Annotated in this window: 86 protein-coding genes and 1 riboswitch; of the genes, 50 read left to right on the top strand and 36 right to left on the bottom strand. The window is 38.8% G+C overall.

What is annotated here, in order from left to right; all coding sequences use genetic code 11:
* Positions 1 to 153 precede the first annotated feature (153 nt).
* Positions 154 to 906 carry a hypothetical protein gene (locus tag D9O48_RS13510; protein ID WP_126973515.1) on the top strand — a complete coding sequence of 251 codons (753 nt, stop codon included), beginning with the start codon at positions 154 to 156 and terminating at the stop codon, positions 904 to 906.
* Here the strand turns inward: D9O48_RS13510 and D9O48_RS13505 are convergent.
* The 3 genes from D9O48_RS13505 to D9O48_RS13495 all read right to left on the bottom strand — a co-directional run bounded on the left by D9O48_RS13505 (position 903) and on the right by D9O48_RS13495 (position 6,178).
* Positions 903 to 2,054 (bottom strand): RsmB/NOP family class I SAM-dependent RNA methyltransferase, encoded by a 1,152-nt coding sequence (locus tag D9O48_RS13505; protein ID WP_126973514.1) that lies wholly within the window; start codon positions 2,052 to 2,054, stop codon positions 903 to 905. The genes D9O48_RS13510 and D9O48_RS13505 overlap by 4 nt on opposite strands.
* Positions 2,055 to 2,118: 64 nt before the next feature.
* Positions 2,119 to 3,348, bottom strand: a complete 1,230-nt coding sequence (odhB, locus tag D9O48_RS13500; protein WP_126973513.1) for a 2-oxoglutarate dehydrogenase complex dihydrolipoyllysine-residue succinyltransferase — start codon at positions 3,346 to 3,348, stop codon at positions 2,119 to 2,121.
* Between the two features lie 88 nt (positions 3,349 to 3,436).
* Positions 3,437 to 6,178, bottom strand: coding sequence for a 2-oxoglutarate dehydrogenase E1 component (locus D9O48_RS13495; RefSeq protein WP_126973512.1), 2,742 nt, complete (start codon positions 6,176 to 6,178; stop codon positions 3,437 to 3,439).
* A gap of 238 nt (positions 6,179 to 6,416) precedes the next feature.
* On the opposite strand from D9O48_RS13495, the gene rpsT reads away from it, so the two are divergent.
* The gene (gene rpsT, locus D9O48_RS13490) at positions 6,417 to 6,677 is read left to right on the top strand and encodes a 30S ribosomal protein S20 (protein WP_126973511.1); all 261 of its coding nucleotides are present in this window, start codon (positions 6,417 to 6,419) and stop codon (positions 6,675 to 6,677) included.
* 113 nt (positions 6,678 to 6,790) lie between these two features.
* Here the strand turns inward: rpsT and D9O48_RS13485 are convergent, their stop codons facing one another.
* Both D9O48_RS13485 and D9O48_RS13480 read right to left on the bottom strand, forming a co-directional pair.
* Entirely contained in the window at positions 6,791 to 7,396 is a 606-nt protein-coding gene (locus D9O48_RS13485; protein WP_158624896.1) for an MFS transporter, read from the bottom strand.
* Positions 7,396 to 7,995, bottom strand: a complete 600-nt coding sequence (locus tag D9O48_RS13480) for an MFS transporter (RefSeq protein ID WP_126973509.1) — start codon at positions 7,993 to 7,995, stop codon at positions 7,396 to 7,398. Before D9O48_RS13480 ends, D9O48_RS13485 begins: the two co-directional genes overlap by 1 nt.
* A gap of 195 nt (positions 7,996 to 8,190) precedes the next feature.
* Here D9O48_RS13480 and D9O48_RS13475 point away from each other — a divergent pair, with 195 nt between their 5' ends.
* Complete coding sequence (locus tag D9O48_RS13475) at positions 8,191 to 8,409, top strand: hypothetical protein (protein ID WP_126973508.1); 219 nt, start codon at positions 8,191 to 8,193, stop codon at positions 8,407 to 8,409.
* 139 nt (positions 8,410 to 8,548) lie between these two features.
* Here the strand turns inward: D9O48_RS13475 and D9O48_RS13470 are convergent, their stop codons facing one another.
* On the bottom strand, positions 8,549 to 13,909 hold the full coding sequence (locus tag D9O48_RS13470) for an alpha-2-macroglobulin family protein (RefSeq protein WP_158624895.1): 5,361 nt from the start codon (positions 13,907 to 13,909) through the stop codon (positions 8,549 to 8,551).
* 58 nt (positions 13,910 to 13,967) lie between these two features.
* On the opposite strand from D9O48_RS13470, the gene pbpC reads away from it, so the two are divergent.
* On the top strand, positions 13,968 to 16,298 hold the full coding sequence (gene pbpC / locus D9O48_RS13465) for a penicillin-binding protein 1C (protein WP_126973506.1): 2,331 nt from the start codon (positions 13,968 to 13,970) through the stop codon (positions 16,296 to 16,298).
* Between the two features lie 43 nt (positions 16,299 to 16,341).
* Here pbpC and D9O48_RS13460 read toward each other — a convergent pair whose 3' ends face one another.
* Complete coding sequence (locus D9O48_RS13460; protein WP_126973505.1) at positions 16,342 to 17,073, bottom strand: head GIN domain-containing protein; 732 nt, start codon at positions 17,071 to 17,073, stop codon at positions 16,342 to 16,344.
* A gap of 156 nt (positions 17,074 to 17,229) precedes the next feature.
* On the opposite strand from D9O48_RS13460, the gene guaA reads away from it, so the two are divergent.
* The 7 genes from guaA to D9O48_RS13425 all read left to right on the top strand — a co-directional run bounded on the left by guaA (position 17,230) and on the right by D9O48_RS13425 (position 26,956).
* On the top strand, positions 17,230 to 18,759 hold the full coding sequence (gene guaA / locus D9O48_RS13455; protein ID WP_199750577.1) for a glutamine-hydrolyzing GMP synthase: 1,530 nt from the start codon (positions 17,230 to 17,232) through the stop codon (positions 18,757 to 18,759).
* Positions 18,760 to 18,847: 88 nt separating this feature from the next.
* Positions 18,848 to 20,014 carry a type 1 periplasmic-binding domain-containing protein gene (locus D9O48_RS13450; protein WP_126973503.1) on the top strand — a complete coding sequence of 389 codons (1,167 nt, stop codon included), beginning with the start codon at positions 18,848 to 18,850 and terminating at the stop codon, positions 20,012 to 20,014.
* 229 nt (positions 20,015 to 20,243) lie between these two features.
* Positions 20,244 to 21,248 carry a ligase-associated DNA damage response exonuclease gene (locus D9O48_RS13445; protein ID WP_126973502.1) on the top strand — a complete coding sequence of 335 codons (1,005 nt, stop codon included), beginning with the start codon at positions 20,244 to 20,246 and terminating at the stop codon, positions 21,246 to 21,248.
* Positions 21,217 to 22,833 carry an ATP-dependent DNA ligase gene (locus D9O48_RS13440; protein ID WP_233589245.1) on the top strand — a complete coding sequence of 539 codons (1,617 nt, stop codon included), beginning with the start codon at positions 21,217 to 21,219 and terminating at the stop codon, positions 22,831 to 22,833. The genes D9O48_RS13445 and D9O48_RS13440 overlap by 32 nt, the downstream gene beginning before the upstream one ends.
* A 1-nt stretch (position 22,834) precedes the next feature.
* Positions 22,835 to 25,354, top strand: coding sequence for a ligase-associated DNA damage response DEXH box helicase (locus D9O48_RS13435; RefSeq protein ID WP_126973500.1), 2,520 nt, complete (start codon positions 22,835 to 22,837; stop codon positions 25,352 to 25,354).
* Between the two features lie 37 nt (positions 25,355 to 25,391).
* Positions 25,392 to 26,060, top strand: coding sequence for a ligase-associated DNA damage response endonuclease PdeM (gene pdeM, locus D9O48_RS13430; protein ID WP_126973499.1), 669 nt, complete (start codon positions 25,392 to 25,394; stop codon positions 26,058 to 26,060).
* Positions 26,054 to 26,956 (top strand): histone deacetylase family protein, encoded by a 903-nt coding sequence (locus D9O48_RS13425; RefSeq protein WP_126973498.1) that lies wholly within the window; start codon positions 26,054 to 26,056, stop codon positions 26,954 to 26,956. Before pdeM ends, D9O48_RS13425 begins: the two co-directional genes overlap by 7 nt.
* Positions 26,957 to 27,169: 213 nt before the next feature.
* On the opposite strand, the gene D9O48_RS13420 is transcribed toward D9O48_RS13425, so the two are convergent.
* Positions 27,170 to 27,922, bottom strand: a complete 753-nt coding sequence (locus D9O48_RS13420; protein WP_126973497.1) for an XRE family transcriptional regulator — start codon at positions 27,920 to 27,922, stop codon at positions 27,170 to 27,172.
* Positions 27,923 to 28,228: 306 nt separating this feature from the next.
* Here D9O48_RS13420 and secA point away from each other — a divergent pair, with 306 nt between their 5' ends.
* Complete coding sequence (secA, locus tag D9O48_RS13415) at positions 28,229 to 31,558, top strand: preprotein translocase subunit SecA (protein ID WP_126973496.1); 3,330 nt, start codon at positions 28,229 to 28,231, stop codon at positions 31,556 to 31,558.
* A 73-nt stretch (positions 31,559 to 31,631) separates the two neighbouring features.
* Here secA and D9O48_RS13410 read toward each other — a convergent pair whose 3' ends face one another.
* The 5 genes from D9O48_RS13410 to D9O48_RS13390 all read right to left on the bottom strand — a co-directional run bounded on the left by D9O48_RS13410 (position 31,632) and on the right by D9O48_RS13390 (position 39,698).
* Complete coding sequence (locus D9O48_RS13410; RefSeq protein ID WP_126973495.1) at positions 31,632 to 32,210, bottom strand: hypothetical protein; 579 nt, start codon at positions 32,208 to 32,210, stop codon at positions 31,632 to 31,634.
* 228 nt (positions 32,211 to 32,438) lie between these two features.
* A complete protein-coding gene (locus tag D9O48_RS13405) occupies positions 32,439 to 33,095 on the bottom strand; it encodes a hypothetical protein (protein ID WP_126973494.1) in 657 nt (218 codons plus the stop codon).
* A gap of 350 nt (positions 33,096 to 33,445) precedes the next feature.
* Complete coding sequence (locus D9O48_RS13400; protein WP_126973493.1) at positions 33,446 to 34,738, bottom strand: cryptochrome/photolyase family protein; 1,293 nt, start codon at positions 34,736 to 34,738, stop codon at positions 33,446 to 33,448.
* Positions 34,739 to 35,278: 540 nt separating this feature from the next.
* Positions 35,279 to 36,589 carry an amidohydrolase family protein gene (locus tag D9O48_RS13395; RefSeq protein WP_126973492.1) on the bottom strand — a complete coding sequence of 437 codons (1,311 nt, stop codon included), beginning with the start codon at positions 36,587 to 36,589 and terminating at the stop codon, positions 35,279 to 35,281.
* A 28-nt stretch (positions 36,590 to 36,617) separates the two neighbouring features.
* Positions 36,618 to 39,698 (bottom strand): amidohydrolase family protein, encoded by a 3,081-nt coding sequence (locus tag D9O48_RS13390; protein ID WP_126973491.1) that lies wholly within the window; start codon positions 39,696 to 39,698, stop codon positions 36,618 to 36,620.
* Between the two features lie 103 nt (positions 39,699 to 39,801).
* On the opposite strand from D9O48_RS13390, the gene deoC reads away from it, so the two are divergent.
* The 10 genes from deoC (at position 39,802) to D9O48_RS13340 (ending at position 55,858) form a co-directional block, all read left to right on the top strand.
* Positions 39,802 to 40,479 carry a deoxyribose-phosphate aldolase gene (deoC, locus tag D9O48_RS13385; protein WP_126973490.1) on the top strand — a complete coding sequence of 226 codons (678 nt, stop codon included), beginning with the start codon at positions 39,802 to 39,804 and terminating at the stop codon, positions 40,477 to 40,479.
* A gap of 50 nt (positions 40,480 to 40,529) precedes the next feature.
* Entirely contained in the window at positions 40,530 to 40,964 is a 435-nt protein-coding gene (locus D9O48_RS13380; RefSeq protein WP_126973489.1) for an SPOR domain-containing protein, read from the top strand.
* Positions 40,965 to 41,072: 108 nt separating this feature from the next.
* Positions 41,073 to 42,260 (top strand): M20 metallopeptidase family protein, encoded by a 1,188-nt coding sequence (locus D9O48_RS13375; protein ID WP_126973488.1) that lies wholly within the window; start codon positions 41,073 to 41,075, stop codon positions 42,258 to 42,260.
* Between the two features lie 170 nt (positions 42,261 to 42,430).
* A complete protein-coding gene (locus tag D9O48_RS13370; RefSeq protein ID WP_126973487.1) occupies positions 42,431 to 44,755 on the top strand; it encodes an NADP-dependent malic enzyme in 2,325 nt (774 codons plus the stop codon).
* A gap of 127 nt (positions 44,756 to 44,882) precedes the next feature.
* Positions 44,883 to 45,626 (top strand): MlaE family ABC transporter permease, encoded by a 744-nt coding sequence (locus tag D9O48_RS13365; protein WP_126973486.1) that lies wholly within the window; start codon positions 44,883 to 44,885, stop codon positions 45,624 to 45,626.
* 11 nt (positions 45,627 to 45,637) lie between these two features.
* Complete coding sequence (locus tag D9O48_RS13360; protein WP_126973485.1) at positions 45,638 to 46,447, top strand: ABC transporter ATP-binding protein; 810 nt, start codon at positions 45,638 to 45,640, stop codon at positions 46,445 to 46,447.
* A 319-nt stretch (positions 46,448 to 46,766) separates the two neighbouring features.
* The gene (gene sucD, locus D9O48_RS13355; RefSeq protein ID WP_126973484.1) at positions 46,767 to 47,639 is read left to right on the top strand and encodes a succinate--CoA ligase subunit alpha; all 873 of its coding nucleotides are present in this window, start codon (positions 46,767 to 46,769) and stop codon (positions 47,637 to 47,639) included.
* A gap of 351 nt (positions 47,640 to 47,990) precedes the next feature.
* Positions 47,991 to 53,897 (top strand): alpha-2-macroglobulin family protein, encoded by a 5,907-nt coding sequence (locus D9O48_RS13350; protein WP_126973483.1) that lies wholly within the window; start codon positions 47,991 to 47,993, stop codon positions 53,895 to 53,897.
* Positions 53,898 to 54,426: 529 nt separating this feature from the next.
* A complete protein-coding gene (locus tag D9O48_RS13345; protein ID WP_126973482.1) occupies positions 54,427 to 55,515 on the top strand; it encodes an NAD(P)/FAD-dependent oxidoreductase in 1,089 nt (362 codons plus the stop codon).
* On the top strand, positions 55,484 to 55,858 hold the full coding sequence (locus D9O48_RS13340; protein ID WP_126973481.1) for a hypothetical protein: 375 nt from the start codon (positions 55,484 to 55,486) through the stop codon (positions 55,856 to 55,858). The genes D9O48_RS13345 and D9O48_RS13340 overlap by 32 nt, the downstream gene beginning before the upstream one ends.
* Here D9O48_RS13340 and D9O48_RS13335 read toward each other — a convergent pair.
* Positions 55,839 to 56,651, bottom strand: a complete 813-nt coding sequence (locus D9O48_RS13335; RefSeq protein ID WP_126973480.1) for a zinc-dependent peptidase — start codon at positions 56,649 to 56,651, stop codon at positions 55,839 to 55,841. The genes D9O48_RS13340 and D9O48_RS13335 overlap by 20 nt on opposite strands.
* Positions 56,652 to 57,007: 356 nt before the next feature.
* On the opposite strand from D9O48_RS13335, the gene D9O48_RS13330 reads away from it, so the two are divergent.
* From D9O48_RS13330 to D9O48_RS13280, 11 genes are all read left to right on the top strand, one after another.
* The gene (locus tag D9O48_RS13330; RefSeq protein ID WP_394343559.1) at positions 57,008 to 57,292 is read left to right on the top strand and encodes a co-chaperone GroES; all 285 of its coding nucleotides are present in this window, start codon (positions 57,008 to 57,010) and stop codon (positions 57,290 to 57,292) included.
* Positions 57,293 to 57,367: 75 nt separating this feature from the next.
* Positions 57,368 to 58,999 carry a chaperonin GroEL gene (gene groL / locus D9O48_RS13325; protein WP_126973479.1) on the top strand — a complete coding sequence of 544 codons (1,632 nt, stop codon included), beginning with the start codon at positions 57,368 to 57,370 and terminating at the stop codon, positions 58,997 to 58,999.
* 151 nt (positions 59,000 to 59,150) lie between these two features.
* Complete coding sequence (locus tag D9O48_RS13320; protein WP_126973478.1) at positions 59,151 to 59,597, top strand: Hsp20/alpha crystallin family protein; 447 nt, start codon at positions 59,151 to 59,153, stop codon at positions 59,595 to 59,597.
* Positions 59,598 to 59,701: 104 nt separating this feature from the next.
* Positions 59,702 to 60,220 (top strand): hypothetical protein, encoded by a 519-nt coding sequence (locus tag D9O48_RS13315; RefSeq protein WP_126973477.1) that lies wholly within the window; start codon positions 59,702 to 59,704, stop codon positions 60,218 to 60,220.
* Positions 60,221 to 60,995: 775 nt separating this feature from the next.
* Positions 60,996 to 62,822 carry an aspartate--tRNA ligase gene (aspS, locus tag D9O48_RS13310; RefSeq protein WP_126973476.1) on the top strand — a complete coding sequence of 609 codons (1,827 nt, stop codon included), beginning with the start codon at positions 60,996 to 60,998 and terminating at the stop codon, positions 62,820 to 62,822.
* Positions 62,823 to 62,914: 92 nt separating this feature from the next.
* On the top strand, positions 62,915 to 63,412 hold the full coding sequence (locus D9O48_RS13305) for a hypothetical protein (protein WP_126973475.1): 498 nt from the start codon (positions 62,915 to 62,917) through the stop codon (positions 63,410 to 63,412).
* 7 nt (positions 63,413 to 63,419) lie between these two features.
* Positions 63,420 to 64,697: a replication-associated recombination protein A gene (locus tag D9O48_RS13300; RefSeq protein WP_126973474.1), complete on the top strand. Its 1,278-nt coding sequence runs from the start codon at positions 63,420 to 63,422 to the stop codon at positions 64,695 to 64,697.
* Between the two features lie 80 nt (positions 64,698 to 64,777).
* The gene (locus D9O48_RS13295; protein ID WP_126973473.1) at positions 64,778 to 65,230 is read left to right on the top strand and encodes a GNAT family N-acetyltransferase; all 453 of its coding nucleotides are present in this window, start codon (positions 64,778 to 64,780) and stop codon (positions 65,228 to 65,230) included.
* A 117-nt stretch (positions 65,231 to 65,347) separates the two neighbouring features.
* On the top strand, positions 65,348 to 66,316 hold the full coding sequence (locus tag D9O48_RS13290; RefSeq protein ID WP_126973472.1) for a hypothetical protein: 969 nt from the start codon (positions 65,348 to 65,350) through the stop codon (positions 66,314 to 66,316).
* 63 nt (positions 66,317 to 66,379) lie between these two features.
* A complete protein-coding gene (locus tag D9O48_RS13285) occupies positions 66,380 to 66,781 on the top strand; it encodes a T9SS type A sorting domain-containing protein (RefSeq protein ID WP_126973471.1) in 402 nt (133 codons plus the stop codon).
* A gap of 375 nt (positions 66,782 to 67,156) precedes the next feature.
* Positions 67,157 to 67,555, top strand: a complete 399-nt coding sequence (locus D9O48_RS13280; protein ID WP_126973470.1) for a hypothetical protein — start codon at positions 67,157 to 67,159, stop codon at positions 67,553 to 67,555.
* Positions 67,556 to 67,619: 64 nt separating this feature from the next.
* Here D9O48_RS13280 and uvrA read toward each other — a convergent pair whose 3' ends face one another.
* A complete protein-coding gene (uvrA, locus tag D9O48_RS13275; protein ID WP_233589244.1) occupies positions 67,620 to 70,508 on the bottom strand; it encodes an excinuclease ABC subunit UvrA in 2,889 nt (962 codons plus the stop codon).
* Between the two features lie 166 nt (positions 70,509 to 70,674).
* On the opposite strand from uvrA, the gene D9O48_RS13270 reads away from it, so the two are divergent.
* From D9O48_RS13270 to D9O48_RS13240, 7 genes are all read left to right on the top strand, one after another.
* Positions 70,675 to 71,349, top strand: coding sequence for an OmpA family protein (locus D9O48_RS13270; RefSeq protein WP_126973469.1), 675 nt, complete (start codon positions 70,675 to 70,677; stop codon positions 71,347 to 71,349).
* 84 nt (positions 71,350 to 71,433) lie between these two features.
* The gene (locus D9O48_RS13265) at positions 71,434 to 72,039 is read left to right on the top strand and encodes a porin family protein (protein WP_126973468.1); all 606 of its coding nucleotides are present in this window, start codon (positions 71,434 to 71,436) and stop codon (positions 72,037 to 72,039) included.
* 372 nt (positions 72,040 to 72,411) lie between these two features.
* A riboswitch (SAM riboswitch) is annotated at positions 72,412 to 72,527 on the top strand.
* A gap of 156 nt (positions 72,528 to 72,683) precedes the next feature.
* Positions 72,684 to 73,109, top strand: coding sequence for a preQ(1) synthase (gene queF / locus D9O48_RS13260; protein WP_126973467.1), 426 nt, complete (start codon positions 72,684 to 72,686; stop codon positions 73,107 to 73,109).
* Positions 73,110 to 73,127: 18 nt separating this feature from the next.
* Positions 73,128 to 74,387, top strand: coding sequence for a homoserine dehydrogenase (locus D9O48_RS13255; protein WP_126973466.1), 1,260 nt, complete (start codon positions 73,128 to 73,130; stop codon positions 74,385 to 74,387).
* Between the two features lie 138 nt (positions 74,388 to 74,525).
* Positions 74,526 to 74,855, top strand: coding sequence for an ArsR/SmtB family transcription factor (locus D9O48_RS13250; RefSeq protein ID WP_126973465.1), 330 nt, complete (start codon positions 74,526 to 74,528; stop codon positions 74,853 to 74,855).
* A 57-nt stretch (positions 74,856 to 74,912) separates the two neighbouring features.
* The gene (locus tag D9O48_RS13245; protein ID WP_233589243.1) at positions 74,913 to 75,377 is read left to right on the top strand and encodes a DUF6428 family protein; all 465 of its coding nucleotides are present in this window, start codon (positions 74,913 to 74,915) and stop codon (positions 75,375 to 75,377) included.
* Positions 75,378 to 75,399: 22 nt separating this feature from the next.
* Positions 75,400 to 76,173 (top strand): metallophosphoesterase family protein, encoded by a 774-nt coding sequence (locus D9O48_RS13240; RefSeq protein WP_126973464.1) that lies wholly within the window; start codon positions 75,400 to 75,402, stop codon positions 76,171 to 76,173.
* A gap of 63 nt (positions 76,174 to 76,236) precedes the next feature.
* Here the strand turns inward: D9O48_RS13240 and D9O48_RS13235 are convergent, their stop codons facing one another.
* The 4 genes from D9O48_RS13235 to thrA form a co-directional block, all read right to left on the bottom strand.
* Positions 76,237 to 77,121 carry a DUF2167 domain-containing protein gene (locus D9O48_RS13235; protein ID WP_126973463.1) on the bottom strand — a complete coding sequence of 295 codons (885 nt, stop codon included), beginning with the start codon at positions 77,119 to 77,121 and terminating at the stop codon, positions 76,237 to 76,239.
* Between the two features lie 135 nt (positions 77,122 to 77,256).
* A complete protein-coding gene (gene thrC / locus D9O48_RS13230; RefSeq protein ID WP_126973462.1) occupies positions 77,257 to 78,552 on the bottom strand; it encodes a threonine synthase in 1,296 nt (431 codons plus the stop codon).
* Entirely contained in the window at positions 78,552 to 79,514 is a 963-nt protein-coding gene (locus tag D9O48_RS13225) for a homoserine kinase (RefSeq protein ID WP_126973461.1), read from the bottom strand. The genes thrC and D9O48_RS13225 overlap by 1 nt, the downstream gene beginning before the upstream one ends.
* A 24-nt stretch (positions 79,515 to 79,538) precedes the next feature.
* The gene (thrA, locus tag D9O48_RS13220; RefSeq protein WP_126973460.1) at positions 79,539 to 81,980 is read right to left on the bottom strand and encodes a bifunctional aspartate kinase/homoserine dehydrogenase I; all 2,442 of its coding nucleotides are present in this window, start codon (positions 81,978 to 81,980) and stop codon (positions 79,539 to 79,541) included.
* A 432-nt stretch (positions 81,981 to 82,412) separates the two neighbouring features.
* Here thrA and D9O48_RS13215 point away from each other — a divergent pair, with 432 nt between their 5' ends.
* The gene (locus tag D9O48_RS13215) at positions 82,413 to 84,992 is read left to right on the top strand and encodes a phosphoenolpyruvate carboxylase (RefSeq protein WP_126973459.1); all 2,580 of its coding nucleotides are present in this window, start codon (positions 82,413 to 82,415) and stop codon (positions 84,990 to 84,992) included.
* Positions 84,993 to 85,077: 85 nt separating this feature from the next.
* Here the strand turns inward: D9O48_RS13215 and D9O48_RS13210 are convergent, their stop codons facing one another.
* From D9O48_RS13210 to D9O48_RS13195, 4 genes are all read right to left on the bottom strand, one after another.
* Positions 85,078 to 86,469, bottom strand: a complete 1,392-nt coding sequence (locus D9O48_RS13210; RefSeq protein ID WP_126973458.1) for an ammonium transporter — start codon at positions 86,467 to 86,469, stop codon at positions 85,078 to 85,080.
* Positions 86,470 to 86,720: 251 nt separating this feature from the next.
* Positions 86,721 to 88,229 carry a glutamate synthase subunit beta gene (locus D9O48_RS13205; RefSeq protein ID WP_126973457.1) on the bottom strand — a complete coding sequence of 503 codons (1,509 nt, stop codon included), beginning with the start codon at positions 88,227 to 88,229 and terminating at the stop codon, positions 86,721 to 86,723.
* A gap of 23 nt (positions 88,230 to 88,252) precedes the next feature.
* Complete coding sequence (gene gltB, locus D9O48_RS13200) at positions 88,253 to 92,770, bottom strand: glutamate synthase large subunit (RefSeq protein WP_126973456.1); 4,518 nt, start codon at positions 92,768 to 92,770, stop codon at positions 88,253 to 88,255.
* Positions 92,771 to 93,088: 318 nt separating this feature from the next.
* Entirely contained in the window at positions 93,089 to 93,748 is a 660-nt protein-coding gene (locus tag D9O48_RS13195; protein WP_126973455.1) for a response regulator transcription factor, read from the bottom strand.
* 659 nt (positions 93,749 to 94,407) lie between these two features.
* Between D9O48_RS13195 and D9O48_RS13190 the strand changes: the two genes are divergently transcribed.
* From D9O48_RS13190 to D9O48_RS13175, 4 genes are all read left to right on the top strand, one after another.
* Positions 94,408 to 94,782, top strand: a complete 375-nt coding sequence (locus D9O48_RS13190) for a hypothetical protein (protein ID WP_126973454.1) — start codon at positions 94,408 to 94,410, stop codon at positions 94,780 to 94,782.
* A gap of 68 nt (positions 94,783 to 94,850) precedes the next feature.
* A complete protein-coding gene (locus D9O48_RS13185) occupies positions 94,851 to 95,531 on the top strand; it encodes a hypothetical protein (protein WP_126973453.1) in 681 nt (226 codons plus the stop codon).
* Positions 95,532 to 95,538: 7 nt separating this feature from the next.
* Complete coding sequence (locus tag D9O48_RS13180; protein WP_126973452.1) at positions 95,539 to 96,372, top strand: sensor histidine kinase; 834 nt, start codon at positions 95,539 to 95,541, stop codon at positions 96,370 to 96,372.
* A 32-nt stretch (positions 96,373 to 96,404) separates the two neighbouring features.
* Positions 96,405 to 97,061: a response regulator transcription factor gene (locus D9O48_RS13175; RefSeq protein ID WP_126973451.1), complete on the top strand. Its 657-nt coding sequence runs from the start codon at positions 96,405 to 96,407 to the stop codon at positions 97,059 to 97,061.
* Here the strand turns inward: D9O48_RS13175 and D9O48_RS13170 are convergent.
* The 9 genes from D9O48_RS13170 to D9O48_RS13130 all read right to left on the bottom strand — a co-directional run bounded on the left by D9O48_RS13170 (position 97,058) and on the right by D9O48_RS13130 (position 106,035).
* The gene (locus D9O48_RS13170) at positions 97,058 to 97,717 is read right to left on the bottom strand and encodes a 3-oxoacid CoA-transferase subunit B (protein ID WP_126973450.1); all 660 of its coding nucleotides are present in this window, start codon (positions 97,715 to 97,717) and stop codon (positions 97,058 to 97,060) included. The genes D9O48_RS13175 and D9O48_RS13170 overlap by 4 nt on opposite strands.
* 6 nt (positions 97,718 to 97,723) lie before the next feature.
* Positions 97,724 to 98,419: a CoA transferase subunit A gene (locus tag D9O48_RS13165; RefSeq protein WP_126973449.1), complete on the bottom strand. Its 696-nt coding sequence runs from the start codon at positions 98,417 to 98,419 to the stop codon at positions 97,724 to 97,726.
* A gap of 90 nt (positions 98,420 to 98,509) precedes the next feature.
* On the bottom strand, positions 98,510 to 99,091 hold the full coding sequence (locus D9O48_RS13160) for a DUF4296 domain-containing protein (RefSeq protein ID WP_126973448.1): 582 nt from the start codon (positions 99,089 to 99,091) through the stop codon (positions 98,510 to 98,512).
* A gap of 8 nt (positions 99,092 to 99,099) precedes the next feature.
* Complete coding sequence (gene porD / locus D9O48_RS13155) at positions 99,100 to 100,020, bottom strand: type IX secretion system protein PorD (RefSeq protein WP_126973447.1); 921 nt, start codon at positions 100,018 to 100,020, stop codon at positions 99,100 to 99,102.
* Positions 100,017 to 101,207 (bottom strand): bifunctional phosphopantothenoylcysteine decarboxylase/phosphopantothenate--cysteine ligase CoaBC, encoded by a 1,191-nt coding sequence (gene coaBC, locus D9O48_RS13150; RefSeq protein ID WP_126973446.1) that lies wholly within the window; start codon positions 101,205 to 101,207, stop codon positions 100,017 to 100,019. The genes porD and coaBC overlap by 4 nt, the downstream gene beginning before the upstream one ends.
* A 106-nt stretch (positions 101,208 to 101,313) precedes the next feature.
* On the bottom strand, positions 101,314 to 103,008 hold the full coding sequence (locus D9O48_RS13145; protein ID WP_126973445.1) for a CocE/NonD family hydrolase: 1,695 nt from the start codon (positions 103,006 to 103,008) through the stop codon (positions 101,314 to 101,316).
* A 97-nt stretch (positions 103,009 to 103,105) separates the two neighbouring features.
* The gene (locus D9O48_RS13140; RefSeq protein ID WP_126973444.1) at positions 103,106 to 103,447 is read right to left on the bottom strand and encodes a DNA-directed RNA polymerase subunit omega; all 342 of its coding nucleotides are present in this window, start codon (positions 103,445 to 103,447) and stop codon (positions 103,106 to 103,108) included.
* Positions 103,422 to 104,237, bottom strand: coding sequence for an outer membrane protein assembly factor BamD (locus D9O48_RS13135; protein ID WP_126973443.1), 816 nt, complete (start codon positions 104,235 to 104,237; stop codon positions 103,422 to 103,424). Before D9O48_RS13135 ends, D9O48_RS13140 begins: the two co-directional genes overlap by 26 nt.
* Before the next feature lie 136 nt (positions 104,238 to 104,373).
* Positions 104,374 to 106,035: an OmpA family protein gene (locus D9O48_RS13130; RefSeq protein WP_126973442.1), complete on the bottom strand. Its 1,662-nt coding sequence runs from the start codon at positions 106,033 to 106,035 to the stop codon at positions 104,374 to 104,376.
* A gap of 193 nt (positions 106,036 to 106,228) precedes the next feature.
* Between D9O48_RS13130 and D9O48_RS13125 the strand changes: the two genes are divergently transcribed.
* Together D9O48_RS13125 and recJ are read left to right on the top strand one after the other, a co-directional pair.
* On the top strand, positions 106,229 to 107,191 hold the full coding sequence (locus tag D9O48_RS13125) for a polyprenyl synthetase family protein (protein ID WP_126973441.1): 963 nt from the start codon (positions 106,229 to 106,231) through the stop codon (positions 107,189 to 107,191).
* 12 nt (positions 107,192 to 107,203) lie between these two features.
* Positions 107,204 to 108,913, top strand: a complete 1,710-nt coding sequence (recJ, locus tag D9O48_RS13120) for a single-stranded-DNA-specific exonuclease RecJ (RefSeq protein WP_126973440.1) — start codon at positions 107,204 to 107,206, stop codon at positions 108,911 to 108,913.
* 18 nt (positions 108,914 to 108,931) lie between these two features.
* Here the strand turns inward: recJ and D9O48_RS13115 are convergent, their stop codons facing one another.
* From D9O48_RS13115 to rpsF, 4 genes are all read right to left on the bottom strand, one after another.
* Positions 108,932 to 110,530: a L,D-transpeptidase family protein gene (locus D9O48_RS13115; protein WP_126973439.1), complete on the bottom strand. Its 1,599-nt coding sequence runs from the start codon at positions 110,528 to 110,530 to the stop codon at positions 108,932 to 108,934.
* 141 nt (positions 110,531 to 110,671) lie between these two features.
* Positions 110,672 to 111,118: a 50S ribosomal protein L9 gene (gene rplI / locus D9O48_RS13110; RefSeq protein WP_126973438.1), complete on the bottom strand. Its 447-nt coding sequence runs from the start codon at positions 111,116 to 111,118 to the stop codon at positions 110,672 to 110,674.
* A 99-nt stretch (positions 111,119 to 111,217) separates the two neighbouring features.
* Complete coding sequence (gene rpsR, locus D9O48_RS13105) at positions 111,218 to 111,484, bottom strand: 30S ribosomal protein S18 (RefSeq protein WP_126973437.1); 267 nt, start codon at positions 111,482 to 111,484, stop codon at positions 111,218 to 111,220.
* 2 nt (positions 111,485 to 111,486) lie between these two features.
* Positions 111,487 to 111,843, bottom strand: coding sequence for a 30S ribosomal protein S6 (gene rpsF / locus D9O48_RS13100; RefSeq protein ID WP_126973436.1), 357 nt, complete (start codon positions 111,841 to 111,843; stop codon positions 111,487 to 111,489).
* Between the two features lie 268 nt (positions 111,844 to 112,111).
* On the opposite strand from rpsF, the gene htpG reads away from it, so the two are divergent.
* The 3 genes from htpG (at position 112,112) to D9O48_RS13085 (ending at position 115,197) form a co-directional block, all read left to right on the top strand.
* On the top strand, positions 112,112 to 113,968 hold the full coding sequence (gene htpG / locus D9O48_RS13095) for a molecular chaperone HtpG (RefSeq protein ID WP_126973435.1): 1,857 nt from the start codon (positions 112,112 to 112,114) through the stop codon (positions 113,966 to 113,968).
* A gap of 360 nt (positions 113,969 to 114,328) precedes the next feature.
* Entirely contained in the window at positions 114,329 to 114,709 is a 381-nt protein-coding gene (locus tag D9O48_RS13090; RefSeq protein WP_126973434.1) for an RNA recognition motif domain-containing protein, read from the top strand.
* Positions 114,710 to 114,864: 155 nt separating this feature from the next.
* Positions 114,865 to 115,197, top strand: coding sequence for a YegP family protein (locus D9O48_RS13085; protein ID WP_126973433.1), 333 nt, complete (start codon positions 114,865 to 114,867; stop codon positions 115,195 to 115,197).
* Positions 115,198 to 115,343: the final 146 nt, after the last annotated feature.

Raw genomic sequence — 115,343 nt, 5'->3', positions numbered from 1 at the left:
CATTTTATCTTGTCTGACATCATCCGGTGCAAACACATCCCTTCTTTTTATCATTAACAATATCCACTCTGCCCCAGCGTTAACATCTCAGAGAAAGTAGATTTTTACTTTTAAAAACAAGATCCCTTACATTTGTGGGGATAAGCCATCTTTATGCTAAGATTCAGATACCTGATAATATTGATTGCCTGCGGTTTCGCGGCCTGTGAAAAAACCACCAATGACCTGGAAATTAATTCCGTTCACGTCTACTATCCCCTTGAAGTAGGTCAGGTTTTTTATTACAATCTTGATTCTCTGGTATTTGTAAATTTTGGACAACAAAAAGTCATTCGCTCCTATGACGCTAAAGATGAAGTATTACAGCGTTCTATTTCAAATAACGACACCACTTATTATATCAACCGGCAGATAAAGCCGCGCGGTACCGGAACATGGGCGAATAACATTTCCTATACTGTTTTAAAAACACCACAACAGGTACAGGTAACAGAAGAAAATCTGAGATTTATTAAACTAACCAACCCGGTAAGAGACTTTTTTCAATGGACCGGCAACAGTTATCTACCTTACCGTCCGTTACGTTCACTTTTCGAATTCAGTAATGATGAAGACATTCAATACTGGAATTATGAGTATTCAAGCGTGAACGAAAGCGCTGTTGTTGCAGGAACCAATTATGCCACCACAATTACTGTCATGCAGGCAGGAGATTCAGTGAATGTTCCGATTCTGGTTCCCAATGGAATTGCTTATAAAAACCACTGGGAAGAAAAATTTGCACTTGGAATTGGCTTAATTGAGCGTAAGATAGAAATATGGGAATATCAACCGCAGATCGGCGGGCAACACAGCTATAGCTCCGGCTTTGGCATTCACTTACAATTAGTGAGTGTTGAACGCTAAACCTTTTGTAGTAATGCAATAAAGAGGCTATCAGCTTTATTTTCGTAACCGGTGATCAGTTGCTGGTGAATTAATTTCAACCCGAATTTATCCTGCATTCTTTGTAACTGGCGTTCATTTTCAGGCAGAAAAACAGAGCAGGTACAATAAGCCAGGCATCCTCCTTTTTTTAATGCGGGCAATATATTTTTTACAATCTGTGCCTGTAATTGTGCATATTGATGAATTTCTTCTTCTTTGAAAAAAACCAGTTGTTCGGGTGTACGTCCCCAGGTACCGGAACCGGAACAGGGAACATCCGCTATAATAAAATCATACTCCTGGTAAGCAGCTACAGGTTGCGTTAAGTCTGCCACAAAAGAAGCATATTGTTTGATCTTTGCCTGATGAAATCGTTTCTGCAGGTTAAACATAATTGAAGATCGTATATCCGACACCGTCAGTTTAAATGAAGGATAGAGGTCATACAACATAATTGATTTTCCTCCGCTTGCAGCGCAACAATCCCACACATTTTTCGGAGTAAATGGCAGATGAGTTTTAATAACATCTCCCACTTCCTGCGAACTGGCATCCTGAATTACCACCTTTTCATTCAAAGGTAATAGCTCATCCACCTTCACATTATTAGGAATCGCAATACTGCTTTCTCGGATAAACTGATAAGGAATCTGTTGTGATTCAAGTAAAGAGGTAATCGTATTCCGGTCACTTCTTATACGTAAGAACACATCCGGCTGAACGAAATAGCTAGCCACTAAACGATCAGTATTTATACCGTTGCTGAAGTGTTGCTGAAACGGAAACAATTGTTCTTTTACACCGGCAGCAACAGGTTGTTTCAGTTTTTCTTCGATGCTCAATGTTGCCGTATCATTCAAAGCGGCATTCAATTGTTGTAGTACCGGGTTAGGTGCCGGCGAACATAACCATAATCCGAGCACAACCATTTCTTCTGTTGGGCCGGATTGAACGTAATGGCCTAACCTGAAATAACAATAGCATAAATGTGCAATTGATTTTCGGTCTTTAGAACCATATTTTTTATGCCGGGCAAAAAACTGTTTGGCAAATGCAGCAAAGGGCATTGCTCCGTTATAAGAACGCAGTAACTGAAGTGCTGTTTGAAGGTGTGCGAAGTATCTCATCAATAAATTAAACAACCCAACTACATTCAGCAGTTGGGTTGTTTGAAGATTATGTATTGAAAAATTATAGTTCTAATAAAGTCTGTACAGGATCTTTACCGAATAATAATAATTCAGGATTTTCAAGTAATTCTTTAACACGTACCAGGAAGCTAACTGACTCACGGCCATCGATGATTCTGTGGTCGTAGCTTAGTGCTATATACATCATCTGACGGATTTCAACTTTACCGTTGATTGCCATCGGACGTTCCTGAATTTTATGCATACCCAGGATAGCACTTTGCGGTTGGTTGATGATCGGTGTACTCATCAGAGAACCGAACACACCACCGTTGGTGATAGTGAAGGTACCGCCTTGCAGTTCTTCCATTGTTAATTTGTTATCGCGTGCTTTACCGGCTAACTCTACTACTTTTCTTTCTACATCAGCCATGCTTAAACTTTCAACGTTTCTGATAACAGGTACTGTTAAGCCGCGTGGAGTAGATACAGCAATAGAAATATCGCAATAATCGTGATAAACGATATGGTCACCGTCCATGTAAGCATTCACCGCTTTCCACTCGTTTAAAGAAATAGCACAAGCTTTAGCGAAGAAGCTCATAAATCCAAGGTTTACACCATGTGTTTCTTTGAATTTATCTTTATATTTTTTACGGATGTCCATAATCGGCCCCATATCCACTTCGTTGAAAGTGGTTAACATCGCTGCTGTATTTTTAGAATCTACGAGGCGGCGGGCGATTGTTTTACGAAGGGCTGATAATTTTTCGCGTTTTTCTTCACGTGAGAAAAGAGGAGCACCGTTGGTAATTTTACCAGGGTTTGCCAATGCAGCCAATACATCATCTTTTAAGATTTTGCCATTAGCGCCTGACGGTGAAATCTGTTTAGGATCTACCTTTTTATCTGCAATGATAGCAGCTGCTACCGGAGTCGTTTTTACATCATTCGGAGTTCCGGTTACGGGCGCCTGGGAAGGAGCCGTTTTAGGAGCATCTGCTTTAGCTTCAGCTTTCGGCGCTGCAGCGGGAGCAGGCTTACCTTCCGGTTTTGGAGCAGTTTCATCGATCTGCGCTAAAACATCTCCAATATTTAATGTATCACCTTCCTGAGCAGCAGTTTTCAAAACGCCGGCTTGTTCTGCATTTACTTCGAAAGTAGCTTTTTCACTTTCTAATTCTGCAATTACTTCGTCGCGTTCAACATACTCGCCGTCTTGTTTAGTCCATTTCAATAGAGTTACTTCACTGATGGATTCACCTACTGTAGGAACTTTAATCTCTATCATAAAATTTTTTTTCAGATTTCGATGGAGCCTATGGCTCAAAAAATGATCAGCAACAACAAAATTATTTCATTCTGTTATTGCTATCAAATTAAATACTAAATGCTGTATTAATAATTTCTGTCTGTTCCTGTGCATGAACTTTAGCATATCCGGTAGCGGTGGCGGCACTTGGCTGGCGGCTGATAATACCGAAACTGATGCTCGTTAAGTTCATACGTAAGAAAGAAGCGGCTCCCATGTTTAAAGGTTCTTCCTGAACCCAGAACCATGCAGCTCCTGCATATTTTTGTTGAATAGCTTCCAGTTGTTTTACCGGTAACGGATAGATCTGCTCCAAACGAACAACCGCAACATCCTGGCGATTTTCTTTTTGTTGGCGCTCTGCTAAATCAAAATACACTTTTCCGCTACAGAACAATACTTTCTTCACTTTTTTAGGATCGCTGATAAACTGATCGTCAATCACTTCCTGGAATTTACCTTCTGTAAATGCCTTTTCCGGAGAATATGTACCCGGGTGGCGTAAAGGTGCTTTCGGAGCAAAATTAATCAATGGTTTTCTGAAAGGCCAGGTAATCTGACGACGTAAAGCATGAAAGTAGTTGGCCGAACTGGTAATATTGGTAATCACCATATTTTCTTCAGCACACATCTGTAAGAAACGCTCTAATCGTGCTGAACTATGCTCAGGACCTTGTCCTTCATAACCATGCGGTAACAACATTACCACCCCGTTCATACGGTTCCATTTCTGCTCACTGGCAGCAATGAACTGGTCAATCATAATCTGTGCAGCGTTAGCGAAGTCTCCAAACTGAGCTTCCCAAACTACGAGGCTATCAGGGCTGGCTAAGGCATAACCGTATTCAAATCCTAATACCCCATATTCACTCAATAGTGAGTTGAAAATACGCATCTGCCCTTTCGCATCAGGAATTGAGTTGAGGCGATTGTAAGGCTCGTTTGTTTTTTCATCTCTCAGAACAGCATGCCGGTGCGAGAAGGTACCACGACGAACATCCTGGCCACTCATTCTCACATCTTTACCGTTTAACAGAATTGAGCCGAAAGCTAATAACTCGGCTGTAGCCCAATCTACCTGTTGAGATTCATTATAAAGTTTAATTTTATCCTGTAAAATTTTCTCTACTTTCTTCAAAGGCTTGAAAGTATCAGGCCATTTCATAATTGCATCGAAAACAGCTTTAAACTGATCTGCTGTAATAGCCGTATCTGGACTTGCATCGAAGTCTTCCGCACTGGCTCTTCTCAGAGAACTCCAGGCGATATCAGGTTGTTGTGCTTTGTAAGGAAGAGGTTTCTGCTTCACTTCGTCTAAGCGTTCCTGTAAGTCGCTCCAGAATTTCTTTTCTAATTCTTTCACCATTTCCTTTGCATCCGGGTCACCGTTTTCTAAAAGGAAGCTGGCGTATACTTCTCTTGGATTGGCGTGTTTATCGATCAAAGCATACAACTGAGGCTGAGTGAATTTAGGATCATCGCCTTCGTTGTGGCCATGACGGCGGTAACATACCAGGTCAATAAACACATCAGTGTTGAATTCCTGACGGTATAAAGTAGCTAGTTCAACACATTTTACGACCGCTTCAGCATCATCACCGTTTACGTGTAATACGGGAGCCTGGATCATTGCAGCCAGTGAGGTACAATAATCGGCAGAACGTGCATCATCATAATCGGTTGTAAACCCGATCTGGTTATTGATCACGAGGTGAATAGTACCACCGGTGTAATACCCCGGAAGGTTACTCATTTGTACAACTTCGTAAACGATACCCTGACCAGCTACAGAAGCGTCACCGTGTATTAAGATTGGTAAAATTTTATCGTAGTCGCTGTTGTATAACACATCAGCTTTCGCTCTTGCAAAACCCACCACCACCGGATCAACGGCTTCTAAGTGCGAAGGGTTCGGCATCAGTTTCAGGTAAACATTTTTTCCGCCGGGAGTAGTTACTTCAGAACCAAAACCCATGTGGTATTTCACGTCACCGGATCCCATTGTCTGATCTAATTGCGCAGTACCTTCAAACTCACTGAACACCTGCTCATAAGTTTTGCCCATTACATTGGTCAGTACATTTAATCTTCCTCTGTGCGCCATACCGATTACCACTTCTTTCACTTCGTGATCAGCAGCAGTATTGATGATAGCGTCTAATGCAGGAATAGTAGCTTCACCTCCTTCGAGAGAGAAGCGTTTCTGACCGATATATTTTGTGTGAAGGAATTTCTCGAATAATACACCCTGATTTAATTTGTCAAGGATGCGACGTTTCTTTTCAAGAGAAAACGGTTGCTGGAAATTTTTCTCCATCTGGTTTACCAACCAGTCAACTTTCTTTTGATTAGAAATATACTTGAACTCAATACCCACATTACCTGCATAGCATTTTTTCAAGTAGTTGAGGATATTTTTCAGCGTGGTAGTTCCTAATCCAATCAGGTTACCTGCGTAAAACTGCTTGTCTAAGTCTGCCTCTGATAATCCAAAAAATGCTAAATCTAAGTTTGCTCCGCGATCTTTTCTTGTTCTGATCGGGTTGGTGGTAGCAATCAAGTGACCTTTATTTCGGTATCCCAAAATAAGTCGGTATGCACCCACTTCTCTTTTCCAGTCTATCTGATCTCCTGTTGGCGCTTCTGCTGTAGAACCGTTAGAAGGTTTGCCTGCAGTAATTGCAAAGTCAAATCCTTCAAAAAACTTCTTCAACTCAGGGTCAACTGATTGTGGATCCTTTTGGAAATCTTGGTATAGACTCTCAATAAAAGCCGGATGCGAATTGGTAATGTACGAAAAGTCCTTCATGAAGAGCGATTATTGCCTACAAATATGAGTTTATGATTCGGGTTACAAATATAGAAAGGATTTCCACACGAAATGCTTTAAAACAATCTTAATTTCTATTTAATTCCTTGAAAATTATTGATTGATATTGAAATCCAACTACACACATCAAAAGACGTTAAATTTAAAAAAAAATTGTTTTTTTTTGGAAAAACCAGAATACCTGATTACTTTTGCTGTCCAAAATTTTTAGATAGAAATGGCAAATCACAAGGCTACCAAAAAAGATGTTCGCCAATCAGCAAAGCGTCGTGAAAGAAATAGATATCATGGTAAAACTACCAGAAATGCTATTCGTGACTTAAAAGCAATCAAAGAAGGTAAATCAGCTTCTGAAGAAATGCAGAATGTAGCTTCAATGATCGATAAATTGGCGAAAAGAGGTGTAATTCACAGAAATAAAGCAGCGAACTTAAAAAGCAAGCTGGCTAAACAAGTGAATGCATTAAACGCAGCTTAGGTCAGTATTCAAATCAAAGATACATGATTGATCCCGATTATTATCGGGATTTTTGCGTTGTACCTACCTCTATATCAATAAACTATAGAAAAACAAAAAAAGTGTAGCCTGCGCTACACCAGTTCCTGCCCCTTCGCCAACTGCCGTGCCACGAAGAACGATAATATCAAAATTGTTATACTCAGATAGCCTACCCATTCGTAATGATCAATCGCTCCGCTAGCCGATTGAGTAACAATCATTCCCGAAATAATAGCGGCTGAACCTGTGCTTAATTGCTGAATAGAAGAGTTAACTGACATAAATTGTCCCCGCCGGGCCGGCTCCACAACAGTAGAGATCATTGCCTGAGAAGGAATATTTCTACCGGTACTGAACATGAACCAGAACCCGAAAATACCCAGCACTACATATAATGGTAAAACCGGCATATTCGTGATAATCAGGATCGGTATGATTGATAAGAATAAACAGATGCGATAAATCCTGAATTTTCCATATTTATCTGCTAAACGACCGATAAAACTGGATGAAATCAATGTAAATGCACCTCCTACCATATAAATTAAGGGCGTTTCCTGCTTCGAGAACCCTACATTAAACTCCATATAAGGATTAATAAACGGAATCACCATAAAGTGGCCCAACATTGAAATAGAAGTCAGTGCCAAAGCCAGCAATTGGTTTTTCTGAGAAAAAATGCTCTTAAACACATCCATCAGGTTTTCTTTTTCACCGTTTCTGGTAGATAAATGCGCGCACTCACACTCGGAATGAACCTGATCAGTAAAGGCACTACGACGATACCCACTACTCCGATAAAAATAAAAGGAGCATGCCATGAAATGAGGTTTGCCAGGTATAAACTGAACGGAACCCCGAAAATAGAAGAAACAGAAAATGCCAGAAAAATAGAGCTCATCGCCCTACCCCTCTTTTCGTAAGGGAATACATCGGCAATGATCGATAAAACCTGGGCGCCGATTAATCCACCGAATAAACCGGTAGCAATGCGGGCGGCCATCAGCAAACCTGCCGTAGGTGCTAATCCACATAAAATAGTGCCCACTAAAAAACCAATATAAGCCGATACGAGAATCTTTTTGCGGTCATAACGGTCAACAAAAGATGCCGCCATCAATCCTGAAAAAAATGCTGTTACGGGGTACGCTGCTACTATCAAACTGAAAAACTGTGCACTGATATTAAAATGAGGCATCAGGTAGTTTCCTAATGGCATCATGATCATGAAATCTAATATATGTGTAAAGTTCAAACACGCTAACAATATCAAAATCATCCGCTCTTTCCTGTCCATAAAACGTCTTTCTTTTAATCAAATTTTAATAAAAACATTCAATCCGCCAAAATGTTTGGTTGAATCATTAAAAGGTGGTGTATTCACCATCGCCTTAATCATCCGGCATACATTACCTATCTTGCAAAACCATCACAATCACCTCATTTTCAACTCAAAAAATTGCTTAATTTTATTTATATTAATTTAGCAACTATGTTGTTTGAGAAAAATACACTCCTGACCATCTTAGTTATTTTACTTTGTCTGCATATCATTGCCGCTATTCTTTTTTCCAGCATTATACAGCGTGCGAAAAAGATAACGATTGAGCAAAGAAGAACTTTGAGAATGATGAATTTCGTATCTCCGATTATGGCGTTTTTCCTTTTGAGAATTTACCAACGGCAGGGCAAAGATGAGCAGGAATTATAAAATTCATTTATAGAATACGAAGAATGTTTTATGAAATTATTATGGCAAGAGAAACACCCATCATAATAAAATTTTAAAACCCACCATATAAAATAAAAGCCCCCATAATTTTTTGGGGGCTTTCTATTATTTGAACATTCTATGGTTGAATTGTAATCGTACCTCCACCATTATAAGAATGCATTTCTCCGTTATACATTGCATCGGCAGCTACAGGGCCTAACTGGAATACTCCCGGCGATACTGCGCGTACCAGGTAATAATAAACCTGTTTTTGCTTATACAAATCTACGAACAGGTTAATACGATCGTCTCTGAAATCTTCACTTAACGGGTAATCAGTTGCTTTCACCCAGGTCATATTCGGAAGATTCTGGAGACGTGTATTTTCAATTTCAAAACCAGCTGGTAATAAGTCAGTAATTACTACATTCTCGATACGGTCGCTGTATGATTTTTCGATCGAAAGCTCTACGACTATCAGGTCGTTCTGCTGGAATACGCCATTGGTATTTACGTTTCCATTTCTGTTATAGAACTTTCTGCGCACTTTGATATAATTATCCACTTCTTCAAATTTACCGGTGGCATCGATTCCTTCACTCACCCAGCTGTAATACAATTTACCGGTACCGGTACTTTTAACTTCTACATTACTTCCTTTTAGCTGGGCTGTTTTCAGTTTAACAGTTTCGCCTTTTGTAGAGGTTACGGTTTTACCATCTACTACTACTTCACCGGCGACGGTTTGAGTATTGGCCTGTTTAGCCATTTTACCGATGGCTAATACACTGAACACAGCTTCCTGTGTGGTAAACCATCTGCTGTTTGCAATCGCTTGTGTTACGTGTTGCGCCATTACCGGAATCTGGCTATTCGCAGGGTCCACATCCAGTAAAGCATTTAATGCGATTGCTTCGTCACGGATCGGTGAATAGAAGCTTCCGCCAGTTGCTTTTTCAGATACCTCACCAGAGAAGCTCTTCGGTAATATCTGCTGGAATCCTTTTTTATCTCCTACTAATGCATAAGCAGCACTTAACAGGTATTTTCCATCCAGGCTCAACAAGTCACTATTCTCAGAATAGAAGTTCATGATAGAACGGTTAGCCTGTTTCGCCAATGCCAATACATACAGGCTATAAGCAATTTCTTTCGGTGCTATTTTCTTAAGCTGACCATTATTATAACGATAGTCAATCCGTTTTTTAGAACGCAACTGGCCATCGAGGTAGTTTAACAGTCCTGCCAATGTCTTTTTATTAATTTCATATCCTGCGCGTTGTGCTTCAATCATAAAATGAGCGGCATACACGCTGGAAAACCAATGAGCTTCTACAGAATAGTTGCCTTCCCATAATGTAACACCTCCGTTGTAAATCTGGCGTTTCTGAATAGTTGACAATGCTCCCATTACATTCATTCCTGCAGCTTGTGTATTACCCGGTTTCTGATAATAAACCACGAGATCTTTATAATACAATTGCGGGAAAGCGGCTGACACTGTTTGTTCCGTACAACCGTAAGGATAGTTTAACAGGTAATTTAATTGCTTACCTAAGCTTACTCCCGGCAGCGCACTCACCACCAGTTCAACATCTACTGAACTTTGGATAAATGAAGCTGTTTCGAAATTCACTTTCTTAACCTGCGCCCCTTCCACTGAACCACTGCCACTACGTTTTTGTAGTGGTGCGGTCGGACGAACACTCCACTCAATTTTCTGTTCAAAAGTTTCACCTGCACCTTTCACTTTCACTGTACTGTTAACCACTCCGATCGTTGAAGGAGCAATTAATCTATATTGTACCACGGCTTCTCTACCTGCCTCTATATTTACTTTTTCGGCAGATACGGCAATTGCTTTTACCTCTTTATGTGTTTCTACTTCTACAGTGGCGCTAATCGCTTTTTGAGTAGTATTGGTAATAGAAACCGGCATAGTTACGGTATCATTCGGAGACATAAATCTCGGTAATGCCGTACTTACCACCAATGGATCTACTACTTTCATATCCTGCTGAGCGGCACCAAACTGATCACCTTTTACGGCAACCGCCATAATCTGCAGGTTACCGGAGAAGGTAGGAATATCGATATCAAAATCTACCTCACCACCGCTGCCGGCAACTTTTACACCACTCCAGTAGCTCATAATTTCTACACGTTTGGCAGGCATTGTATTGGCACGTTTAGCCATCATATCATCGCCGGCACCGGTAGAACTTAATATGTTATACTTTTCCGGGAACAGGAAAGGATATAAGTTATAAGCGGCTACTCCTAAAGCACGTTTACCATAAAAATATTTATAAGGGTTCGGCGCTTTAAAGTCTGTTATCTGATTAACTCCTTCATCTACAACGGCAATCGTTACCACAGCATTTGGAGCTGCTTTTACAGTAATGCGTTGTTTTTTCTTAGAACGTGATTCTTCTACGGCTTTAATCGCTACATCAATTTTTTTCTTGTCATCTTCTACCGTTACATTTTTGTAACCTACAGCTGTCGTTAACGGCAGATCTGACCGGGTATGTGCTTTAATTAAAGTAGCAGAGATATAAACGTTTGGCAGGAAGCTGCCACCGGTCGGAATATCTAATGAAGCTGATTGATTGGTTACATCAATTAACTTCTGATACACTAGCTGATTATTTTCAACCGTTACCAGCAATTTACCGTCAAAAGGAGTTTTGAAAAGGGCTCTAATAGACTCTCCGACTTTGTAATTACTTTTATCCAGTTCTATATCAACGGTACCTTCTTTACTCACAGAGAAGCTGTTTCTATCCGCCCCCCAACTTCCGTAACTATAGAAAACCTGTTCTACGAAAGCATTCGACCCTTCGGCGTATACTCTTAAAGCATATCTTCCGGCGATGGTCGGTTTATAAGTATATTTTGTTTGTTCTCCCTGAACAGTGATATTTTTAGTTTCAACGATATTCTGTACTTCCTGTGACTCATAACGATAATACTCACCGGATCTTCTCAGAATATTTCTGTACTCATATTTTACCACTTCTACTTTCACTTTTCCGCTTACCGCATCACCTTTATAACTGGTAGCAATCAATGGAAATTCAACCGTACGATTCAATGGATAATAATTATAATTATATCCTCCCACACCTACAAAGTAGTTTTGTGAAACCACATCAAACTTTACCGCTCTGCTTAAAGGCCTGCCGGTTTCATCAAACACAGTTACAAAATGATTTACTTCCAACACACCATTATTCGCATAAACATTTCCTGCGGTGAATGATTCAGTGAACTTACCATTCTCATCAGTTTTACCCTGATTAAAAGTTTCACTCACTTTCACAGCCAGATTTCTCAAACTAAAATTATAGTTCGGATATTTCTCTGCCCGGAATGATTTAAAACGAACCTGTGTACTGGCTTCATAATTTCTGTTTGCAGCAGGGGTGCCGAACAAATTCTGTGCAGTTACCGGCAAATCAACTTTATTACCGATATTAATGGTTGCAGGAACGGTCGGCATGATCAGTTTAATACGATCAGGCATGAACTCTTCTACATAATATTGTTTAGAAGCCAGCAATACTTCTGTAGGGGAATATACTTCCAATGAATAAGTACCGGTGATAGAGCTTTGCGGTATCTGATAAGTACCATCAAACATTCCTTCCTGCTGGCTGTTTTTTCTGAAAGTCAGAATTTCTTTTCCGTTCGGATATCTCCATTTAAGAATATAGGTATTATTTTCCGGTACTTTCCATTCAGGTGTACGAACAATTGCTGCATATTGAATGCTTTCACCCGGACGGTAAATATCTCTCGGACCATATACGAATACATCCAGTCCGGTAGTATTCATTATTTTACCACCCACTTCAAAACGGTCTGTATTTACTCTGGTTTGATTAAACAGTAAGTAGTTAAAATCATCTTCTGTTTTAGCAATTACCATTGCCGGTTCAAAACCTGAAGCATTTTTTTCTTCAATATCAATCACAGCCACCCCGTCGTTATTAGTAACACCTCTACCTACAATCTGATTATTTCTGCTGTATACCAGAACGTTTACCTGATTGTAAGGCAATGCACTCGTAATACTATTTGCAAAAACGTGTACTTGTTTTTTATTACTTTTGGCGATTAAACCGATATCCGAAAAAGAAATCAGCTTACTTACGCTATTCCAGTATTCTTTTGTATCACGGATAGTGATGTAATATAATCCTTGCTCGTTTGGCAACTTTTCTTTGAAGTTAAAGTTCAATAAGCGAACACCACTTTGAGCGGGTATTTTACTGGTAGCTATTTTTTCTTTATATACAACATCTCCATATTCTAAAGATTCTTCTCCATCCCAGTAATCATATTCAGGATTGTAGTAAGATTTTCTTACAGGGATAATATTGTTTTCATATACTTTGTACAAAGTAATTTCTACTTCTTCGATGCTATTGATTTCAACTTCGATATTTTTACTACCATTCTTAGCAAGATATACCGCTGAGTTATCAACAAAACTTAGCGACGGCTCCAGTTCACCGAACTCTACTAATTCAGAAACACTATTTTTCATTGTACCGCCAACTGTTCCTTTCATTCCTTGTTCAATGGTAACCGTATAAGAAAGATCAGCACTAAATCCGCTGCTTACAATTTCAAATCCGTTATCCAAAGCCTGCAGGTGAAATTCAACGGCAGGTTTTACTTTCACAAATGATTTAATGGTGTTTACATCTACGGGTTGTGACAACAGCACTTTTACTCTTCCTTCAGTACCAATCATTTCACCCTGAACGTCTACAACATAAAGGTTTAATGGAGACACTAAATACCCATTTTCCCTGAATGCTTTTTCAGAACCTAACTCTCCACCTACCGGTTTTAAATTAGCTGCCAGTTCAATATTCAGCTCCACATCATCTTCGGTTACGTTTACATCTTTTAACCAAAAAACAATTTCATTTGACTCAGAAGCGGTTGCTGCTTCTGTGGTAATTTTTTGACCTTTTGAGGAAACATTCAGTACCGACTGTACATCTTTCGGCTGAACAGCGTAATTAAATCGTAAATATAATTTGGGTTGAATTTTTGCAGAACTTTCTCCTACCTGATGCCACATTACCTGTGTACTCAACAATTTTACCGTAGGAGTTTTGAAAGTAAATGCTGCCTTACTAAAAGATTTATCTTCTGTAAACTGAGCTACGGCTTTATTCACCGAAGCCTGGTATTGAGTAGCCGGTTTAAAGCCCTGTTCGGGTGAAAAGACAAGTTGAGAAGGAGTTTCCCATCTGAACTTCCCACGCACTTTCGGGCTAAAGTCAACATAAGCTGTAGAATCCCATTGATTCAACAATGAATCAGGAACCATTGCTTCATTAAAACTAAATATCAGATTTTCGCGCAGCTCAACGTTTTCAGGATCATTATACATCTCGACCATTTTCTCAGATGATTTACATCCTGAATACACTGAAGCTATCAGAATTACAAGAGCTAAAAAGATCTTTTTCATAAGTAAAAACAGATAAATTTGCATAAAAGTAATTCTAAATTTGTTAGAATTTGAACCCATGACTATTTTTTACAAAAAACTGTTACAACGAGTGAGCACTTCCTGGTGGAAAGCATTGGCACTCTTGATAAGTACCAGCATACTGATAGCAGTTTGCGTACAGCTATTCTTTCCTTTTAAGATTCCGAATAACTATTCAACGGTTATTTATGACCGGAATGGGGAATTTCTGCATGCGTTCTTAACAAACGATGATAAGTGGAGGATGAAAACCGAGTTAGATGAAATTTCTCCATTACTAAAAGAAACAATTATATACAAAGAAGATAAAAGTTTTTACTATCACCCGGGCATTGATCTGTTTTCTTTAGCAAGGGCATTTTCTAAAAATATCATTCGTGGCAAACGCACATCAGGCGCTTCTACCATTTCAATGCAACTGGCACGTTTGATTGATCCTCAACCGAGAACCTATTGGAATAAGTTCAAAGAAATGATCCGCGCTGTACAATTAGAATGGAACTACTCAAAAGATGAATTATTACAGGCTTATATAAACCGTTTACCTTATAGCGGAAATATAGAAGGCATCAAATCGGCCTCCTGGATGTATTTCAAGAAAAATCCCAATCATTTATCGCTTGCAGAAATTGTAACCTTAACAATTATACCTAATCGCCCCAGTTCACTGGTATTAGGACAATCAAACGATTATATCACTGTTGAACGAAACCGCTGGTTAAAAAAATTTGCGGCTGATAAGTTGTTTGATGCAACCACCATAGACCTTGCCTATAATGAACCTTTAACAGTGAAAAGAGAGTCCTTGCCAAGGCTGGCTCCTCATTATGCGCGGTTGTTAAAACGCCGTCCGGATTACAATATTAATTCTACCATTCATTTAGGAATGCAATATAACCTCGAGCAGATGGTAAGCGACTATGTAAATCAAATGCGTTTGCAGGGAATTTCCCAGGCTGCCGTTGTAGTAATAGACAATGAAACACATGAAATTCTTAGTTATATTGGCTCTGCTGATTTTTTTGATGATCCGGCTCAAGGCCAGGTCGATGGCGCCAAAGCTATCCGCCAACCCGGCAGCACTTTAAAACCTTTTATTTATGCGATGGCAATTGATCAGGGCATTGCCACTCCTAAATCTATTATCACCGACGTTGCTGTTAATTTTAAAGGATACACTCCTGAAAACTTTGACCGCAAATTCAATGGATGGGTAACACTCGAATATGCGTTAGGTAATTCATTAAATATTCCTGCTGTAAAAACTTTAAACAATGTAGGTGTCGGTAATTTCATTCAACTATTGAAAGACGCTGGCTTTAAGCAGGTAGCCAGAGATGAAAAAAAACTCGGGTTATCTGTTATTTTAGGGGGATGTGGCAGTAACCTGGTTGAACTGACAACTCTTTACAGCACATTGGCAAACGGTGGCTATTATCAGCCAACCAGATATACGCAGGAAGACTCTACTCATACAGGATACTCTTTATGGAGCGATGAAGCCAGTTATATGATTCATCAGACGCTAACACAGATACAACGGCCAGACTTTCCGCTTCACTGGCAACAAACAGAAAAATTGCCACAAATTGCATGGAAAACCGGCACATCCTACGGAAGAAGGGATGCCTGGAGCATTGGATACAATCAAAAATATACCGTAGGCGTCTGGCTGGGTAATTTTAACGGAACTCCTTCACACCTTTTACAGGGTGCAACAATCGCTACGCCATTATTATTCAGAATTTTTAACAATATCGACTATAATAGTAAAAACGGGTGGTTTGAAATGCCTGACGGTTGTGATACCCGTCTGGTATGTGCCGAATCCGGAAAGATTCCTACGGATGAATGTACACAGATTGTGAATGATTATTTCATACGGTACAGGTCTTCAAATGCATATTGCGATGCTTATGAAACAGTATACCTGAACCCTTCGGAAACGGTCAGTTATTGTCAATATTGTTTACCGGCAACGGGATACAAGCGAAAGCATATCCGTAAGATTACTCCTGAAATGCAGCATTATTTCAGCACGCATGGCATCATGTATGAAAAAATAGCGCCGCACAATGCCGACTGCGAAATTATTTTACAAACCGGGGCACCGGTCATTAACAGTCTGGTACGTGGTGAAGAATATCTGTTAGACGAGGCTAATCCCGAACCATTATTATTAAGTGCTCAGGTCAGCAATGATGTATTAGAAGTACAATGGTACGTGAACGATCAATTTTACAGAAAAGTACTGGCGAAAGAGAAAATCTATTTTCAACCGGTAGAAGGATTGAATAAGATTACCTGTGCAGACGATCGGGGGAGAACCCAAACCATAAACATAAGGGTTAAAAAAGTTAAACTATAACTTTCTCAACCCTTATTATAAAAACAAACAATCATAGCAAAATTTAATCTTTCTTCGTCACCGATCCTACACCCGATGTTTTTACACGAACAACGGGATCTCCCTTATAACTAATATTGCCGGCTCCTGTAGCTTTGGCATTCAATGATTTACTGGCATAAACCTGTGCATTACCGGCACCGGAGATATTCACTTCTGTATTTTCAGACATCAGATCGTAAGCTTTAATATCAGCAGCACCTGAAATGGTAGCAGTAAAGTCACGCGTTAACCCACTGATTTTAACAGAACCCGCCCCAGAAAGTTTCACTTTTACAGAAGGGCATTTTACATCAATTTTCATTTCACTGGCACCTGATGAGTAAATATCAAGCTGGTTATTATTTTCTATATGCTCAGCATAAAAATTAGTAGCACCCGACAAATTTACTTTACTCAGATCTTTTCCATAAATGGTTAACCTGGGAGTGTTCGATACCATCCGCAAAAATCTTTTCTTATTCTCAATAATCAATTCGCCGTTTCTGTTGCGGATTTCAAGATTGTCGTACAGGTTTTGGTAGCCCTCATAAACCAGTTCAAAACGGTCACTTTGAATAAAAGTAACCCGGTCGTAAGCACCACTTACTTTAATAGCTTCAAACCTATCCAAAGGTATGGTTCTCGTAATTTGTGCGCCACTGCCTACAATAGTACCTCTGAACCATTTTTTTGAGACAATAAAGAAGGTCAGAAACAACACTGCGATAATTGCAAGTATAGAGCCTATTTTCATATTCAGTAAATTCTATTTATATATAGGTCGATGAATTTATCAAATTATTACATCTTTTTCTCTTTTTTTAGATAAAATTTAGGAATAAATAAGCCTATTTTTTTAAAATAGTTTGTTTTTTGGCTGCAACTGTTTTCTTACCTTCGCACGACCATGATGGAAAAGATATTAATCCTCGATTTTGGCAGTCAATATACTCAATTAATTGCCCGTGCTGTTCGCGAAGCAAACGTTTATTGCGAAATTATTCCGTATCATAAAGAAGTAACCATAGACCCTTCTTTAAAAGGTATAATCCTTTCAGGCTCACCTTTTTCGGTAAATGATGAAAAAGCTCCCAACGTTGCTGTGGAGGCGTTCCATCAACAACTTCCTGTATTAGGAGTTTGTTATGGTGCTCAATTAACCGCCAAACTATTCGGTGGTTTGGTAGCTAAATCAAACAAAAGAGAATATGGCCGTGCTATTATGCACAAAGAAAAAGATGATGCCTTCTTTAAGAACGTCAATACCGATTCCCAGGTGTGGATGAGCCACTCCGACAGTGTTTTAGAGCTTCCGCAAGGGTTTGAAGTACTGGCGAGTACAGACAGCATTCCATACGCTGCCTTCAAAAAAACAACAGGTACCCATCCTTTATATTGTGTTCAGTTTCACCCGGAAGTGTATCACTCTACTGAGGGAAAGAAAATGATCACAAACTTTCTGGTAGATATCTGCGGTTGTACTCAAAGCTGGACCCCCGCCCACTTTATTACAGATACAGTTAACCAATTGAAAGAACAAATCGGTAACCGTAAGGTAATCATGGCTTTAAGCGGCGGTGTTGACTCAACAGTAGCAGCAACCCTTATTCACAGAGCAATCGGTGATAACTTATATGGTATCTTCGTTGACAACGGAGTTCTTAGAAAAAATGAATTCGAAGAAGTTTTAGCAACTTATAATACAATCGGTTTAAATGTAAAAGGGATAGACGCGAAAGAGCGTTTTTATACCGATTTACAGGGAAAAACTGATCCTGAAGCAAAACGCAAAGTCATCGGAAAACTATTTATTGATGTATTTCAGGATGAAGCGAAAGAAGTAGAAGGGGTAGAAATGCTCGGACAGGGAACGATTTATCCGGATGTAATTGAAAGTATTTCCGTTCATGGTCCGTCAGTAACTATCAAGTCACACCATAATGTGGGTGGCTTGCCTGAATTAATGAAACTGGAACTGGTAGAACCGCTTCGTTTCTTATTTAAAGATGAAGTTCGCAGAGTAGGTGCTGAATTAGGTATTCCTGCTGATTTGTTAAACCGACACCCTTTTCCAGGACCAGGTTTAGCCATCAGAATTCTGGGAGAAATTACGCCTGAAAGAGTAGCACTCTTACAAGAAGCTGATTACCGGTACGTTAAAGGCTTGAAAGAATTTAATCTTTATAATGAAGTTTGGCAGGCAGGAACAATTTTGTTACCGGTAAAATCAGTGGGTGTAATGGGCGACGAACGCACTTATGAATTCACCGTAGCGTTAAGAGCCGTAACTTCAGTAGACGGTATGACCGCCGATTGGGCACATTTACCTTACGAATTTCTGGCACATATTTCGAACGATATCATTAACAATGTAAAAGGTATTAACCGCGTTGTATATGATATCAGCAGTAAGCCTCCGGCTACCATTGAATGGGAATAATTCAAACAACTATATTTAAGGGTTGCATATATGGTTTACCTAAATCTGTATGCAACCATTTTTTTCCCTAACCGAAAATGTTTTGATTATGAAAAGATGGTCTCTTGTTATCGTTGTTTCGCTGGTTTGTTTTGTACAACAAAGTTTTGCACAAAATGAAACCAAACAAATTGCCATCTTTACGCCGTTCTATCTGGATAGTGCTTATCAGCAGCAACAATACGTTTTCGGCAAACAGTTTCCGAAGTTCCTCAATCCGGGGCTCGAATTCTGGCAGGGTGCTCAGATCGCCATCGATTCACTGCAGGCAAAAGGATTCAATGTAGCCTTTCACGTGTTTGATATAAAGTCAAAAGAGCAAAAACTATTAGATGTTTTACTCGACTCAAATATGGCGAAAATGGATCTGCTGATCGGACAGGTTAACGTAAATGAAGCAGCCCTGTTGGCTCAATTTGCCAAATTAAGAGAAGTACCGTTTATCAATATCAACCTGCCCAACAGCGTCAATCAAACTGAAAATCCCTACTATTTTATTTTAAATGCCACGCTGCCAACACACTTTAAAGCAATATACAGACATATCCAATCAAAATATCCGGTAGATAATATTGTATTGTTCAAGCGTAAAAACGAACAAGACAATATGGTCAGTAACCTGATTCTGGAAGAAGGAAAACGAACTGCCGGTATTCCACTTAAAATAAAAGTAGTTGAATTACCAGAAGGTTTTAACCTCGATGATATCAGTCCTTATATCACCGACGAAAAACACAATGTAGTGATCGCTTCCAGCCTGGATGCTACATTTGCAAAAAAAATTGTACACGGCTTAAATGATATTCAGGAAGAATACAGCAGCTCAGTAACTGTAATCGGTATGCCTACCTGGGATCAGGTGAGCTTCACCGAAGCGCAGTACAAAGGAATAGAAATTTACTATACCACTCCTTTTAATTTCGACCCTACCAATGAAAGCATTGCACATCTGACAGACTGGTATAAATCCAGGTACTTCGCGCGTCCTTCAGATATGGTTTTCAGAGGTTATGAAATGATTTACAAGTTCAGCTCCCTATTAACTTCACACGAAGGCAATCTTGCATTGCACCCTCATCTGAACGGGTCTAATGTTTTCACACAGTTCCACATTTTACCGGTTTACAATAACGACAGAACCAAAATCGATTATTGGGAAAATCAGAAAATTTACTTCGTTAAATTAGTAAACGGAGAAATCGCAGAAATCAAATAGAATACCGATTGGTATCAACTCCTAATTAAGAATTAATAATTAGGAGTTAAATCTTTTAATTCTCAACTATTCATTCTTAATTAAATTAGGTGTCGTTATTAAATTTCACACCTCGGGCATTTACTGTAAGCAGGGCACTGGTTTTGTATCAATTAATAATTGAGAATTAGGAATTAGGAGTTAAATGTTTACTCCTTCATTCTCAACTATTCATTCTTAATTAAATTAAGTGTCTTTATTAAAATTTCACACCTCGGGTATTTACTGTGAGCAGGGCAACTTTTTTATTGACCCCTGGGTTCCGGTTGACTATGCACTGATTACGCATGCGCATAGTGATCACGCCCGTGCGGGTTCGAAGAAATATCTTTGCCACACTTACACCAAACCTTTATTGCAATACCGGTTGGGAGAAGGGATATATGAAACAACAGAGTGGAATCAACCTCTTTATATAAATGGAGTAAAAGTCAGTTTTCATCCGGCCGGGCATATTATCGGCTCTTCTCAGATCCGTGTAGAATACAAAGGTGAGGTATGGGTGGTAAGCGGTGATTATAAAATAGAGAATGATGGCATTTCAGGAGCATTTGAACCAATTACCTGTCACCATTTCATTACAGAATCTACATTCGGTTTACCCATTTATAACTGGTTGCCGCAGCAAAAAATATTCGAAGAAATTCAGCAATGGGTGATGCAGAATCACAGCCGGCAACAAACATCTGTGCTGATTGCGTATAGTTTGGGAAAAGCTCAACGGTTACTGCCCTGCCTTCAACAAACCGGTTTACCCATCTACGCTCATGGCGCCGTTTACAATATACACCAAACGCTGATCAACTCGGGGCACACATTACCAATGATCTTTCCCATTACCAAAGAAACTTCACCAAAAGAGTTTGCAGGTAATATCATCATTGCCCCCTCGAGTGCTTTAGATAGCCCCTGGATAAGAAAATTTACTCCTTATTCTGTAGGTATTTGTAGTGGTTGGATGCAGGTGCGTGGGCATCAGCGCCGGCGAAATGCAGATGCGGGCTTTGCCTTAAGCGACCATTGTGACTGGAAAGGGTTATTGCAGGCAATTAATGCAACGCGGGCAGAACAGGTATATGTTACGCATGGCTTTCAGAGCGTATTCAGCCGTTATCTAAATGAACAAAATATTCAGGCAAGTGAAGTAATTACCAATTATGGTAATGAAGAAGACGAAACAGCATCAATCGTATGATATGAAACATTTCGCGCAACTGATATGGCAACTGGGCACATCCACCAAAACCAATGCAAAAATAGATGCATTGGCGAACTATTTTGCGGAAGCAAAACAGAAAGATATTAGCTGGTTAATTGCTTTGTTTACCGGAAGAAGACCCAAAAGAACCATCTCAGCTGCGCATTTGCAACAATGGTGCATCGAACTCACTCAGCATCCACGATGGCTATTCGACGAATGTTATCATACAGTAGGTGACCTGGCAGAAACCATTGCCCTATTATTACCTCCGCCGGAGGGTGAGTCAACACAAAGTTCTTTAGCGGATATTTTAGCATCATTAAAACTTGTATCCACCCAAAACGATGAAGCGAAAAAACAGTTCATTCTTCAGCACTGGCAATCGATGAATACACGTGAACGCTTTGTTTTCAACAAACTCATAACCGGCGGTTTCAGAATCGGCATCTCACAAAAAACCATGGTGAATGCATTGGCCAAATTTACTCAATTAGATCCCGCAATTATTGCACACCGCATCAGCGGACAATGGGATCCTTCCACCACAACCCCCGAGCAATTACTGAATGAAGAAATTCAGCAAACAGATATATCTAAACCTTATCCCTTTTACCTGGCATATGCTATTGAAGGTATGCCTGAGCATCCTGATGAGTGGATGGCCGAATGGAAATGGGACGGTATTCGCGGACAGCTCATTAAACGAAACAGGCAATTCTATGTATGGAGCCGTGGTGAAGAGTTAATGACGGAGAAATTTCCCGAATACAATGCCCTGGCAGAAAAATTACCTGATGGAACCGTACTAGACGGAGAAATCATTCCCTCCATTGAGCAAACACCCCTTTCATTTAATCTGTTACAAACCCGAATTGGCAGAAAAAATCTTACGAAAAAACAATTACAGGAAGTACCTGTTACATTTTTTGCGTTCGATCTGTTGGAATGGCAAGGACAGGATATCAGAACCACCCCTTTAGCCGAACGAAGAAGAATATTATCATCTCTCATACATTCACTGAATGAACCTGCATTAATTTTATCCAAAGAAGTTCCTTTTCAAAGCTGGCAGCAACTTGAACAGGTAAGAATGCACTCCAGAGACAATGGTGCTGAGGGGTTAATGATAAAAAGATTATCTTCTACTTATCAAACCGGTAGAAAAAAAGGTGACTGGTGGAAGTGGAAAATAGATCCACTCGTGATTGATGCGGTAATGATATATGCACAGAAAGGGCACGGGCGGCGATCTAATTTGTATACCGATTATACTTTTGCAGTAAGAAGTGATGATCAGCTGATTACTTTCACCAAAGCTTATTCCGGGTTAACCGATCAGGAAATAGCACAGGTAGATGCATTTGTGAAAAAAAACTCACTGGAAAAATTCGGCCCGGTACGAACAGTAAAGCCCGAACTGGTTTTTGAAATCGCATTTGAGGGAATTGCAGAAAGCAAAAGACATAAATCGGGTGTGGCGCTACGCTTTCCGAGAATTAATCGATGGCGAAAAGATAAAACTGTTGATGATATTAATACCTTAGAAGATCTAAAAAAAATGCTCGAACAATTCGGATAAGTTGAATCTAAAAAAAACGATAGGGTACAAAGTAGTTGCAACCTGGCTGGAAAGTCAGGGTTTCAAACCATTTTCTTTTCAACAGGAAGCCTGGCAGGCCATTCATGAAAATAAAAGCGGTTTGGTAAATGCCCCTACCGGCTTTGGCAAAACCTTTTCCATATTCTTAGGCGCAGTGATTCAGTTCATTAATGAGCATCCTGACAAATACCTGCAGAAAAAGAAAAACGGACTACAGCTGATCTGGATCACGCCATTAAGAGCTTTAGGCAAAGATCTGGGCCGGGCAATGGAAGAAGCGATTGCCGGATTAGGATTACAATGGCAGGTAGGTATTCGTAACGGAGATACAACAACGAATGAACGGCAGAAACAGAAACGGATAGCACCAGAAGTATTAATCATTACGCCGGAAAGTCTGCACCTTTTACTAGCACAAAAAGAGTATCCATCTTACTTTGAAAAAACACGGATTATAGCCGTAGACGAATGGCATGAACTGTTAGGCACAAAACGTGGAGTACAAATAGAGCTGGCGATTTCAAGGCTTGCCGGCATAAAAAAAACACACCCGCTTCAACTCTGGGGTATCAGTGCCACCATTGGTAATTTAGACGAAGCCGCAGAAGTATTATTATTTCCTGTATTCAGGTTTACTGAAGGCAGGTATTCATTGGTTCGTGCAAATCTGGATAAAAAAATAGAAATTGAATCAATACTCCCTGATGAAATTGAAAAATATCCCTGGGCCGGGCATCTTGGAATTAAACTGGTAGATAAAATTTTACCGATTATAGAAAAGAGCCAGACTACACTTATTTTCATCAACACCAGAGGCATGAGTGAAAGGTGGTATCAGGCGCTGCTGCAAGCCGCCCCGGAGCTGGCCGGAGCAATCGCCTTGCACCATGGTAGTATTGAACAGGCATTACGTATATGGGTAGAAGAGGCTTTACATCAGGCAAAATTAAAAGCGGTTATCTGTACCAGTAGCCTGGACCTCGGGGTTGACTTTCGTCCGGTAGAAACGGTCATTCAGGTAGGATCACCTAAAGGAGTTGCGCGTTTTTTACAGAGGGCCGGTCGTAGCGGCCACACACCAGGGGCTATCAGCAAGATTTATTTCTTACCTACACATAGCCTGGAACTTATAGAAGCTGCCGCATTGAAACAGGCGATAAAAGAACAAACCATCGAAAGCCGTGAACCGATGTTACTTTGCTATGACGTATTGGTTCAGTTTCTGGGAACACTGGCTATTTCAGAAGGGTTTCAACGCGACAGCACTTATCATGAAATCAAAAATACTTTTTGTTTTCAATCATTGTCGTTAGAAGAATTTGACGAGGTCGTTCAATTTCTAACGCAGGGTGGTGTAGCTTTACAACAATATGACGATTACAAAAAGGTAGAACTGACAGATGGTGTATACCGGATGACCAACCGTAGATTAATGATGCGTCATCGCCTGCATATCGGAACGATTGTAAGTGATGCCATGTTAAATGTAAAATTCATTTCAGGCGGTTATATTGGAATGATTGAAGAATGGTTCATTTCGCGTTTAAACCCGGGTGATTCATTCACACTCGCCGGCCGCCAGCTCGAGTTGGTACGTATCAAAGACATGACCGTACTGGTAAGAAAATCAACCTCCGGAAAATCAATTGTACCCAGTTGGAATGGTGGGCGATTACCTTTATCGGCGAAATTAGGGAAAGTATTAAGGAGAAAATTTCAGGAATCGGCTGCGCTGATTCATAAAGAGATAAAACCCAGCCAGACTGATATTGAAATTAAAGTACTGGAACCCTTATTTGCCTTGCAGCAGCAATTATCGATTGTACCGAAAGAAAATGAATTACTGATAGAGCAGATAGAGACAAAAGACGGGTTTCATTTATTTGTATATCCTTTTGAAGGGCGACTGGTACACGAGGCCATGGCTGCAATATTAGCTTACCGAATCGGTAAAATAACACCAATTACTTTTTCATTTGCTATGAATGACTATGGTTTTGAGTTATTAAGCGATCAGCCAATTCCTGTTGACGATACAAACGTATACGAGCTGTTTAGTGATGAAAACCTTGTACTCGACATTCAACGGTCTGTAAACGCTTCGGAAATGGCAAAAAGAAAGTTTCGGGATATTGCGGTGATTGGCGGATTGGTTTTTCAGGGAATGCCCGGTGAGCATAAAAAAGCGCGGCATTTACAATCTTCAGCCTCGTTATTATTCAATGTTTTTGCAGAATATGACCCCGACAATGTATTGATACGACAAGCTTATGCAGAAGTATTTGAGCAACAGATGGAAGAAACAAGGTTACGCGACATGCTGGAAAGGATACAGCAATCAGATATAGTGATTACTTTTCCTAAACGGTTGACTCCATTCTGCTTTCCGATAAAGGTAGACAGCTTCAGAGAGAACATGTCGTCAGAACAGTTAGAACAAAGGGTAAAAAGAATGCAGGAACAACTGAATCAGGCCGCTTCGGGCAAAAAGAAGAAATGAGCCGTTGATCATAAAAAGCGGTAACTTTGAACATTCCATGTTCGTACCAACCAAACATATTATTTTAAATGAGCACTTCTGGATATCGCCGCACCGGGCGTTGTTTTGGGAGGAAGAACAATGCCTGATTTTATCTGATTTACACTTCGGAAAAACAGGACATTTCAGAAAAAACGGCATTCCGGTACCGCAGGCTGTTTATCAAAAAGACCTTCAAAAATTTGTTGATTTATTACAATATTTTCAACCAAAGCAAGTTATTGCTGTAGGCGATTTATTTCATTCAACAGCTAATCGCGAATTAGAATTGTTTTTGAAATGGAGAACTGATTTTCCGAACCTATCTTTTACTTTAATAAAAGGTAATCATGATGTGTTGAGTACATCATTTTATACCGCTGCCAATATTGAAGTAAAACAGAATTGTTGGCAATATAATGAGCAGTTTTGTTTTGTACATGATTTAAGCGATGTCAAAACATTAGACGCAAATCGTTTTTATTTCAGTGGCCATATCCACCCCGGAATAAAAATAGAGGGTATCGCAAAACAAAAAATCATGTTGCCTTGTTTCTATCATTCCGGCAACTCTATGATTTTACCTGCGTTTAGTGAATTTACTGGTTTATACAATATCAGGCCCAAACGAAATGATCATATATTTGCAATAGTTGAAAACAAGATTTTACCCTTGCAAGAATGCTGAAAGTAGCTTATCATCCGATCTATTGTCATCCGTTACCCGAAGGACATCGTTTTCCTATGTTGAAATACGAATTGATCCCGGAACAATTATTATATGAAGGAATCCTTACTTCAAACAACTTTTTCACGCCGGCCGTGTGTGATAAAGAAATCGTTTTACTAACACATACCGAAGAATATTATCAGAAACTCATTGACCAGACGTTGAGCGAAAAAGAGCAGCGTCATATAGGCTTTCCTCAATCTCCCGGTTTAACGCTGAGAGAATTAACACTGGTGCAAGGTACCGTAGACTGTTGTCATAACGCTATCGTACACGGTATTTCATTAAATGTAGCAGGAGGAACTCATCATGCTTACAGTGACAGGGGTGAAGGTTTTTGTTTATTAAATGATATTGCCGTAGCTGCCAATTATCTTATTGAGGAGGGATTATCAAAAAAGATATTGATCATCGACCTCGACGTTCATCAAGGTAACGGTACGGCTAAAATATTTGAGCATAAAAAAGAAGTGTTTACGTTCAGTATGCACGGTGAACATAACTATCCTTTTCAAAAAGAAAAGAGTAACCTGGATGTAGGATTGCCTGATGGTACAAACACAGATACTTATCTTGAGCTATTAGATCAACACCTGAGTCATCTGCTGGAAACGGTACAAGCTGATTTTTGTTTTTTCCAATCTGGTGTAGACATCTTAGCTACTGACAAATTCGGAAAATTAAAAGTGACGATGGAAGGTTGTAAAGAAAGAGACCGCATGGTATTGGAGAAAGTCAGAAATAAAGGTATTCCGTTGGTGGCTTCAATGGGTGGCGGTTATTCTCCTGATGTAAAAACAATAGTAGAAGCACATTGTAACACCTTTCGTCTGGCAAGGGAACTATATGGTTAATTTACAGAAAGTGATTTATCAGGCTGCCCCTCCCGGTTGTTCCAAACGATTCAGAAAGAACAGCCGGGGGGAACGGCCCGAGACCGGTAATCAATTTCGGTGGATGGTGCCAGTTGCTTTAGCGAATGAATGCTGCCCGATACATTCGCAATTAAAAAGAGGCAGCTCCTAAGAATAAGAATTGCCTCTTTTGCCTACAACAAAACTAAAAACCTAATTAATTCTCTTCTTTAAGTTAGAAACCTGATCCTGTAAATTGGATACAAGATTTGCCAACTGATTTACATCCCAATGAGGTTGTGCATTTGCTTTACTCATAATCATTGCTGCCTTCCACACTTCAATAACATCTTCCGCATTTACCTGATAAGGATGATAAGAAGGATTATCGCTCACTAAAGTCCATTTATTTTTCGAACGATTATTTTTCATGATCCGCTTGTAAACAATACCGTCGTGCCGGGAAATAATAATATAGGTGCCATTATTTCTGACTTCTTCCACATCATCTATTTTTTCACCTACAATGATAGAACCACTGGGGGTTGGTAACATTGAATCACCCACTATTTCGAAAGCACGGTATTCGCCTGCTGCCAGCATCGGTAAAGTAAACGTATTTAACTCGTCGAGAAAATCTGGGTCTGCATACCCGGCTAAATAACCGGCGGCAGCTTTTACCGGAACAAACTGAATACGGCTTTCGTGCACCGTACCGAGTTTCATTTGACGACGTTTAGACAAATAATTATCGCCATTGTCAGACAAATCTTTGAGTATTAATTCGTCGAGACTCAGTTTAAAAATTTCACCTACGTATTCCAGTACTTCAAGACGCGGTTCCGCTCTTTCTTCTTCATACGCTCCTACCAGCGAACGTTTAATGCCAAGTTTATTGGCAAACTCTTCCTGCGTCCACCCCCTTAGCTTACGTAAATACTTCAAATTTTTTCCAGCAAATGACATAGCTAATTATTTTAGCTACAAATTACTAACTTTTTTATCAAAAATACAAATTTTTTTAGCGTTTTTTTTGACTACGTTATTCTTTAATTACTTTTGGAAGTGCATTTTGTCAGATTTTTTGAAATTCCTTCCTTAGAAATCAGCCAATTATTACCGAAACTTCCCAATCAATTTTATTACCTTTGGCATCCTGTCAATTTGGCTATCAGAATTATTATTGCACCTTTTTTGTAATCTTACCGGGTGAGTGGTATTTTGCAATATCGTCAGTTAGACAGTTTTTATTTATAAATCAATAATGAATTCATGTTAGGTTTTTTATCTAAAATATTTGGAGGAAGTAAATCGGAGAAAGATGTAAAGAGCATTCTTCCCCTGATAGCCAAAATCAATGAGCACTTTTCTGCTTATGCTTCTTTGAGTAATGACGAGTTAAGAGGCAAAACGCAAGAGTTTAGAGCCCGCATTAAAGAACATCTGAAAGACATTGATCAGGAAGTAGACCAATTAAAGCAACAGGCAGAAGCTTTACCTGTTGAACAAATACAGCAAAAAGACGAACTCTACCAAAAAGTAGATGCCCTCACGAAAGACAGAGATAAAAAAATTGAAGAAGCCCTTTCCGACATTCATGCAGAAGCATTTGCTGTGGTGAAAGAAGCCGCCAGAAGATTTACTAATAATACTGAATTAAGATCAAAAGCATCTCCGCTCGACAGAGAATTAAGTGTTACCAAACCATATATCCGTATCGAAGGAGAGGAAGCTGTTTTTCAGAATAGCTGGAATGCCGGCGGTAACCTGATTACGTGGAACATGGTGCATTACGATGTACAGTTGATTGGTGGTACTGTTTTACATCAGGGTAAAATTTCCGAGATGGCTACCGGTGAAGGTAAAACATTAGTATCCACTCTTCCTGCTTACCTGAACGCATTAGCAGGTGAAGGTGTACATGTTGTTACGGTGAACGATTACCTGGCAAAACGTGATTCTGAGTGGAATGGAACTTTATTCGAATGGCTGGGATTAACCGTTGATTGTATTGATAAACATCAACCGAACTCTGCCGCACGTCGCAAAGCTTATCAGGCAGATATCACTTACGGTACAAACAATGAGTTCGGTTTCGACTACTTACGTGATAACATGGTACATGCTCCGCAAGACATGGTTCAGCGTAAACACCACTTTGCAATGGTCGATGAGGTGGATAGCGTTTTGATCGACGATGCAAGAACTCCTTTGATCATATCCGGACCGGTTCCTCGCGGCGATCAACAACAGTTCGACGCCTTAAAACCTCGTGTGGAGAGCCTGGTAAATTTACAAAAACAAATTACTACACGTTACCTTGCTGAAGCTAAAAAAGCTTTTGCTGAAGGTGATGATGATCCGAAAGCGGGTGGTCTCGCATTAATGCGTGCTTACAGAGGTTTACCTAAAAACAATCCATTGATTAAGTTCTTATCAGAACCCGGTAACCGCGTAAAACTTCAAAAAATTGAAAACTATTACTTAGCCGATCAGCAACGTAATATGCATATTGTGGATGAGGAATTGTATTTCCACATCGACGAAAAAAACAAACAGGTAGAGTTAACCGACAGAGGTATTGCTGCCATCACTAAGGCTGGCGAAGATCCCAGTTTCTTCGTTTTACCGGATATCGCTTCCGAATTAGCAAAAATCGAAGAAACAGCCGGCAGCAATGAAGAAAAACTTACCCTAAAAGAAGCTGTTTTACAAGACTATTCTGCAAAAGCAGAACGTATCCATACCGTACATCAATTATTAAAAGCCTATACACTTTTTGATAATGACATTGAATATGTAGTAATGGATGGTCAGGTTAAAATCGTTGATGAACAAACCGGCCGTATCCTGGACGGACGCCGTTACAGCGACGGATTACACCAGGCGATTGAAGCGAAAGAAAACGTAAAAATCGAAGCCGCTACTCAAACATACGCAACAGTTACTTTACAGAACTACTTCCGTATGTACCACAAATTATGTGGTATGACCGGTACTGCCGTTACTGAAGCAGGTGAATTCTGGTCGATCTACAAACTGGATGTGGTTACCATTCCAACCAATGTAACAGTGATCAGAAAAGATCATGAAGATTTTGTATTCAAAACCAAGCGTGAAAAATACAATGCGGTAATTGATGAAATCAAGAAGCTGCAGGCTGAAGGAAGACCAGTACTGGTAGGTACTACTTCTGTAGAGGTAAGTGAATTGCTGAGCAGAATGATGAAGGCTAAAAACATTGCCCACAACGTACTGAACGCTAAACAACACGCCAAAGAAGCACAGGTGGTTGCCGAAGCAGGTTTGCCGGGAGCCGTTACCATTGCTACCAACATGGCCGGTCGTGGTACGGATATTAAACTCGGACCTGGTGTTAAAGAAGCAGGTGGTTTAGCTATTATCGGTACTGAACGCCATGAAAGCCGCCGTGTAGACAGACAGTTAAGAGGTCGTGCCGGTCGTCAGGGTGATCCGGGTTCTTCTCAATTCTATGTTTCTTTAGAAGATGATTTAATGCGTTTATTCGGAAGTGAGCGTATCGCTTCAGTGATGGACAGATTTGGTTATAAAGAAGGTGAAGTTATTCAACATAGCATGGTTACCAAATCAATCGAACGCGCCCAACGTAAAGTAGAAGAAAATAACTTTGGTATTCGTAAACGTTTATTGGAATACGATGACGTAATGAATAAACAAAGAAATGTAATCTATAAAAAACGTAGTCATGCATTATTCGGAGAACGTCTGGCACTAGATATCGACAATGCATTCTATTCTGTTGCCGAAGGTGTAATCGCATCGTTCAAAGAACAAAATGACTATGAAGGGTTCCAGCTGGCTGCTATCATGAGTCTTGGTATTGATACCAAAATCACTGCTGAAGAATTAGCGAAAGACAATACACAGGTTTTAGCTGATAAACTTTATCAGGAAGCAAAATCAAAATATCAGTTAAAATTAGACGAGCTTAGAAAACTCATTGTTCCGGGTTTTGTTAACATCCGTCAAACACAAGGCCAGCATATTGAAAATGTTGTAGTACCGTTTACAGATGGCAAAAAAGGTATCAACGTTGTATCAAATCTCGATAAAACACTTAGTACAGACGGACTGGAATTAACCAATGCCCTGGAACGCCAAATCACACTGGCAATTATCGACGATACCTGGAAAGAGCATTTAAGAGCCATGGACGACCTGAAGCAAAGCGTTCAAACCGCTTACTTAGAACAGAAAGATCCATTGGTCATTTATAAAATCACAGCGTTTGATTTATTCAAACGTATGGACGAAGAGTTAAACAGAAATATCATCAGTTTCCTTGCTTTAGCAAATCTTCCCAGCTCACAAGAAAATGATCCACAGCAGCAAATTCGCGAAAACAAAGAGCAACCTAAAAAAGAAACGCCTCAAATTCGTACCAATAAAGCTGAAGTAGATCGCAGAGGTGATGACTATGCTGCAAATGAGAATGATTATTTTGATCCTTCTCAACCTGCAAAACAAGAACCGGTTCGTGTAGCACCCAAACCGAATCGTAATGATCCTTGTCCTTGCGGAAGCGGTAAAAAATATAAAAACTGCCACGGAGCTAATTAAAATATAAAAGTCCTCAACAATGTTGAGGACTTTTTATTAATACCTTATTGTAATAATTAAATGTTCTTTAAAATCAGTACTGTAGCTGATCAGGTAAATGATCTACCTGTTTGAAATAGAGTTTATACACTTGATCAATGGAGGAGTGTTCAACACGGTATTCAAAAAACAATATATTATCTTCTGTTAAATGCCCTATTCGCTCCCGCTCATTTTTATTTCTTGGATCCTGTGAAAGAGTAGTAATAGCAACAACAGTTATGTTATTTCCTTTTGACTTCCAGGAATAGCTATTCCTGGGATATCTCCCCTCTTCATTCTTTTGCAATTCGTTCCATTTTTGCCAGTTATCCATTAATGTTTCCTTTACAAAAGATGGTGTATTGTCTAATTCTTCTTCGCTAAGAAAGTTAAAACGTTTGTGTAACTCTAAGTCTCCTCCACCCTTAAAAACATAATAATCCCTTGCTACAATGCTGATCTGATCACTAACAATCGTAACACCTACAGGCACTTCTCTGTTGTTGACAAAATACTGCTGCAATTCCCAAACGGTTCCTTGCAGCGGTAATGACGGGCCGGAATCTTTTTTACAACTCAACAGCAAAACGACCCCCATCAGCAAAGGAAGAGTTTGTTTATTAAAAATCATATTTATAATTTATTCAACTGTGGCATTAGTTTAGTATACAGCTATTCTTATACAAGAAAATCATTAGTAAAACCTAATGATTTTTGTATTACTCAACATATGCTTAATTAACATGAAATATATTATATATAAGATACATCATTTTCTACACAAAAAAGAATAGAATTAATATACATATGTAATAAGTTCTTTAACATAATTATTATCTGTTAATAGTATCACCAATATTTATAATTCTTCCCGATAAGATGACATCAATAAAACACCACTGACTTCGTCTACCTGTTTAAAGAATTGCCTGAACATTCCGGACCTTTTAATATCAACGAGTGATAAGACAGCTATCCTTTTCTCATCAATCGGAATTTCGACATACATTTCTTTATTGGGTCTCATTAAGATTGTAAAAGAAGAAAGCTCTACCTCTTTGTTAAGATCTAAAATATAAAAGCCCCGCTTTACAAGAATTTTATTATTAATAATTTGCCAGCTGTAGGTGTATTTCGTGTTAGCGATGATAATATTAGCAGGGTCTATTCCGGCAGAATTTAATATTTCATTTATATTGAATGAAATATCAACTATACTGGCATTACCATTCCAATTTTCAAGCTCGTCAGCTTCGATGGTTTCTATTTTTTGCATTTTATTATCTGCAAAAAACTTAAAATAAGCTTTACTGACGATCATGTTTCCGGAGGGATAGTGATGTAGTCCTATTCTTAATGCTGAATCATTGTAATAGAACTCTTGTAATTCCCAAATAGTACCAATAAAATCATCAGGGTTTAGTTGTTCTACTTCCGCAGCCGGAGGTTCCTCTGTTTCTTTTTTACAACTAACTAAAAAAATCAACGTAAGAAGGGGTAGTAAAAGTTTGTTCATACTTCTAAGTTATTTTAGTAATAAATAAGCTTTCAGCCGATACGGACCTTTACGGAAAGAGTAATAGATACATTAAGAATAATAATACCTTTTATAAAAAAGGGTTATTATCTCTCATGAAATCGAACAACGCGTTGATGACTAAATTTAATATTTAAGGCGTAAAGTTGCTAATAAGTAATAGCAACTTTACGCCTTTTTGTGAAGAAGTTAACAACATGCTTAATCGCCCATCAGGCACATTAAAATGAGATTATTTTTTGGTTAGAATTTTCAATTTTATATAAACCATAACATAAAAAAACTCAATCTCTGTTATAGTAATATTTCACTAGCTGTTATTAGATAATTTACTTCAAAGCCTCTTTATAAATCTCTAATGCTCTTTTCCGGGCTTCTTCATGTATTACTATCGGCTGGTATTTTAGCAGATGCGTATCGATATCACCGATCCATTTAGAAATATATTTAAAATCAGGATCAAATTTCTTTTGCTGTTCTGTAGGATTAAATATTCTGAAGTAAGGAGCGGCGTCGCAACCTGTTCCTGCAGCCCATTGCCAATTACCATTATTAGAAGCCAATTCATAGTCGAGCAATAAACCGGCAAAATATGCTTCGCCCCAGCGCCAGTCTATCAACAAATGTTTGGCAAGAAAACTGGCAACTACCATCCGTACACGATTATGCATAAATCCGGTAGCATTTAACTCACGCATACCGGCATCTACCATCAGGTAACCGGTTTCTCCTTTACACCATTTATCAAATTCTCTTTCATTATTCCGCCATTTGATCAAATCATATTTAGCTTTAAAGGAATGCTGAACAACTGCGGGGTAGTGAAGCAGAATCTGCATAAAAAACTCTCTCCAGATCAGTTCATTCAACCACACGCCAGAATGTTTCAATGCAGCAGTGACACATTTCCGGATAGAAATTGTTCCGAATCGCAATGCGATTCCCAAATGTGATGTAGCATCTTTTGCCGGAAAATTTCTGGTATCTTCATATTCCTTTAAAGTATTTACATTAATTGCGGGCACTTCAAATATTATATCTGTTTGCTCAAATCCTAACGCACGAAGTGTATGAATATTTGTATCAGGTTTTACACAAGTGCCGTGTTTTATTTTTACAGCATTAATGTGTTGTGGCTGCAATGCTTCCTTCCACCTTTTAGAAAAAGGAGTATATACAGTGTAGGGAGTTTGATCTTGTTTTAGAATTTCACCCGGTTCGAAAATAACCTGATCCTTAAAAGACAGTACTTTTATTCCGGCAGTTTTCAGAAAATCCGTTACTTCGAGATCACGCTGAATTGCGTAAGGCTCATAATCGCGATTATAAAAAACAGTATGAATACTGTAATTTTTAGCCAATTGCATAAATGCCTCCAGAGGAGAATCAAAAAAAGTTTTCAGCCCACCTCCGAATGGTTTTAATTCTTCATTGAGATATTCTAACGCCTGATGAAAATAATCAACACGCCTATCTGATTTTTGATCGAGCTGAGACAAAATATTCCGATCAAATATAAAAACAGGCAGTACCGGCAATCCGGAATTCATTGCATGATACAAGCCTATATTGTCTTCTAAACGCAAATCTCTTCGAAACCAGAATATATTAATTTGTTGCATATCTGCTTATTAAAAAATTTATGCCCGGTACACGGAATCATCAAACGAAAGTAATTCATCTAACTTCAGAAAGGTTGATACAGCCATAAAAATTATTTTCGATACCTCCTTCCCTATAAGTACATGCGGCTATAATCACATTTGTTAATGAGTTATATGCAAATAATTTCATGTATTCTATATCTGTTATTATCCTTTATCCATACCTATTATTTATTTAAAATAACACTACGCCCTACCTCCCGCCCTGTAGTGTTATTGATCGTAACCCTTTATACTGTTGATTTATATCCCGCTGCTCTATCTACTCCCTCTATGCGGTATTAATGAGCATTACGACAATCCCCAGTCATATTCATTACAGATGTAAATACACCACAATGAATATTATTGATTCATCAGCTGATTGAATAAAAGCCTGGCTGCTATTATTACTTACGAAAAACAGCAGTCCACAGATGGAAATCAATACAAAATTTTACAAACCCTGCACAAAAAAGCCCCTCACAGCGGAGGGGCTTTTATATATAAAGTATTCAACTATTTAATGTTGTACTTATATTTATAACGATCTGCCAATTGTTTAGCTTTATCGTCTAAATTCACTGTTCGTCCCTGAATAAACGCATGTAAAATCAGATTCGAACGCATATCTAAGATATCTCCTTCAGATACAACAATGTTAGCATCTTTTCCGGCTTCTAAAGAACCTGTTATTTTATCTACTCCTAAAATTTTAGCAGCATTTAAAGTAACAGCCGATAAAGCCTGCTCTTTTGTTAATCCGTAAGCAGCAGCTGTTCCTGCATTGAAAGCAAGGTTTCTGTATCTGCTATTAGTATGTGTATCATTAATAGAGAATAGTACACCTGCTTTTTGTAAGATACCTGGTGTTTTATATGGCTGTGCTACATCATCATCAGCCATTGTCGGTAAAGAGTGCATATCATTCAAAATAACCGAGATATTATTTTCTTTTAAAATATCTGCGATTAAATAAGAATCGCTGCCACCTACAATAACTACATCGAATCCGAATTCTTTTGCAAACTCAACAGCAATCAGCATTTCTTTTACCACATTACAGTGTATATAAAATTTCTGCTCTTTGTTGAATAATTTGCGGGTTGCTTCGAACGAAGGATTAGTTTGAGCTGGTTTAACTTCAGTTAAATACGCTTTTGCTTCTTTAAAGAAACTTTTCACATCTTCAATACGGTTTAAACCCGCTTGTACAGGATCTACATTCGATGCAGCAGCTCCGAACATACCGAAGCCACCTCTGCCACCTCTTCTGATTAAAAGGTTAGGCATACGGAAGTGCATACCATTATCCATTGCAACAGCAGCATCTTCCCAATGCCATGCATCTAATTGCACAACAGTAGAAGAACCAGAAATAATACCACCGCCCGGTGTAATGCTTGCCAGTAAGATACCATTATTTCTAAGCGTATTAATTACTCTTGAATCGGTATTATAAGCAACAATTGAGCGCACATTCGTATTGTATTCGCCAAACTCCGACTCATCAAGGGTAGCACGTACACTCGGCACTTCAGCTAATCCAAGATTTGAAGAAGAAAGGATCAGACCCGGATAAACATGTTTACCCGCTACATCGATCACCTTAGCGCCTGCAGGAGTAGTTCCTTTAGAACCAACTGAAACGATCTTGCCTTTTTCAAATACAACCATACCATTCTCGATAACCTGACCATTTCCAACGTGGATGGTACCATTTATCAAAGCAATGGTCTCTTTTTGAGGAGCACCAGGATATACATTATCCTGTGCCATTGCTGATGTTGCGAAGAACACCAGACAAAATATTTTAAGTAAGGATTTCATATTCAACATTTTTAAAACCTTTTGTAGATTATTGATGATCTTCTTCTTCAACTGCTAATAAGCCATGGTTATGTGTATGATCCATACAACTTAATACCACTTCATAGCGAGGTACCGGACGAGCAAAACCACCTGCAGGACGCGCACCGCCAGGAGCACGTTTCAGGTCTGCCATTTTCTTAATCAGTCTTGCTTTTTCCGCTTGTATCTGATCACGCATCTGTGCGTCTTTCTCACGATCAAAGTATACAATACCGTCTACAATGGTTTTTTCACTCATCGCATAAATGCTTAAAGGATGATCTGTCCAAAGCACCAGGTCTGCATCTTTTCCTTCTTTGATAGATCCTACTTTATTATCCACATGCATCATTTTTGCAGGGTTTAAAGTAACCATCTTCAATGCATCCTCTTCGTTCATTCCACCGTATTTTACAGACTTCGCTGCTTCCTGGTTTAAACGACGGGCCATTTCAGCATCATCAGAGTTGATCGCAGTATTTAATCCTACTTTTTGCATAATATAAGCATTGTAAGGCTGCGCATCCAATACTTCCATTTTGTAATTCCACCAATCACTGAAGGTTGAAACGTTTGCACCGTGTGCTTTGATTTTGTCAGCCACTTTATAACCTTCCAGGATATGCGTTAAAGTATTTACTCTGAATCCGTGTTTTTCAGCAACTCTTAAAGCCGCTACGATTTCAGATTGTACATAAGAGTGCATAGTAATGAATAATTTCTTATTCATAATATCTGATAATGCTTCCAGTTCCAGATCTCTACGTACTTTTTCATATACATTCTCCCCTTTTTTACCGGTTGCGGCAGCTTTTAAAGCATTCTGATAATCCGTTGCACGGATAAATGCATCGTCTAATACCTGCTCAACGCCCATTCTTGTGTTCGGGAAACGAACGTTTGAAGTGCTTGAAGAACGTTTTACGTTTTCACCTAATGCAAATTTGATGAAACGGTCAGCACCTTCAAATTTTAATTCTTCTGCATTTTTACCCCAACGTAATTTGATTAATTGCGTCTGGCCACCAATTGTATTAGCAGATCCGTGCAGAATATGAGAAGTGGTTACACCACCACTTAACTGACGATAAATGTTGATATCTTCAGGATTAATGTTATCTGAAATTCTTACCTCAGAAGTAACACTTTGCGCACCTTCGTTGATAGAGGCCGCTGCTATGTGAGAGTGTTCATCAATAATACCGGCAGTTAAATGTTTACCTGTACCGTCAATTTCTTTTGCACCTTTTGCAGATAAGTTTTTACCGATTTGTGCAATTTTACCATTTCTGATCAGTACATCTGTATTTTGAAGAATTCCTTGTTTTTCATTTGTCCAAACAGTAGCATTCTTAATTAAAATGTCTTCCTGTTTCAATTGCTCTTCATTACCATAAGCGACGAAAGGATAAGTTACTTTTCCTAATTCTTCTTTAGCAGGAGTAGTCGCTGCTGCCGCCGGAGCTGCAGTTGATGCATTTTTAAATTTACCTTTGAAAGTAAATGCATTAGCTTTTGCATCCAAACCGGTACCGGAAAGCGCTTTATCGCTTAAAATACCACTTAATACGGTTTCTGTAGCATTTGCTCCTTTACCTTCTGTATAACTTAATTTGAAAATTTTTCCGGTATAGGTATATTTTCCGGTCAGTGTATCTCCTTGAATCAGACTGGCATTACCACCTGCACTCAATACAAGGTTGTAGTTTTTAACACCTGATTTAGTATTGAAAGCTATTTCATATACACCGGTTACATCATTCCACAATTCATTCTTCACATTAAAACGCTCACCACTCACCCAGTTTTGGAGAATAGCAGTTTTGTCACTGAAGACCGGACCGTTAGTGATGATAAAGTTAGCTACTTTACCTGCCTCTAAAGTACCGATTAAACTTTCAACACCCAGTAATTTCGCAGGTGTTGTAGTTAAAGCAGCTAAAGCGGTTTGTTCCGTTAAACCATTTTGAATCGCTTTGCGGATGTTTGTAAACAATTCTGAGGTATTTCCTAAATCAGCTGTTGTAAAAGCAAACTCAATTCCTGCTTTTTCAAAAGCAGCCGGGTTGGTTGGAGCCAGTTCCCAATGTTTTAATTGGTCTAATCCTACAAATCTTACATCGGAAGGATCATCTGTATCAATTGGAGCAGGGAAGTTCAAAGGAAGAATGAATGCTGATTTTGTAGCCGCCATCTCCTGAATACGTTGATATTCATTTACACCTGCTTTAATAATATATTTTACACCGAATTCTTCTCCGATTTTAGCCGCACGTAAATCATTCCATTTATCATTTCCTTCGAAAATCTGTGGTAATGACTGAACATCGTTCCATGCTCTCAAAGTAAGGTTTACCCCTTCTTTAGCACCGCTGTTTTTATACCACATCGCATCATAATATGATTGACGCAATAATGCAATCACCCCCATTAAAGAGCTGGGATAAGACTGTGAAGAAGTTCCTTTATTCAAAGAGTAATGCGCTGAGGCCTTATCTTTCAGAATAACTAAGTTATCTCTTTTATTAGCCAAAGTAACAAATGTACCGGTACCTCTGGCGATACCATCTTTCTGGTGAGTTAATACCGCACCAAAACCGACATTTCTGAGCCCTGCAGCTTTTGAATCATCTACAGAAAAGATCTCATAAGCATTTACTTCAGGTTTAATTGCCTGATTCCAGCCATAAGCACCTTTTTTGTTAGATTCCAGCTGTTGGGGTCCACCGAAACCGCCGCCGGCCATCTGGCGCTGAGGTACAGGAACACCATAGTCAGAATAAATGTCGATAAAAGAAGGATAAATGTACTTTCCTTCTAGATTTACCACTACTGCATCTTTTGGAACTGCGATATTCGTTCCTGCAGCAACGATTTTTCCGTCTTTAATTACCAGCGTTGCATTTGCAATCGTGGTTTTTGCATCTTTTACTAACGTAGCGTTAGTAAATGCATAAGACTTAGTAGTTGGATTGGTAATTCCGTTTACGGGAAAAGTTGGCTGAGCCATCACCAACATCTGAAAAGATAAAAATATCCAGGTAAGGAATACTCCTTTCCTCACCGGATATCGAAGAGGATTTCTCATGTGCATGTTAATTTTAAGTGTTGAACCTATGCTAAATTTAGGTAATTACTGTAATTTAGACGATATTCTAACTTGAAAAATTGCATGTTTTAAAAATTTTTATATGAACATTGCCGCTTATATCGACCATACTATTTTAAAAGCGAACACTTCTGTTGCTGAAATTGAAAAATTATGTGCTGAAGCGAGAGAATTTCAATTTGCTGCAGTTTGTGTTCCGCCCCCCTATATTAAACTGGCAACTGAGCTTTTAGCCGGTACCAACGTAAAAACTGCTACTGTTATCGGTTTTCCATTCGGTTATGCCAATACGGCTGCAAAAATGGCTGAAAGTCAGGCTGCAATAAAAGACGGAGCTGACGAATTAGACGTCGTAGTAAATCTGATCGAAATTAAAAGAGGCAACTGGGATTACCTGAAACACGAAATCTCCGACCTCACCCAATACATCCACCAGGAGGGAAAAATCATCAAAGTAATCGTAGAATCAGGCATTTTAAGCGAAGAAGAACTGATAAAATGTTGTGAAATACTGGGTCCGGTGAATATTGACTTTATGAAAACATCTACCGGTTATGCCGAAAAAGGTGCCAGTACACAGGCTGTGGAAATCATGCGCGCCCATTTACCACAACATATTCAGATTAAAGCATCAGGAGGCATCAGAGATTATACTTTTGCTGCTCAATTAGTCAATGCAGGAGCTACCCGACTGGGGTGTAGCGCAGGAGTTGCTATTGTAAAAGGAGAAAATAATTCTGCCAATATTGGCGACTATTAATTACTTTTGTTCAGACCATTTGCTGATAAAACAGGAAAGCAATACGCAACATGAGAACTTGTTTAATTGGTATAGCACTTTGTTTCACATCTCCTTTGTTCGCACAAACAGATAGTACTGTTATTCGTGTGATCAAAGACGCGCGTATTGATTCATTGATCAAAAAGCAAATTGAGATTAATGAATTCACCACCAGAGACGCCCGTCGAATCGTTCAGGGTTACAGAGTTCTCGTAATGAATACGCAAGATCGTCAGGAAGCTTTACAGGCAAAGTCTGTCATCTACCAACAATTTCCTGAACTTACACCATATCTGGTGTATCAGGCACCCTACTTCAAAGTGAAAGTAGGTAACTTCCTTACTTCAGAAGAAGCAGAAAATATTGTCCCCTCTGTAAAACAAGTATTCCCCAAAGGAGTATTTGTTGTGAAAGACCTTGTTGAAATCAATCCCGATAAGGCAGCATCATTGAATCAACCCTAAGGGGTATACTAAATTATAAGGATTTTTTCCTTCCGGCCCGTCGGCCGTATGAATCGCTATTCAATGATTTTTTAAACTGGAGCCCTCAGGGCATTCAAACTTATCGTTATGATCCATTTGAAACAAACTATAAAAGACCTCGCAAAAAAATATTCGAACGAGTTTATTGATATACGGCATCACCTGCATGCAAACCCTGAATTGAGTTATGAAGAATTCGAAACTTCCGCTTTTATTCAGAAAAAACTACAAGCGTTTGATATTCCTTACCAGGTAATGGCAACTACAGGTGTTGTAGGCGTAATTGAAGGCAATAACCCATCTTCGAGAACCATCGCACTTCGCGCCGATATCGATGCACTACCTATTATTGAAGAAAACGATATTTCTTATAAATCTACCAAAAAAGGCATCATGCACGCCTGCGGGCATGATGTACATACCACCTGCTTATTAGGTGCAGCAAAAATTTTAAAAGAAACCGCCGCAGAATGGAACGGTACCGTTAAGCTGATTTTTCAACCGGGAGAAGAAAGAAACCCTGGCGGGGCCAGCATTATGATTAAAGAGGGCGTTTTACAAAATCCAGCCCCCCAAGCCATCTTCGGACTGCATGTACATCCGCAATTACCCATCGGCCAGCTTAGTTTCAGAGGAGGTCAGGTAATGGCATCGGCAGATGAAATATACATTACCATAAAAGGCAAAGGCGGACACGCAGCTGCTCCACATCTTACAGTAGACACGATTCTGATCGCATCGACATTAATTGTAAGTCTGCAACAAATTGTTTCAAGAAATAATAATCCGCTATCTCCTTCCGTTTTATCCATCTGTTCGATACAAGGCGGACATACCACGAATGTGATTCCAAGTGAAGTTAAACTCATGGGAACCTTCAGGGCATTAGACGAAAAATGGAGATTCAAGGCGCATGAGCTGATTAAAAAACAAGCTACAGAACTGGTTCGTGCAATGGGTGCAGAAATTGACGTATTAATCGATGTAGGCTACCCTTCCGTTTATAACCATGAAGAACTCACTGCCGCATCAAGAAAACTGGCAGAAGATTATATGGGTACCGAACACGTTGAAACAACAGAAGTAAGAATGGGCGCCGAAGATTTTGGTTATTACACCCAACAAATTCCCGGATGTTTTTACAGACTCGGGGTAATGAATGAAGAAAAAGGAATTACTTCCGGTGTACACACTCCTACTTTTAATATTGACGAAAGTGCAATCGAAATAGGAATCGGCATGATGGCCTGGTTAGGTGCAAACGGAAAACTATAATAATTCGTAAATTTATATACAGCGGCTGCTTTCACATAAAGCAGCCCTATTTGTAAAAAATAGCTCAACAGCAGATACGTAAAGAAAACTTTAACCTATTTGAGACATACATTTACGTAAATTGCAGGCATTACACGATAGGATTTTTTCCTATTCAAATTGACTCAATCATGAAAAAAGATCTAGTTAGAGAACAGGCTTTGGAATACCATACCAAAGGAAAACCTGGAAAAATCGAAGTAATTCCCACTAAGGACGCCAAAACCCAACGCGACCTCTCGTTAGCTTACTCTCCGGGAGTAGCTGAACCTTGTAAAGAAATTCACAAAAACGTTGAAGATGTATATAAATACACAGCAAAGGGTAACCTCGTAGCTGTGATCAGTAACGGAACCGCAGTGTTAGGATTAGGTGACATCGGCCCTGAAGCAGGTAAACCCGTAATGGAAGGAAAAGGTGTTCTTTTCAAAGTATTTGCTGATATCGATGTATTTGATATTGAGATCAATGAAAAAGATCCTCAGAAATTTGTAGAAATCGTTAAATCACTCGAACCTACTTTCGGTGGTATTAACTTAGAAGATATCAAAGCTCCGGAGTGTTTCTACATTGAGAAACACCTGAAAGAAAGCATGAACATCCCTGTAATGCACGATGATCAGCACGGTACCGCCATCATCTCTGCCGCAGCACTTTTAAATGCAGCAGAAATACAGGGTAAAAAAATGTCAAAACTTAAAATCGTGGTAAACGGAGCAGGAGCTTCTGCCATGAGCTGTACCAAACTATATATTTCAGTAGGTGCCAGTAAAGATAACATCAGAATGTTCGACAGTAAAGGGTTAATTCATGAAAGTCGTACCGACCTTGATGAAAATAAACAACTTTTTGCTGCGAAAGGAGATAACCTTTCACTTGCCGAAGCATTGGTAGATGCCGATGTATTCATTGGTTTAAGTAAAGGAAACGTTCTGTCAAAAGAAATGGTAAAATCAATGGCAAAAAAGCCAATTGTTTTTGCAATGGCCAACCCTGATCCTGAAATTTCTTATGAAGATGCTACCAGCGTACGTGAAGATATCATCATGGCTACCGGTAGATCTGATTATCCTAACCAGGTAAATAACGTACTCGGATTTCCTTTCATCTTCCGTGGCGCACTGGATGTTCGTGCCACCCAGATCAACGAAGAAATGAAACTGGCCGCTGTTTACGCATTGGCAGAACTGGCTAAAACACCGGTTCCTGACATCGTAAACGTAGCTTACAATACAAAGAACTTTACTTTCGGCCCGGAATACATCATTCCGAAACCGGTTGACCCGCGTTTATTATCAACAGTAGCACCGGCTGTAGCCAAAGCTGCTATCGAATCAGGTGTTGCCAAAAAAGAAATCGAAAACTGGGACGCTTATAAACTTGAACTGGAAAAACGTCTGGGTTTAGACAACCAGTTAATGCGCTTACTAGGCAGTCAGGCACGACGCAATCCGAAACGTATTGTGTTTGCAGAAGCCGATAACCTGAAAATTCTGAAAGCAGCCTCTATCGCCTTTTATGAAGGAATCGCTTATCCGATTTTATTAGGTGATGAAAATAAAATTAAAAAACTGGCAGCAGACAATCTGATTGATATCGACACTTTACCAATCATCGATCCCCGTCACGACAGTACAGAAGCAAAACGTCAGGAATATGGCGAAATCTTCTTCCAGAAACGTCAACGTAAAGGTGTTAACCGTTATGAAGCTTTCAAAATAATGAAAGACCGTAACCATTATGGTGCAATGATGGTAGAAAGAGGAGATGCAGACGGTATGATTTCCGGTTTAACCAGAAACTATGACGAAACCATCCGTCCGGCACTACAAATCATCGGTACCCAACCGAATGCGAACAAAATTGCAGGAATGTATCTGCTATTATCGAAACGAGGACCACTTTTCCTCGCCGACACCACCGTAAACTTTAACCCCACTGCCGAAGAATTAGCTGATATTACCCTATTAGCCGCACAGGAAGTACGTCAATTCAACCTTACTCCGCGTGTAGCCATGTTGAGCTATTCGAACTTCGGCAGCAGCGCTTCGCCTGAAGCTAAGCTGGTAGCCAAAGCACGCGATATCGTTAAACAAAAAGATCCTGCTTTAATTGTAGACGGTGAAATTCAGGGTACAGTTGCCTTCAATCAGGAGATTCTGAAAGAAAGTTATCCGTTCAGCGAATTGGTAGGACAAGATCCTAACGTATTGATATTCCCTAACTTATCAGCAGGCAATATTGCTTATAACTTGTTGAAAGACATTGGCGGAACAGATGCGGTAGGTCCTATTTTATTAGGTCTGAACAAACCGGTACACGTTTTACAGCTCGGATCTTCTGTAAGAAGTATCTATAATATGGCACTGATTACATGTATTGATGCTCAAATCAAGTGCAAAAGCAACGAAAAAATCGACTTGAGCGATTCTCCTTACTGGAAAAAGAAAAAATAATCCCGCAGGGAACAATTATTGAATATCTAAAGGTAGGTTTTGTACGTTTTTAACAGTACAAAGCTTACCTTTAGTTGTGTAATAGACTAGCTAAATTGCTCAATAACTGATTATTAGTTAAACAGATATGACTTTATTTACAGAGTTTGGACGTTTTATATTGATGTTTAAGGGCATGATCCGCAAGCCTGAAAACAAGAAAATGTACTGGAAAGAACTAATGCACCAATCTTCCGAAATAGGTATCGGTGCGCTAGGCATTGTAGTAATCATTTCTTTCTTTATCGGAGCCGTATCGGCACTGCAAACAGCCTATCAGATTACTACTCCATTAATTCCGAAAGAAACAATTGCACAGATTGTGCGTGATACCGTTATACTGGAATTTGCTCCTACCCTCACCTGTATCGTATTGGCAGGGGTGGTTGGATCCAAGATCGCTTCCGAACTCGGTAACATGCGGGTAAGTGAGCAAATCGATGCATTCGAAATCATGGGTATCAATACCAAATCGTACCTCATTCTCCCTAAAATCTTAGGAGCAATGATTACGATTCCTATGCTGGTGATTATTGCTACTTTCCTGGGTATTTTAGGCGGAAGAGTAGCAGGTGTTGCTACCGGAATTATCACACCCGAACAATTCGACCGCGGGCTATTCGACGGCTTCAACCCATACAATATCTACTTCGAAATGATTAAAGCTTATACATTCTCCTTTATCATCTCCAGCATTCCCGCATTTTACGGTTATTATGTAAAAGGCGGAGCCCTTGAAATCGGTAGAGCCAGTACGAAATCAGTAGTAGTAAGCTGTGTGGCAATTTTATTGGCAGACTATGTATTAGCCCAGTTATTATTAAATAATTAATCATCCGCATTATGATAGAAGTAAAAAATCTGAAAAAAGGATTTGGTGATAAAATCGTATTGCAAGACGTGAATGCGGTGATGCGCTCCGGTGCATGTAATCTGATTATCGGCGCCAGCGGAAGTGGAAAAACCGTACTGATGAAATGTATTGTCGGTTTATTACACCCCGACCAGGGTGAAATTTTTTACGACGGTAAAGAATTCACTACCATGGCTATTGAAGATAAAAAAGAAATCCGCAAAGAGATTGGTATGCTGTTTCAGGGATCTGCCCTGTTCGATAGTTTAACAGTAGAACAAAATATCATGTTCCCACTGAACATGTTCACGAATCATACTTACAGAGAGAAACTGAAAATTGTGAATGCGGTACTCGACAGAGTGAATTTAAAAGATGCCAATAAGAAGTTTCCGGCAGAGTTATCTGGAGGTATGATGAAAAGAGTAGGTATTGCCCGTGCCATCGTACTCAAGCCCAAATACCTGTTTTGCGATGAGCCTAACTCAGGGCTTGATCCTCAAACTTCTATGGTAATTGACAAACTGATCAAAGAACTTACCAACGAATACAATATCACCACCATTATTAATACACACGATATGAATAGTGTAATGGAAATCGGTGATCACATCATCTACATGCACAAAGGATTAAAAGAATGGGAAGGCACCAATAAAGAAATCATTTTCTCAAAGAATGAACTTTTAAACAGCTTTATTTTCGCCTCCGAGTTCTTAAAAGATGCCAAAGACATGAGAATGCTTGAAGCAAAAGGAAAAATTGATGAGAACCGCGATATGAACGACCTGCTGAAATAATTAATAATCGAGAGTCAAGAGCTCTTAACTTTATAATAGCATCAATAGCGCCGGATTGCATCCGGTGCTGATCCTCCTGCCTGCTACCAGCCTTAATTCCTGAATAGTGAGCATTTCCCATCATTTTCAATTTTTAATTCTCAATTCTCAATTCATTAACCGTTTTTCATCAAAATTAAGAGAAGAATAAATTTTCTAAAAAAAACAGGTTTTCAAGGGCTTAACCAAGGGCTTTTTGTAGATTATCCCTTACTTTTGCAACTCCAATTGAAATGTTTCTGCTATTTAGAAGCATGATCTCGGAACTTAAATTCCTACTATGAGTATTTTAGTCAACAAACAATCGAAGATACTGGTGCAAGGCTTTACCGGTACTGAAGGATCTTTCCATGCATCTCAAATGATTGAATATGGTACCAATGTAGTGGGTGGTGTTACCCCTAATAAAGGTGGTACTACACACTTAGATCGTCCTGTATTTAACACAGTTGCTGATGCAGTTAAAGCTACTCAAGCGAACGTTTCTATCATATTTGTTCCACCGGCATTTGCAGCTGATGCTATTATGGAAGCAGCTGACGCCGGCATTGAGCTGGTAGTTTGTATTACAGAAGGTATTCCTGTTCAGGATATGGTTAAAGCAAAACTTTATCTGCAAGGAACTAAAACCCGTTTAATCGGACCCAACTGCCCTGGTGTTATCACCGCTGATGAGTGCAAAGTAGGTATCATGCCTGGCTTCGTATTCAAAAAAGGCAAAATCGGTATCGTATCTAAATCAGGTACTTTAACTTATGAAGCAGCAGACCAGGTAGCTAAAGCCGGCTTAGGTGTTTCTACAGCAGTAGGTATCGGTGGCGATCCGATCATCGGAACAACCACTAAAGAAGCTTTAGAATTATTCATGAACGACCCTGAAACCGAAGCAGTAGTAATGATCGGTGAAATCGGTGGTGGTATGGAAGCTGAAGCAGCTCGTTGGTATAAAGAAAATGCTAAAAAACCTGTAGTTGGTTTCATCGCAGGCCAGACAGCACCTCCGGGACGCAGAATGGGTCACGCAGGTGCTATTATCGGCGGTGCCGAAGATACAGCTGAAGCTAAAATGCAGATCATGACTGAGTGTGGTATCAATGTAGTAAAATCTCCGGCCGATATCGGTGCTACTATGTTGAAAGTGCTCAACAAATAATATATTTCTTTTAAATATATCATAAAGGCCCGCTCATGCGGGTCTTTTTTTATATATTTAGTTACAATCGCTGAATAGTGTGCTCTTCTCCGGCCAAATCCCACCGGACATGTCTCAATCGTACAGTGGCTGTTTCATTTTGATGACAACTTTCGCTGTAGTATACCCGCAAATAGCTAAACCCAGGGTAGAAAACAATTTTTGTTTGTTTGGAACGTCTTAAGTGTCTGATTACCTGAACCGTCAGACAAATATTTTAGAAGATTAACATTTTCTTATGCAGTTTTAGTATTGATTCTCTGTCATACTAGCATCTAAACAGTAGAGACCCGTTTACTTAAATTTAAAAGTATGCTGAAAAAATTATTCGCTTTACCAATTCTGATTCTTTTAACTATGGTTGCATTTAGCCAGCAAAACAATTTCCTTTCCGAATGGAAAAAAATTGACACACTCCCTGCAAAGGAGTTTTTCACCAATTCAACCAATACCCGTATTCAAAACCTTTTGCAACAGGCCGTTCAACAAAAGAATACTCCTTATTCCATCAAAGCCTATGATGCCCTGATTAAACATAAACTGGGTATATCAGGCAATAATTTTACCGATGCGTACAATTACCTTTCTGCTCAAAAATCAGATCACCACGATATTACCTGTGAATTTTTGGAATTGCTGGAAGTAAAACTTCTAACGCAATACAAAATCAATAACTATTATCAGATTCTACGAAATGAAACCTATGATAGCACAAATATCATTTCGCAATGGACTATTCAGCAACTGGATGAAAAAATAACCCGTTTGTATACCAGTATTCTTCAAAATAAAAACGTTTTCGGTACTTCGTCTGTAAATGAATACAAACCTTTACTGACCGCTACCAACGTGCCACAGTATACGCCCTACCTGATTGATGCAATCATGGTGGATATATTGAAAAACATTACTGTTCTGAGCGAACAGCAACTTCAACCTACCGCTTTTGTACTAACAGATACCGCTGTATTAAATGCAAAAGAAGATTTTGTTAAACAAAACTTCGATTACATCGAAGCAGAACACCTCAAAGGACTTTTTGTAATTTACCAGGAAATTCTGAAACACTACTTAAATAGCGGTAATGCCGAACTTTTGGCATATACAGATTACCAAAGACTCAATTTTGCCTATACCCAATTACAGGTAAGCGGTAAAAGAGATATTTACTACAAACAACTGCACGAGCAATTTAAAAAGTTTCCCAACACACGGTTAGCTGCATGGGCCGGGCTGGCAATGGCCGACCTCTTTTATGAATCAGGAAACGAATATCACCCTTATTATAACCCTGCCCCGCAATATGACCTGAAAAAGGCAGCTGAGATCTATGAAAAAATTCATAGTTATTTCAAAAAAGTAACACTATCACTCAACTATCAGTATAATCTGAATAACCTGAACACTCAAACAGCCAATATTTTAATTCACCCTTATGTTCAACCACAAAAACCTGTGCTGGTAACAGTCAGCTATAAAAATATTACACAGCTAAAAATAAAAGTTTATCAGATTAAAGATTTAACCGTTGCTCAGTTGATGCAAAGAGCTGATTATGAAACAAAGTTTCCTTCAAAACAATTAACTCAGGTTCAGCAAAAATCATTTACGCTAAAGTCATTTAATGATTTACAAACTCATACTACTGATGTTGCATTAGACCCCTTACCTGCCGGCCAATACTATGTAGAATATGAGTTCAATAACTCAAAAAGCGGTAGTTATTTAAACGTCAGCAATACATCATTTATACAAAGTGAAAATCAAATTGTAGTATTGAATAAAACCAACTCTGCCCCTATTGCAAATGCTACCGTTAAACTTTGGAAAAATCAATATAATAATAAGTTGAGAGAGTATGAATATATTCTTCAAACTACTCAACAAACTGACAATAAAGGAATCGCTACTTTCAAAACAGAAAACTATAACTACGCAGTAGAAATCATTAATGGAACAGACAGATTCCTTGAACATAACAATACTTATTTCAATGAAGGCCGAATCACTGAAAGAGCTCACAAAACCACCAGCTTTTTCCTTGACAGAAGCATTTATCGCCCCGGACAAACGGTGTATTTTAAAGGAATTTCTTATGGAAAAAAAGCAACTGAAAAAGAAAAAATAGTTGCCAATGAAAATATTGAAATTGAAGTATATGATGTAAATGACAACGTTATTTACAAACAATCCTATACGACTAATAAAATGGGAAGCTTCAGCGGATCATTTAAATTACCGGCTTCTACATTAGGCGGATCTTTTTATATCAAATCTAAAAACTACACGGGTACGAAATACTTTAGCGTAGAAGAATATAAACGTCCGAAATATAAAGTAGAATTTGCAACCATTGAAAAGTCTTATCAACTCAACGATTCTATTGAAGCAAAAGGAAAAGCGATTGCTTACGCAGGTTATCCGATTCAGAATGCAAAAGTAACTTATACAGTAAGAAGAGTGACCTACCTCCCAAGATGGTGCTATTTCTTTAATCCGTATATCAGGTTTAATGAATCTGTTATTCTCACAACGGGTACGGCTACAACCGATGATGAAGGCCACTTCAATGTTCCTTTTAAAGCAATTCCGGCAAACAGTATTGAAAAAAGATTCAGTCCAAGATTTGCCTACGAAATATCAGCAACCGTAACCGACCTGAGCGGCGAAACACACGACGCCAACCAATCTATCCATTTAGGTTGGAACAGATACGAAGTAGACTTTGGATTCGGTGAAACCTTTGATATCAAAAACATCAATGCTTTACCAATCAGTATTCAGAACTTTCAGGGACAAAAACAGGAAGCAAAAGCCGTATTGACTATTCAACCGATACAACCTCCTGCCGGCACTTATCATCAACGATATGCAAGTGCTCAAAAAATTGATGTGATCACAATCGATTCGATCAATTTTAAAAAACTTTTCCCGAATGAAGTTTTCTATAGAGAAGATGAACAGCAATTTTGGAAAGAGACAGGTAAGAAAATAGAAATCCCATTTGTATCCAACAAAGACGGTAAACTAGACATATCGGCATATCAACTGCAAAAAGGATGGTATAGAGTTACAGTTACTGTTGAAGGCGAACCACAAATTCAGCCAACAACCATGGTACAGCTATATGAAAACACACCGGTATCAATGTTCTATAAAGTGAATATTAATACTGATAAAAACGTCTATAACTTTAATGATGCCGGCAACTTAACCATTCAAACGAATCTGCCTTCAGGTTATCAATATCTGTATAGTACGCATGAAGGTGTAAAAAATACAGCACTGAATTTTGAACCGATTCAACCGCTGATCAAAAAATCATTCCAGCTGAAAGAAACGCCGCAGGCTTTTGTGGTAACTTCTTTAGTGGGTGGCCGTTTGTATACCGCCACACAACCGGTATATCCAATGAATCCTGCACAAAAGCTGGAAGTAAAAATCGTTCAGAAAAAAGATACTTTAATGCCTGGTGAAAAAGCTACCTTCCAGTTAGAAGTGACCGGCAATACCAAAGACGTTGAATTACTTTCTGTAATGTATGATGCCTCTCTGGATGTATTCAGACCACATTACTGGGATATCCCGTATAACAATAGCGGCACCCTGAAATACTTTAACTGGATGCACAGGCTTCCGGGATATTGGGCATCGAAAAGTTTCCTCGATCCTAAAAAGGAAATCAAAACAGATAGCCTGGTAGAATTGATTGGTTTATCTATAGGCGAATACAATATCTATTATAACAGGCTGTATATGAAAAATACAACTGTAAGAAGTGTTGCAGCAAGAGGTGGCGAAAGAGAAATGGCGGAAATGGCTGCCGCTCCTGTACAACAAGAAGCGCAGGCCGCTTTTGATACAGCAGCACCGCCACCACCGGCCGCCGCACCTGAACAGGAAGAACAGGAAGGACCATTGAGAGAAAATTTCAATGAAACCGCCTTCTTCTATCCGCATATTGAAAAAGATGCTAATGGAAAAGCGACCATTACTTTTACCATTCCGGATGCATTAACCGAATGGAAATGGATGATTCTGGCACATAATACTGACTTAGGATTTTCTTATATTACCGACAGAGTGATTACCCAGAAAGACCTGATGATTGAAACGAACGTACCCAGATTCTTACGCCAGGGCGATAGTATCAATTACGTTGCTAAACTGATTAATGTAAGTAATAAGAATATCGAAGCTACCTTAGAATATCAGTCTAACCTGTTATCCGACGGTAAAAATACCACTTCAATATTCGCTGATCAGAAACCAATCAGAATTTCAGTACCTGCCAATAGTACCAAAGCTATTGACCTGAGAGGAATCATTCCGGCAGATTTACTCGACCAGATTGAAATTACATTAAGAGTAAATACCGATCAACCGGGATTAACCGATGCTGTAAAAAATGTAATTCAGGTATTACCGAACAGCAGCGTCATTACTGCCGCAAGAAACTTTTATCTAAGCGGTAATGGCAACTACGATTTTAAATTCCCTGAATTAAAATCCACTTTGTCGGCATCCACTTTAGGTGAGTCACCGGTAATGGTAAGCATGCATCTCAACCCAAGTTGGGAAGTGATCAACTCATTACCTTATATTGCCAAAGTAAGATACGAAAGCAATACAGAGTATGCGTTACAGATTTATGCAAATGCGCTGGCCCATAAAATAGTAAAGGATAATCCTGCAATTAAAGATATCATGGGAGAATGGAAAGAAGAGCTTCTAAAAACAACACCGAAAGGAACATTAGAAGATCTCGCCTTCCAGGCGATTTCTACTGAGTCTTCACCATGGCTGGCTGAGGCAGAAAATGAAAAAGCTCATAAAGCTGCCATTATCCATTTGTTCAATGATACATTGATTCAAAGTCAGATTGCCCAGGGTTTTGAAAAACTACGCGGTAACCAACGCTTAGATGGTGGTTTCTCGTGGTTCAAAGGTTCTGAGTACAGTTCAACTTATATCACTACCAACATCTTACTATTATTAGGTGAATTGAATAAATGGAATGCCATTACATTCGAAGAACATTGGCAGGAAATGATCAACAACGCACTCAATTATCTGGACAGATCATTAAAAGAACAATACAGATATGATAGTGCAAAACATATCAGCAATACCACACTGATGTACCTGTACATGCGTGATATGTTTAAAAAGCCGATTGAAAAAGAATATCAAACTTATCATAACGCTTATTTAAATGCGGCGTATAACAGCTGGGATAAGTTATCTATTTACGGAGATGCCGTGCTGGGTACGATTGCTAAAAACAATAACAACGAAGCATTGAGTAAACGTATTCTGGCTTCTTTAAAAGACAGAGCAACCGTTTCAGATACATTAGGAATGTATTGGAAAGAAAATATCAGCGGTTATTTCTGGTCGCAAAACCAATTGCTCGTACAAGCTTCTTTGATTGAATTCTTCGACCTCATGCAGGAAGATGTTACCACTATTCATCAAATGCAGAAATGGTTATTACGCCTGAAAGAAACCAATCGTTGGGAAAATGCCGCATCTACAGCGAATATTATCAAAGCTTTCTTTGTGAAAGACGGTATTGCATTTACACATAATCCATCGGTAAGCGTACAATTCAATAAGAGTAAATTTGATTTCAAAGAAAAAGAAGTACAAAAAGGATATATTCAGATTTATAAAGAATATAGCGCAAAAGACATCAAATCTGACAATATCAAAATAAAAGTGAAAAATGCCGATCAGAAGAATATGATCTGGGGTAATATCATTTGGAGATACCAGCTTCCTTTTGATCAGATTCAACCGAACGACAATGAACTGAAAATAAATAAAACCATCTTCTACAACGACAATAATATCTGGAAGAAAGTGGAAGTCAATCAGTCATTACCGGTAGGTACTAAAGTAAAAGTAGTGATGAGTATCAGCACAGATCGTCCGATGGAGTATATTCATATTCAGGACGACCGCGCAGCCAATATGGAGCCGACAGAACAAATGAGCGGTTATCGATTCACTAACCGTTTATTCTATTATCAAAGCATCAAAGACGCTAATAATCATTTCTTCATTGATAATTTACCGGCCGGAACGCATAACATTGAGTATGAGTGTTTCATTAATCAAACCGGAAGTTTCTACAATGGAGTAAGTATTATCGAATCGTATTATGCACCGAATTATAGAAATCAATCGGCTACGGCTAAGATCAGTTCAAATTAATAACAAATTCTTTTACTACAAAGGCTGGCTATTTTAGCCAGCCTTTGTAGTAAATATATGATCCCTTCGGGATCAGGGAGCTGTATCAACTCATTGATCCTTTATCATAAAGATCATTTACATCTACCGGCTAAAATTGTAAAACAGAATAAAGCACCTCCGGTATCAAAGACCTATATAGACTCATTGATCCTTTATCATCCTATGATTCTATTCATTTACCAATATCAAAATATGATGGGCTGAGTATTATAAACCCACTCCATCCCGAAGGGATGACACCTTTATAACCCTGGCTAGAAACTATGTAAATTCACTAATGATATGATGAATCTTTTCACTGAATAGCTAAAACCGGATCATCTCAGTATCATAAACCCACTCCATCCCGAAGGGATGACACCTTTATAACCCTGGGCATCGCTATGCGAACGACCCTGAAGGGGTCGGATAGTTATGTCACCTTTTTCATTCCTCATCCCATACACAAATCATCTTTTTTTATTTTCTCATCACTTACCTTTGTAGCATGCAAACGGATATTATTCTTGTAGGGCAAGGAATTTCAGGTACATTTCTGAGTTATTACTTAACCGGAAAAGGCATCAGTCATATCATTATTGACCAATCAGTATCCAACACGCCTTCTTCGATAGCTGCAGGAATCATTAACCCTGTAACAGGGCGCCGTATCGTTAAAACCTGGATGATTGACGAAGTGCTGCCGTTTGCTGATGCCGCCTACGACTCTATTGATCGTTTTTTACAAACCAACAGTAAACAATCTATTGAGATTGCCGACGTATTTACCAGTTTACAGATGAAAGATGCCTTTCATGAACGTTACGCAGAAGACCGGCAATACCTCTCCCTCCCTGAATCTCAGGACTACTGGAATAACTATATCAGCTACGAACATGGTTGGGGAATTATTCGTCCGGCTTTAATGATCAATACTCCGAAACTGGTGAAAGCCTATCGGGAACACGCACTCCGGCAACGTATATTATTAGAAGAAAGGTTTCACATCGATCATCTTTCGCTTCAGAATAACAGTGTACGTTACAAAGATATTCACGCTCAAAAAATCATTTTTTGCAGTGGAATAGAAGACGAAAACCTACCCTTCTTCAAAGGCTTACCGTTTGCTCCGAATAAGGGGGAAGCATTAATTCTGGAAATAGACGGCCTTCCCCGTACCCACGTCATCAAAAGAGGCATGAATATCGTTCCCTGGAACAACAGCAGTTTCTGGTTAGGCTCCACTTACCAATGGAAGTTCGACCACCCCGATCCTACTGACACTTTCAAGCAGCAATGCATCAATTGGTTAAACGAATACCTTAAACTTCCTTACAAAATACTGGATCATCAGGCAGCAGTACGTCCGGCAACGCTTGAACGTCGTCCTTTTGTGGGGTTACACCCGAATTATCCACAAATCGGCATATTCAATGGAATGGGTACGAAAGGATGCAGTTTAACTCCTTACTTTGCAAACGAATTCAGTGAGCATTTACTGAATGGCAAACCGGTTCACCGGGAAGCAGCTATTAACAGGTTTAAATATATTTTGAATCAAACAAATGGAGCATCAAACCATCTTTTCAGACCGTAGATACAAGCAATTCAGAAGAATTGAAAACTTGCACATCCTTTTTTGGCTGATTAAAGATTTATGCTGGCTGATCGAATACCGTTGGCTGGGTATGTTTATGATTCTGCCAACTCTCACCGTTTCTATTTACTTTACCATTAAAAACAGCGCAATCCCTGCAGAATTGTGTCATAACATAGCTATCACCATTTGGATTTTAACCAATTCCGTTTGGATGATCAGTGAGTTTTACGGTTATGATGAGCTCATTAAACCCTACTTATGGATTCCCTTTACAGTAGGTTTGCTGATTCTTGCTTATTACTATTTTGTATATGAAATTTTTAAATGGAAGAGTAATTAGCCGATAGTGTTTTTTTACGGATGGCGTTAAGCGGATTCTGTTGTAAGAGTTTTGCCAGTGATTGAAACAGTTCCGGCAACTCGTGGTACAGCAAAACAGGGTTTTCGAAAAATACTTCTACACTAACAGCCCAGAACTCATGCATGTTTAAAGTAGCGTAATGCCCCAGTATTGTTTTTCTGCCGGCATTCATTTCAAGATAAATGGTTTTGGCTACTTTCATATAACGCTTGAACTCTTTTGAAAAATGTTTATCAACACCACACCCGGTAACAAAATTCACAAACGTATAAGCATGTGCCATTTCATGCAGTCCTAAATTAGCATTACTCTCCATACCATTCATTCCTTTCACGAAGTGCGGCCAGGTAAGATAAATACCATGACGGTTTACATGCCCTTGAATCGGTGCTTTATATTGTGTCAGAAAATAATCGTTTTTAAAAATATAAATGTCTCTGAAAAAACTTAACTCAAAATTTTCCAAACCAAAACTCAACTGAACAGCAGTTGCTGCTACCAGTACGGGCATTTCATCCCGCTCCTTTAAGCCGACATAGTGAAACCTTTTACTATTTACAAATTGAAATGTTCGCCAGACGAAACGTTCTTTTTCAGCTGATGTCAGCCGGTTATAATACCTGAAGTGTGTTTGTAAAATCTGATGATAGGCAGTAGCATCATTGCGATAGTGGTGCAAAAGAAGCCTGCGCACTCTGTAAGGAATCCCGATAACGAGATAGAGTGCGAATACTAAAAACAAGACGATTGTAATCAATAAAATCCCTGCCATATGCTAAATCTTTAAAGATTTTTCACAGGTTGGGTATAGGAAGTTTCAGTACCATAAAAAATACAAATTTTATACGGCTACGTCAAGTATTTCTTATTTTTTTTTGCCTCGCATGAAAAAACATTGAAAATTAAACTTTTAGAGGTTACATTAATTTGTTTAGTCAATGCGATATATTACAATGCTGTCAATTCAACATTTATCAGGTCAAAATTTCAAATACAGAGTCAGAATTTCAGTTTTTTTTCCATTGGTATACCCTTTGTTTAAGCAGTAATGTTCTTCGAAGAATAAAATTACTTAGACATTATTATTAGTATTTGTTTTAAACATTTTAATTCACAAAACTTTTAATTATGGCTACCAGAACAATGGCACAACCACTTCACGACAGGGTCATTATCAGACCGGTAAAAGCAGAAGAAAAAACAGCAGGGGGAATTATTATTCCTGATACCGCTAAAGAAAAACCGCTTAAAGGCGAAGTTATAGCATCAGGCCCCGGTAAAAAAGACGAACCTGTTTCTGTAAAACCAGGCGACAATGTATTATTTACAAAATATGCCGGTACGGAAATTCAGGTAGAAGGAGAAAATTATCTGATCATGCGTGAGTCTGATATACTGGCAATACTCAATTAATAGTCAGATACAATATTATTATCCTTTCAACTTTTATTTTCATACAATTTTTAAACTGCTAAATTTTTTAAGATTATGGCTAAACAAATTTTGTTTGATCTTGAAGCTAGAAACAGGGTAAAAAATGGTATAGACACCCTTGCGAATGCTGTAAAAGTAACTCTTGGCCCTAAAGGTAGAAATGTAATACTTGAAAAAAAATTTGGTGTATCTGCCATTACAAAAGATGGGGTTAGTGTTGCTAAAGAAATAGAGCTGGAAGATCCTATTGAAAATATAGGTGCTCAAATGGTAAAGACAGTAGCTTCTAAAACGGCCGATATTGCAGGGGATGGTACAACCACAGCAACTATTCTCGCACAGTCTATCTATGCCAATGGCCTTAGAAATGTAGCCGCCGGGGCTAATCCCATTGAATTGAAAAAAGGAATTGATAAAGCCGTAAGTGCGGCCATACAACATCTTAGAAACCAAAGTGAAAAAATAGATATTCAATCCGGTAAGTTACGCCAGGTAGCTACCGTTTCTGCCAATAATGATGAAGAAATCGGCCAGCTTATAGCAGAAGCATTTAGCAAAGTTGGTAAAGAAGGAGTTATCACGGTTGAAGAATCTAAGAATACTGATACTTATGTAGAAGTGGTTGAAGGTATGCAATTTGATAAAGGTTACCTCTCTCCTTACTTTGTAACGAATACCGAAAAAATGCAAACCGAACTGAACAAACCTTACATACTCTTGTATGATAAGAAAATTTCAGTAATGAAAGATATTCTTCCCGTATTAGAAACCACTGCACAAAGCGGAAGACCTCTTTTAATTATTGCTGAAGATATTGATGGTGAAGCATTAGCAACACTGGTAGTCAATAAGCTTCGCGGAAGCCTTAAAGTAGCTGCTGTGAAAGCTCCCGGCTTTGGAGACAGAAGAAAAGAAATGATGCAAGACATTGCGATACTTACCGGTGCAACTTTTATAAGTGAAGAGCAGGGGTACAAATTACAAGATATTACCATAGATTATCTGGGTACTGCTGATACAGTAGTAACGAATAAAGATTTCACTACGATCGTTGGTGGCGCTGGCAATAAAGAGCAGATTAAAGCACGTATAGCACAAATTAAAGCCCAGATTGACACAACAACATCCGACTATGACAAGGAAAAGTTAAGAGAGCGGCTTGCAAAACTTAGCGGAGGTGTAGCCGTATTGTACGTAGGCGCTGTATCAGAAGTAGAAATGAAAGAGAAAAAAGATCGCGTAGACGATGCGCTTCACGCTACACGTGCTGCTATAGAAGAAGGCATTGTTCCGGGTGGTGGTACAGCTCTGGTACGTGCTATGGAAGCGCTGGAAAAGCTGACTTCAGAGAATGAAGCAGAAAAGGCCGGCATCGGCATCATTCGCCGTGCATTGGCAGCACCGTTAAAACAAATTATCCGAAATGCTGGGCTGGAAGGCGACGTTGTAGTACAAAAAGTAGCTGATGGTAAAAATGATTTCGGTTTTAATGCCAGAACCGAACAATATGAAAACTTATTGCAAAGCGGTGTAATCGATCCTACAAAAGTTACACGTACAGCACTTGAAAACGCCGCGTCTGTAGCAGGAATGTTACTAACCACAGAATGCATAATTGCCGAAAAACCGGCTGATGAAACTAAATCTTCGGTTAACATTCCGGCAATGTCAGGAATCGATTATTAATATCCTCTTTTCACATTTTTGAATACAGTGCCGGAAGCAAAGGTGCTGTATTCAAAATAATACAGGCTGCAATTAAACTATAACTGTAAAAACAAATCATACTTTGATGATTCATTAATAATAGTTTAACCACAAAACAAGGAGGTAAATCATGTCACTGATTAAGAGAAATGACATCTTTAACACATTTCCTAAACTATTTGAAGACTTTTTCGGAAGAGAATTATCTGACTGGAGAAATGAAAATTTTTCCGTTACCAGTACAACGATTCCCTCTGTCAACATTAAAGAAACAAATAATGCTTATGAGGTAGAGCTGGCAGTTCCCGGAATGGAAAAATCAGACTTCAATATCGAACTCGAAGGTAACCGACTCATTATCTCTTCTTCTAAAAAACAAGAAAATGAAAACAAGGAAGAGAACTATACACGTAGAGAATTCAGTTACCAGTCTTTTCAACGTAGTTTTTCTCTTCCGGATAATACGGTGGATGCTGATAACATAAAAGCCAGATATGAAAACGGCTTACTCATCATAGATATTCCGAAAAAAGAAAATGCTAAAAAGAAAGCACCCAAACAGATTAGTGTAGGATAATTATCCTTCACTAATCTTTAAAGGAAAGCACATCCTACAAATGTAAAAACAAACCATCTATTACTGTAACATCTGTATTTTTTAACTTTTAACATGTTTTAAATATGAAGATGAAAGTAATGGCTTTATTAATGGCCTCTCTTTGTATTTTAAGCGCTTGTGAAGGTCAGGAGAAAGAGGTTGAATATTTTATAGTAAAAGAAACAATTACGAGCGCTGATCATAACGGAAACCGAACAATAACAGCGTACACTAACAATAAAGGAGAACTGTTGTCTTATAACTCATCCTTTACCAGTAAAAAATTTGCTTTACCCAAAGCAAACAATACTTACTTATCTGACAATACGCTGATTAATTTCACGGGAAACCTACGGCCGGACCGGAACCTCTGTTTTATTAACCTGTCATCAGGTAGTAATCACTCATTTAACAAATTATACTACAACGGGGCAAGCGGTCTGACTTTATCAGATCCTGGGCGAAATAAGAAAGAGGATACGTTAGAGGAGCAACTCAGGAACCTGCAAAAGGAAATAAAACTCCTCATAAAAAAGTTAGAAGAAGCGTTTACGGAATCATTAAAGAAACAAACCCAGAATGATTATTTGATCAACTCCTGACAAGAGGCTGCTACCTGCAGCCTCTTGTTAAATTACATTCTCACATCAATACTTTCTTTTACAAGATCAGGTAAGATTATCGGAAATAATCATTCTGATTTCAATCACTACAAAATTAAAGATTGTACATTTAGACACTAAAATGCCGGTTCTTTACATTTTTCGCAAAATCAGGAATTTTTTTATGCACTTATTATCAGCTTGATAGGATTTTCCATAACGAATTGTTTTTTGATATTATTCCTGCAATTCACTTACTGGTGGTAATGTCTTCCTTTTTTCTTTTACTCGAGCGAACAGACACCTTATTGCAAAATCCGTTCAATAATGCACCTGTCGACACTTCGGTAACTACAATAGCCGCTACAATTGAAATAAACTTAAAAACTGCCGATCCGAGAAAAAACTGTTCCCAAACACACCACCTGCAGATTTCTATATTTGTTAGTAACCGGAGGATATAATAATCAATATCCCTTTGATGAGTACAATTAGCTGTAACACCACCAGGTGTACAATGTCATATAAACTATATTCCCCATCACGTCGAAAGCTCCTAAAACAATAATTATCAATCAAATAAACAAATATTGTAAGGAATAATAGTTCAGGCTCAGAATGACTGCAAAATCAATGGCCCGAATGCCCATCGATCATATTCACCGGAATAACATTATCTCTTGCCGAAAATTATACAAATAAAATACAGCATACTCTAAATCCCATTAACTTTGCAAACTATTTGACACGCAAACATTATTAAAATATTTCCGGAATGTACAGAACGCATACCTGTGGGGAACTCAACATCCAGGCTGTAAATCAAACAGTAACACTGGCTGGCTGGGTGCAAACCGTAAGAAAGTTTGGAAGCATCACCTTTGTGGACCTCAGAGACCGCTATGGAATTACTCAATTGTTATTTGGAGAAAACTTAAATGCAACCTTAGACAATCAGCCTTTAGGTAGAGAGTTTGTATTGCAGGTTACCGGAAAAGTAGCGGAACGTTCAAATAAAAACCCGAACATCGCTACGGGAGAAATTGAAATTCTGGTAGATAGTTTCAAAATTTTAAATAAAGCGGCTACTCCTCCCTTCACTATTCAGGATGATACCGACGGCGGTGATGATTTACGTATGAAATATCGCTTCCTTGATTTGAGAAGAGCAATCGTTCGTAAAAATCTTGAGCTGAGATATTCAGTAAACAGGGCAGCCAGAAATTATTTGCATGAAAATCATTTCATGGATATCGAAACACCGTTTCTGATTAAATCTACTCCCGAAGGAGCACGCGACTTCGTAGTGCCTTCGCGTATGAATGCAGGACAGTTTTATGCATTACCACAATCTCCCCAAACCTTCAAGCAATTACTGATGGTGAGTGGCTATGACCGCTATTACCAGATTGTAAAATGTTTCAGAGATGAGGATTTGCGTGCCGACCGTCAACCTGAATTTACCCAGATTGACTGTGAAATGAGTTTTGTTGAGCAGGAAGATATTCTGAATATGTTCGAAGGAATGGTAAAGTATATTTTCAAAACCGTAAAAGGTATTGATTATAACGAAACCGTACAAAGAATGTCGTGGGATGAAGCCATGTGGACCTATGGTAATGACAAACCGGATATCCGCTTTGACATGCAACTACTGAACATCAAATCAGTATTCAAAGTCAACGGAGAAATCAAAGCAGACGGTTCATTACTGAACGGTGTAGATTTTAAAGTGTTTAACGATGCTGAAACCGTGTTAGCCATTGCAGTACCCGGTATCGCAGAATATACCCGTAAACAAATCGACGAATTAACCGAGTGGGTAAAACGCCCACAGATCGGTATGCAGGGATTGGTTTACATCAAATGCAATGCAGACGGCACTTACAAATCAAGTGTTGATAAATTCTTTACAGAACCTCAGTTAAAAGCGATTGCCGATGCGGCCCGAGCTAAAGCCGGGGATATGGTATTGATGCTGGCAGGATTGGAAGAACGTACCCGTAAAGCAATGAGTGAATTGCGTTTAGAATTGGGTAACAGATTAGGATTAAGAAATAAAGATCATTATAAACTGTTGTGGGTACTTGATTTTCCGCTTTTTGAATATGCAGAAGAAGAAAATCGCTGGGTAGCGCGTCACCACCCGTTCACTGCCCCGAAACCTGATCATATTGACATCATGATTCAGAACGATCCGGAAATCAGAGACGCCGCCAATTATCTGCAACATCCATATGCCAATATCAAAGCAAATGCTTACGATATGGTATTGAATGGCAATGAAATAGGCGGAGGTAGTATCCGTATTTTCCAGAGAGAGCTACAGGAGAAAATGTTTGCGGCACTGGGTATGTCAACAGAAGAAGCCAATCATAAATTCGGATTCCTTTTGGGAGCTTTTGAATATGGTGCGCCACCGCATGGGGGTATTGCTTTTGGTTTCGACCGCTTGTGCTCCTTATTGGGCGGTAGCGAAACCATTCGCGACTTCATCGCCTTCCCTAAAAACAATAGCGGAAGAGACGTGATGTTAGACGCGCCGGCACAAATTGACCAAAAACAGTTAGATGAGTTAAGTATTCAGCTTAACGTAAAATAATCAATACCTTACAAGTATCGGAGAAGTCGGGCTTGTCCCGACTTTTTTTGTACCTTGAACCTTACATTCAATTTAGTTGTTAATAATTTATTATGAAGGGATTTATATTTTATAGGATAGGTACCTATCTCCTATTGTTGTCGATTGGTTTTTCTGCCATATTGTTAATGTCATTTTTATCCATTGCATTAGCGCACCCCCAACTGTTATTTGAATGTTTTCTTTTAGCCTCATATATACTCTATTCTTATACCAGCTATCGTTTCATGTCAAGAGGAATGATCAACCAGCTAAGCTTCAAAAAATCATTCAAAGGTTTTCTCAGAGTAAATTGTTTTGGAACACTGGTGATGGCCCTCATTATATTTATAAACCTTGGGTATTTATTAATGAAGCCCGATGCATTAGATAAAACGGTGGAAGACTTTATTTCCAACAACAATATAGACATGAGCCATGAGGCTCTAACAGAACTTCTCAGGAAGACTTCAATCGGAATAGGCATCTTTTTTAGCTTAGTAACAGTCCATGTGTTTGTAACTTTAAAGTTAATAAAAAAATACGCTTACCTTTTTGACGATCAAGCTTAATCAATCTATGCAAAATTATCCATCCGCACCATTGGCTGAAAGAATGCGTCCTACAGATTTAAAACATATCGTGGGGCAATCTCATTTGGTGGGAGAAGGATCTATTCTTTATAATTCAATTCAGCAAGGTAAAATTCCTTCAATGATTTTGTGGGGACCTCCGGGAACCGGAAAAACCACGCTTGCCAATGTAATCGCCAATACATTATCGCTGCCATTTTTCAGCCTGAGTGCAATCAGTGCCGGGGTAAAAGACATGCGCGAGATACTGGAACTTGCAAAAAAAACGCAACACGCCATTTTATTTATTGACGAGATACACCGTTTTAATAAATCGCAACAGGATGCCTTGCTGAATGCTGTAGAAAAGGGTACGGTTACGCTGATCGGTGCCACTACTGAAAATCCCTCTTTCGAAGTAAACTCAGCTTTACTGAGCAGGTGTATGGTTTACGTGCTGAAGTCGCTCAACCCTGAAGAGCAGATCACTCTGATGAAAGACGTACTGTTACGTGACGAATGGATGCAACAGTTTACAGTTCACCTTAAAGAAACAGCCGCACTGATTCAGATTGCCGGAGGAGATGCCAGAAAACTGCTGAATCTGCTTGAGCTGGTAGTTGTTAGTTTAGGACAAAAAAATCCGGAAGTAGAAATCACCGACCGTGCAGTAATGCAGATCGCTCAGCAAAAAGTGATGGTTTATGATAAAAACGGAGAACAACATTATGATATTATTTCTGCTTTTATCAAATCGATCAGAGGTAGTGACCCGAATGGAGCGGTTTATTGGCTGGGTAGAATGCTGGCCGGTGGTGAAGATATCAAATTTATTGCGCGCAGAATGGTCATTTCGGCAAGTGAAGATATTGGTAATGCCAATCCTACTGCCCTTATTTTAGCCAACAGTACATTTGATGCCGTTAATAAAATCGGAAACCCTGAAGCCAGAATAATTTTATCTCAATGCGCCATCTATCTTGCAACATCAGCTAAAAGTAATGCCAGCTATACAGCTATTAATGCTGCTTTATCGCTCATCAGAAAAACCGGAGATCTGCCTGTACCATTGCACCTGCGCAATGCTCCTACAAAACTAATGAAGCAACTTGATTATGGAAAAGACTATCAGTATGCTCATAATTTTGAAAACAATTTCGTGAATCAGGAGTTTTTACCAGAAACAATTAGCGGAACCAGCTTTTTTGTTCCCGGAAAAAATGCAAGAGAAGAAGAAATGAGAAAATACCTGCAGCAACTTTGGGGCACTAAATACAATTATTAGTTAATAATTAAGAATTAATAATTGAAATAAAACCACGGCGATACAACTCTTAACTCTTCACTCTCCATTCTTAACTTATTATGAATATCCACTTTCAAATAACTCCGTTCAATGAATTAACAGTTGCAGAATTATACGATATTCTACAATTGAGAACAGCTGTTTTTGTAGTGGAGCAGAACTGTGTTTATCAGGATATGGACGGTAAAGATCAGGCTGGTTTGCATTTATTAGTAAAATCAGACGAAGGAACACTACTGGCTTATGCCCGCTTGTTACCACCTCATACCTCTTATACCGAGCCATCAATCGGCCGGGTAGTATCAAATCCTTCTTTTAGAAAAGCAGGATTTGGAAAAGCATTAATGCAAAAGGCAATAGATTCAGTATCTGCCAGCTGGCCCCACCAGGGAATTCGTATATCCGCACAACTTTACCTGCTTCAGTTTTATCAGAATCTTGGTTTTTCAACAGTTGGAGAATCTTATCTGGAAGATGATATCCCACATATAGAGATGTTGTATATCAATTGATAAGATTTTTTTTTCAGTTTCAGCATCATAAAAAGGGAAATACTGCGTTAATAAAGAGTATTAGCCCTGAATGGGGTGCAATCGACGACCAACTGAAAACTATAAATCTGATATTCCATGAATCAGCAACCTCGCTATTCCGTAGGCAAAAAACTATGGGTATTGCTAGCTGCAACCCTAACGCTAGGAACCACAAATGTCAAAGCGCAATATTACGACTCTGACAAATTTGTTGAATTAGGCTTTACCATTGGCGGCTCTAACTTGTTGAGCGACCTGGGCGGTACCGGTGGTAAAGGTATGACCTTCTTAAAAGACAACAACTTTCCGGCAACCCGTTTAGCCGGTGGCGTATTCGCTACTTATCACCCTGTTAACTTTCTGGGTTTTCGTGCATCATTCAACTATGGCAGATATTATGCTGATGATAACCTTATCAAAGCAAAAGGTGGTTTGGAACAAGCCCGTATCGCCAGAAATAACAATGTAAGAACCAGTATTGCTGATGCAAGTGTAATGGCGATCTTCTACCCAACAGCTATTTTTATCAGAGCAGGAGAAGATATGACCGGAAGTTTTCAACCGTTTGTAAGTGCGGGAGTAGGATTTTTTAAATTCAATCCGCACGGACAGGATCCACTCACAGGTGACTGGGTAGCTCTACAACCACTGAGAACAGAAGGTCAGGGCCTTATTCCGGGAAGAGACCCTTATAAATTAAGTGGAGTAAGTATTCCTTTAGGATTCGGTTTTAAATATTATGTAAGTCAGACTTTCACTATCAGCGGAGAAGTTATTTACCGTAAAACCTTTACCGATTATATCGACGATGTAAGCACCACTTATGTTGACCCGTCTATCTATGCTACAGCACCGATGAACGGCAGTCAAAGAGCGCTGGCACAAAGAATGTCAAACAAATCTGTTGATATTCACGGTAATGGCCCTTTATATGCTCCGGGCAGCAAAAGAGGTACAGAAACAAACAATGACGCATTCTATACAGTAGGTATTACTTTTGGCTGGAGATTCGGTGGGGGATTAAACCCATGGAAAAATTCTACCAAATGCCCTGTGAGATTCTAAAAACAAATTGTATATTGTTTTTATTAATCCTAGTGCATAACCGTAATTGAAAATCTGATCCTTATGAATTGTAGAAAATCTGTATACCTGACTACCATTCGTGCGTTTGTTTTTATAGCTTTTATGGCTACAGGAAACCTCTTACTGGCAAATAATAATGATCCTGTAAAAGAAGAAAAAAAGCAAAAACAGACCATTACCATCGAAAAAAACATGGTAGATAAAAAGAAACTAACTCGTCTCTATCACAATTTTGACCAGAATGTTCTCTTTTTCTCTGCTAAAGGAATTTCAGGAAAAGTATATCACCTGACATTGTTTGATATCGACGGTAATATTATTAAACAGGTTAAAATCAGAAATAACGAAACAACCGCACTCAGTGCTTTAGAAAAAGGTAACTATGTGTTTGAAACGTTTGCTGATGACGATAAAATTGAAGATGGTTTAATTATCATAAAATAATAAAGCTTATTCAAATATTTTTACTCTTTTAAAGAGGGATATCGGATTTCGATATCCCTCTTTCTTTTAGCTTTCTATCCGGAATATGAATGTCTTTAATCAATATTTATTTCATCGGTAATTACACCCGCTTTGTAGTATAACAATAGCAAGTTCACGTCTGTTTTTTTATAATTACTGCCTATACCGCATCATTTTAATAGCAGCGCATTTCCACCATACCAACTTTCTTTTTCGTATGAAAATGCCTTCTGCTGAACAGTTTTTTGTAAAAATGTTTTTTTTTACTATTCAATAGTATCTCTCCAATTTATCTTGCCTCAAACTTTATCAGTTAGAAATTAATTGTTCTAACCATTCGAAAAAACAAATTTTATGAAATTCAAATTTGCATTAGCAATTGCCGCCTTATCCGTTACACTCATCGCCTGTAAAAAAGATAAAGACGAAGATCCTGGCATCGCAGGTCTTTGGATCGGAAAATATTCATCCTCAGCTACCGCGTACCCGACATTGGGTTATGCATTTCTTTTCAGAAAAGACGGTACTGTAAGAGTTTTTAATTCGTCTGACACGGCGGCTGCCAGTGGTAAAGCCGAGGGTACTTATCAGGTGGCGGGAAACAAAGTTACCTGTAACTATACTTACGTGATTGGCTCCGGTACTTACTCCAGTGAAGCTATCGTAAACAGTATGTTTACTTTTATGGAAGGTTCGTGGGGTAATGGAAGCAGTACTACAAATGGAGGCAAGTATTTTGTTTATAAAAATTAATATAAAAGGCCATCAGCAATGCTGATGGCCTTTTATATTAAGTATGATTTTACGTTTTACCCAATTAAAGTTCTTTCTTTAAAAAAGCCGCAGTAAAACTCTTCTTTACTTTAATCATTTCTTCAGGCGTTCCTTCAAACAGCACTGTTCCTCCGCCATCACCTCCTTCCGGTCCGATATCAATAATATGATCGGCTACTTTGATCACATCCATATTATGCTCAATCACTAACACGGTATTTCCTCTGTCTACTAATTTATTAAGTACTTCCAGTAAATGACTGATATCCTCAAAATGTAAACCGGTTGTTGGTTCATCGAGGATATAGAATGTTTTACCGGTATCTTTTTTAGCTAATTCTGTTGCGAGTTTCACACGCTGAGCTTCACCGCCTGAAAGTGTAACAGCCGATTGACCTAAAGTAATATAACCCAATCCTACTTCTTCCAGCACTTTGATCTTTCTATAAATGTAAGGTATATTCTGGAAGAACTCCACCGCTTCCGTTACAGTCATATCCAATACATCGCTGATTGATTTTCCTTTGTAACGGATTTCCAATGTCTCGCGGTTATATCTTTTACCCTGGCATTTTTCGCAAGGAACATATACATCCGGTAAGAAGTTCATTTCAATTACCCGCATTCCCCCACCTTCACAAACATCACAGCGGCCGGTTTTTACATTGAATGAAAATCTTCCTGCATTGTAACCTCTGATCTTTGCTTCGGGTACACTCGCATACAGTGTTCTGATATCGTTAAAAAATCCGCAATAAGTTGCCGGATTACTTCTGGGTGTACGTCCGATAGGAGACTGATCAATCTCAATTACTTTATCAATCAATTCAAGCCCCTTTACTGAAGTATACGGCAAGGGCTGTTGTTTCGAATTGTAACAATACTGACTTAATATAGGGTAAAGCGTTTCATTGATTAACGTTGATTTTCCGCTACCGCTAACGCCTGTTACAACAATCAACTTTCCTAAAGGAAACTGAACATTCACTTTTTTCAGGTTGTTGCCGCTCGCACCTTTTAACACCAGTTGTTTACCGTTTCCTTTTCTTCTTTCTTTGGGTATTGCAATTTGTTTTTCACCATTGATATAAGCTGCCGTAAGTGTATCCAGTTTTAATAAGCTTTCCGGTGTACCCTGCGCTACTATCTGGCCACCATGTACACCTGCTTTAGGACCAATATCTACCACCCAATCAGCAGCCATCATAATATCTTTATCATGCTCTACCACCAAAACACTGTTACCGATATTTCTCAGGTTTTGAAGCGCATGAATCAAGCGTTCGTTATCGCGCTGGTGCAACCCGATAGAAGGCTCGTCAAGGATATATGTAATACCCTGCAATTGAGAACCTATCTGTGTAGCAAGCCGTATACGTTGTGACTCTCCCCCACTCAGGGTACTGGAAGTGCGGTTCAGGGTGAGGTAAGACAATCCTACCTCCAGTAAAAATGATAGCCGCTCCCTGATTTCTTTTACAATGTCTTTAGCAATGATATTTTGTTTTTCCGATAAACGTTTTTCAATACCTTCAAACCATTGCAATAATTTATCAAGATTAAAGGCTGCCAGCTCACTAATATTTTTCTCATCTACTTTGAACCAAAGTGCTTCTTTTTTTAACCGGTCGCCATTACATTCCGGACAAGTATTCAATATCATGAACTTTTCAGCCCATGTTTTTACATACTCACTGGTTGTTGTGGCAAAATATCGTTTAACCTGATTAACGATACCTTCGAATTCGCCATCATATACACCGGTATCATCTCCAAAGTCTAAAATTTCATTTGACGCACCTTTTTCATCATTGTATAATAAAAGGTTGAGTTGTTTTTCAGTAAGCGACGAAACCGGTTTCTTAATATCGATTTTATGTTTTTTGGCAAACACCTGCACATTCTTAAATGAACCGGTATCTCTTTCTTCTCCCAACGGTGCCAAACCTCCGTCAATGATTGACAAAGACGGATCCGGAATTACTGCCTCCAGATTGATCTGGTAAACATTTCCCAGTCCTTTACAAACAGGGCAGGCTCCATACGGCGTATTGAATGAAAAGGTATTGGGTGAGGGTTCTTCATAACTCATACCTGTATCAATACACATCAGCTGGCTGGAGAACTGCACCAGTTCATCCTTCGCTTTTTTTCTGGTATCGTCGGGGTGTACCAACAAAAACATGAGGTCTTTACCCATTTTCAATGCCTGCCCGATAGATGAAATCAAACGGGTCTTCATTTCATTCTTCACTACCAGGCGGTCTATCACTACTTCAATATCGTGGATCTTGTACCGGTCTAACTGCAGTTTCGGCACTAAATCAGTAATTTCTCCATCAATACGGGCTTTAACAAATCCTTTTTTTCTGATATCTTCAAAAAGTTCGCGGTAATGCCCTTTTCTACCCCTTACAATAGGCGCTAAAAGTGTGATCTTACGATCTTGATATTTCTCAAAAATGTTTTGAATAATTTCCTGTTCATTGAACTTGACCATCTTCTTTCCCGTATGATAGCTGTATGCTTCACCGATACGGGCGTACAATAAACGCATGAAATCATATACTTCGGTTACTGTACCAACGGTTGAACGCGGGTTACGGTTAGTCGTTTTCTGTTCAATGGAAATCACAGGAGAAAGTCCTGATATTTTATCAACATCGGGTCTTTCCATATTCCCCATAAACTGACGCGCATATGCACCAAAAGTCTCCATATAACGTCGTTGACCTTCCGCATAAATGGTATCAAAAGCCAGTGATGATTTACCTGATCCGGAGATACCGGTAATCACCACCAATTTATTTTTTGGTATACTTATGTCAATGTTTTTCAAGTTATGTACACGAGCTCCTAGTACTTCTATCGTTTCTCCGTTCAAGGGTGGAATAGGTTTTGTAGTATGCTGGGTAGTATCCTTTTTTTTCACAATCTTAATTTTATTAAAAAGGGTGTATATCAAAGATATAAAACTAATAGACTTCTAAAAGTTAAGTTAACATTTAAAGGAAAGATTAGTCGGATTTTTAAATTAACAAAAATGGTATAACCTTTGTTAAGCGTTAACAAAATTTTCAAAAAATAAAATTTTACTTATGATTTCCGCAAAGAAAACATTCATTGCTTTAGCCGCTGCCGCATTGATTTTATCAAGCTGTGAAAGTATGAATAAAACACAGAAAGGTGCTGCCATTGGTACCGCCGGAGGTGCTGCAATAGGCGCTGTAATCGGTAAGGCAGCAGGTAATGCCGGATTAGGAGCTGTTATAGGTGCTGCCGTAGGTGGGGGTACCGGAGCCGTAATCGGTAAAAAAATGGATAAACAAGCAGCAGAAATTGAAAATAAAGTTCCTGGCGCAAAAGTTGAACGTGTAGGAGAAGGTATTGTAGTAGAATTTAACAGCAAAATTTTATTCGGTTTCGATCAAAGTAAATTGTCTGCAGATGCAAAACAAAACCTTGACAAGTTATATACAATCTTAACTGAATATCCTGATACAGATATCGAAATTCAGGGGCATACTGATAATACCGGAACAGAAGCATACAACCAGACGCTATCTGAAAGAAGAGCAGGAGAAGTATCTACTTACCTTAAAAGCAAAGGACTTGCTTCTAACAGAATCAAAGTAGTTGGTCACAGTTTTCACGTTCCGATTGCATCTAATGATACGCCTGAAGGAAGAATGGAAAACCGCCGCGTAAACTTCATCATTACAGCAAATGATAAAATGGTGAATGACGCGAAAAAAGAAGCAGGTGAAAACTAATCTGATCTATTCTTGATCAGAACAGTTTTAACTTTTTCGTAATAATTGAAGCACTATTTTGTGCTAAATTTTAAAGTAATTCTTATGAAACTAAAATTCAAAACTTTAGCGTTTGCACTGACCGGTATGTTATTTACCAATGCAGCTTTCTCACAGGTACAATGGGGTGTTAGAGCAGGTGTTAACTTCTCTAACCTGAATGGAAAAATTGCAAGTATTAGCACGGACGGCAAACTTTTGACAGGATTTAATGCAGGTGTTACTGCCGATATCAATCTGGCCGATGAATTTTTTATTCAACCCGGTTTATTGTATACCACCAAAGGTTCTAAAGCAAAGAATGTTGATGCCAGTACTACTTTAAATTACATTGAACTTCCTGTTAACTTTTTATACAAACCAGAATTAGGTACCGGTAATTTATTGTTAGGAGTAGGACCATACGCAGCTTACGGTGTGGGAGGTAAAGCTAAACTTGGCAATGCTGAAACCGATGTAAAATTCGGTAAAGATGAAGTATATAAAGCAATGGATTTCGGTGGAAACTTATTATTCGGTTATCAACTGGCCAATGGTTTATCTGCACAGTTAAATGCACAATTGGGTATGGGTAATATTTTAAACAATGGAGACAGTAACAACAAACTGAACAATACCGTATTTGGTGTTTCTTTAGGTTACAAGTTTTAATTTTAAAACTCATCATAAAAGCCGCCTGTTATAAAACAGGCGGCTTTTTTATTTAGTTCCGTTTCAGGCGCTTCATAATCAGGGAAGAAATAAGATTAAAATCCGTTCTTACGGATGAAAGTTTTCAGCCATATTCATGGTGGTATTAATGGCACGGAGTAACTCTACCTCCAACCAAAAATAACAGGGCAGAACACCCTGTGTACGCCTTTTATTTTCTACAATGTGGAATAATAACAACTCCTTCTAATAAGATACGAAAAAAAATCGACATTTTAAAACAGACTGATAATCAGCCAAATACATTTAATTTAAATTATTATTTGGAAAATTCGTTTAGCAGACGTTAACTTTGCACCAGTTCTTGAATACTACTTATCAAGAAAGGCTGAGGGAAATGGCCCGTTGAAGCCTTGACAACCTACCTCCAACATTGTTGGGGATAAGGTGCCAACTCCATCCCGATGGATAATCGGGACAGATAAGTCAGATGCTAAGCTTTACATACGCTATACACTTCCGTGTATCTACGATATTAAGCGCTTCTGACGATGTTGGAAGCGCTTTTTTTATAAGTGTTTCCCATCGGACTTTCTTCTTAATAGTATTCCTGTCATAACATTTAAGGTTAATACTGTTTAACAATGCCAACATTATTAAAGACGTACAAAGACATTGACGCTGCTTATCTGCAAGCGATACCCAATCCGTCTCAACAAGCGTACGAGATCAAAATTAAGATTCCCGAATTTACTTTTCTGGGAGTAAAAGAGCAGCCAGACTTTGCTGTTATCTATCTAACTTTCTATCCGGGAAAACATGTTATCGAATTAAAATCTCTCAAACAATATGTTTTTCAACTGAGAGATATTGTAGCTTCTTATGAGCGCCTCATTAATATTATTTACAATGACTTAATGAATGTATACCAACCGGAACGACTACGCCTTGTCATGATTTGCAATCCGAGAGGAGGTATCAGTTCTAAACTCACCATCGATTCAGACTGGAAAGCCAGAGGCGGTAACGAAGAGTTTAATGACTGGGGTGGAATAGAAGATCAATGGTAATCAACAAAAAAATTAACAATGGACAATCATAAACAACTTACAATAGGATTATTCGGTTTTGGTGTAGTAGGTGAAGGTTTGTATAAAGTGTTACAACAAACACCTTCATTAAAAGCATCCATTAAAAAAGTATGTATCAAAGATGCAGGTAAAAAAAGAAATGCACCTGATGAATTATTCACCACCGATAAAGACGAAATATTAAACGACTCTTCTATCAATGTAATAGTAGAAGTAATTAATGAAGCAGATGCTGCATTTCAGATCGTAAGTACTGCCTTAAAAAACGGAAAACATGTAGTATCTGCTTCAAAAAAAATGATCTCAGAAAACTTAAACAGTTTATTACAACTGCAAAAAGATACAGGCAAATCATTTTTATATGAAGCGGCGGCATGTGCTTCCATCCCTGTTATCAGAAACCTCGAAGAATACTATGACAATGATCTGTTACACTCTATTAAAGCTATTGTAAACGGATCAACCAATTTTATCTTAACCAAAATGTTCGAAGAGAAACTCGATTTCAAATCGGCTTTATTACTTGCGCAACAATTAGGTTTTGCAGAATCAGACCCATCACTTGATGTAGACGGCTATGATGCAGTGTACAAATGGAGTTTTTTACTAACGCATGCATATGGCATTACCGCACAATATTCCGATATTGTTTTTAATGGTATCCGTAATATACATGCGGCAGATGCATTGGTGGCAAGAGAAAAGAACCTCGATATTAAACTGGTAGCATCAGCACAAAAATTAAACAATGGTAAAGTAGCAGCCTTCGTGTTACCACAATTTGTTGAAAAAGATGATCACCTGAGTTTCGTTAAAAACGAATACAATGGAGTGGTGATTGAATCAGGATTTGCAGACAAACAGTTCTTCTACGGAAAAGGTGCCGGTAGCTTCCCTACCGCATCAGCTGTATTGTCAGACATATCTGCTTTAAGGTACCAGTATCAATACGAGTATAAAAAGCTTTATCATCATAGCCCATTAGAATTAACAGACGAATATCACGTAAAAGTATTCCTGAGTTTTGACGACATTAAGTATATCCCTAAAGATAAATTTGAATGGATTGAAGAATGGCATGCCGATAAAGAAAGAAAGTATCTTGTAGGTGTACTCCCCTTCTCTGAAATAAAAAACACCACCTGGTGGAAAGAAAACAATACGTCACTGATACTAGCTCCAAAAGCCATTATAGAAGACGTTGCAGTAAGAAAACTTAAACAAAAAAGCTTACAATTAGCAGGTATTCTCGATTAGTAATCAATATAAATTGCGGTGTTTTATTAAATAGAATAAGGTGGTCTGCGAAGGCCATCTTTTTTTGTGGAAGAATCTTTGCAAAAATAATTTGCCGCATTCATTTAATATCGTAATATTGCAATATTAAAATAACGTATGGGAATAACTAAAACAGCTATTCATACTGCTGAACAGAATGAAATAGCATCTTTTTTTAAAGTACTGGGGCATCCTGCCAGAATAGCTATCCTACAACACATTATTCATCAAAAAGCATGTATTTGCAATGATTTAGTAGATGAGTTGGGCCTGGCCCAGGCTACTATTTCACAACACCTGAAAGAACTTAAGAATATTGGTATTATTAAAGGAACCATAGAAGGAAAATCTGTTTGTTACTGTATCGACGAAAAAAAATGGCAAAAAGTTCGGAAAGTTTTCAGCCGCTTTTTTGATCAGGATATAAATATCAACCAATGCTGCTAAGCATTTTTTTGAAACACATCATCGCAATATTGCGATATTACTAAAAAAATTACATATATGAAACTATCAACTATTAAACAAATTCTGCCTTCTCTGAATAATGTTGAATTTCAACTGGAGAACGGAATATTTGTGCCTGAACACTTTCATGTTACAGAAGTGGGAATAATAACCAGGAATTTTATTGATTGCGGTGGCACTATCAGAAATGAAAAAACAGTAAACTTTCAACTATGGAATGCAGATGATTACGAACATCGTTTAAAACCTGACAAACTACTAAATATCATTCAACTCTCTGAGGAAAAATTAGGTATTGGCGAAGCAGAAATAGAGGTTGAATATCAGGCCGAAACCATTGGCAGATATGAACTCGACTTTAACGGCAAACACTTCATCTTAAAAAATAAAAGAACTGCCTGTCTGGCAAATGATGCCTGCGGTATAACCCCATCAGTTAATAACACATCCATAGTATCTCAACATCAACCTTGCTGTACCGGAAACCCGGGTAACTGCTAACTTATCATCTGCAAAAAATTATATGAAGATTGCATTATTCAGTGATATTCATGCTAACCTGCCGGCGTTAGAAGCCTTCCTCGAGGATGTGGAAAAAAAACAACCAGACAGTTTGTATTGCCTGGGAGACCTGGTAGGTTACAATATCTGGCCTAACGAAGTAATAGAAGAAATTCGCAAAAGAAAAATACCTGCAATTGCCGGCAACTATGATTGGGGTATCGGACAAGCCGGTAATGATTGTGGCTGTGCTTATAAATCAACTGCTGAAAAAGCAAATGGAGCAATCTCTATTGCATTTACAAACGAAATGATTAAGCCTGAGCAGCGAAAGTATTTACAATCACTACCGGCTCATATCCGTATTGAATTTCAATTCAACAATCAGCAACTCTCATTACTCTTAGTACATGGCAGTCCAAGAAGGATAAACGAATATCTTTTTGAAGACAGAGATGATAAAAGCATGTTACGTATCATGGAAAAAGCCGGTGCTGATATTCTTTGCTTTGGTCATACACATCAGCCTTATCACAAAATTATACGTACGGAAAAAGCTAACCAGCCTCATTACCGCCATGCAGTGAACACCGGTTCAGTAGGAAAACCAAAAGATAAAGATATCAGGGGATGTTATGTAATGATAACGCTTAATGAATTCAGTTCTGTTTGGAATCCGCACAGTATACAGGTTGAGTTCATACGCTTCAATTATGATGTTGAAAGAGCAGCGCGGGGCATTGAAACCAGTATTCTGCCCAATGAATATGCTCTTAACCTCAGAAGAGGTTATTAGTGAATAAAAAAAGAGCGGTCATCAAAGACCGCTCAATACAGGAAGTTCACTAAAATATTTCTATTAATTATTCTCAGGGTTTTCTACAATGATTTCATCTTTCTTCTTACGCTTAAAAAAACGAACGATCGCATAAAAAGCAGCGCCTATTCCGATCAGTACTAATTTAATATTCTTCAGAATAAGTGCCAGTATACCTGTTTTGGCCAGAATTTTTCCTGCTACCAAACCACCTACCGTCCACTGTGCATAACTACCGGTGCTCGGATCAAAGTCACCGTAGCCTGATTGATTTTCATAGGCTACCATATCATATAATACCGGAATATCTTCTCTGATCATTCCCAGAAGCGCTGTATCAGCCGCTACTGTAATATTCACATAACCGTACTTGTTTAACTTATACAATTGATAATTCAATACCGATTCATCACTACTACCCTCACGGAAAACTTTTGCAAAATGTAATGTATGGTTAGGCTGATCATACTCAGGATCCATTCCCCAACCTGTAAAGTAGAGCTTTACAGGAATATCAGGATTTTGTTTATAAAATTCCTTCTCGCTTTTCTGCTGTTCTTTTAGTATCTCATTCTTGTCAATTTTAGAAGCATCCTTGTCTTCAATGTAGCCTTCTTTATTTTCAGATATGTATACGGAGTAAATTATATTTTCCTCTTCATCCATTTTCAGCAATAAACCTAATAAATCTTTATCAGGTTGATTCTGAAAAATCTCTTCACTTACATAATTTGCACTTTCTCTGTCTAATAGTTTAAAGCCTTTAGGTACATTAATCTTTATATAGTTCTGATAGGTAATAGAAGGTTCAGTGATGTATTTGATATTGCTTTCTGCTTCCTGTTGCTGAGCTACTTTTGTTGTGTCATTTGCCAACGCGAAGAAAGACACAAACAACAACAGTAATGTCATTGGATAAGATCTCATGAATATGCTATTAAATTTATAATAGTGTAAACATAATCGAAGAAGTTTTTATTATCAAGTGTCAATATATATTTTTTTCATTATCAATTAAAAGGGAGGATCCACATCCTCCCCACGCTTTGATTTATAACCAGCTTAAGACAAAATATATGATTTAAATTCATCATAACTAACATCCAGCAGATCAGCTTTTTTTTGTGCTTTCATTAATATTGAAAGACTTTCGGGCAGTGCTATTTTTTTGTGTAAAGCCTGCTCTACAGTACTTATAAATTTAACGGGGTGAGCCGTTTCGAGGAATATGCCTTTTTCTTCCCGGTGATTTTTCAGATAATCCTCCAGTGCCTTATAAGCTACTGCTCCGTGTGGATCAAGCATATAATCATAAGCTGCATATACTTTCTGAATGGTTTCAATAGTTATTTTATCAGTGACCGTGGCACCTGAAAGGTTTGACTGCAATAACGGTAATGATTGTGTAAACAATTCTTCTATGCGTACAAAGTTACTCGGAATGCCTACATCCATGGCATTTGATAAAGTAGCCTGTGCCGGTTGAGGGGTATACTTCCCTGAACGAAGGTATCTGGGTACCACATCATTGATATTGCAGGCCGCAATAAAATGTTTTACCGGTAACCCTGACTGTTGTGCTAACAGGCCTGCACAAATATTTCCGAAATTTCCGCTGGGTACAGAAATGACCGGTGGATTGACAGAATCTTCCCATTGCTGGTATGCGAAAAAATAATACATCTGTTGCGGTAACCAACGGGCAACATTAATTGAATTTGCAGAAGTCAAAAATAATTTTTGTTGTAGTTCTTCATCAGCAAAAGCCTGCTTTACCAATGCCTGACAATCATCAAACGTTCCTTTAATTTCAATTGCCCGGATATTTTTTCCTAAAGTGGTGAGCTGTTTTTCCTGCACTTCACTTACTTTTCCGGAAGGATACAAGATGATCACTTCCACACCGTCCACATCATAAAAGCCATTGGCAACAGCACCGCCGGTATCTCCGGAGGTAGCTACCAATACTGTTAACTTATCAGCTCTGTTTTGCGCAAACAGTCCTAAACAGCGGCTCATAAACCGCGCTCCTACATCTTTAAAAGCTAAAGTAGGACCATGAAACAGTTCGAGTGAAGAAATATTCTCATTGACGTTTACCAAAGGAATATCAAAGTTGAACGTTTCTTCTACTATATTAAACAGCTGTTGTTCTGTTAATGAAGGTTGCACATACGGGCGCAATACTTCAAAAGCCATTTCAGCTTTTGATAGTTGATGAAAATGTTTCCAGAAGGTGGCCGGCAAAACCGGTACTTTTTCAGGAAAGAACAAGCCTTTTTTATTACCTTGCCCTTTAATAGCCGCAGTTTTAAAATCTACCTTTTCGTCACGATCATTCAGATTATAATACAGCATTACTCAATTATTTTATAGGGCTCAACGATTGCTCCCTGATGATTTAAATTAGTAACATATGTTTTGTACTCTACTCCAAGCCGCTGATACACATCTATCATTACTTCTTCTACAGCACGTGCCGCAGCCTGTCCTTTACTCAGCATAAATATTGATGGGCCTGAACCTGAAATACCTCCTCCTAATGCACCAACGGAGATACTTTGTTTCTTCACTTCATCAAAACCGGGTATCAGTATACTTCGTACAGGCTCTATGATAACATCTTCAAGTGACCGGCCGATTAAATCATAATCACCTTTCATTAAACCGGCCATCAGGCCGGCAATATTTCCCCATTGTTTAATCGCATTTTTCAGAAGTACTTCTTTTCTGAGAATCTGCCGTGCATCGGCTGTTTTTACCTCTATCTGCGGATGAACAACGGTAATGAATAACTGCGGGGCAGGAACCGGTACGATATCCAGCGGGAAAATAGACCTGATTAACGTAACGCCCCCGAATATTCCGGGAGCAATATTATCAGCATGTTTGACTCCGCTGGCAACTTTTTCACCGAACATGGCAAAACGAACAAGGTCATCTTTTGAGAAAGGATTTCCCAGCAGATAATTAGCACCAACAACTGCCCCTACCGAACTGGCAGCCGAAGATCCCAATCCACTGCCGGGTTTAATCATTTTCTGAATACTCACTTCAAAACCTACCGGCTCGTGATATTCTTCCATCATTGCAAGTAAAGCTGCGCCAGCTACATTTTTTTCAGGTTCGGTAGGTAGATCATACGCATCAAGATGCTCAATTCGAATACCTGTTTGACCGGAAAGACTCACGATCATTTCATCCTGGGGATGTTCTAATGCTAATCCGAGAATATCAAAACCGCAAACCAGGTTTGCCACTGTAGCCGGAGCAAAAACTTTTACGGTTTGTTTTATATGCTGACCTTTATGTAAGTTCATTGTAATTGAATTGATGAATGTAAATTATCTGGCTGCACGTACAATGTCGGCAAAAACACCTGAGGCTGTTACTTCAGCGCCGGCACCCGCTCCTTTCACTACCAACGGCTGATCAACATAACGTTGTGTATAGAAAAGTACAATATTATCTTTTCCATATAAATGGTATAAGTTATGGGCCGGATCGATATGTTGCAAACCTACACTCGCTTTCCCATCTTCAAACCGGGCAACAAATTTCAACTTCATACCATTTGCAGCAGCCTGGTCGTAGATGTTTTTAAAATGACTTTCCTGTTTCTCCATCTCCAGATAAAAATCCTCTACAGACCCGTTCATACAGGATGCTGGCAAAAACGCAGTATTATCTACCTCATTCATCTCAATAACATAACCTGCTTCACGGGTCAGAATCATAATTTTACGCATCACATCAACACCACTTAAATCTAAACGCGGATCCGGCTCCGTATAACCTTCCTGCTGCGCTTGCTGTACCACACTGGCAAACGAAACAGATCCGTCATAATTATTAAACACAAAATTCAGTGTTCCGCTTAATACCGCTTCAATTCGGTTAATCTGATCACCACTCCTTAGTAAATCGTTCAATGTACCTATTATCGGCAGGGCTGCGCCTACATTTGTTTCAAAGAGATAAAAAGTATTATGTACCCGGGCCAGATCTTTCAGTTCTTTATAGTAATTATATTCAGCTGCTGCTGCAATTTTGTTACAGGCCACTACAGCCACACTTTTTTCTAATAAAGTAGCATATACCTTTGCCACAGCCTCGTTAGCAGTAACATCTACAAAAATAGAATTGCGTAAATTTTTTAGTTTTATGTTTTCAACAAAATCATCCAGTGAAGAATCTGTACCATTGACAAGTAAAGACTTCCAGTTAGCTAAATCAATGCCCTGATCATCAAATAACATCTTTTTACTATTCGCAACACCTATTACTTTAATGATCAGTTTCAGATGATGTTTGAGGTAATCTTTTTGCTGATACAACTGATCAATCAGTTTACCACCTACATTACCGGTACCGGCAATAAAAAGATGTATTTGTTTATAGGAGGTTTCAAAAAATTCTTCGTGTAATACATTGATGGCTTTCTTTACATCAGCAGTAGTAATAACCGCTGATATATTTCGCTCAGAAGATCCCTGTGCAATAGCACGAACATTCACTCCGTTTCTACCCAGCGCACCAAACATTTTACCGCTCACACCGGGCTGTGATTTCATCTGGTCGCCTACAAGTGCTACTACTGACAGTTGCGTTTCCACTGTAATAGGCTGTACCTGCCCCCTGTCAATTTCATGTTTGAAAGTCTGATCAAGAATCAATTTAGCCTGTTCTGTTTTTCCTACTTCCACTCCTACACAAATAGAATGTTCAGAAGAACCTTGTGTAATCAGAATAACATTAATCTGAGCATTCGCCAGTGTTTCAAACAATCTCTTTGAAAAACCGGGGATACCAACCATACCACTTCCTTCCAGACTAAGCAATGCGATATTGTTAATAGAAGTAATACCACGTATGTGACCATTTTTATGCTCAACGTTTGACTGAATTACAGTACCTCTGTCTTCGGGAGCAAAAGTGTTTTTAATCCAGGTCGGAATATTCTTTTGCATCACGGGTTGAATAGTTGGCGGATAAATAACTTTCGCGCCAAAATGCGACAATTCCATCGCTTCCTGATAAGAAATATGCGATAATATTTTAGCATGGGGTACTAACCGCGGATCGGCAGTCATCATACCGCTGACATCCGTCCATATTTCCAGATTATCGGCATTTAAAGCAGCAGCAAAGATTGCAGCTGTAAAATCAGAGCCGCCTCTTCCTAAAGTTGTAGTAATACCTTCTTCATTTGAAGCAATAAAACCAGGCAAAATAAAAAGGTTTTGCGAAGCTTCGGTAAAATATTGCTGAATCAGCTGATTGGTTTTCTCAACATTTACCAAAGCACTACCATATTGATTATCTGTTTTAATCAGTTCACGCGAATCTTTCCATTGTGCAGGAACCGACACCAGATTAAAGCGGTGTGCAATAATATTAGAAGAAACCAGTTCTCCGAAACTTACCATTTTATCTTTGGTTCTAGGCGACAATTCACCTAATAAAAAAACACCGTTACAGATATCTTCAATTTCATTACAGCGTTGTTTTACCCAACTCAAAACACTGCTTTGCTGAGCTACCGGCACCAGTTCTTTAACGGCTGTCAAATGACGATCTTCTATTTTGCTCAGTACTTCTTTATATTCTTCGTTTCCACTTGCAGCCAGCGACCCGGCCAGCAAGAGTTGGTCGGTTACTCCTCCGAATGCTGAAACAACGACAATGGTTCTATCCTGCTGAACAGCATTTTTAACAATAGCGACCACTTTGTTGATATTCTCGGCATTGGCCACAGAAGTGCCGCCAAATTTTAAAACTTGCATAAGATTAATTTGAAAAAAAATTAGTTGAAAGATTTTCTACAAGAGAAAGATTTCTGGAAATTCAGGAGACCGGCTCCCCAATGGATAATATAGTAATGCACAACCCTTAAAGGGTTGTAATAATAGTAATCGTTGTAGCCGTAGTAGCTACAGTAACAGAAGATGAAATAATATGTGAAGCTGTGTAAATCACTATTTTGTTATCGTGAATCAAATATAGGTATTGTTTACAATAACGTCTGTTAGTTTTTAAGCTTTTTTAAAAAAAATATTATTTTTTTTGACCGCATTCAACAAAAGCAAATATCTTAATAAATATTTCAATACAATATCGATTCTGTTTCAAATTCATTAAAATAAGAATATTTTATAGTATATTCGAAACTTAACCATTGGCCATATTTACTAGTTAAAAATTCTTAATAATACAATATGGATCACCAGCTGTCGAGGAGCCTGCAACAGTTTAATAATTTTGTGGGCATTAAATTTCAATTGTACAATAGCCTGTTCACTTCTCTGCCGTTTCACAGAATTGAGAAAACAGGTATCTTACTTTCTGTACTACAAAACGAGTGTGAAGAAGGCTATCAGAAAAACCTGAGCCCTAAACAGATTATCGATCAGTTTTTTGACAAACACACATCGTATGCCCAACCCAAAGACCGCTTAGATTTACTCTTCCGATTTATTCAATATGTAGAGCGTCAGGTAGTTTTATTTGATGCATTAGAGGATGCAGCTTTTCCCAAGGTAAATGATACTACCGGCATGGGTACTTTAAAGCATTTGTCTAATGAAGTAAACAGAAGAGACCTGCATGAGGCACTGGCTGAAAAGCTTAAAGAGTTTTCTATCCGCCTCGTGTTAACAGCGCACCCTACACAATTTTACCCCGGTTCCGTGTTAGGAATTATACATGATCTTGCCAAAGCTTTAGCCGAAAATGACGCTAACAAGGTTAATATGTATCTTCAACAATTAGGAAAAACTCCTTTCTTTAAAAAGCAAAAACCCACTCCATACGACGAAGCCATCAGCTTAATATGGTATCTGGAAAATGTTTTTTATCCGGCTGCCGGCAGAATTATTTCCGAATTAAAGAGCGAATACCCCGATCTGATCAATAATAACCAGTCAATCATCACAATGGGATTCTGGCCGGGTGGAGACAGAGACGGTAATCCGCATGTAACTACAGACACTACATTGAAAGTAGCTGATGAACTGAGAGGAGGAATTATAAAGTCTTACTATACCGATGTAAGAAGACTGAAAAGAAGACTCACCTTTAAAGGCTGTGATGTTATTTTAACAGATCTTGAAAAAGAACTGTACAATAATATTTTTATTCCGGGGCATCGTACAATGCTTACCAAAGAAGCTATTCTGGAAGCTTTATACAAAATCAAAGACATTATTATTTATCAACACAATGGACTTTTCTTATCCCTGGTTGAAAATTTAATCAATAAAATATACGTATTCGGATTACACTTCGCATCATTAGATATTCGCCAGGACAGTAGTGTACACGCCAGCGTATTACAGGAAATTGCAACGAAAGAAGGCTACCTTGACAAGAATTACCAGCACCTTACATCAGATCAAAAACTGGAATCGTTATCAAAAGCTAAAGGTTATACACAACCGCATTTATACGAAGACACATTAATTAAAGACGCTATCTCCACCATTCAGGCTATACAATCTATACAAGCTTACAATGGGGAACAGGGTTGTAATCGTTATATTATCAGCCATTGTGAATCAGCACTACATGTATTGGAAGTATTTCATTTGTTCTTACTGAACGGTTGGAAAGAAGAGAACTTAACAATAGATATTGTTCCTTTATTTGAAACGATCGACGATCTGAAAGGCGCTGCGGCGATTATGGAGCAATTGTATTCGCATTCGCAATACCGGGCACACCTGAAGAAGAGAAAAAACCGCCAATCGATTATGCTCGGATTTTCAGACGGAACAAAAGACGGCGGTTACCTGATGGCAAACTGGAGTATTTATAAAGCTAAAGAAGCGCTTACACAAATCTCTATGCAATACGGCATCGATGTTGTGTTTTTTGACGGACGTGGCGGCCCACCTGCCCGTGGTGGCGGCAAAACTCATAAGTTCTATGCTTCAATGGGAAATAATATTTCTAATAAAGAAATTCAACTAACCATACAAGGACAAACGGTGAGTTCAAATTTCGGAACAATAGATGCCGCACAGTTTAATATTGAACAACTGTTACACGCAGGGTTAAGTAACGGTTTACTCAATGAAAATAAAAACACACTTACCGATGATGAAGAAAACCTGTTGAAAGAGCTCGCAGAGTTATCGTTCAAATCATATATTTCATTTAAAGAAGATCCTGCATTCTTAGATTATCTGGCACATGTAAGTCCGCTAAAATTTTATAGCGCTACCAACATTGGCTCCCGTCCTGCCAAACGTGGTAGTTCTTCCAAAATCAACATGAGTGATTTAAGAGCCATTCCGTTTGTAGGCGCCTGGAGTCAATTAAAACAAAATGTAACCGGTTACTACGGCGTAGGAACGGCATTGCAAAAGATCGAACAGGATGGGCGATTAGGCGAAGTGATCAATTTATATAAAAGATCTCTTTTCTTTAAAACCCTGATTGATAACTGTGAAATGGCGATGAAAAAATGTTTCTTTCCATTAACTAACTATCTGATGAAAGATGAAACCTACAAAGATCTGTGGTTGAATATTTATGATGAATATGAGCTAACTAAAAAATATGTTCTGATGATTAGCGGACATCATGAATTAATGGCCGATTATCCTGTGGAACAACTATCAATTCAGATGCGCGACAGAATAGTACTTCCGTTGTTAACCATTCAACAATATGCAATGACAGCTATTCGTGAACTGGAAAAAGAACTGGCACCGCAGGAGCTGAAAGAAATCTATGAAAAGCTGGTTATGAGGTGTTCGTTCGGAATAATCAATGCCGGCAGAAACTCTGCATAATAGTTATCTGTTCTATATAACAACAAAGGCACTGGAGAACCAGTGCCTTTTCTAGTTAAAAATCAAAGGACATGTATCAACAGCATTATTTAAAAACTTTAATATCTAATTCTTCTTCATAAGAGTCTTCACCGCTGGTAACGAGTAAAGTTCCCTGAATATATTTTTCATTGTGCTGGGTGGTATCCAAACCAAGATCTTCTTCATGCGAGCTCACCCGTAACGGAAGAATAAAATTGATAAACTTGAAGATCAGATAACTCATCACAAAACTGAATCCGACAGAAATCAGCATCCCTTTCACCTGCGTCCAGAAGAAACCAAAGTTGCCTAACCAGAGTCCGTCAACACCATCAGCATTTACAGCACTACTGGCAAATACCCCGGTTAACAGCATTCCTACGATACCTCCCAGGCCATGACAAGGGAATACATCGAGTGTATCATCAAGGGTAGACCTTTCTTTATAATAAACGGCTATATTTGAAATCAGAGAAGCGATTACACCAATCGTAATACTTTGCGGAATAGCCACAAAACCGGCTCCGGGGGTAATTGCCACGAGGCCAACCACAGCGCCTATACAGAATCCGACAATAGAAGGTTTTTTACCACGGGCTACATCAAAAAACATCCAGGCCAGGCCTGCTGCAGCGGCGGCGGTATTAGTGGTTAAAAAAGCTGACACGCCCAACTTATTAGCACCTAAAGCAGAACCGGCATTAAAGCCGAACCAGCCAAACCATAACAAACTGGTACCGATTAATACATAAGGAATATTTGCAGGTAAAAGCTCTTTTCTTTCAAGTTTTGAACGTCTTGCTTTTAAAACAATAGCACCCGCTAAAGCTGCACAACCGGCCGAAATATGTACAACAGTACCTCCGGCAAAGTCAAGAACCCCCATTTTATAAAGAATTCCATCAGGATGCCAGGTCCAGTGAGCTAAAGGCGCATACACTAACAAACTGAATAAAACGATAAACAGAATATAAGAAGTGAAACGAATCCGCTCAGCCACAGCCCCTACAATTAAACCGGGAGTAATAATTGCAAACATGAGTTGAAAAACGGCAAATAACGACAAAGGAATCGTTCCCTTGGGTTCACCAGAGTTAACCCCCTTAAAGAAAAAATGTGTAGTGGGATCTCCGATAAAACCACCGATAGAATCTCCGAAGCAAAGGCTAAACCCTACCACAATCCACAAAATAGAAACAACACCTGCTGCTGCAACAGATTTGAAAATTGTTGAAATAACATTTTTACGGTCAACCATACCTCCGTAAAAGAGTGCCAGACCCGGAGTCATCAAAAATACCAAAGCAGCCGACACCATTACCCAGGCCATATCTGCAGGGTCATACACCCCGTTAACATCCTCAAAATCAGGCAATGACGGAATAAAAACAGCGCCGAGCGCTACCAATATCAACACTGCAAAAGGGGCATATTTTTTTAAAGTCACTTGGCTCATGGCAGTTGGGTTATGAATATATTATAATTTAATATATGTGATATATTTTAATCAAAGCTAAAGAATTTGAAACTTTTTCAAAGAAATTCATCATATATTTATTTTTATAATATTTATAATTTTAGTAAATACCCCCTTTCAAAAAGCCCTTGCTCTCCCAAAAAGTCATTTTTCCCAGCCCTCCACTCCCAAAAAAACAGTTTCGCTTCTAAAAAATAAAAAAGAGCAGCTTACGCTGCCCTTTTCTTCATTTAACCAAAACTGAGAATGTTCTTGTCTTTTCGTTCTAATATACTAGGCCTGCCTGTCAGAAATTCATCAACACTTGACGCACACTCCCTTCCTTCACTGATTGCCCACACTACCAGACTTTGCCCGCGCCTCATATCTCCCGCAGCAAATACTTTATGCATATTGGTCTGATAAGTCTGAACACCCGCCAATACATTTCCCCTATCATCAAGTGCTAAATCTAATGATTGTATCATGCCCTCTTTTTGAGGATGCAGAAATCCCATTGCCAGAAATACGAGCTCACATTCCAGCTCACGCTCCGTTCCGGGCACTTCCTCAAACCCTGCCGGACGGCCATCGCCGCTGGCGGTCCATTTCACTTCAGCTATTCTTACAGCTTTCAAATTACCCTGACCGTCGCCAATAAATGCTTTCGTAACAATCGACCACAGACGATCTGCACCTTCTTCATGAGAAGTGGTTGTTTTTAACAACATCGGATAACCCGGCCACGGCATTTGCTCCGTCCTTTCCGTAGGTGGCATTGGCATTAATTCAAATTGCGTAACCGACCTCGCGCCCTGGCGATTAGCAGTTCCTACACAATCACTACCGGTATCACCACCTCCAATTACGATCACCTTCTTCCCTTTTGCATTCACCGGCTGCTCTAACAAATTACTCTCCACATGCCCCGCATATGCAGTTGCATTTAAAGCTGCATTGCGTTTATTTTGCTGTTTCAGATACTGCATGGCGAAATAAACGCCCTTCAATTCCCTGCCAGGCACAGGTAAATCTCTCGGTACAGTTGATCCTCCCGCCAATACAATCGCGTGATACTCGCGCAGCAAATCATTGACATGTATATTTACACCAACATTCGCATTGCACAAAAACTGTACACCTTCATCTTTCATCAGCTCCACCCTTCTGTCTATCACCCATTTTTCCAACTTAAAATCCGGAATACCGTAACGAAGCAACCCTCCGGGCTGATCATCGCGTTCAAAAACAGTAACATTATGGCCGGCATAATTCAACTGTGTTGCTGCAGCTAATCCGGCAGGACCGGAACCCACTACTGCCACTTTTTTGCCCGAACGGATATTAGGCGTCTGAGGTTTCACATATCCCCTTTCAAAAGCAATTTCTATAATATGTTTTTCAATTTCCTCAATTGTAACCGGTGGCTGATTGATTCCTAATACACACGCCGATTCACAGGGCGCAGGGCATATACGTCCGGTAAATTCAGGAAAATTATTAGTAGCACTTAATATTTCATAAGCCTCCATCCAGTTTTTCTTATAAACGGCATCATTGAATTCAGGAATAACATTCCCCAAAGGGCATCCGCTATGACAAAACGGAACACCACAGTTCATGCACCGGGCAGATTGCTGATTCAATTCTTCATCAGAAAATTTCTCAACAAATTCATTATAGTGTTGCAGGCGATCCTTCACCGCTTTTTTTGAAGGTAACGCTCTTGTATATTCTAAAAAACCTGTAGGTTTTCCCATTGTTCAAAATTTTAAGGAGTTCATTATTTAGTTACCATTTCTTTCGCCCGTTGCATTTCCAATGCTTTTTTATAATCTGCAGGAAACACTTTTACAAAATATTTCATCTGGGCCTCAAGATCATCCAATATGAAACTACCTACCGTACTACCTGTATTCTGAACATGTTTCTCTATATAAGTTTGCAAAAACAGAATATCATCTTCATTAACCGGCTCTAACAACACCATTTCCTGGTTACACTTATCAGCAAACTGATTTTTATAATCATAGATGTAAGCTATTCCTCCGCTCATACCGGCAGCAAAATTCCTTCCGGTACTACCCAGAATAATCGCTCTTCCACCAGTCATATATTCACAACCATGATCACCCACACCTTCTACCACTACAGTTGCTCCGGAATTTCTTACACAGAATCGCTCACCTGCTTTACCTCTGATATAAGCTTCTCCACTCGTTGCTCCATAAAGAGCCACATTGCCTATAATAATATTGTTTTCCGGAATAAAAGAACATTGCTTCGGGGGATACACAATCAACTCGGCTCCGCTTAACCCTTTTCCAAAGTAATCATTCGCATCACCTTCCAGTTCGAGTGTAACTCCTTTCGTATTGAAAGCTCCGAAACTTTGCCCGGCTGTACCACTGAATTTATAATGAATCGTTCGATGCGGTAATCCCTGGTCTTTGTAAATCTTAGTAATCTCATTAGAAAGAATAGTACCGACAGTTCTATCGGTATTCAATATCTGATAGTGCGCCGCAACTGGCTGCTGATGCTGAATCGCCGGCGTTGCTGCCTCCAGCAGTTGCCAATCTAACACATCAGCCAATCCATGATCCTGTTTTTCCTGACAATACAAACCCGTAAATGAAGCAGCCGGTTCTTTATAGAGCACTGCACTTAAATCCAGCTTAGCATATTTCCAATGCTCAATACGGTCGCGCATACGAAGCACATCTACCTGTCCTACCATTTCATCAATGGTTCTGAAACCAAGCTCCGCCATAATTTCACGTAACTCCTGCGTAATAAACCTGAAAAAGTTCACTACATGATCTGCATTACCTGAAAAACGATTACGCAATTCAGGATTCTGAGTAGCAATTCCTACCGGACATGTATTCAAATGACATTTGCGCATCATAATACAACCTTCTACTACCAATGCAGCGGTAGCCACGCCCCATTCTTCTGCACCCAACAAAGTTGCAATGGCAATATCCCTTCCTGTTTTCATCTGACCGTCTGCCTGCACCACCACTCTGCTTCTCAATTTATTTTTCACCAGCGTCTGGTGTGTTTCAGCCAATCCTAACTCCCATGGTAATCCGGCATGACGAATCGAACTTACCGGACTAGCCCCTGTACCTCCATCATACCCGGCTATCAATACCACATCTGCTTTTGCTTTTGCAACACCTGCAGCAATAGTACCAACACCGGCCTTCGATACCAGTTTTACATTAATGCGTGCATTCCGGTTAGCGTTTTTAAGATCGAATATCAATTGAGCAAGGTCTTCAATTGAATAAATATCATGGTGCGGAGGAGGAGATATCAGACCCACTCCCGGAGTAGCATGGCGGGTTTTACCAATCCAGTCATCCACTTTATGTCCGGGCAATTGTCCTCCTTCACCAGGTTTTGCACCCTGAGCCATTTTAATCTGCAACTCATCCGCTTCTGTGAGGTAATGAGAAGTTACTCCAAATCGCGCTGAAGCCACCTGCTTGATAGCACTACGCATTGAATCACCATTTGCAAGCGGCGTATAACGACGTTCATCTTCTCCCCCTTCTCCTGTATTACTTTTTCCACCCAGGCGATTCATAGCAATAGCAAGTGTTGTATGCGCCTCCCATGAAATAGATCCGAACGACATGGCGCCGGTCGCAAATCTTTTATAAATACTTTCAGCCGGTTCTACTTCATCAATTGAAATAGAAGGCCGGGTTCTGTTAAAATCAAACAAGCTTCGCAGCGTAACCGCCTTTTCACTCTGATCATTTACCAGCTTTGAATACTTTTTAAATGTATTATAATCATTCTTGCGGGTAGAGTACTGCAACAGATGGATCGTTTGAGGATTGAAAAGATGCACTTCTCCTTTACGCTTCCATTGATAAAAACCTCCTGTTGTTAATTTCTGAACCGGATGCTGCTGCTGACTGAAACCAAAATAATGTTTCATCAAAGCTTCTGTGGCAATTTCATCCAGCCCCAGTCCTTCAATACGCGATGTAGCACCGGTAAAATACTGATTCACCACTGATTTATTGATGCCAATGATTTCAAATATCTGCGCGCCCTGATAAGATTGCAAAGTAGAAATTCCCATCTTAGAAAAAACTTTCAGCAAACCTTCATTAATGGCTTTGATATAGTTCTTCTTGAGTGTTTCCACATCCAATTCAGTACTCAACTTACCGCCGAGCTTCATATCCCGAATTGTACTCAATGCCAGGTAAGGATTGATCGCCGTAGCCCCGAACCCTAACAAACAGGCAAAATGATGTACTTCCCAAACATCCCCTGCTTCTACGATTAAGCCTACTTTTCCTCTTAACCCTTTACGGATAAGATGATGGTGCACGGCTGCTGTAGCCAGTAATGTAGGAATAGGTGCATGATCAGAATCTATCGCACGGTCTTGCAAAATCAGCACTTCGAATCCGTCTTCAACTGAATCTACTGCATACCTGCAAATTCTGTCTAATGCTTTTTTCATTGATCCCGGCTTACCATCTGCCCTGAAATAACATTGTAATGTTTTTGCCTGGAATATACCTGTATCTATACTTCTGATTTTTTCTAACTCATGATTGGTTAATACCGGATGTTTCAAAGCGACCGTATGACAACACAGCGGATCTTCCACCAGCAGATTTCCATTGCTTCCTACAAAGGTGGCCAATGACATTACCATTTTTTCACGAATAGGATCGATCGGCGGATTGGTTACCTGTGCAAAAAGTTGTTTAAAATAACTGCTAAGGTGCTGCGGCTGATCGCTCAATACGGCAAGTGGTGTATCGGTTCCCATTGAACCGATAGGTTCTTTTCCGTCTAATGCCATCGGAGCAATAATCACATCGAGATCTTCTGTTGTATAACCGAAAGCTTTATGATACCGGTGAATCTGATCAGACTCGAGATGGGTAAACATTACTCTCGGTTCAGGCAATTCATTTAAACGGATTTTATATTTATTTAACCAGTCGGCGTAAGGTTTTTGCGAGCAGATTTCAGCTTTCAGTTCATCGTCGCTGATAATTCGTCCCTGCTCTATATCAACAACAAACATTTTTCCTGGTTGTAATCTTCCTTTTTCTTTAATCAGGGTTGGATGCACCGGTAATACACCGGCTTCTGATGCCATAATAACGCGGTCATCGGTAGTAACACAAAACCTGGAAGGCCGTAACCCATTTCTGTCGAGTGTAGCGCCGATCATTCTTCCATCAGTAAACGAAATAGATGCCGGGCCATCCCAGGGCTCCATTAACGCTGCATGAAATTCATAGAAAGATTTTTTCACCGGATCCATCGATTCATTACCATCCCATGCTTCAGGAATCAGCATCATCATCACCTGTGGTAATGACCTGCCGGTAAGAGTCAGTAACTCAACCATATTATCGAGACAAGCAGAATCTGATTGTCCTTCAGTAATAATCGGTAGTAACATTTCCATTTCTTCTTTCGAGAAATAGGGAGTGATAAAAGACTGCTCTGCTGTTTTTAACCAGTTAAGGTTACCCTGCAGTGTATTGATTTCTCCATTATGAGCAATATAACGGAAAGGCTGTGCGAGTTTCCACGAAGGAAAAGTGTTGGTAGCAAAACGGGAATGCACCAAACCAAAAGCACTTACTACTTTTTTATTTTGCAGATCCGGAAAGTATCCACGCACCTGTTTAGAGGTAAGCTGTCCCTTATAAACAACTGTTTTATAAGAAAGAGAAGCGATATAAAAACCGATTTCGTCTTTTCTTACTGTATTATGAATCGTGTGTGACGCATAATTTCTCAGTACAAATAGCTTACGTTCGAAAGCCTCAGGTGATTGGATATGATCGGGACATGCGATAAAAACCTGTTCCATTTCCGGCTCAACACTCAATGCTGTTTGACCGATATCATAAGTATTGACAGGAACTTTCCGGTAAGTAATAATTTCGAGGCCGAGGGTTTCAACAGTTCTGTTGAAAATTTCACGGCATTCTTCGCGCAGGCGAATGTCTTTCGGAAAAAAAAGTACACCGACGCCATATTTTGCGAACGGCGGGAGATGGGTATTGAGCTTTAAACATTCTTCAAAGAAAAACTCATGTGGAATTTGAATCATAATACCGGCACCGTCGCCGGAGTTAGCTTCACAGCCACATGCGCCCCGATGTTCCATGTTTTCAAGCACGGTGAGGGCATCTGCAATATGCTGATGCGATTTGTGCCCTTTGATATTCGCTACGAAGCCAATACCGCAGGCATCATGTTCAAAAGATGGGTGATACAGTCCTTGATTGCTTGCCATTAGTTATAGTTTAGAAAGTAGAAACAACGATCTATTCGGATCTTCTATAGGAATTGAAAATCACGGCAAGCAACTCTACTAAAAATACAAAAAAAATCCCTTTTTAGTAAATATTATCTAAAATATTTAAATATGAACAATATTATATCTAAAACAAAAGAATATTTATTGAAGTTTATTCATTAACAATCAATCAACTATAAAAAGTAATGTTTTAAAGTCTTGTGTAGAAAGGAGGGTATATAACAAAAAAAGCTGCAGGCAGCAGAATTGCGCCATACAGCATTTATACATTTCGTTATTATTGGTAGCGTAAAATTAGTCGATCAATCTGTTTCTCATTCCGTACATAATAAGTCCGGCGATCGTTTTCGCGCCGACTTTATTTTTCATATTCTGCCTGATTGTTTCGATAGTACGTGGGCTCAGGAACACTTCTTTCGAAATTTCGTCAGTCGTTTTATCCTGTGCAATCAGTCGCAGAATATTAATTTCTTTTTCAGAAAACTTAATGGGGTTGGGATAGAACTGACGAACCTGTTTTTTAGTTTGCAGTTTAGAGAGCACTGCTTTGTTCACTAGATCATTAAAATAGAAATCGTCATTCATGCAAGACAAGATAGCCTGATAGATTTCATCAGGATCGGAGGTTTTGGTAAGATAGGCATTTGCGCCCATTTCCATCATTTTGGTGATCATTTCCTGATCATCATACATGGTAAGAATAATGATTTTAATATCTGCATATTCTTTTCGTAAAATTCCGATTGCATTCACGCCATCCACTTCAGGCATTCGGATATCCATTAAAAGCACGTCGGGCTTTTTCATTTTAATCTTATGCATGAGGTCTTTACCGTCTTCAGCCTCCCACAACAGCTTTAAATAATCTCTATCTTTTAATGCCATACGGATGCCATCACGGAAGATTTTATGATCATCAGCTATTGCTACTTTAATTACCAAATCAGAACTCATTTTCAACCAGGTTATTATGGGTTATAAATAGTCTTTATAAAACGTAATTACACGATATTTAAAGATATCGATTTCAATCGATTACACAAGAGCCTTACAAATAAACGGATTGTATATCGATCTTCAAAGTTTAAAAGGGAAAATAATTGGTCACATTTTTACGGCTATCGTAAATTTACTAATCACTTAGTAAAAACTGAATATTGATAATCAGGTACTTATTCTCTTGTATGGCAGAACATATGTAGGTATATTTGTATATCCTATATGAAACTATGTGCTGACATGAAGCACTGACTATCCAATTGATATGATAAAACCGTTATAAGGCGTGCTCCGCTTTTAAAATCTGCATCCTTTAAAACGCTTAGTCAGAAAACTTATTGTGGGTTATCCACAATGTGGATAAGCGTAACTTTGAGTCCAAAATCCATGGGAAATTTTCTATTTCCGTTTTAGTAGTTTTACGAAATTAGCAACGTAAAAGTACTCAATTTTTCATCGTAAATAAACGATAAAAAATATCGGAAACTCACTATCCTTCAATACTTTAACCTTTTTTCCTATTTTCTTTACGAAAATAACCTGTTGTCCATATTTGGTTTTTAGAGGTCTTTTACACCGAACTACTATTCTAAAAACCTCGAAAAAAATTCCTTATGACACAACAGGAAATTGGAGTAAAAAAATCTATTTCTCAAATTGGAGAAGCCATTCCGCATGAGTTAGGGTTTGAAATGATTAAAGATTATTACACTGCTAATCCTACAGAACACGCTCAAGTAATTGGCAAAAACATTATCCTTGAAATTTTAGCACAACCAGGTTGTGAAGGTATTCGTTTCCACCACGCATACAATGAAGCCGGAGAAAAAACTTTGGTTTACATGGGTATTGACGCGCAAGGAAAATCGATTGTTGAATACAACTTAGTAAACACCACAGGTGAAATTACTAAGAAACAAGCAATCGTAGCCGACAGATCTTCTAAATCTGAGTGGATTGCTGATATCTGGGAGTGGTTGTGGAGTTAATTTATAAATTTATACTTGACTATTCGATAAAAGGCTTTTATATTTGAGTGTAACTCAAGATTTAAGCCTTGAACCAAATAATAGCAAATACAAGTATATTATCCCCATTATTACCCATAGTCGTTTTCTTATTTCTTAAAAAAAGGAATAACAGAAAACCACTATGGGTAATTTTTATATATTTAATACTTACCTTCTTATTTGATGCAGTAAGAAGTGTAACCCAGGATCAATTTCTTGAATTTTATCTGTTCAGGGCCTTTACAGTTATTGAATACTTTTGTTTTTCTTATTACCTCTATTCTATTCTTACTATCAGTTTCAAAAAGTGGCTGATTCCGTTAGTAGGTATTTTTATCATTGTTATCAATATCAAATATGTAATCGGTGTAGAAATTATTGAAGAATTTGACGCTGTTACCACTTCTATTGAGGCTATTTTAATCATCCTCTTGAGTATTACCTACTTTTATGAAGTAATACAACGTAATACCGTATCTATCATATATGCCAACAAGTCCTTTTGGATTGTTGCTGCTATGCTCGTTTACCTCTCAGCAAATCTTTTCTTATTTATTACCTCCAAGTATTTAACTCCGGAAGAAAGAAATTTTTATTGGTTCATCAACGACACATCCAACACTTTGAAAAATATTCTTTTCACTATAGCGTTTATATTACCTGTTAGTGAGAACAATCAACCTAAGAAAGAGTTCCATTCCTATGACGAGCACCCATTTTTAAACTAAAAAACACATGTTCTTCATTCAAATAAGTAACCATCAAAGTCCGGTTTCACTAGTACTGTTTTTCGGAACAGTAGGAATGCTGGCACTTACGATAGGCTTGATTGTATTTATTATATTTCATCAGCGCAAGGTAATTCGTTACCAGATGCGTTTGCAAAAGTTGGAGCAGGAACAGCAGAAAATGCTCTTAAACGCCTCTATCCGTTTACAGGAAGAAGAGCGTCAACGGATAGCAGCAGATTTACATGACGATGCAGGTCCTTTATTGGCTACTGCCCGTCTGTATTTAAATGAAAATCTTGTCAATCTTGATAAATCGTCTCAATTACAAAGCATTTATAATGCTAAACAAATTATCGACGATACGATTCAGTTAATCCGGAATATATCACATAGCCTGATGCCGCCCACTTTAAAGAACTTCGGTTTAGAATCTGCGGTAAATGACCTTTTTCAAAAGATCAGCGGCTCCGGTTCAATGAATGCCACGTCAAGATTTCATGAATATAAAGAGCGTTTACACCCTGATACCGAACTGATTATTTTCCGTGTTATTCAGGAGTTAGTGAATAATATTATCAAACATAGTAACTCCAGCTTTATCCACTTAACACAGAACCTGGGCGGTAATAAACTTTATATCAGAATGCACCATGATGGAAAGGGTATTACTCAGCAGGATTTTGAACGGTTAAGTAAAAGTTTTAATGCAGGACTAGGTCTGAAAAATATTCAAAGCAGGTTAAGGTTGCTGCATGGATTAATTTTGTTTGAAAAAGATGCATCTCAGAGTTACTATAAAGTAACGATTGAGATACCGACGAATGACGAAGATGAATAACTGATTTTTTAAAACGCCAATATCTAAGATTTATGGGTCCGATTAAAGTAGCAATAGCTGATGATCATAAAATTTTCCGCAAGGGCGTAATTCTATCGTTACGTCCTTACACTAATATTCGTTTTGTTTTCGAAGCGGAAAACGGGCAGGAATTATTGGATACCCTCGGTACAGCTGAAGAAATGCCGGATGTTATTTTGATGGATTTGAGAATGCCATTAAAAGACGGAATTGAAACCACTAAAATTGTAGCCAAACAATATCCCAGTATTTTCGTCATTGCTTTAACCATGTACGAAGACGAACGTTTCGTGAGTCATATGATGGAGATTGGCGCTAATGGTTACCTGTTAAAAAGTGCCGATCCTTCAGAGATTAAAAAAGCAATCACAGAAGTAACCAGCAAAGGTTACTACCTCAATAATTTCGTCAATAGAATTCTATTAAAAAAATCACATGCCCGTCAAAAAGTAATTCCAAACCTGAATTCAGAAATTACGCTGAGTGAAAGAGAGCGTGATGTAGTGAAATACATTTGTATGGAGTATACGGCGCATGAAATTGCCCAAAAAATGGAAATCAGTCCTCGAACCGTAGAAGCCATCAAGGACCGATTAATGGAAAGATTCGGCTCTAAAAACACAGCGGGGCTGGTTTTCTTTGCCGTTAAAAATAATTTGATCGATTAAATTTTCATTTCTTTTACATCGGGGCTAACAATTAGTTTACCGAGTGTTTTAGTCTGTACTTCTTCTACTGTTACCCCGGGAGCTGTCTCTTTTAGAATGAAGCCTACACCCGGTTCAATCTCCAGTACTGCCAGCTCGGTAATGACCTTTTTTACACAGCTCACACCGGTTAATGGTAAAGTACACTCCGGAAGTAATTTAGATTCTCCTTTGGGATTCGTATGCATCATAGCCACGATAATATTTTTAGCGCTCGCTACCAGATCCATCGCACCACCCATGCCCTTCACCATTTTATTCGGAATTTTCCAGTTGGCAATATCTCCTTTTTCGCTGACTTCCATTGCCCCCAGTACTGTCAGGTCAACCTTTCCTGCTCTGATCATTCCGAAACTCTCTGCACTATCAAAGAATACACTTCCCGGAATTACCGTCACGGTTTCTTTACCGGCATTAATCAAATCGGCGTCTATTTCTTCTTCTGTAGGATAAGGTCCTATTCCCAACATCCCATTTTCAGATTGTAACATGACTGAAATACCTTCCGGAATATAGTTAGCTACCAGTGTAGGAATACCAATTCCCAGATTTATATACATACCGTCCTGCAGTTCTTGTGCAATCCGTTTTGCGATACCGTATTTATCTAAAGCCATAATAAATTATTTGATTTGAACAGTTCTTTTTTCGATGCGTTTTTCATACTGATTTCCCTGAAATATTCTGTGAACATAAATTCCTGCCACATGAATCTGATCAGGATCCAAAGCGCCCAATGGTACTAATTCTTCTACTTCAGCAATGGTAATTGTACCGGCTTTTGCCATAGAAGTAGAAAAATTTCGTGTTGTTTTCCTAAACAACAGATTTCCTGCCGGGTCGCCTTTCCATGCTTTTACGATAGCAAAATCAGCATGTAACGCATGTTCCATCAAATAGTGTTTCCCATTAAAAACTCTGACTTCTTTACCTTGGGCTATTTCTGTGCCGTAACCTGCAGGAGTGAAGAATGCAGGTATTCCCATACCGGCCATTTGAATCCGCGTAGCAAGTGTTCCCTGAGGAATTAAATCTACCTCAAGTTCACCATTTAGTAATTGCCGTTCAAACTCGGCATTTTCCCCAACATATGAACTCATCATTTTTTTGATCTGACGAGTTTTGAGCAAAATACCTAAGCCGAACTCATCAACACCTGCATTATTAGAAATACAAGTAAGTTCTTTTACATTTTTATCCGCCAGTGCACGGATACAGTTTTCAGGAATGCCACATAACCCGAATCCACCTAACATGATGGTAGCACCATCCTGAATATCGTGAATTGCGGTAGTAGCATCTGCAACAATTTTATTCATAGCAAGCATCATTTATACGCTAAATATAGTAAGTTTTGTAGCCGTATAAAAGTGTGTTGTTGAATTTATTGTTATTATTAACCTAAATCATTATTGAGAAAGCGGGCGTGATGCAGGCTGCACCTTAGTGATAGAGTCTTTCAGTGAATTGATTATTTTTTTAACAGAGTCTGGTTCTGCACTTTTGAGCTTAGCTGAATCATTATGATTCAACAAACTATCTGCCTGTTCTATGAATGAAGAATCTTTACCTGTTTTTAAAGTATCATTCTGCAGATTCAATAATGAGTCCTGTTCTTTCAATTGTGCTTCTTCGAGTTCTTGTTGTTCCTGTTCACGTTGTAATTTAACAGCCTCACGTTTTTTATTGAGGTCAACATAAATCGCTTTCAATTGATCGGGGCGCGAAACATAATAATCCATCGATTCTTTAAATTGATCATAATCGATATTATGTACCGCAAAGACTTCTGCATAGCGGGTAAAACGTTCTTTTTCTACATCCAGGGTTTGATTATATTTCACGTATTGCTCGATAAATCTATCTGCCAGCATCATATCCCATAAAACATCCTGCATTTTAGCCGGTTGCAGGTATTGTTGTGGTACACTATTCAGATCGCTACAGGCAGTTCCCATCAAAAAAACGATTATAATCATCCAATACTTCATAGTAAGCGCTATTTCAACTCTTGTTTATAGGTGTTCGCATTTGTGACATCAATTTTCATTAAAATGTCGCGAGCTTTATTTTTTAGTTCGGGAGTTGCCTTTTTATAAATTCCAATCAGCTCCCGTTGTTTACCCTGCAAAAATAAAGGTAAGATCATTGTATTATTAAACTCAGCATGAAATGCCTCCAACTTTAACAAAGCAGCTAAAATAGAAGCCCGTGCTTCCGGTTCTTTGTCATACATCTTATCCAGCCCCAGTCTGTAGTAAGTAAAAAATGCTTCTCTTATATCTTTGTACTTAGGATTGGTTAGATTATCCATCATCCAATACCGGTTTCTCATTCCGTCAAACGCTTTCCACCCTACTATATCACTTCCTTCAGGAGCATTATTCACGATATTCTGCATTTTGTTAAAATACAAAGTTCCTGTATTCAAAGAAAACGAATCATAATCCATTCCCAGAATTAAGTTTACATAAAAAGCGAGTATTGCCGTCAGATTGGCTGACAAAGGTTCACTGCCACTGATACGATTTTCATTAAATGCCAGGGGTTGAAATTCTATATATCTGAAAGTGACCTGTTCGTCAATAAAGTTCACCAGCGGACTTTCATAACTGGTATTATAAATCGGACGGGCAGCTTGCACCGACAAACTTGCCTTGTATACATTTTCACTTATCTGATCGCTGATATTCAATAAAAACTGGCAGTTAATTTTTTCATTGGTCTGAAAATTTTCCCTTGTCCATTTTTGATTATTCAAAAAGCTATTCAATGCCTGTTGCAAGGTTTGGAATATCTTTTTATCAACTTTTGAACCTACACGATCAGCATTTATCATAACGCGTGCTTCTAACTCCTGAGTATAGGCGCAGATGGTGCTTATAACAAAAAAAATAGTAGTCAGAAACTTTTTAATCATGCTGTTATTTTTTGAATTTCAGCGAGAATAGCTTTCGCTACATTATCCTTAGACTGGTTTGGAAATGCCTGCGGTTTTTGCTGATGAGTAAAGATGGTAACGGTATTGGTATTGTATCCGAATCCTGCATTCGGATCCTGCAATGAATTCATTACAATCATATCTGCATTTTTGCGTTGCAATTTTTCTTGCGCATACGCTTCTGCATTATGTGTTTCCAGTGCGAATCCTACAACGATCTGACCATTGCTTTTTTCTTTTCCCAAAACACCTAATATGTCTTTTGTTTTTTTCAGGTGAAGAGATAATGCATCACCCGACTTTTTTATTTTTTCTTCTGCTACTGTTTCCGGAGTATAATCGGCCACGGCAGCTGATAAAATAGCTATATCAAAGTTTTTTTGTTCCTTCATTGCCGCCTGAAACATTTCTTCTGCGGTTTCTACTTTTACCACATTTACTGGTAAAGCGCTGATATCTATGGATGAAGGGCCTAACACCAGCGTCACTTCGGCGCCGGCAGCAGCTGCGGCTTTTGCAAGTGCAATCCCCATCTTTCCACTCGAGCGGTTACCTATAAAACGAACGGGGTCAATCGGTTCATATGTGGGACCTGCCGTTATTAATACTTTTTTTCCCAATAATATTTTGGGGGTAAAAAAGTGCTCAATTGCCTGTAAGATTGTTTCAGGTTCAGCCATTCGACCCATCCCAAATAAACCACTGGCTAATTCACCTTCCTCACTCGGAATAATATGATTACCGAAACTGCTGATTTTTTCAAGGTTTAACTGTGTGCTTTTATGGTGCCACATATCTTCATCCATAGCCGGAGCAATCCACACCGCACAGGTAGCACTCAGATAAGTAGCTAATAACATATTATCGCACAATCCGTTAGCCATCTTAGCAATCGTATTACAGCTAGCCGGAGCAATGAGCATTAAATCGGCCCATCTACCCAATGCAACATGATTTTCCCAGGCCTGTTCATTAAATAAATCAATAATCACCGGTCTTTTCGAAAGCGTAGAAAGTGTTAACGGAGTAACAAAATCTTTGGCTGCCGGAGTCATGATAATCTGTACTTCAGCACCCGCTTTTATCAACAGGCGGGTTAATAGTATTGCTTTGTAGGCAGCAATCCCACCAGTGATACCAACAATAATTTTTTTACCCTTGATCATAGTTATAAAGGTAATTTGTTTAACGGACAAATGAAAAAAGTGTTCATTTGCCTTTCAGAAGAGTAAAATCCGGTTATTCAGCACTTTTCCATCCGGTTAAGGTGGGCTAATGTACTTTTTCATTTATTTTCCATACAGGAATCTTAATATAACTATCGTTATGCCATTTTATCTTCAATGGCTCACCGGCATCCTGCAACGTTTCTTCAGCAACAGGTTTTCCGGATCCATAATTGATTATTTCAAACGGATGTTTATTGATGTTTAGTAATATTACCAAACGGCTTCCTGCACTCACCTTCTTACTCACAAACCTGGTGTTTGCAAAAGGGATACTTTCTTTTTTACCCGGGCTTAAAAGTTGTCTGATAGCATTATTTTTGGCATAACTGGCACGCCCCACATAACGTGTCAGAAAAAAATATTTTCCATCCGGCCTGAGCTCATACAGTGCTAATGAAATATCCATATCTTTTTTATTAATCGTGGTAAACAGATTTCCTGCAAAAGAGCCATTGATTAAAAATTCATTTGTAAATGGCGCTGAGGTAAAAATTAATCCGTTACTGGCATCCAGTGTATCAAAAATAATTTCCGGTGTAAAATAGTTGTGCTGGTTTTCGCGGTCAACAAAATCTACTGTTTGATGATTCGCTTTTTTTGCAGAAGGTTTTTTTACTGCCAGCACCTCCCCATCCAGATAAAAGGTAAATGTATCGTTGCTTACATTTTGTAATGCCGGCACATGTGTCCACCGGTTAGTTCCCATCACCTGAAAGTTTACTTTATCTTTTAGTAACACAGGTTTGGGCTTGTTTTTTAAAATATAATCCAGCCAATCATAAGCGAGGTCCATCATACTCACTTCAGCAACACTGTCAATGTCATAGCCCATTAAGTTTTTTGACGGCCTGCGTTGCGCGCCCCAATGATCATATGGGCCGATTACGAGGTAGTGATTGGCGTTTTTGTTATACCGGTTATGTTGTCTGAAATATTCAAGGGCGCCTATCTGCGAGCCGTCATAATACCCGGTTGTTGTTAATACAGGAATATTAATTTTTGAATATTCTGCAGGAGTCGGAACCATTGACTTCCAATACTGGTCATAAGCCGGATGTGCCAGCCAGTTTTGGAAAATGGGATTTTGTATCCCTGCCAGGCTATCCATTTTATTATAAGCAATACCTGAATTGAAATAATCAAACGGTAAACTTCGGGATAAAGGTTTGTTTTTGTAAATATTATCGTTACTCCAACCTAATAGATGGCTTAAAGGAACATTGTTTTCCATCGGAAAATCATAACCGGGCATCACTGCTACCTGCGGAACAATTGTTTTTAGAGCCGGATGAATATTTTTAACCGTTGCCCATTGAGCATATCCTGTATAACTACCGCCAAACATTGCTACTTTTCCATCACACCAGGGCTGTTTACTGATCCAGTCGATGATATCGTATACGTCAGTTCCTTCATGTTCAAAGGGCATGTAACGAGCCAGGTCAGTTCTCACTCCGCGTGTATAAGCCACTACTCCTACATAATCTTTATCTGCCGATCGCCTGGCAAAAACAGCGTCACCTGCCCCCTGGTAATAAGTGGTATAAAACAGTACTACAGGTAATGGGGATATGTTTACTTTTTTACGTACGATAACAGCAGAAATATCAATACCGCTTTTTGTCGGAATCAGTACACTATCCTGCATCAGATAAGTACTGTCATGCGATACGGGTTGTTGAGCAAAAGAAGCAATGCAGGTAAAGAGGGCGGCTAAAGCAATGAAGATGTATTTCATGGTAGTGAGTTAAAGCGACAGGTGTACATTGATAGATGACTAACAATAAAAAAGGCTGTCGGGTAAAGACAGCCTTGATATACATTAACAGCTTTTATTAGCTGAAAAGATCGTTATCGTTCTTACGATGGTAGATTTTATCTTCCAGAAACTCCTGAGTTGCTAAAAGAGCAGGATTTGGCATACGCTCATAAGCTCTTGAAATTTCAATTTGTTCTTTATTCTCATGAATTTCTTCCAAGCTATCAGTATGCGTAGCAAATTCGTCTAATTTGTTATGCAACTCTTCTTTCAAAGAGATATTGATTTGGTTTGATCTTTTAGCAATGATGGCAATACTTTCATAAAGATTACCGGTTTTGCTTTTGATCACTTTCAGATCTTTAGTTTCAGCAACACTTGAGATGTTGGCACTAATCTGCCGTCTTAATTTGCTCATTATTGAAAGCTTTGATATTGTTTTGAGTAATATTTAATAAATCATCTACTTGCTTACGATACTGACTGTTTTCATACCTGTCGATAAAGTCATTGATTTCAATAATCACTTTTTCGTAACGTTCAATCTTCTTTGTATCAATACTGCGTTCAGCGTAATTATAGTAAGATTTGATGATGTTCAATTTATACAAGTCACCTCTTTGCGTATCAGGGAAATCTTCGAGCACACTGTTGAAAGCGATAGCGGCAGCTTTATACTGGCGCATATTGTAATAAAGCTGAGCCGAATTTGATGCTTTGTCTTCCAGTTTATTTCTACATATTTCAATGATAGCCAATGCTTCTTTAGCTCTTTCAGACTTTGGATGCATGTTTGCAAAAGTCTGCATCAATCCGATGGTACGTTGCGTATTGGTCTGGTCAAGGTCCGGTTTGGGAGATTGGCGATAAAATGTATAAGCGCGCATAAACTCCATTTCTTCGGCTCTTGAGCTGGTAGGGAATACGTCAACGAACTGTTTAAAGAGGTTTTCAGCATTCATCCAGTCTTTTAAGTTATAAGCTGAATAAGCGTACTTATAAAACAAGTCTTCAAACTGGGGTTGCCCTTTATAGAGCGGAAAAAGCTCCGCATAAAGCTGGGAGGCCCAGTTATACTTCTCATTCAAATAGAACTTATCAGCCATTCTCAGTTTGTACTCATAATCATTACTCTTCTGAACTTTGGTAAATTCAGTACAGCTACTAAGGAGTACGACCAGTGAGAGAATAAAGATGGATAAACGCATAAAAGTGGACAAAATTACTAAAATAATCGCAATTAAAAATAAGAACTTTAAAAATAAGGAATTGATTCGTTAACAAAAACAAAAAACCTCCACAATGTGGAGGTTTTTCGACAATATGTAAAGATTTATAGATCTATTAACCTCTACGGCGTAAGTTCGGGTGAGGAGCCGGAACGGTTGTCGGTCCTTCTTCACCTGTACCATCGCGCAGATCAACGGTATTACAGTCGCCACCTAATTCACCATATTTGAAGATGAAACGGTCAGCACTGATACCTTCTTTCTCTACCAGGTGGTTGATTACAGCATTTACACGATCCCAGCTTAATTGTTGTTGAGATTTGTTAGATGCGCAATAACCTACTACAGCGATTTTACAATCAGGGCTATTTTTGATTTGTTGAGCAACAGAAGCTAAAAGAGCTTTAGAATCATTGCTTAACGCTACAGTATTGCCTTTGAAAGTAATGCTTGGTAAAGCAGAGATATTACATTTAGATTTAGGTGACCAGTTCTCCATCATTTGTTTGATTTCGTCGCAACAAGCTGGAGGAGGACAAGTACCAACACCATCAGCATCAACTGGTTGACATTGAGTTGGAGTGATTTTCTCTTTATCTCTGTAATCAGGAACACCATCACCGTCGGTATCCAGCGCAACACCACGGGTGTTAACTGCTGCACCTGCTGGTGTATTTGGCTCTAAATCGAACTGATCAGGAACACCATCACCATCAGAATCATCTAAGATTGGCTTAGGTAATTTCATGTGGCGAGGTCTGTTGATTTCGTTGTAAGCGTAATCCAATGGATTTAACCACCACAATGGAGCAACAGATTTTGATTTGTTTCCGATGTTGAAGTTCAAACCTAAAGACAGGTTATTAAGGATATCTTTATCCGGCGTTAAAACGCGAACAGCCTGACCAGCTACTACTGTTTCCTGGAACTGTACTCCGTCGATTAAATCAGACTTAGGAACAGTTACTTTGTTTTCGATTGCTAATGATACGCGGTCAGATAATTTGAACTGCATACCGGCACCGAAAACGACAGTTGGTTTGAACGGCTTGTCGAACAATTCAGCTTCGTCACCGTTTCTTGGTGCATCCGTTTCGTAATTACCGTCAAAGATATTATCCTTTAGCTCTTTCCTAATGTCTTTGCGGTTATCGCGGTTGTTAGGAATAGCCAGTGCAGAACTGAAGTTATATAAACCGCCAGAACTGTTCAGGATATCTAATTTAGTGTCATAAATCATACCTCCGATACCTCCGAAGAAGTAAAGGTTAAACCCGGTTTTCGCTTTGTGAAAACGTAAGTTATTTAAGGTGATTACCCCTTGTAAACTACCATCAATAACTGTGGTTTTGTAGTTGTGAAATACTTGCGAACTAGCTGATCCTGGAGGAGCAGTGTAAGGTCCCCATTGGTCGTGAGGTCCTGCATATGAAGGTCTCCAGTTTAAACCTTTCCCTACATTATATCCCAATTCACCTCGAATAGAGAAAATATAACCTATTGCTTTACGAACGTGTAAACCAGCGCCCCAGGATGGTAGAGATGCAACATCTCCTCTTACATTAAATAATCCACCTTTGAGACCGATTTCCCACTGGTTTCTTGGTTTCGCAGGAAAAGGATAATCGTTTGCCATGAATTCAGCGTGCTGCGGCAATCTATTAGACGGAACATAAGATGAGTCTTGAACATCGTATGTACCTCCGATTTGTGCGTAAGCACCCGAGAAAACAAGGCATAATAACGCAAATAGACTTGTGTACTTTTTGCTTGCCATAACTAAAGTTTATGTGAAGGATTAAGAAACATATCCGAATTACTTGCAAAAATATTAATAGAATCCTAAAAACCAAATATTTTTCTACTACTCAGTTCACTGGATTTCATCATACTATATGCAATTATTAATCCAATAATTTAAAGGTGCAATTCCATTCGAATGTATTAATTTGCGACAACTAATTTTTAGAATGAAATTATCACAACAAATACTCCGCGATGAGCTGGTCATTTTTGACACTTACTTCAAAGAAGCTGTCAAAAGTCAAGTGCCTATGCTCGACCGCATTATGCGTTTTATCGTTAATAGAAAAGGTAAACAGTTAAGGCCTATGTTTGTTTTACTGACAGCCAAACTAAACGGTTCTATAAACGATGCTACTTATAGAGCTGCTTCCCTTGTAGAGTTGTTACATACTGCTACATTGGTTCATGATGACGTTGTTGATGAATCTCTAGAAAGAAGAGGATTTTTCTCAACATATGCCCTCTGGAAATCTAAGGCGTCGGTATTAGTGGGTGATTATCTTCTAGCAAAAGGTATGCTACTTTCTTTAGATCATAGTGATTTCGAAATTCTGAAGATCCTATCTAACGCTATTCGACAAATGAGCGAAGGCGAACTCCTTCAAATGGAGAAATCCCGTTCTCTAAATTTAAACGAAGATATATATTATAACATTATAAAAGGCAAAACGGCATCACTTTTAGCAGCAGCCTGTGCTGCCGGTGCTTATAGCACCTCCCAAAATCCTGCCACAACTGAAAAAATGAGACAGTTCGGAGAGAAGGTCGGCATGGCATTTCAGATCAAAGATGACCTATTTGACTATGGTAATGAAGCAGTTGGAAAACCAACCGGGAATGATATTAAAGAAAAGAAACTAACCCTGCCCCTCATATATACACTTAACAATATTGATCCTGCTCAACGAAAAAAAATTATTTACATTTTAAAAAATGAAAATAAAAACCAGGCAAAGGTTCAATACGTAATAGATCAGGTAAAGGCTTTCGGCGGCATTTCCTATGCTGAAAATGTGATGTACCGTTACAGAGATGAAGCATTAGCTATTCTCAACGAATTTGAAGACCGCCCGGTTATTGAAAGCCTGGAAGAATTGGTGCGTTTTACCACCGACAGAAAATTTTAAAGGAACTTGTGTATGCGAAATAAAGAATGGAGACTGGTACCTTATCACCATAAGGAAGTGGATGTGTTGTTCGCCGAATTACAACAAAAAATTCCTAAAGAATTCTGCAATATTTATTTACATAGAGGTATCCATAACTTAACTGATGCCAAACGATTTTTTAACCCTTCAGAAGATGATCTGCACGATCCTTTCTTAATGAAAGACATGCAAAAAGCACTCGACAGAGTACTGCTTGCATTTCATCGGAAAGAGAAAATTCTTGTTTTCGGCGACTATGATGTTGACGGTACTACTGCCGTTGCCATTATGATCAAATTCCTTAGAAAAGTATATCAACCCCAACTGGTTGATTTCTACATTCCCCACCGGTACAAAGAAGGTTATGGTATTTCAAAACAAGGAATTGAGTTTGCCGCCGCCAATGATTTCAGCCTTATTATCAGTGTGGATTGTGGTATAAAATCACACCAGCTGGTAAGTCTTGCAGACAATTATGGTATTGACTTTATTATTTGCGATCACCATACACCCGATGCAACAGTACCGGATGCTGTTGCTGTACTAAACCCAAAACAAACTGATTGCTATTACCCTTTTAAAGATTTATGTGGTTGCGGTGTAGCTTTTAAGCTGATCAGTGCCTACAACAAAAAAAATGAACTTTCTTTTGAGCACCTCGAAGAATATCTCGACCTCGTTACCACTGCCATAGCGGCCGACATTGTTTCAATTGTTGGCGAAAACAGAGTATTGGCCAGCCTCGGATTACAAAAAGTAAACAAACAACCCAACTTTGGTATCCAGGCATTACTGCAACAAAGAACGGATGATAAAAAAGTAGATATTGAAAAGTTGGTTTTTACCGTAGCACCGCGTGTAAACGCTGCCGGTAGAATGGATGATGCCCGTAAAGCAGTAGAATTATTCATTGCTCCTGATGTTGCAGCCGCCCTGCTCATCGCCAACGAATTGCATGTAGATAACGAAGAAAGAAAAGATACTGATCAGCTCATTACAGTAGAAGCTTTGGAACAATTAAAACAAAATGAAGAATTTCCTCAACAAAAGTCTACTGTTGTTTATGCAGAACACTGGCATAAAGGAGTGGTAGGAATTGTAGCGTCCAGACTGGTTGATTATTATTATAAACCAACTATTGTGCTCACTCAATCGGGAAATATTATCGCCGGATCTGCCAGAAGCGTTCATGGATTTAATATTCATGACGCTATTGAAGCCTGTCGTGAACACCTGCTAGGATATGGCGGACATTTCTTCGCCGCCGGTTTAACCATGCGTCCCGAACAACTTACTCCATTTGTAGAAAAATTTGAACAAGTTGTACAAGGTACCATAGACGCAGACTCACTGACTCCAATTCTTTGGATAGATGATTTTTTAACTTTTGAGCAGATTGATACAAAGTTTCTGACGCTTTTAGACCGTCTGGAACCTTTTGGCCCGGATAACATGCGTCCTATCTGGAGGTTCCAGCAAGTAAAAATCATCCAATGCAGATTAGTCAAAGAAGAACATATCCGGTTAGAACTTCAACAAGGAAAATACCGGCTTACCGGTATCGGTTTTAAACTGAAACACCTCTATCAATCAATACTTGAAAATAAAGAAATTGATATAGCTGCGGCAGTAACCATTAATTGCTGGAATGGAAAAGAATATCCACAATTATTGATTTACGATATCCGCCCCAGTCAGTAATGTTTTGCTGAAGGAGTATTATTTTTTGAGAATTGTTTTAGCTAAACGGTCATCCCTTTTATAAATGTCTTCTCTGAACTGTAAAGCTCCTTCACCTGAAACCCATGCGGTCAGGTAAGCAATAAATACTGGTACCGTTTCTTTCAACTGTACATACCTCTCTTTTCCTTTATGCATAGCGGCAACAATCTTTTCTTCAGTCCATTCAGGTTCATCACGCAACAGGTACTTCGATAAAAAGAGCGGATCTGCTACCCGGATACATCCATGGCTAAAAGCACGGTTTGACCTGCTGAACAAATTTTTAGAAGGTGTATCATGCAGATAGATATTATAGCTATTAGGAAATAAAAATTTCACTAATCCTAAAGAATTATTAGGGCCTGGCTTCTGGCGAACCGTATTCCCATACTTCTCCATATTATGTTTTTCAAGATAGGCAGGATCTTTGGCCATTCCAGGTACGATCTCCGCTTTGTAGATACTATTCGGAACATTCCAATAAGGGCTAAATACCACATATTTCAATTCACCATAAAAAATTACCGTTTTATGCAATGCTTTTCCAACCACCACATTCATATCCCACAACAAAGAGTCACCTTTAAAAGCATATAATTTATAATCAGGTATATTTACCACTAAGTATTCATTACTTAGCTGAGCAGGAACCCAACGGCATCTTTCCATATTAATCATAATCTGCTCAATTCGTTTTTCTACAGAAACATTCATCGCAGTTAAAACTCCTGCACCGATAATTCCATCACTTTCCAGGCCGTTATTTTCCTGAAACTTTTTTACAGCATCCAACAACTCCTCATTGAATACCATTGAAGAGTCATGAACCGCCAGTTCTCCCGTTTTAACCAGTCTTGTTTTGATTGCTATGATTTCTGGTAAACTATCTTTTAACTGAATTTTTTTCAGCTTGGTATGAATTTGTTCCCAGCCACCGGATTCTGAAAGCTGATAATATTTTTTCAACGCATCTCTTAACAGATAATACTGTTTATACAGTGGTTTTTCAAAATTGCTTTGGTTGGAGGAATTTGACAATAAGGAGTCAAGATAATCTCCTGCATTAACTTTTTTCCGGGGCAGATACCATTCCTGAGCGATCGATTCTTTTTCATCTACTCCTTCCCAAACGTGTTTTGCATAATAGAAATAGAGTGCGGAAAGCAACAGTTCAGTCTGATAATCTTTTTCTACTGATAAGACCTGATCGGCCATCATCATACTGTCTAACTCATCAATATAAGGAGGAAACATTCTTAATCCTTCATCCTTCAGATTACTCAGCCGGTTGAATAAATTATGCGCAGGTTCTGTTAAACCGTTCTCATCAAACCAGGCGTATCTGCGTTCGCGCATCTGATAGAATGCGGTTACTGCACTGTCATAAACTTCCACATCTTTGTATTGTTGGAAAAACGCACTGATCTCATTATCTGTTAAAACTAATTTTCGCTGATTAGAAAAGTTCCCTTTAATAGAGGCGTCTATATTGGTAGTTGCAGGAAGAGAATCCTTTTTATTCAATCCGTTTTTAGATGAGCTATTTTTACAGGCAACACTACAAAAAAGAACCGATAAAAGAAGAAGATACCGCATAATTAAGGTTTGATCACTGCAAAGAAAGGAATAAAATGTAAATAAAGGGTTGTTTCTGATAAAATGGCCGGTTAGCAGTATTAGATGCAATAAAAAACCCTCCCGGAATGGGAGGGTTTAAGCAAAATATATGAGGTTAGATTACTCTGCTACTACTTCGAATTCAACTTCAGTAGATTTACCGTTACCGAAATCGATAGTTGCTTTATAAGTACCTAATTCTTTTACATCTTCTGCGATAGTAATTTTCTTACGATCGATGGTGTAACCTTTTTGTTCACGGATCGCGCGAGAAATCTGAAGAGAAGTAACTGCACCGAAGATTTTACCAGAAGTACCGGTTTTAGCACCGATTTTAACAGGTCCTTCGTTCAGTTTAGCTACTACCTCGTTGATAGCTGCTAACATCTGCTCTTCTTTCTTACGAATCACTTTTAATTTTTCTCCTAAGTTTTTCAGGTTAGTAGCGGTTGCTTCTACTGCGAACTTTTGAGGAATTAAATAGTTACGTGCATAACCGTTTTTAACTTTTACTACTTCATTAGCAGCACCTAAGTTGTCAACGTCTTGTATAAGGATAATATCCATTTTATCTTAATTTGTTCACCGTTTAGCCCGTTCCTGTTTCCCAATTCTTTGCAGAACTGTTTCCCGGAGAGCGGGATTAGGGAGCGGTGGGGTGATGGTTTACTTTAAAAGATCCGTTACGTATGGTAATAAAGCCATTTGACGGGCTTTTTTCACTGCCTGAGCTACTTTGCGTTGGAATTTCAAAGAGTTACCAGTGATACGACGAGGTAACATTTTACCTTGCTCGTTTAAGAATTTCTTTAAAAATTCTGCGTCTTTATAATCAACGTACTTAATTCCGTATTTTTTGAAACGGCAGAATTTCTTACGAGGTTTTTCCGTCTTAATGGCGGTAAGGTATTTAATTTCGTTTGCTTTTGCCATGATTAAGCCTCCGCTACTTTTTCGGTTCCTGTAGGTACACCACTTCTCTTTTTCTCATTGTACTCAACGGCGTATTTATCAAGTACAGTGAACATGTGACGTAAAACACTCTCGTCACGTAATAATTGAATCTTTAAAGATTCGTTGAGGTTGGTTGGCGCTTTGTATTCAATAACCCAGTAGATAGCTGTGGTTTTCTTTTGAATAGGATAAGCCAGTGATTTAAGTCCCCAAGGGTTTTCGTGCACAATTTCACCGCCATTTTCCTGAATGAAGCCAGTGAATTTTTTCTGCGCTGATTTAAAATCATCATCAGAAAGCACAGGGGTGAAAATCACCATCAATTCATAATTGCTCATGATCCCTGTAATTTTAATTTTTAAATTGGTTTTAGCCCATTGGTATCCAAATCTTTACGAATCGGATATTCTGCCAAGTACAGAATTGGGAGCGCAAAACTAACACTTTTTTGGGATATTACGAAAATAATATGCAGCTTTTTATGGGGCAGGAAAGAAGATTTCTGACACAAAAATCAACCCGCTGTCAAATTTACCACTTTTTCAGTTATTTTAACGGTTGGCACCTACTTTGACAAGGTTCAAACGATTAAAATATTTATCCATTATGGCAACAGGAACTATTAGTGTACAAACAGAAAACATCTTTCCGGTAATTAAAAAATTCTTGTATTCTGATCATGAAATTTTCATGCGCGAGCTGATCAGTAATGCTGTGGATGCCACTCAAAAGCTGAAAACACTTTCCTCCATCGGGGAAGCTAAAGGAGAATTAGGAGAGCTGAAAATAACAGTAAAAGTTGATACCGAAGCAAAAACGATTACTATTTCTGACCGTGGGGTGGGTATGACTGCAGAAGAAGTAGAAAAATATATCAATCAGGTAGCTTTTAGCGGAGCTGAAGAATTTGTTCAAAAGTACAAAGGGCAAAACGAGAATAGTATCATCGGTAAATTCGGTTTAGGATTCTATTCTGCTTTTATGGTGGCCGACAAGGTAGAGATTTTCACCAAATCATTTAAAGAGGATAGTAAAGCCGCTCACTGGATTTGTGATGGCAGTACTGAATATACTTTGAATGAAACCGACAAACAAGAAAGAGGCACTGACATTATCTTACATATTTCGGAAGAAAGTTCAGAGTTTTTAGATGAGTTCAGAATTATTCAGATTCTGAAAAGATTCTGCCGCTTTTTACCAGTACCCATCTTCTTCGAACCTACAGGTGAAGGAAAAGAAACTGAGCAGATTAACAATACTCAACCTATCTGGGTAAAAAAACCAAGTGACCTTACCGACGAAGATTATCAGAATTTTTATAAAGAACTCTATCCGTTCAGTGAAAAGCCTTTGTTCTGGATTCATCTGAATGTTGACTTCCCTTTTACACTTACAGGCGTACTCTATTTTCCTAAGATTAAACAATCTTACGAAATTCAGAAAGACAAAATTCAACTCTACAGTAACCAGGTATTTGTTACCGACGAAGTAAAAGATATCGTACCTGAATTTTTAATGCTGTTACATGGAGTCATTGACTCTCCGGATATTCCATTAAATGTATCCAGAAGTTATTTACAGGGCGACCCGAATGTTAAAAAGATCAACAATCATATTACTAAAAAGGTAGCTGATAAATTAGAAGAAATTTTTTCAGGCGACAGAACTTCGTTCGAATCAAAGTGGGATAATTTAAGCCTCTTCGTGAAGTATGGAATGATGACCGACGATAAATTTCTGGATAAAGCCAATAAATTTCACCTATTCGAAGGCGTGAGTAGCGGCGGTTCTGATGCCGGCACCAAATTTTATACACTTGAAGAATACAAACGGGCAACAGAAGTTTTACAGAAAAATAAAGATGGTAAAATTGTAATCCTGTATTCGAACGATCCGATTGCTCAACACAGTTATATTAAAGCGGCGCAACAGAAAGGTTATGTAGTTATCAAACTCGACACACTGGTAGATGCAGCTTTTATTAATCAGATGGAATTGAAGTGGGCGGATGTTTCTTTCAACCGCATTGATTCAGATATTACTGATAACCTGATAGATGTTCAGGAGAATACCGAATCTGTATTATCTCAGGAACAAACTGATCAGTTGAAAGATTTATTCAAAATCAATATCCCATCACTACAAGTGGGGGTAGAAGTGAAAGGGCTGAGCAAAGAAGCGGCACCGGTAATAGCTACTCGTCCGGAAATGATGCGCAGAATGAAAGACATGGCTTCTCTACAAGGAAGTATGGGCAGCTTTTACGCCAATATGCCCGACGAAGTAACATTAACAGTGAATGGTAATCACCCGATTTATCAGGACTTATTGACAATCAACGATGTTGCTTTAAAAGAAAAGAAAGTCAGAAACCTGGCTGATCTTGCCTTATTATCACAAGGATTATTAAAAGGCAATGCTTTGTCAGACTTTATTCAAAGAAGCGTTGATTTAATGAAATAGCTCTTTGACTTGTTGTACATTTCTTTATGATAACAGGTACTGCATCATTCAGTGTTGATCATTTAGAAAAATAGTTACAATAAAGCATATACGTTTTACAGGTGAAATGGATTGAAAACTACCTCTATTGATCAAAACTTAGCTAAAAGAAACAAAAAAGTTATTATCAATCAATAGATTAGTAATTAGTCTGTAAAATCTGTTATTTTTTTTATGAAATATCAATTTATTTGTTATCTTCATTATTAGTTAATTACACTTAGTTATCATCGGTTGAAATAATTTCCCTATGGTTTTATAATTTCAATGTGTTACTACTGTGAATTACCTGATTTTAGATCATTTAAAATTCTTATTACAATGAACATTTATGTAGGGAACCTCTCTTGGCAAATGACCGATGAGGAACTAAGAACCTTATTCGAGCAATATGGCTCAGTTACATCTGCGAAAATCGTTACTGACAAAGTGAATGGTCGTAGCAAAGGATTCGGATTTGTTGAAATGCCGGAAGAAAATGAAGCTCAGAATGCATTAAGCAGCTTATACGAATCAGAAGTTTTAGGTAGAAAAATCATCGTTAACGAAGCTCAACCAAAACCACAAGGTAGCCGTGATGGCGGTGGTTTCAAGAAAAGAAGCTTCGGCGGCGGCGGTGGCGGCGGCTTCCGCAAAAGCGGCGGCGGCGGCGGTGGATACAACCGTGGCGGCGGCGGTGGTGGTTATAACAGAGATTATTAATCACAACTATACTGAAAAAAAGCCTCTAGCAATAGAGGCTTTTTTTATGCCCATATACCAAGAGATTCTTCATTAGTTAACATCTGCCCTGTTAACAATTTAGGGAAATTGCTTATATTGTTACAAATAATTACCTCTACTTAAAAGAATATTGTATGGGAAAATTTGTTATCAGCTTACGCAAAAATGATGAATACCAATTCAATTTAAAAGCAGGAAATGGTGAGATTATTTTGAACAGCGAAGGTTATACGTCTAAAGCCAGCTGTCAGAATGGAATAGAGTCGGTTCGTAAGAACTCAACGGATGAAGCCAGGTATGAGCACAAGGAAGCCAAAAATGGCAAGTATTACTTCAATCTGAAGGCCGGTAATGGCCAGATTATTGGTACCAGTGAAATGTATGAATCTGAGGCAGGCAGAAAAACCGGAATCGCTTCAGTCATGAAGAATGCGCCGGATGCAACAGTAGAAGACACCACATTGTAATGATTCTAAAGGGCGGAATGCCCTTTTTTTAATTCTTAATTCTTCATTAAAAATTAAGAGTGTGTGGGACTTCCTTGTTCCTTGTTCAGGTGTAGGCATAAAAAAAGCCTCCATACTCGCGTATGAAGGCTTCAATAAATATGGCA

It is taken from the genome of Gynurincola endophyticus (genome assembly GCF_003991195.1).
Taxonomy (GTDB): domain Bacteria; phylum Bacteroidota; class Bacteroidia; order Chitinophagales; family Chitinophagaceae; genus Gynurincola; species Gynurincola endophyticus.
The sequence above is the reverse complement of the archived record's forward strand: the minus strand, read 5'-3'. Positions and strand labels throughout refer to the sequence as shown.

Bases quoted from the DNA above. Each gene is read 5' to 3' on its own strand.
- D9O48_RS13510 (WP_126973515.1), top strand. From the start codon at position 154: ATGCTAAGATTCAGATACCTGATAATATTGATTGCCTGCGGTTTCGCG.
- D9O48_RS13505 (WP_126973514.1), bottom strand. From the start codon at position 2,054: ATGAGATACTTCGCACACCTTCAAACAGCACTTCAGTTACTGCGTTCT.
- odhB (WP_126973513.1), bottom strand. From the start codon at position 3,348: ATGATAGAGATTAAAGTTCCTACAGTAGGTGAATCCATCAGTGAAGTA.
- D9O48_RS13495 (WP_126973512.1), bottom strand. From the start codon at position 6,178: ATGAAGGACTTTTCGTACATTACCAATTCGCATCCGGCTTTTATTGAG.
- rpsT (WP_126973511.1), top strand. From the start codon at position 6,417: ATGGCAAATCACAAGGCTACCAAAAAAGATGTTCGCCAATCAGCAAAG.
- D9O48_RS13485 (WP_158624896.1), bottom strand. From the start codon at position 7,396: ATGGATGTGTTTAAGAGCATTTTTTCTCAGAAAAACCAATTGCTGGCT.
- D9O48_RS13480 (WP_126973509.1), bottom strand. From the start codon at position 7,995: ATGGACAGGAAAGAGCGGATGATTTTGATATTGTTAGCGTGTTTGAAC.
- D9O48_RS13475 (WP_126973508.1), top strand. From the start codon at position 8,191: ATGTTGTTTGAGAAAAATACACTCCTGACCATCTTAGTTATTTTACTT.
- D9O48_RS13470 (WP_158624895.1), bottom strand. From the start codon at position 13,909: ATGAAAAAGATCTTTTTAGCTCTTGTAATTCTGATAGCTTCAGTGTAT.
- pbpC (WP_126973506.1), top strand. From the start codon at position 13,968: ATGACTATTTTTTACAAAAAACTGTTACAACGAGTGAGCACTTCCTGG.
- D9O48_RS13460 (WP_126973505.1), bottom strand. From the start codon at position 17,073: ATGAAAATAGGCTCTATACTTGCAATTATCGCAGTGTTGTTTCTGACC.
- guaA (WP_199750577.1), top strand. From the start codon at position 17,230: ATGGAAAAGATATTAATCCTCGATTTTGGCAGTCAATATACTCAATTA.
- D9O48_RS13450 (WP_126973503.1), top strand. From the start codon at position 18,848: ATGAAAAGATGGTCTCTTGTTATCGTTGTTTCGCTGGTTTGTTTTGTA.
- D9O48_RS13440 (WP_233589245.1), top strand. From the start codon at position 21,217: ATGAAGAAGACGAAACAGCATCAATCGTATGATATGAAACATTTCGCG.
- pdeM (WP_126973499.1), top strand. From the start codon at position 25,392: ATGTTCGTACCAACCAAACATATTATTTTAAATGAGCACTTCTGGATA.
- D9O48_RS13425 (WP_126973498.1), top strand. From the start codon at position 26,054: ATGCTGAAAGTAGCTTATCATCCGATCTATTGTCATCCGTTACCCGAA.
- D9O48_RS13420 (WP_126973497.1), bottom strand. From the start codon at position 27,922: ATGTCATTTGCTGGAAAAAATTTGAAGTATTTACGTAAGCTAAGGGGG.
- secA (WP_126973496.1), top strand. From the start codon at position 28,229: ATGTTAGGTTTTTTATCTAAAATATTTGGAGGAAGTAAATCGGAGAAA.
- D9O48_RS13410 (WP_126973495.1), bottom strand. From the start codon at position 32,210: ATGATTTTTAATAAACAAACTCTTCCTTTGCTGATGGGGGTCGTTTTG.
- D9O48_RS13405 (WP_126973494.1), bottom strand. From the start codon at position 33,095: ATGAACAAACTTTTACTACCCCTTCTTACGTTGATTTTTTTAGTTAGT.
- D9O48_RS13400 (WP_126973493.1), bottom strand. From the start codon at position 34,738: ATGCAACAAATTAATATATTCTGGTTTCGAAGAGATTTGCGTTTAGAA.
- D9O48_RS13395 (WP_126973492.1), bottom strand. From the start codon at position 36,589: ATGAAATCCTTACTTAAAATATTTTGTCTGGTGTTCTTCGCAACATCA.
- D9O48_RS13390 (WP_126973491.1), bottom strand. From the start codon at position 39,698: ATGAGAAATCCTCTTCGATATCCGGTGAGGAAAGGAGTATTCCTTACC.
- deoC (WP_126973490.1), top strand. From the start codon at position 39,802: ATGAACATTGCCGCTTATATCGACCATACTATTTTAAAAGCGAACACT.
- D9O48_RS13380 (WP_126973489.1), top strand. From the start codon at position 40,530: ATGAGAACTTGTTTAATTGGTATAGCACTTTGTTTCACATCTCCTTTG.
- D9O48_RS13375 (WP_126973488.1), top strand. From the start codon at position 41,073: ATGATCCATTTGAAACAAACTATAAAAGACCTCGCAAAAAAATATTCG.
- D9O48_RS13370 (WP_126973487.1), top strand. From the start codon at position 42,431: ATGAAAAAAGATCTAGTTAGAGAACAGGCTTTGGAATACCATACCAAA.
- D9O48_RS13365 (WP_126973486.1), top strand. From the start codon at position 44,883: ATGACTTTATTTACAGAGTTTGGACGTTTTATATTGATGTTTAAGGGC.
- D9O48_RS13360 (WP_126973485.1), top strand. From the start codon at position 45,638: ATGATAGAAGTAAAAAATCTGAAAAAAGGATTTGGTGATAAAATCGTA.
- sucD (WP_126973484.1), top strand. From the start codon at position 46,767: ATGAGTATTTTAGTCAACAAACAATCGAAGATACTGGTGCAAGGCTTT.
- D9O48_RS13350 (WP_126973483.1), top strand. From the start codon at position 47,991: ATGCTGAAAAAATTATTCGCTTTACCAATTCTGATTCTTTTAACTATG.
- D9O48_RS13345 (WP_126973482.1), top strand. From the start codon at position 54,427: ATGCAAACGGATATTATTCTTGTAGGGCAAGGAATTTCAGGTACATTT.
- D9O48_RS13340 (WP_126973481.1), top strand. From the start codon at position 55,484: ATGGAGCATCAAACCATCTTTTCAGACCGTAGATACAAGCAATTCAGA.
- D9O48_RS13335 (WP_126973480.1), bottom strand. From the start codon at position 56,651: ATGGCAGGGATTTTATTGATTACAATCGTCTTGTTTTTAGTATTCGCA.
- D9O48_RS13330 (WP_394343559.1), top strand. From the start codon at position 57,008: ATGGCTACCAGAACAATGGCACAACCACTTCACGACAGGGTCATTATC.
- groL (WP_126973479.1), top strand. From the start codon at position 57,368: ATGGCTAAACAAATTTTGTTTGATCTTGAAGCTAGAAACAGGGTAAAA.
- D9O48_RS13320 (WP_126973478.1), top strand. From the start codon at position 59,151: ATGTCACTGATTAAGAGAAATGACATCTTTAACACATTTCCTAAACTA.
- D9O48_RS13315 (WP_126973477.1), top strand. From the start codon at position 59,702: ATGAAGATGAAAGTAATGGCTTTATTAATGGCCTCTCTTTGTATTTTA.
- aspS (WP_126973476.1), top strand. From the start codon at position 60,996: ATGTACAGAACGCATACCTGTGGGGAACTCAACATCCAGGCTGTAAAT.
- D9O48_RS13305 (WP_126973475.1), top strand. From the start codon at position 62,915: ATGAAGGGATTTATATTTTATAGGATAGGTACCTATCTCCTATTGTTG.
- D9O48_RS13300 (WP_126973474.1), top strand. From the start codon at position 63,420: ATGCAAAATTATCCATCCGCACCATTGGCTGAAAGAATGCGTCCTACA.
- D9O48_RS13295 (WP_126973473.1), top strand. From the start codon at position 64,778: ATGAATATCCACTTTCAAATAACTCCGTTCAATGAATTAACAGTTGCA.
- D9O48_RS13290 (WP_126973472.1), top strand. From the start codon at position 65,348: ATGAATCAGCAACCTCGCTATTCCGTAGGCAAAAAACTATGGGTATTG.
- D9O48_RS13285 (WP_126973471.1), top strand. From the start codon at position 66,380: ATGAATTGTAGAAAATCTGTATACCTGACTACCATTCGTGCGTTTGTT.
- D9O48_RS13280 (WP_126973470.1), top strand. From the start codon at position 67,157: ATGAAATTCAAATTTGCATTAGCAATTGCCGCCTTATCCGTTACACTC.
- D9O48_RS13270 (WP_126973469.1), top strand. From the start codon at position 70,675: ATGATTTCCGCAAAGAAAACATTCATTGCTTTAGCCGCTGCCGCATTG.
- D9O48_RS13265 (WP_126973468.1), top strand. From the start codon at position 71,434: ATGAAACTAAAATTCAAAACTTTAGCGTTTGCACTGACCGGTATGTTA.
- queF (WP_126973467.1), top strand. From the start codon at position 72,684: ATGCCAACATTATTAAAGACGTACAAAGACATTGACGCTGCTTATCTG.
- D9O48_RS13255 (WP_126973466.1), top strand. From the start codon at position 73,128: ATGGACAATCATAAACAACTTACAATAGGATTATTCGGTTTTGGTGTA.
- D9O48_RS13250 (WP_126973465.1), top strand. From the start codon at position 74,526: ATGGGAATAACTAAAACAGCTATTCATACTGCTGAACAGAATGAAATA.
- D9O48_RS13245 (WP_233589243.1), top strand. From the start codon at position 74,913: ATGAAACTATCAACTATTAAACAAATTCTGCCTTCTCTGAATAATGTT.
- D9O48_RS13240 (WP_126973464.1), top strand. From the start codon at position 75,400: ATGAAGATTGCATTATTCAGTGATATTCATGCTAACCTGCCGGCGTTA.
- D9O48_RS13235 (WP_126973463.1), bottom strand. From the start codon at position 77,121: ATGAGATCTTATCCAATGACATTACTGTTGTTGTTTGTGTCTTTCTTC.
- thrC (WP_126973462.1), bottom strand. From the start codon at position 78,552: ATGCTGTATTATAATCTGAATGATCGTGACGAAAAGGTAGATTTTAAA.
- D9O48_RS13225 (WP_126973461.1), bottom strand. From the start codon at position 79,514: ATGAACTTACATAAAGGTCAGCATATAAAACAAACCGTAAAAGTTTTT.
- thrA (WP_126973460.1), bottom strand. From the start codon at position 81,980: ATGCAAGTTTTAAAATTTGGCGGCACTTCTGTGGCCAATGCCGAGAAT.
- D9O48_RS13215 (WP_126973459.1), top strand. From the start codon at position 82,413: ATGGATCACCAGCTGTCGAGGAGCCTGCAACAGTTTAATAATTTTGTG.
- D9O48_RS13210 (WP_126973458.1), bottom strand. From the start codon at position 86,469: ATGAGCCAAGTGACTTTAAAAAAATATGCCCCTTTTGCAGTGTTGATA.
- D9O48_RS13205 (WP_126973457.1), bottom strand. From the start codon at position 88,229: ATGGGAAAACCTACAGGTTTTTTAGAATATACAAGAGCGTTACCTTCA.
- gltB (WP_126973456.1), bottom strand. From the start codon at position 92,770: ATGGCAAGCAATCAAGGACTGTATCACCCATCTTTTGAACATGATGCC.
- D9O48_RS13195 (WP_126973455.1), bottom strand. From the start codon at position 93,748: ATGAGTTCTGATTTGGTAATTAAAGTAGCAATAGCTGATGATCATAAA.
- D9O48_RS13190 (WP_126973454.1), top strand. From the start codon at position 94,408: ATGACACAACAGGAAATTGGAGTAAAAAAATCTATTTCTCAAATTGGA.
- D9O48_RS13180 (WP_126973452.1), top strand. From the start codon at position 95,539: ATGTTCTTCATTCAAATAAGTAACCATCAAAGTCCGGTTTCACTAGTA.
- D9O48_RS13175 (WP_126973451.1), top strand. From the start codon at position 96,405: ATGGGTCCGATTAAAGTAGCAATAGCTGATGATCATAAAATTTTCCGC.
- D9O48_RS13170 (WP_126973450.1), bottom strand. From the start codon at position 97,717: ATGGCTTTAGATAAATACGGTATCGCAAAACGGATTGCACAAGAACTG.
- D9O48_RS13165 (WP_126973449.1), bottom strand. From the start codon at position 98,419: ATGAATAAAATTGTTGCAGATGCTACTACCGCAATTCACGATATTCAG.
- D9O48_RS13160 (WP_126973448.1), bottom strand. From the start codon at position 99,091: ATGAAGTATTGGATGATTATAATCGTTTTTTTGATGGGAACTGCCTGT.
- porD (WP_126973447.1), bottom strand. From the start codon at position 100,020: ATGATTAAAAAGTTTCTGACTACTATTTTTTTTGTTATAAGCACCATC.
- coaBC (WP_126973446.1), bottom strand. From the start codon at position 101,207: ATGATCAAGGGTAAAAAAATTATTGTTGGTATCACTGGTGGGATTGCT.
- D9O48_RS13145 (WP_126973445.1), bottom strand. From the start codon at position 103,008: ATGAAATACATCTTCATTGCTTTAGCCGCCCTCTTTACCTGCATTGCT.
- D9O48_RS13140 (WP_126973444.1), bottom strand. From the start codon at position 103,447: ATGAGCAAATTAAGACGGCAGATTAGTGCCAACATCTCAAGTGTTGCT.
- D9O48_RS13135 (WP_126973443.1), bottom strand. From the start codon at position 104,237: ATGCGTTTATCCATCTTTATTCTCTCACTGGTCGTACTCCTTAGTAGC.
- D9O48_RS13130 (WP_126973442.1), bottom strand. From the start codon at position 106,035: ATGGCAAGCAAAAAGTACACAAGTCTATTTGCGTTATTATGCCTTGTT.
- D9O48_RS13125 (WP_126973441.1), top strand. From the start codon at position 106,229: ATGAAATTATCACAACAAATACTCCGCGATGAGCTGGTCATTTTTGAC.
- recJ (WP_126973440.1), top strand. From the start codon at position 107,204: ATGCGAAATAAAGAATGGAGACTGGTACCTTATCACCATAAGGAAGTG.
- D9O48_RS13115 (WP_126973439.1), bottom strand. From the start codon at position 110,530: ATGCGGTATCTTCTTCTTTTATCGGTTCTTTTTTGTAGTGTTGCCTGT.
- rplI (WP_126973438.1), bottom strand. From the start codon at position 111,118: ATGGATATTATCCTTATACAAGACGTTGACAACTTAGGTGCTGCTAAT.
- rpsR (WP_126973437.1), bottom strand. From the start codon at position 111,484: ATGGCAAAAGCAAACGAAATTAAATACCTTACCGCCATTAAGACGGAA.
- rpsF (WP_126973436.1), bottom strand. From the start codon at position 111,843: ATGAGCAATTATGAATTGATGGTGATTTTCACCCCTGTGCTTTCTGAT.
- htpG (WP_126973435.1), top strand. From the start codon at position 112,112: ATGGCAACAGGAACTATTAGTGTACAAACAGAAAACATCTTTCCGGTA.
- D9O48_RS13090 (WP_126973434.1), top strand. From the start codon at position 114,329: ATGAACATTTATGTAGGGAACCTCTCTTGGCAAATGACCGATGAGGAA.
- D9O48_RS13085 (WP_126973433.1), top strand. From the start codon at position 114,865: ATGGGAAAATTTGTTATCAGCTTACGCAAAAATGATGAATACCAATTC.